This window comes from Streptomyces sp. NPDC057280 (genome assembly GCF_042668605.1).
Lineage (GTDB): Bacteria > Actinomycetota > Actinomycetes > Streptomycetales > Streptomycetaceae > Streptomyces.
In genome coordinates this window covers 55,698-169,119 of record NZ_JBHUYR010000009.1, presented here as the reverse complement: position 1 = coordinate 169,119, position 113,422 = coordinate 55,698, and the positions used below count along the sequence as shown (strand labels likewise).

The 113,422-nt window shown below is 70.7% G+C and carries 102 protein-coding genes (2 of these 102 only partly in view); 38 read left to right on the top strand and 64 right to left on the bottom strand.

Going from position 1 to position 113,422, the window contains the following annotated elements; translation table 11 throughout:
* The 7 genes from pheT to infC all read right to left on the bottom strand — a co-directional run.
* Positions 1–1,183: the start of a phenylalanine--tRNA ligase subunit beta gene (gene pheT, locus ACFUO4_RS36980; RefSeq protein WP_079309920.1), read on the bottom strand. Its footprint begins 1,328 nt before the window's first position; 1,183 of the gene's 2,511 nt are visible here — the first part of the coding sequence; its start codon is at positions 1,181–1,183; the stop codon falls past the left edge of the window.
* Entirely contained in the window at positions 1,183–2,304 is a 1,122-nt protein-coding gene (gene pheS, locus ACFUO4_RS36975) for a phenylalanine--tRNA ligase subunit alpha (protein WP_079309919.1), read from the bottom strand. The genes pheT and pheS overlap by 1 nt, the downstream gene beginning before the upstream one ends.
* Positions 2,305–2,443: 139 nt before the next feature.
* Positions 2,444–3,553, bottom strand: a complete 1,110-nt coding sequence (locus ACFUO4_RS36970; protein WP_383493171.1) for an ATP-binding protein — start codon at positions 3,551–3,553, stop codon at positions 2,444–2,446.
* Between the two features lie 53 nt (positions 3,554–3,606).
* Positions 3,607–4,449: an RNA methyltransferase gene (locus ACFUO4_RS36965; protein ID WP_079309917.1), complete on the bottom strand. Its 843-nt coding sequence runs from the start codon at positions 4,447–4,449 to the stop codon at positions 3,607–3,609.
* A 106-nt stretch (positions 4,450–4,555) separates the two neighbouring features.
* Positions 4,556–4,939: a 50S ribosomal protein L20 gene (gene rplT, locus ACFUO4_RS36960; RefSeq protein WP_033531708.1), complete on the bottom strand. Its 384-nt coding sequence runs from the start codon at positions 4,937–4,939 to the stop codon at positions 4,556–4,558.
* 98 nt (positions 4,940–5,037) lie between these two features.
* On the bottom strand, positions 5,038–5,232 hold the full coding sequence (gene rpmI, locus ACFUO4_RS36955; RefSeq protein WP_004933563.1) for a 50S ribosomal protein L35: 195 nt from the start codon (positions 5,230–5,232) through the stop codon (positions 5,038–5,040).
* Positions 5,233–5,340: 108 nt separating this feature from the next.
* A complete protein-coding gene (infC, locus tag ACFUO4_RS36950) occupies positions 5,341–6,006 on the bottom strand; it encodes a translation initiation factor IF-3 (protein ID WP_079309916.1) in 666 nt (221 codons plus the stop codon).
* Between the two features lie 387 nt (positions 6,007–6,393).
* Between infC and ACFUO4_RS36945 the strand changes: the two genes are divergently transcribed.
* The gene (locus tag ACFUO4_RS36945) at positions 6,394–6,753 is read left to right on the top strand and encodes a DUF1844 domain-containing protein (RefSeq protein WP_059196484.1); all 360 of its coding nucleotides are present in this window, start codon (positions 6,394–6,396) and stop codon (positions 6,751–6,753) included.
* Between the two features lie 18 nt (positions 6,754–6,771).
* Here the strand turns inward: ACFUO4_RS36945 and ACFUO4_RS36940 are convergent, their stop codons facing one another.
* A complete protein-coding gene (locus ACFUO4_RS36940) occupies positions 6,772–7,503 on the bottom strand; it encodes an SseB family protein (protein WP_383493166.1) in 732 nt (243 codons plus the stop codon).
* Positions 7,504–7,653: 150 nt separating this feature from the next.
* Here ACFUO4_RS36940 and ACFUO4_RS36935 point away from each other — a divergent pair, with 150 nt between their 5' ends.
* Complete coding sequence (locus ACFUO4_RS36935) at positions 7,654–8,673, top strand: serine hydrolase (RefSeq protein ID WP_383493164.1); 1,020 nt, start codon at positions 7,654–7,656, stop codon at positions 8,671–8,673.
* Positions 8,674–8,677: 4 nt separating this feature from the next.
* On the opposite strand, the gene mycP is transcribed toward ACFUO4_RS36935, so the two are convergent.
* Both mycP and ACFUO4_RS36925 read right to left on the bottom strand, forming a co-directional pair.
* Entirely contained in the window at positions 8,678–9,859 is a 1,182-nt protein-coding gene (gene mycP / locus ACFUO4_RS36930) for a type VII secretion-associated serine protease mycosin (RefSeq protein ID WP_383493162.1), read from the bottom strand.
* On the bottom strand, positions 9,856–11,298 hold the full coding sequence (locus ACFUO4_RS36925) for a hypothetical protein (protein WP_383493159.1): 1,443 nt from the start codon (positions 11,296–11,298) through the stop codon (positions 9,856–9,858). The genes mycP and ACFUO4_RS36925 overlap by 4 nt, the downstream gene beginning before the upstream one ends.
* A 626-nt stretch (positions 11,299–11,924) precedes the next feature.
* Here ACFUO4_RS36925 and ACFUO4_RS36920 point away from each other — a divergent pair.
* Positions 11,925–13,127, top strand: a complete 1,203-nt coding sequence (locus ACFUO4_RS36920) for an amino acid deaminase/aldolase (protein WP_383493156.1) — start codon at positions 11,925–11,927, stop codon at positions 13,125–13,127.
* 1 nt (position 13,128) lies between these two features.
* Here ACFUO4_RS36920 and ACFUO4_RS36915 read toward each other — a convergent pair whose 3' ends face one another.
* Genes ACFUO4_RS36915 through ACFUO4_RS36900 form a run of 4 tightly spaced genes read right to left on the bottom strand, consistent with a single transcriptional unit; the run spans position 13,129 to position 17,623 of the window.
* Entirely contained in the window at positions 13,129–14,034 is a 906-nt protein-coding gene (locus tag ACFUO4_RS36915) for a DUF2510 domain-containing protein (protein ID WP_383493414.1), read from the bottom strand.
* Positions 14,035–14,061: 27 nt separating this feature from the next.
* Positions 14,062–14,844, bottom strand: coding sequence for a 3-oxoacyl-ACP reductase (locus ACFUO4_RS36910; RefSeq protein ID WP_079309911.1), 783 nt, complete (start codon positions 14,842–14,844; stop codon positions 14,062–14,064).
* The gene (locus ACFUO4_RS36905) at positions 14,841–16,253 is read right to left on the bottom strand and encodes an aldehyde dehydrogenase family protein (RefSeq protein WP_383493153.1); all 1,413 of its coding nucleotides are present in this window, start codon (positions 16,251–16,253) and stop codon (positions 14,841–14,843) included. Before ACFUO4_RS36905 ends, ACFUO4_RS36910 begins: the two co-directional genes overlap by 4 nt.
* Before the next feature lie 11 nt (positions 16,254–16,264).
* Positions 16,265–17,623, bottom strand: coding sequence for a glutamine synthetase family protein (locus ACFUO4_RS36900; RefSeq protein WP_383493150.1), 1,359 nt, complete (start codon positions 17,621–17,623; stop codon positions 16,265–16,267).
* Between the two features lie 94 nt (positions 17,624–17,717).
* Between ACFUO4_RS36900 and ACFUO4_RS36895 the strand changes: the two genes are divergently transcribed.
* Both ACFUO4_RS36895 and ACFUO4_RS36890 read left to right on the top strand, forming a co-directional pair.
* A complete protein-coding gene (locus ACFUO4_RS36895) occupies positions 17,718–18,479 on the top strand; it encodes a FadR/GntR family transcriptional regulator (RefSeq protein WP_079309908.1) in 762 nt (253 codons plus the stop codon).
* Between the two features lie 321 nt (positions 18,480–18,800).
* A complete protein-coding gene (locus tag ACFUO4_RS36890; protein ID WP_383493147.1) occupies positions 18,801–19,484 on the top strand; it encodes a gamma-glutamyl-gamma-aminobutyrate hydrolase family protein in 684 nt (227 codons plus the stop codon).
* Here the strand turns inward: ACFUO4_RS36890 and ACFUO4_RS36885 are convergent.
* Together ACFUO4_RS36885 and ACFUO4_RS36880 are read right to left on the bottom strand one after the other, a co-directional pair.
* Positions 19,468–20,421 (bottom strand): phosphotransferase family protein, encoded by a 954-nt coding sequence (locus tag ACFUO4_RS36885; protein ID WP_383493144.1) that lies wholly within the window; start codon positions 20,419–20,421, stop codon positions 19,468–19,470. The genes ACFUO4_RS36890 and ACFUO4_RS36885 overlap by 17 nt on opposite strands.
* A gap of 271 nt (positions 20,422–20,692) precedes the next feature.
* A complete protein-coding gene (locus tag ACFUO4_RS36880; protein WP_383493141.1) occupies positions 20,693–21,625 on the bottom strand; it encodes a LysR family transcriptional regulator in 933 nt (310 codons plus the stop codon).
* A gap of 70 nt (positions 21,626–21,695) precedes the next feature.
* On the opposite strand from ACFUO4_RS36880, the gene ACFUO4_RS36875 reads away from it, so the two are divergent.
* Positions 21,696–22,838, top strand: coding sequence for a TDT family transporter (locus ACFUO4_RS36875; RefSeq protein ID WP_383493138.1), 1,143 nt, complete (start codon positions 21,696–21,698; stop codon positions 22,836–22,838).
* Here the strand turns inward: ACFUO4_RS36875 and ACFUO4_RS36870 are convergent.
* The 4 genes from ACFUO4_RS36870 to ACFUO4_RS36855 all read right to left on the bottom strand — a co-directional run bounded on the left by ACFUO4_RS36870 (position 22,786) and on the right by ACFUO4_RS36855 (position 28,020).
* Complete coding sequence (locus tag ACFUO4_RS36870) at positions 22,786–23,505, bottom strand: helical backbone metal receptor (RefSeq protein WP_383493135.1); 720 nt, start codon at positions 23,503–23,505, stop codon at positions 22,786–22,788. The genes ACFUO4_RS36875 and ACFUO4_RS36870 overlap by 53 nt on opposite strands.
* Complete coding sequence (locus ACFUO4_RS36865; protein ID WP_079309904.1) at positions 23,502–24,074, bottom strand: helix-turn-helix domain-containing protein; 573 nt, start codon at positions 24,072–24,074, stop codon at positions 23,502–23,504. The genes ACFUO4_RS36870 and ACFUO4_RS36865 overlap by 4 nt, the downstream gene beginning before the upstream one ends.
* 282 nt (positions 24,075–24,356) lie before the next feature.
* Positions 24,357–26,972, bottom strand: a complete 2,616-nt coding sequence (locus ACFUO4_RS36860) for an ABC transporter permease/substrate binding protein (protein ID WP_383493131.1) — start codon at positions 26,970–26,972, stop codon at positions 24,357–24,359.
* The gene (locus ACFUO4_RS36855) at positions 26,965–28,020 is read right to left on the bottom strand and encodes a glycine betaine/L-proline ABC transporter ATP-binding protein (protein WP_079309935.1); all 1,056 of its coding nucleotides are present in this window, start codon (positions 28,018–28,020) and stop codon (positions 26,965–26,967) included. Before ACFUO4_RS36855 ends, ACFUO4_RS36860 begins: the two co-directional genes overlap by 8 nt.
* Before the next feature lie 161 nt (positions 28,021–28,181).
* Here ACFUO4_RS36855 and ACFUO4_RS36850 point away from each other — a divergent pair, with 161 nt between their 5' ends.
* From ACFUO4_RS36850 to ACFUO4_RS36840, 3 genes are all read left to right on the top strand, one after another.
* Positions 28,182–28,541, top strand: a complete 360-nt coding sequence (locus tag ACFUO4_RS36850) for a hypothetical protein (RefSeq protein WP_383493127.1) — start codon at positions 28,182–28,184, stop codon at positions 28,539–28,541.
* 21 nt (positions 28,542–28,562) lie between these two features.
* Positions 28,563–29,492 (top strand): 5'-3' exonuclease, encoded by a 930-nt coding sequence (locus ACFUO4_RS36845; protein WP_257041901.1) that lies wholly within the window; start codon positions 28,563–28,565, stop codon positions 29,490–29,492.
* A gap of 148 nt (positions 29,493–29,640) precedes the next feature.
* Positions 29,641–30,483: a siderophore-interacting protein gene (locus ACFUO4_RS36840; protein ID WP_079309901.1), complete on the top strand. Its 843-nt coding sequence runs from the start codon at positions 29,641–29,643 to the stop codon at positions 30,481–30,483.
* A gap of 110 nt (positions 30,484–30,593) precedes the next feature.
* On the opposite strand, the gene ACFUO4_RS36835 is transcribed toward ACFUO4_RS36840, so the two are convergent.
* The 3 genes from ACFUO4_RS36835 to ACFUO4_RS36825 form a co-directional block, all read right to left on the bottom strand.
* Positions 30,594–31,370 carry an ABC transporter permease gene (locus tag ACFUO4_RS36835; RefSeq protein WP_383493123.1) on the bottom strand — a complete coding sequence of 259 codons (777 nt, stop codon included), beginning with the start codon at positions 31,368–31,370 and terminating at the stop codon, positions 30,594–30,596.
* Positions 31,367–32,365: an ATP-binding cassette domain-containing protein gene (locus tag ACFUO4_RS36830; protein ID WP_383493120.1), complete on the bottom strand. Its 999-nt coding sequence runs from the start codon at positions 32,363–32,365 to the stop codon at positions 31,367–31,369. Before ACFUO4_RS36830 ends, ACFUO4_RS36835 begins: the two co-directional genes overlap by 4 nt.
* 187 nt (positions 32,366–32,552) lie before the next feature.
* Positions 32,553–33,143 carry a PadR family transcriptional regulator gene (locus ACFUO4_RS36825; RefSeq protein WP_383493117.1) on the bottom strand — a complete coding sequence of 197 codons (591 nt, stop codon included), beginning with the start codon at positions 33,141–33,143 and terminating at the stop codon, positions 32,553–32,555.
* 226 nt (positions 33,144–33,369) lie between these two features.
* Between ACFUO4_RS36825 and ACFUO4_RS36820 the strand changes: the two genes are divergently transcribed.
* Both ACFUO4_RS36820 and ACFUO4_RS36815 read left to right on the top strand, forming a co-directional pair.
* A complete protein-coding gene (locus ACFUO4_RS36820; protein ID WP_079309898.1) occupies positions 33,370–34,911 on the top strand; it encodes an amino acid permease in 1,542 nt (513 codons plus the stop codon).
* Between the two features lie 19 nt (positions 34,912–34,930).
* On the top strand, positions 34,931–35,878 hold the full coding sequence (locus ACFUO4_RS36815; RefSeq protein ID WP_383493114.1) for an RluA family pseudouridine synthase: 948 nt from the start codon (positions 34,931–34,933) through the stop codon (positions 35,876–35,878).
* Here the strand turns inward: ACFUO4_RS36815 and ACFUO4_RS36810 are convergent.
* The 6 genes from ACFUO4_RS36810 to ACFUO4_RS36785 form a co-directional block, all read right to left on the bottom strand.
* A complete protein-coding gene (locus ACFUO4_RS36810) occupies positions 35,872–37,368 on the bottom strand; it encodes a cytochrome P450 (protein ID WP_383493111.1) in 1,497 nt (498 codons plus the stop codon). The two genes, ACFUO4_RS36815 and ACFUO4_RS36810, sit on opposite strands and share 7 nt — an antisense overlap.
* Before the next feature lie 73 nt (positions 37,369–37,441).
* Positions 37,442–38,062, bottom strand: a complete 621-nt coding sequence (locus ACFUO4_RS36805) for an ATP/GTP-binding protein (protein WP_079311571.1) — start codon at positions 38,060–38,062, stop codon at positions 37,442–37,444.
* Positions 38,043–38,450: a DUF742 domain-containing protein gene (locus ACFUO4_RS36800; RefSeq protein WP_079311570.1), complete on the bottom strand. Its 408-nt coding sequence runs from the start codon at positions 38,448–38,450 to the stop codon at positions 38,043–38,045. Before ACFUO4_RS36800 ends, ACFUO4_RS36805 begins: the two co-directional genes overlap by 20 nt.
* On the bottom strand, positions 38,447–38,854 hold the full coding sequence (locus ACFUO4_RS36795) for a roadblock/LC7 domain-containing protein (protein WP_059196512.1): 408 nt from the start codon (positions 38,852–38,854) through the stop codon (positions 38,447–38,449). The genes ACFUO4_RS36800 and ACFUO4_RS36795 overlap by 4 nt, the downstream gene beginning before the upstream one ends.
* Positions 38,851–40,434: a sensor histidine kinase gene (locus ACFUO4_RS36790; protein ID WP_383493106.1), complete on the bottom strand. Its 1,584-nt coding sequence runs from the start codon at positions 40,432–40,434 to the stop codon at positions 38,851–38,853. Before ACFUO4_RS36790 ends, ACFUO4_RS36795 begins: the two co-directional genes overlap by 4 nt.
* Before the next feature lie 270 nt (positions 40,435–40,704).
* Positions 40,705–41,331, bottom strand: coding sequence for a TetR/AcrR family transcriptional regulator (locus ACFUO4_RS36785; protein WP_079311569.1), 627 nt, complete (start codon positions 41,329–41,331; stop codon positions 40,705–40,707).
* 192 nt (positions 41,332–41,523) lie between these two features.
* On the opposite strand from ACFUO4_RS36785, the gene ACFUO4_RS36780 reads away from it, so the two are divergent.
* The 4 genes from ACFUO4_RS36780 to atzF are packed head-to-tail and all read left to right on the top strand — an operon-like array spanning position 41,524 to position 48,187.
* Positions 41,524–42,348: an urea amidolyase associated protein UAAP1 gene (locus ACFUO4_RS36780; protein ID WP_079311568.1), complete on the top strand. Its 825-nt coding sequence runs from the start codon at positions 41,524–41,526 to the stop codon at positions 42,346–42,348.
* Positions 42,345–42,977, top strand: coding sequence for an urea amidolyase associated protein UAAP2 (locus ACFUO4_RS36775; protein WP_383493102.1), 633 nt, complete (start codon positions 42,345–42,347; stop codon positions 42,975–42,977). Before ACFUO4_RS36780 ends, ACFUO4_RS36775 begins: the two co-directional genes overlap by 4 nt.
* A complete protein-coding gene (locus ACFUO4_RS36770; protein WP_383493099.1) occupies positions 42,974–46,477 on the top strand; it encodes a 5-oxoprolinase/urea amidolyase family protein in 3,504 nt (1,167 codons plus the stop codon). The genes ACFUO4_RS36775 and ACFUO4_RS36770 overlap by 4 nt, the downstream gene beginning before the upstream one ends.
* Positions 46,478–46,525: 48 nt before the next feature.
* Complete coding sequence (gene atzF, locus ACFUO4_RS36765; RefSeq protein ID WP_383493096.1) at positions 46,526–48,187, top strand: allophanate hydrolase; 1,662 nt, start codon at positions 46,526–46,528, stop codon at positions 48,185–48,187.
* Between the two features lie 56 nt (positions 48,188–48,243).
* Here atzF and ACFUO4_RS36760 read toward each other — a convergent pair whose 3' ends face one another.
* From ACFUO4_RS36760 to ACFUO4_RS36705, 12 genes are all read right to left on the bottom strand, one after another.
* Positions 48,244–51,099: a DEAD/DEAH box helicase gene (locus ACFUO4_RS36760; RefSeq protein ID WP_383493093.1), complete on the bottom strand. Its 2,856-nt coding sequence runs from the start codon at positions 51,097–51,099 to the stop codon at positions 48,244–48,246.
* A gap of 40 nt (positions 51,100–51,139) precedes the next feature.
* Positions 51,140–52,030 (bottom strand): diacylglycerol kinase, encoded by an 891-nt coding sequence (locus ACFUO4_RS36755; protein ID WP_383493090.1) that lies wholly within the window; start codon positions 52,028–52,030, stop codon positions 51,140–51,142.
* Positions 52,031–52,061: 31 nt separating this feature from the next.
* Positions 52,062–53,024: a twin-arginine translocase subunit TatC gene (gene tatC / locus ACFUO4_RS36750; protein WP_383493087.1), complete on the bottom strand. Its 963-nt coding sequence runs from the start codon at positions 53,022–53,024 to the stop codon at positions 52,062–52,064.
* Positions 53,025–53,071: 47 nt separating this feature from the next.
* Positions 53,072–53,359 (bottom strand): Sec-independent protein translocase subunit TatA, encoded by a 288-nt coding sequence (gene tatA, locus ACFUO4_RS36745; protein ID WP_079311564.1) that lies wholly within the window; start codon positions 53,357–53,359, stop codon positions 53,072–53,074.
* Positions 53,360–53,620: 261 nt separating this feature from the next.
* Positions 53,621–53,815: a hypothetical protein gene (locus ACFUO4_RS36740; RefSeq protein WP_079311563.1), complete on the bottom strand. Its 195-nt coding sequence runs from the start codon at positions 53,813–53,815 to the stop codon at positions 53,621–53,623.
* 9 nt (positions 53,816–53,824) lie between these two features.
* Entirely contained in the window at positions 53,825–54,085 is a 261-nt protein-coding gene (locus ACFUO4_RS36735) for a hypothetical protein (protein ID WP_383493411.1), read from the bottom strand.
* A gap of 77 nt (positions 54,086–54,162) precedes the next feature.
* Entirely contained in the window at positions 54,163–55,191 is a 1,029-nt protein-coding gene (locus ACFUO4_RS36730) for a YafY family protein (protein ID WP_079311561.1), read from the bottom strand.
* A 19-nt stretch (positions 55,192–55,210) separates the two neighbouring features.
* Positions 55,211–56,164: a YafY family protein gene (locus tag ACFUO4_RS36725; RefSeq protein WP_079311560.1), complete on the bottom strand. Its 954-nt coding sequence runs from the start codon at positions 56,162–56,164 to the stop codon at positions 55,211–55,213.
* 149 nt (positions 56,165–56,313) lie between these two features.
* Positions 56,314–56,685 carry an FKBP-type peptidyl-prolyl cis-trans isomerase gene (locus ACFUO4_RS36720; RefSeq protein ID WP_079311559.1) on the bottom strand — a complete coding sequence of 124 codons (372 nt, stop codon included), beginning with the start codon at positions 56,683–56,685 and terminating at the stop codon, positions 56,314–56,316.
* Positions 56,686–56,746: 61 nt separating this feature from the next.
* Positions 56,747–57,754, bottom strand: a complete 1,008-nt coding sequence (locus ACFUO4_RS36715; protein ID WP_383493081.1) for an FKBP-type peptidyl-prolyl cis-trans isomerase — start codon at positions 57,752–57,754, stop codon at positions 56,747–56,749.
* A 128-nt stretch (positions 57,755–57,882) separates the two neighbouring features.
* Positions 57,883–59,244, bottom strand: a complete 1,362-nt coding sequence (gene pafA / locus ACFUO4_RS36710; RefSeq protein ID WP_079311557.1) for a Pup--protein ligase — start codon at positions 59,242–59,244, stop codon at positions 57,883–57,885.
* Between the two features lie 9 nt (positions 59,245–59,253).
* Positions 59,254–60,513: an MFS transporter gene (locus ACFUO4_RS36705; protein WP_383493077.1), complete on the bottom strand. Its 1,260-nt coding sequence runs from the start codon at positions 60,511–60,513 to the stop codon at positions 59,254–59,256.
* 65 nt (positions 60,514–60,578) lie between these two features.
* Here ACFUO4_RS36705 and ACFUO4_RS36700 point away from each other — a divergent pair, with 65 nt between their 5' ends.
* The gene (locus tag ACFUO4_RS36700; protein WP_383493074.1) at positions 60,579–61,643 is read left to right on the top strand and encodes a LacI family DNA-binding transcriptional regulator; all 1,065 of its coding nucleotides are present in this window, start codon (positions 60,579–60,581) and stop codon (positions 61,641–61,643) included.
* Positions 61,644–61,714: 71 nt separating this feature from the next.
* Here ACFUO4_RS36700 and prcA read toward each other — a convergent pair whose 3' ends face one another.
* From prcA to arc, 6 genes are all read right to left on the bottom strand, one after another.
* Positions 61,715–62,452 (bottom strand): proteasome subunit alpha, encoded by a 738-nt coding sequence (gene prcA / locus ACFUO4_RS36695; protein ID WP_079311556.1) that lies wholly within the window; start codon positions 62,450–62,452, stop codon positions 61,715–61,717.
* A 66-nt stretch (positions 62,453–62,518) separates the two neighbouring features.
* On the bottom strand, positions 62,519–63,364 hold the full coding sequence (prcB, locus tag ACFUO4_RS36690) for a proteasome subunit beta (protein WP_079311555.1): 846 nt from the start codon (positions 63,362–63,364) through the stop codon (positions 62,519–62,521).
* Entirely contained in the window at positions 63,316–63,891 is a 576-nt protein-coding gene (locus ACFUO4_RS36685) for an endonuclease VII domain-containing protein (RefSeq protein ID WP_383493409.1), read from the bottom strand. The genes prcB and ACFUO4_RS36685 overlap by 49 nt, the downstream gene beginning before the upstream one ends.
* A gap of 58 nt (positions 63,892–63,949) precedes the next feature.
* Entirely contained in the window at positions 63,950–64,168 is a 219-nt protein-coding gene (locus ACFUO4_RS36680) for a ubiquitin-like protein Pup (RefSeq protein ID WP_383493069.1), read from the bottom strand.
* Positions 64,169–64,356: 188 nt separating this feature from the next.
* Positions 64,357–65,868, bottom strand: a complete 1,512-nt coding sequence (dop, locus tag ACFUO4_RS36675; protein ID WP_383493066.1) for a depupylase/deamidase Dop — start codon at positions 65,866–65,868, stop codon at positions 64,357–64,359.
* A gap of 245 nt (positions 65,869–66,113) precedes the next feature.
* Entirely contained in the window at positions 66,114–67,880 is a 1,767-nt protein-coding gene (gene arc / locus ACFUO4_RS36670; protein WP_079311552.1) for a proteasome ATPase, read from the bottom strand.
* Between the two features lie 576 nt (positions 67,881–68,456).
* Here arc and ACFUO4_RS36665 point away from each other — a divergent pair.
* Entirely contained in the window at positions 68,457–68,762 is a 306-nt protein-coding gene (locus ACFUO4_RS36665; RefSeq protein WP_079308557.1) for a ferredoxin, read from the top strand.
* 96 nt (positions 68,763–68,858) lie between these two features.
* Here the strand turns inward: ACFUO4_RS36665 and ACFUO4_RS36660 are convergent, their stop codons facing one another.
* The 3 genes from ACFUO4_RS36660 to ACFUO4_RS36650 all read right to left on the bottom strand — a co-directional run bounded on the left by ACFUO4_RS36660 (position 68,859) and on the right by ACFUO4_RS36650 (position 72,191).
* Complete coding sequence (locus ACFUO4_RS36660) at positions 68,859–69,437, bottom strand: hypothetical protein (protein WP_383493062.1); 579 nt, start codon at positions 69,435–69,437, stop codon at positions 68,859–68,861.
* A 208-nt stretch (positions 69,438–69,645) separates the two neighbouring features.
* Complete coding sequence (locus tag ACFUO4_RS36655; RefSeq protein ID WP_059196539.1) at positions 69,646–70,548, bottom strand: tRNA (adenine-N1)-methyltransferase; 903 nt, start codon at positions 70,546–70,548, stop codon at positions 69,646–69,648.
* Between the two features lie 77 nt (positions 70,549–70,625).
* Positions 70,626–72,191, bottom strand: a complete 1,566-nt coding sequence (locus ACFUO4_RS36650) for a site-2 protease family protein (protein ID WP_383493059.1) — start codon at positions 72,189–72,191, stop codon at positions 70,626–70,628.
* A gap of 175 nt (positions 72,192–72,366) precedes the next feature.
* On the opposite strand from ACFUO4_RS36650, the gene ACFUO4_RS36645 reads away from it, so the two are divergent.
* Both ACFUO4_RS36645 and ACFUO4_RS36640 read left to right on the top strand, forming a co-directional pair.
* Entirely contained in the window at positions 72,367–73,344 is a 978-nt protein-coding gene (locus tag ACFUO4_RS36645) for a RecB family exonuclease (protein WP_079308558.1), read from the top strand.
* 14 nt (positions 73,345–73,358) lie between these two features.
* On the top strand, positions 73,359–74,030 hold the full coding sequence (locus ACFUO4_RS36640; RefSeq protein ID WP_020141342.1) for a response regulator transcription factor: 672 nt from the start codon (positions 73,359–73,361) through the stop codon (positions 74,028–74,030).
* A gap of 65 nt (positions 74,031–74,095) precedes the next feature.
* Here the strand turns inward: ACFUO4_RS36640 and ACFUO4_RS36635 are convergent, their stop codons facing one another.
* From ACFUO4_RS36635 to metH, 4 genes are all read right to left on the bottom strand, one after another.
* Positions 74,096–75,673 carry an ABC transporter substrate-binding protein gene (locus ACFUO4_RS36635; protein WP_383493056.1) on the bottom strand — a complete coding sequence of 526 codons (1,578 nt, stop codon included), beginning with the start codon at positions 75,671–75,673 and terminating at the stop codon, positions 74,096–74,098.
* Positions 75,674–75,740: 67 nt separating this feature from the next.
* Positions 75,741–77,345: an ABC transporter substrate-binding protein gene (locus tag ACFUO4_RS36630; RefSeq protein ID WP_383493053.1), complete on the bottom strand. Its 1,605-nt coding sequence runs from the start codon at positions 77,343–77,345 to the stop codon at positions 75,741–75,743.
* Positions 77,346–77,767: 422 nt separating this feature from the next.
* Positions 77,768–78,469: an HAD family phosphatase gene (locus ACFUO4_RS36625; protein WP_079308561.1), complete on the bottom strand. Its 702-nt coding sequence runs from the start codon at positions 78,467–78,469 to the stop codon at positions 77,768–77,770.
* A 184-nt stretch (positions 78,470–78,653) separates the two neighbouring features.
* The gene (metH, locus tag ACFUO4_RS36620; RefSeq protein ID WP_383493049.1) at positions 78,654–82,169 is read right to left on the bottom strand and encodes a methionine synthase; all 3,516 of its coding nucleotides are present in this window, start codon (positions 82,167–82,169) and stop codon (positions 78,654–78,656) included.
* 305 nt (positions 82,170–82,474) lie between these two features.
* Here metH and ACFUO4_RS36615 point away from each other — a divergent pair, with 305 nt between their 5' ends.
* The 5 genes from ACFUO4_RS36615 to ACFUO4_RS36595 all read left to right on the top strand — a co-directional run bounded on the left by ACFUO4_RS36615 (position 82,475) and on the right by ACFUO4_RS36595 (position 88,442).
* The gene (locus ACFUO4_RS36615) at positions 82,475–83,239 is read left to right on the top strand and encodes an IclR family transcriptional regulator (RefSeq protein WP_079308563.1); all 765 of its coding nucleotides are present in this window, start codon (positions 82,475–82,477) and stop codon (positions 83,237–83,239) included.
* A gap of 356 nt (positions 83,240–83,595) precedes the next feature.
* Entirely contained in the window at positions 83,596–84,396 is an 801-nt protein-coding gene (locus tag ACFUO4_RS36610; RefSeq protein ID WP_079308564.1) for an MIP/aquaporin family protein, read from the top strand.
* 127 nt (positions 84,397–84,523) lie between these two features.
* Positions 84,524–86,065 (top strand): glycerol kinase GlpK, encoded by a 1,542-nt coding sequence (gene glpK, locus ACFUO4_RS36605; RefSeq protein ID WP_079308565.1) that lies wholly within the window; start codon positions 84,524–84,526, stop codon positions 86,063–86,065.
* Positions 86,066–86,116: 51 nt separating this feature from the next.
* The gene (locus tag ACFUO4_RS36600) at positions 86,117–87,733 is read left to right on the top strand and encodes an FAD-dependent oxidoreductase (protein WP_383493046.1); all 1,617 of its coding nucleotides are present in this window, start codon (positions 86,117–86,119) and stop codon (positions 87,731–87,733) included.
* A gap of 163 nt (positions 87,734–87,896) precedes the next feature.
* Positions 87,897–88,442, top strand: coding sequence for an SMI1/KNR4 family protein (locus ACFUO4_RS36595; protein WP_383493043.1), 546 nt, complete (start codon positions 87,897–87,899; stop codon positions 88,440–88,442).
* Between the two features lie 91 nt (positions 88,443–88,533).
* Here ACFUO4_RS36595 and mtnK read toward each other — a convergent pair whose 3' ends face one another.
* The 4 genes from mtnK to ACFUO4_RS36575 are packed head-to-tail and all read right to left on the bottom strand — an operon-like array spanning position 88,534 to position 93,410.
* Positions 88,534–89,706 (bottom strand): S-methyl-5-thioribose kinase, encoded by a 1,173-nt coding sequence (mtnK, locus tag ACFUO4_RS36590; RefSeq protein WP_383493040.1) that lies wholly within the window; start codon positions 89,704–89,706, stop codon positions 88,534–88,536.
* 12 nt (positions 89,707–89,718) lie between these two features.
* Positions 89,719–90,762, bottom strand: coding sequence for an ABC transporter permease (locus ACFUO4_RS36585; RefSeq protein ID WP_079308568.1), 1,044 nt, complete (start codon positions 90,760–90,762; stop codon positions 89,719–89,721).
* 28 nt (positions 90,763–90,790) lie between these two features.
* Positions 90,791–92,323, bottom strand: coding sequence for a sugar ABC transporter ATP-binding protein (locus ACFUO4_RS36580; protein WP_383493037.1), 1,533 nt, complete (start codon positions 92,321–92,323; stop codon positions 90,791–90,793).
* Positions 92,310–93,410: a substrate-binding domain-containing protein gene (locus ACFUO4_RS36575; protein WP_383493034.1), complete on the bottom strand. Its 1,101-nt coding sequence runs from the start codon at positions 93,408–93,410 to the stop codon at positions 92,310–92,312. Before ACFUO4_RS36575 ends, ACFUO4_RS36580 begins: the two co-directional genes overlap by 14 nt.
* Positions 93,411–93,929: 519 nt before the next feature.
* Here ACFUO4_RS36575 and ACFUO4_RS36570 point away from each other — a divergent pair.
* The 3 genes from ACFUO4_RS36570 to mtnB are packed head-to-tail and all read left to right on the top strand — an operon-like array spanning position 93,930 to position 95,859.
* Complete coding sequence (locus ACFUO4_RS36570) at positions 93,930–94,529, top strand: acireductone dioxygenase (protein WP_079308570.1); 600 nt, start codon at positions 93,930–93,932, stop codon at positions 94,527–94,529.
* Complete coding sequence (gene mtnC, locus ACFUO4_RS36565) at positions 94,526–95,254, top strand: acireductone synthase (RefSeq protein ID WP_079308571.1); 729 nt, start codon at positions 94,526–94,528, stop codon at positions 95,252–95,254. The genes ACFUO4_RS36570 and mtnC overlap by 4 nt, the downstream gene beginning before the upstream one ends.
* Positions 95,251–95,859: a methylthioribulose 1-phosphate dehydratase gene (mtnB, locus tag ACFUO4_RS36560; protein WP_079308572.1), complete on the top strand. Its 609-nt coding sequence runs from the start codon at positions 95,251–95,253 to the stop codon at positions 95,857–95,859. Before mtnC ends, mtnB begins: the two co-directional genes overlap by 4 nt.
* A 66-nt stretch (positions 95,860–95,925) precedes the next feature.
* On the opposite strand, the gene mtnA is transcribed toward mtnB, so the two are convergent.
* The gene (gene mtnA / locus ACFUO4_RS36555; RefSeq protein WP_383493029.1) at positions 95,926–96,957 is read right to left on the bottom strand and encodes an S-methyl-5-thioribose-1-phosphate isomerase; all 1,032 of its coding nucleotides are present in this window, start codon (positions 96,955–96,957) and stop codon (positions 95,926–95,928) included.
* A 293-nt stretch (positions 96,958–97,250) separates the two neighbouring features.
* On the opposite strand from mtnA, the gene ACFUO4_RS36550 reads away from it, so the two are divergent.
* From ACFUO4_RS36550 to ACFUO4_RS36515, 8 genes are all read left to right on the top strand, one after another.
* Positions 97,251–98,300 (top strand): BMP family ABC transporter substrate-binding protein, encoded by a 1,050-nt coding sequence (locus ACFUO4_RS36550; protein ID WP_079308574.1) that lies wholly within the window; start codon positions 97,251–97,253, stop codon positions 98,298–98,300.
* Positions 98,281–99,825 (top strand): ABC transporter ATP-binding protein, encoded by a 1,545-nt coding sequence (locus ACFUO4_RS36545; RefSeq protein ID WP_383493025.1) that lies wholly within the window; start codon positions 98,281–98,283, stop codon positions 99,823–99,825. The genes ACFUO4_RS36550 and ACFUO4_RS36545 overlap by 20 nt, the downstream gene beginning before the upstream one ends.
* The gene (locus ACFUO4_RS36540) at positions 99,815–100,867 is read left to right on the top strand and encodes an ABC transporter permease (RefSeq protein ID WP_383493022.1); all 1,053 of its coding nucleotides are present in this window, start codon (positions 99,815–99,817) and stop codon (positions 100,865–100,867) included. The genes ACFUO4_RS36545 and ACFUO4_RS36540 overlap by 11 nt, the downstream gene beginning before the upstream one ends.
* Positions 100,867–101,739: an ABC transporter permease gene (locus ACFUO4_RS36535; protein ID WP_383493019.1), complete on the top strand. Its 873-nt coding sequence runs from the start codon at positions 100,867–100,869 to the stop codon at positions 101,737–101,739. The genes ACFUO4_RS36540 and ACFUO4_RS36535 overlap by 1 nt, the downstream gene beginning before the upstream one ends.
* Entirely contained in the window at positions 101,736–102,488 is a 753-nt protein-coding gene (locus ACFUO4_RS36530) for a nucleoside phosphorylase (protein WP_383493016.1), read from the top strand. Before ACFUO4_RS36535 ends, ACFUO4_RS36530 begins: the two co-directional genes overlap by 4 nt.
* Positions 102,485–103,780, top strand: coding sequence for an amidohydrolase (locus tag ACFUO4_RS36525; protein WP_383493013.1), 1,296 nt, complete (start codon positions 102,485–102,487; stop codon positions 103,778–103,780). The genes ACFUO4_RS36530 and ACFUO4_RS36525 overlap by 4 nt, the downstream gene beginning before the upstream one ends.
* A gap of 99 nt (positions 103,781–103,879) precedes the next feature.
* Complete coding sequence (locus ACFUO4_RS36520; protein WP_079308579.1) at positions 103,880–104,551, top strand: FadR/GntR family transcriptional regulator; 672 nt, start codon at positions 103,880–103,882, stop codon at positions 104,549–104,551.
* Positions 104,552–104,779: 228 nt separating this feature from the next.
* Positions 104,780–105,790, top strand: a complete 1,011-nt coding sequence (locus ACFUO4_RS36515) for a PAC2 family protein (RefSeq protein WP_079308580.1) — start codon at positions 104,780–104,782, stop codon at positions 105,788–105,790.
* 59 nt (positions 105,791–105,849) lie between these two features.
* Here ACFUO4_RS36515 and ACFUO4_RS36510 read toward each other — a convergent pair whose 3' ends face one another.
* On the bottom strand, positions 105,850–106,803 hold the full coding sequence (locus ACFUO4_RS36510) for an SMP-30/gluconolactonase/LRE family protein (RefSeq protein WP_079308581.1): 954 nt from the start codon (positions 106,801–106,803) through the stop codon (positions 105,850–105,852).
* A gap of 294 nt (positions 106,804–107,097) precedes the next feature.
* On the opposite strand from ACFUO4_RS36510, the gene ACFUO4_RS36505 reads away from it, so the two are divergent.
* Complete coding sequence (locus ACFUO4_RS36505) at positions 107,098–108,828, top strand: S8 family peptidase (protein ID WP_383493008.1); 1,731 nt, start codon at positions 107,098–107,100, stop codon at positions 108,826–108,828.
* A 39-nt stretch (positions 108,829–108,867) separates the two neighbouring features.
* The gene (locus ACFUO4_RS36500) at positions 108,868–109,452 is read left to right on the top strand and encodes a hypothetical protein (protein WP_383493005.1); all 585 of its coding nucleotides are present in this window, start codon (positions 108,868–108,870) and stop codon (positions 109,450–109,452) included.
* 65 nt (positions 109,453–109,517) lie between these two features.
* Here the strand turns inward: ACFUO4_RS36500 and mshC are convergent, their stop codons facing one another.
* The 4 genes from mshC to ACFUO4_RS36480 all read right to left on the bottom strand — a co-directional run bounded on the left by mshC (position 109,518) and on the right by ACFUO4_RS36480 (position 112,985).
* Entirely contained in the window at positions 109,518–110,747 is a 1,230-nt protein-coding gene (mshC, locus tag ACFUO4_RS36495) for a cysteine--1-D-myo-inosityl 2-amino-2-deoxy-alpha-D-glucopyranoside ligase (protein ID WP_079308584.1), read from the bottom strand.
* Between the two features lie 113 nt (positions 110,748–110,860).
* Positions 110,861–111,676 carry an SCO1664 family protein gene (locus ACFUO4_RS36490; RefSeq protein ID WP_383493002.1) on the bottom strand — a complete coding sequence of 272 codons (816 nt, stop codon included), beginning with the start codon at positions 111,674–111,676 and terminating at the stop codon, positions 110,861–110,863.
* Entirely contained in the window at positions 111,640–112,230 is a 591-nt protein-coding gene (locus tag ACFUO4_RS36485; protein WP_079308586.1) for a DUF3090 domain-containing protein, read from the bottom strand. Before ACFUO4_RS36485 ends, ACFUO4_RS36490 begins: the two co-directional genes overlap by 37 nt.
* A 68-nt stretch (positions 112,231–112,298) precedes the next feature.
* Positions 112,299–112,985, bottom strand: coding sequence for a histidine phosphatase family protein (locus ACFUO4_RS36480; protein ID WP_079308587.1), 687 nt, complete (start codon positions 112,983–112,985; stop codon positions 112,299–112,301).
* 62 nt (positions 112,986–113,047) lie between these two features.
* Here ACFUO4_RS36480 and corA point away from each other — a divergent pair, with 62 nt between their 5' ends.
* Positions 113,048–113,422, top strand: partial view of a magnesium/cobalt transporter CorA gene (gene corA / locus ACFUO4_RS36475; protein WP_079308588.1) — the 5' portion only. The gene runs 624 nt beyond the window's last position; only the first 375 of its 999 coding nucleotides appear in the window; it begins with the start codon at positions 113,048–113,050; the stop codon falls past the right edge of the window.

Genomic DNA, 113,422 nt, shown 5'->3' with positions numbered 1-113,422 from the left:
CGAGGAGGTCGACCGTGCGCTGCGCGGCAGCGGCGGCGGCCGCGGGGTCGACACCGCGTTCGAAGCGCCGGGACGCCTCGGAGGACAGCTTGTGGCGACGGGCCGTGCGGGCGATCGACACCGCGTCGAAGTGCGCGGCCTCGATGACGACGTCGGTCGTGCCCTCGCCCTCCTCGTGGTCCGCGATCTCCGTGTTGGCGCCGCCCATGACACCCGCGAGGCCGATCGGGCCGCGGTCGTCGGTGATGACGAGGTCCTCGGAGTGCAGCTTCCGCTTGGCACCGTCGAGGGTGACGATCTCCTCGCCCTCGGCGGCCCGGCGGACGCCGATGGTGCCCTGGACCAGCCCGCGGTCGTAGGCGTGCAGCGGCTGGCCGAGCTCCATCATCACGTAGTTGGTGATGTCGACGGCGAGCGAGATCGGGCGCATGCCGACCTTCTGGAGGCGGCGCTTGAGCCAGATCGGGGAGCGGGCCTCGGGGCTGAGGCCGCTCACCGTACGGGCCGTGAAGCGGTCGCAGCCGAACGGCTCGGAGACCTGGACCGGGTAGCCGTAGGCGTTGGGGCCCGGGACGTCGAGGAGGGCCGGGTCGCGCAGCGGCAGGCCGTAGGCGATGGCGGTCTCCCGGGCGACGCCGCGGATGGACAGGCAGTCGCCGCGGTTGGCGGTGACGGCGATGTCCAGGACCTCGTCGACCAGCTCCAGGAGCTCGATGGCGTCCTTGCCGACCTCGGTCTCCGGCGGCAGCACGATGATGCCCTTGGTGCCGTCGTCGCCCATGCCCAGCTCGTCGCTGGAGCAGATCATGCCGTGGGACGTCTTGCCGTAGGTCTTGCGGGCGGAGATGGCGAAGCCGCCGGGCAGCTCGGCGCCGGGGAGCACGACGACGACCTTGTCGCCGACGGCGAAGTTGCGGGCGCCGCAGACGATCTCCTGGGGCTCGCCGGTTCCGTTGGCGGTGCCGACGTCGACCGTGCAGAACCGGATGGGCTTCTTGAAGCCCTCCAGCTCCTCGATGGTCAGCACCTGGCCGACGACCAGGGGGCCCTTGAGGCCGTCGCCGAGCTGCTCGACGGTCTCCACCTCGAGGCCTGCCGAAATGAGCTTGGCCTGGACGTCACGGCCGGTTTCGGTCGCCGGCAGGTCGACGTACTCCCGCAGCCAAGAAAGCGGGACCCGCATCAGATCTCCATCCCGAACGGCCGGGTGAACCGGACGTCACCCTCGACCATGTCTCGCATGTCTTCGACGTTGTGGCGGAACATCAGCATCCGTTCGATGCCGAACCCGAAGGCGAATCCGCTGTACTTCTCGGGGTCCACACCGCAGGCCGTCAGGACCTTGGGGTTGACCATGCCGCAGCCGCCGAGCTCGATCCAGCCCTCGGAGGAGCAGGTACGGCAGGGGCGGTCGGGGTTGCCGACGGACTCGCCGCGGCAGACGTAGCACACCATGTCCATCTCGGCGGACGGCTCGGTGAAGGGGAAGAAGTTCGGCCGCAGCCGGGTCTTCATGCCCTCGCCGAACAGGGCCTGGACCATGTGGTCCATGGTGCCCTTGAGGTCGGCCATGGTGAGGCCCTCGTCGACGGCGAGCAGCTCGACCTGGCGGAAGACCGGGGTGTGGGTCGCGTCCAGCTCGTCGGTGCGGTACACGACGCCGGGGCAGATCACGTACACCGGGAGCTCACGGCTCAGCAGCGAGCGGATCTGCACGGGCGAGGTGTGGGTGCGCAGCACGACACCGGACTCGGTGCCGCCCTCGGGGCCCTGCACGAAGAAGGTGTCGGCCTCGCCGCGGGCCGGGTGGTCCGGGCCGATGTTGAGGGCGTCGAAGTTGAACCACTCCGCCTCGACCTGCGGGCCCTCGGCGACCTCGTAGCCCATGGCCACGAAGACGTCCTCGATGCGCTCGGACAGGGTGGTGAGCGGGTGGCGGGCGCCGGCCGGTACGCGGTCGTACGGCAGCGTGACGTCCACCGACTCCTCGACCAGCACGCGGGCGTCGCGCTCGGCCTCCAGCTCGGCCTGGCGGCCGGCGAGGGCCTTGTTGACCGCGCCGCGGGCCTGGCCGACGAGCTTTCCGGCGGCGGCCTTCGCGTGCGGGGGCAGGGCGCCGATCTCGCGGTTGGCGAGGGCCAGCGGCGAGGTGCCGCCGGTGTGGGCGACCTTGGCCTCCTGGAGCGCGTCGAGGGAGTCCGCGGCGGCGAAGGCGGCGAGCGCCTCGTCCCGCATGCGCTCGATCTCTTCTGGCTTCAATGCCTCGACCTCGACAGGGTCGTACGACTTATTCGGTGCCGACATCTCTTCCCGTGCTTCCGATTGGCTGGCGGATGGTCCCCGTGACCGGCGCTCTAAGCCGTGTGCAGGACACAAAGGTGCCAAAGGCCGAGTCTAACGGGGTGGAGGTATACGAATGCGCCCGTGGGGCGCTCTCCGGCTCTCAGGTGAGATAGGCCGGGGCCGCCACGGGCAACGTAAATCGGAACTCGGCGCCGCCGCCGGGTGCGCGGCCGACCGTGATGGCGCCGCCGTGGGCCTCGACGATGCCCTTGACGATGTAGAGACCGAGGCCCGTGCCACCGCGCTTGCTGCCCCGCCAGAAGCGGGTGAAGACGCGGTTCATGGATTCCTCCGGGATGCCGGGCCCCTCGTCGCTGACGGTGACCGATGTGCCGGTGTCCTCCCCTTCCCGGGGGGACGCGGCGGGCGTGACGTCAATGGTGACGGTTCCCTCGCCGTGGCGCACGGCATTTTCCAGCAGGTTGCTGAGCACCTGGTCGATCTTGTCGGGGTCGGCCCAGAGCTGGGGCAGCGGCTGCTCGATGCGGAGCAGGAACCGGTCGGCGGTCTGCCCTGCGGCGACGTACGCCTGGATGTGCCGTCCGACGGCGGCCCCGATGTCGACGGGCTGGCGCCGCACCTCAAGGCGTCCCGAGTCGATCCGGGAGATGTCCAGCAGCTCGGCGATGAGCCGGGTGACCCGGTCGGCGTCGGCGTCGACGGTCTCCAGCATCAGCCGCTTCTGGTCGTCCGTGAACCGCTCCCACTTGGCGAGGAGGGTCGCGGTGAAGCCCTTGACGGAGGTGAGCGGGGAGCGCAGTTCATGGGCCACGGTGGCGATCAGCTCGGCGTGACTGCGCTCGGTGCGGCGCCGGGCCTCGGTGTCGCGCAGGCAGACGACGACGCGCTCGACGGGTCCGGTGGCCGTGGCGCGGACGTAGCGCGCGGAGACGAGGACTTCGCGGCCGCCGGGGAGCAGCAGGTTGCGCTCGGGCTGCCGGTTCCGGATGGCGAGCCCGCCGTAGGGGTCGGTCAGCTGCCACCAGCGCCGCCCCTCCAGGTCCTCTAAGGGCAGGGCCTTCTCCAGCCGCTGGCCGAGGGCCTCGGCGGCGGGGATCCGGGTGATGCGTTCGGCGGCGGTGTTGTAGCAGACCACGCGTCCCTGCTCGTCGGCGACGACGAGACCGTCGGGCAGATCGTTGGGGTCACAGGCGTGCGCGGCGTGCTCACCGGCCTGTGCCGCCGGCGCCCCGCTCGTCCCGACACTCATCCCCGTACCCCACCTCTCACGACGGCTGAGGGGCCCCCGAGCTGGTCAGCCTACTAGCTGTGGGTGACGGAACGGCACCCTCCGGAGGCGCGCTGTGCACGGGCCGACGCGTAGAGACATACGGCGGCGGCGGTCGCGAGGTTCAGGCTCTCGGCCTTTCCGTGGATGGGGACGCGCACCACGGCGTCCGCGAGTGCGCGGGTCTCCTCCGGGAGCCCCCACGCCTCGTTGCCGAACACCCACGCGGTCGGCCCGCCCATGGTGCCCTTGTCGAGCTCGTCGTCGAGATCGTCGGTCCCGGCGCCGTCGGCGGCGAGAATCCGCACGCCGGCGTCCTTGAGTCCCTGGATCGCGTCCTCGACGGGCACCCCGACGGCGACGGGCAGATGGAAGAGCGATCCCACGGAGGCACGGACGGCCTTGGGGTTGTAGAGGTCCACGGAGGCGTCGGTCAGGACGACCGCCTCGGCGCCGGCGGCGTCCGCGCACCGCAGGACGGTGCCGGCGTTGCCGGGGTCGCGGACGTGGGCGAGCACGGCGACGAGCTTGGGTTTCGCCGCGAGGATCTCCGCGAAGGGCGTGTCCAGGAACCGGCAGATCCCGACGAGCCCCTGGGGCGTGACGGTGGTGGAGATGTCGGCGATGACGTCCTCGGAGGCGAGGTGCACACGCGCGTCGACGGCGCGGGCCTCCCCGATGATGTCGGCATAGCGCTCCGCGGCCTCGACGGTGGCGAACAGCTCCACGAGCCCGTGCCCGGCGGCCTCCCGCACGGCCTGCGGTCCCTCGGCCAGGAACAGCCGCTCCTTCCCCCGGAAGTTCCGCCTGGCGAGCCGCCGGGCGGCGGAGACGCGGGGGGAACGGGGGGAGATCAGCTCGGGGGCTGCCGGAGACATGGGGCTCACTTTCACAAAGGACGACACGCAGGACAACAAGCAGGACCCGCAAGCCCGAAAGCCTGCGGGTCCCTCATGTCACGTCGGCTCGAAGCCAGCGCTTACGTCACGCGGCCTTGGGGGCGTTGACGTCGGCCGGGAGGGCCTTCTGCGCGACCTCGACCAGCGCGGCGAACGCGGTGGCGTCGTTGACGGCCAGCTCGGCGAGGATCTTGCGGTCGACCTCGATGTTCGCGGCCTTCAGACCCTGGATGAAGCGGTTGTACGTGATGCCGTTGGCGCGGGCAGCGGCGTTGATGCGCTGGATCCACAGCTGACGGAAGTCGCCCTTGCGCTTCTTGCGGTCGTTGTAGTTGTAGACCAGCGAGTGGGTGACCTGCTCCTTGGCCTTGCGGTACAGGCGCGAACGCTGACCGCGGTAGCCGGAGGCCTGCTCGAGGATCGCCCGGCGCTTCTTGTGGGCGTTGACTGCCCGCTTGACGCGTGCCACTTGTTAACTCCTTGTAGCGGGGCCGTGGTTGGACTCACACGGCCCGGAAATCGATGGGGTCCCGGTCTGGAGGTGGATCAGGCGCTGGGCGCCCGACCTCACTTGCCGAGAAGCTTCTTGATCTTCGCGGCGTCGCCCGGGGCCATCTCGGCGTTGCCGGTCAGGCGACGCGTCACGCGGGACGACTTGTGCTCGAGCAGGTGGCGCTTGCCGGCGCGCTCACGGAGCACCTTGCCGGAGCCGGTGACCTTGAAGCGCTTGCTGGCACCGCTGTGCGACTTGTTCTTCGGCATAGCGCCGTTCTCTCCTCTGGGTGGCGCTCCGATGCCCGGTCGTGAAACCGGGCACGGTGGAGCGTCGCTCTTGTATCGGTTACGTCCTGGGGACTCGCGTCCCCGGGATCACGCCTCGGCCGGAGCCTCGGTCTGCGCCTCGGCGGCCTCAGGAGCCTCGTCGGCCTGGGCCTCCGCGGCGTTCTGCGACTTGCCGGGGTTGGCCTTCGCGTCGGCCTTGCGGGCCTCCTGCGCCTGGCGAGCCTCGGCCATGGCCTCGGTCTTCTTCTTGTGCGGACCGAGAACCATGATCATGTTCCGGCCGTCCTGCTTCGGGTTCGACTCCACGAAGCCGAGGTCCTGGACGTCCTCCGCGAGCCGCTGCAGCAGTCGGTAGCCGAGTTCCGGCCGGGACTGCTCGCGACCACGGAACATGATCGTGATCTTGACCTTGTCGCCCTGCTTGAGGAACCGGACGACGTGACCCTTCTTGGTGTCATAGTCGTGCGGGTCGATCTTCGGCCGGAGCTTCATCTCCTTGATGACCGTGTGCGCCTGGTTCTTGCGCGCCTCACGGGCCTTCATGGCCGACTCGTACTTGAACTTCCCGTAGTCCATGAGCTTGCAGACCGGCGGGCGGGCGTTCGCCGCCACCTCGACCAGGTCGAGGTCGTACTCCTGCGCAAGCTCCAGGGCCTTGGCAAGCGGGACAATCCCGACCTGCTCGCCACTGGGACCGACAAGTCGCACCTCGGGAACGCGAATCCGGTCGTTGATGCGGGGCTCGGTGCTGATGGATCCTCCTCGGTAGCACCATACGGCGGTCTGGCGGACAGCCGCGTACGTCTCTTTTCGTAGGACCTAACCGCACCGAAGCACAAAAAATGCCCCGGACGATCACATGAGGGGGCTCCAAAGCACTACCGGAGCACCGCCACGATGATCGCGGGGCGCGATTTCGGGCGACTCCATCGTCCGTACGGAACGATGGCGGCCGCCTGACCGGGTGACCCGCCGCCCTGGGGGCGGTCAGGTGGGAGATCGGAGCCTCCACTTGTGGGCCGGACACGCGAGTATCCAGCCGGTCGTCACACAAGGTTAGCAGCAACCCGGGGGTGGTGCGAACCGGTGTGCAGCGGGGCCGGTGCGGAGCGGTCGGCACCGGGCCCTATCGTGTGGGACATGAGTGACACCCCTCCCGCTGACTCCCCCGACTTCGACGAGATGACCCGCGACATCGCCGAGGTCCCCGCCGTCGAGGTGATCGTGACGGTCGCCGTCAACCTGATGAGCGCCGCCGCGGTGAAGCTCGGTCTGACCGAGGAGGGCGACAAGTACAAGGACCTGGACGAGGCCCGCAAGCTGATCCACGCCCTCGCCGGCCTCCTCGACGGCAGCGCGACCGAGATCAGCTCCTTCCACGCGGCCCCGCTCCGCGACGGCCTGAAGTCCCTCCAGCTGGCCTTCCGGGAGGCGTCGATCGTCCCGGACGAGCCGGGCCAGGGGCCGGGCGAGAAGTACACCGGTCCGATCTACGGCTAGTTCATCCGCGTACTGGTTTCACCCGCGCACGTACAAGGGCTCGCCCGGAGGCGTGGCCGTGGCCGGCAGGAGTGCCAGGTCCAGGCCCCGCACCAGGCGGGCCCTCAGTGTGTCGTCGGCGGCGATCCGCTCGGCGACCGCTCGGGCCGCCTCGGCGGGGGGCGCCGCCGGGTCGAGCACGAGGGCCAGGGTGCCGTCGGCCTGCCCGGGCCCGAGATGGGCGCGCAGTACGGCGGGCTCGGCGGCCACCGCTTCCCGTACCGCCGCGAGCACCGCCGGATCGGCGAGCGGGTCGGCCGTCGTGCGGCCCTCGGCGAGGGCCAGCAGCGCGGGGCCGGTCAGCTCGAACGTCACGGGTCCGGCCAGGTCCAGTACGACCGTGTCCGCCTTCTCGTGCGCGGCGGCCTGGAGCGCCTGGTGCAGGGGTACGGCGACGGGGCGGGCCGCCGGGTCCCAGCGGGCGAGCGAGTCGGTGGAGGTGAAGGCCGGCAGCGCGGTCCGGGGTCCGGCCTTGAGGGTCGGCACGGCCATGTCGCTGGTCTTCTCGCGGCGCAGTCCGTTCTCGTCCTCCTCGACCTCGCCGAGGACGGCCACGACCGGGACGAGCAGCCGGGCGTCCTTGAGCGCTTCCAGGACGGGCCCCACGGCGGTGCGGTCCGCGGCCCAGCCGGCGAGCGCCGCGCTCAGCCGGGGGTCGGCGGAGCCGTCGTCGTCGGAGAAGCCGGGGTCGGGAATGTTCTTGTTCGCCACGGTCACCGACCCTATAGGGGGGATGCTGCTGGCCTTGTGCGGGCCCGGAAACGCGCACGTGACCGTCTTCACCGGAATCTCAGATTTCCCTGACACACATCTAACGTCCGTCTAACGGTCCGCACAGCCGGTGCCCCCAGCATCACGGGCATGGAGTCCTCCAGAGCCCGCAGGAGCCGCCGCCGCGCCCGTCCGTCCCGGCGCCGCCCTCTGATGTACACCGCCCTCGCCTCCGTGGCCATAGTCGGCGGTACGGCCGCCGGGACGGTGTATGTGAAGGCGCAGGCGCACTCCGGTGCCGGGACCGTATCGTCGGCGGCGTCGGCCCCGTCCTCGAGCCCGGCGGCGAGTGCGGCGAGCCCATCGAGTGCATCGAGCGAGGAGGCGTCCGTGGAGCCCGTGGCGGTACCGACCGTGGACCATGACGCGCTGCTGGCCGACGCGATGGACGCGGTGACCGTGCCGGACGACGCCGACGTCTCGGTGGCCGTGCTCGATCTGGACTCCGGCGACAGTGCCACGTACGGGGACGCCGCCTTCGACACGGCGAGCATCGTCAAGGTCGACATCCTGGCGACGCTGCTGCTCCAGGCGCAGGACGAGGACCGTTCGCTGACGGCGGCGGAGAAGTCGTACGCGACCACCATGATCGAGAACAGCGACAACGCCTCCGCGTCGGCGCTGTGGCGGATCATCGGCAAGGCGGCGGGGCTGGACGCGGCGAACAAGCGCTTCGGGCTCACGGACACCGAGGGCGGCGACGGCATGCTCTGGGGACTGACCCAGACCACGGCCGCCGACCAACTCACCCTGCTCCAGCAGGTGTTCGGGGACGACTCGAAGCTGAGCGGGGCCTCCCGGAAGTATCTCCGGGGGCTGATGGGGCAGATAGCCACCGGCCAGCACTGGGGGGTGTCGGCCGCCGCCGACGGCTCGTCGTGGGCGCTGAAGAACGGCTGGCTGCCGCGCAGCGCGACCGGGCTGTGGGACATCAACAGCATCGGGCGGGTGACCGCTGCGGACGGGAACGACTATCTCGTCGTCGCGTTGTCCAACGGCAACGCGACGAAGGAGAAGGGGATCTCGTTGGTGGAGTCGGCGGTGCGGGCGGCGGTGTCGGTGTTCGTGCGCGAGAGCTCGGAGGCATCGGCTTCGGCCACCGCCCGGTGACCTTCTAGAGGCCGTCGTACCGTTCCCTGCGGCCACGCCACAGCACCACCGCCGTCACCAGCAGGACACCTCCTACGCTGCCCGCGAGCGGCGCCGCCCAGTCGGTCGTGCCGTCGTCCGTCCTGGGGGCGTCGGGGCCCGGGCCGAAGTAACGGTCGCCGTACGCCGCCGACTTCAGGCCCTCGGGGTCGAGCCGGGCCGCGGCCTCGAGGGCGGCGGCGGGGTCGACGAAGCCGTAGCCGCGCGAGTCGTCGCGGCCGCCGACGGGCGCGTCCCGGGCCGTGTCCTCCAGGAGCTTCTTGATCTGCGCCGGAGTCAGGCCGGGGTGGGCCGCCTTGACCAGGGCGACGGCGCCGGAGACGAAGGCCGCCGCGGCGCTCGTGCCCCAGCCCTCGTAGTACTTGTGGTCCGGGTCGGCGATGACGACGTCGTCGCCGGGGGCGGCGACCGTGGCGTACCAGCGGCGGGTGGAGAAGGAGGCGCGGGTGCCGTAGCGGTCGACGGCGGTCGCGGCGATGACGCCCGGGTAGGCGGCCGGGTAGGAGATGTGGTCGCCCTTCTCGCCGCCGTTGCCGGCGGAGGCGATGACGCTCACGCCCTTCTTCAGGGCGTACTGGACGGCCTCGTCCTCGGCGGGTTCGGGGTGGGCGGACTTGGAGTCGTCGCCCAGGGAGAGGTTGATGACGTCGGCGCCGTGGTCGGCGGCCCAGCGGATGCCTTCGGCGAGGGCGTTGCCGCGGGTGTTGCGGGCCTTTCCGCGGGCGGAGTCGCCGTCCTCCAGGATCACGCGGACAGGGAGGATCTTGGCCTCGGGGGCGATGCCCATGACGCCGTCGCCGTTGGCGTACCCGTGGCCGTGGCCCGCGATGATGCCGGCCATCGCGGTGCCGTGGCGGGCCCAGGCGCGGTCGCCGCGGCCGGCGCCGAAGCCGACCATGTCCTTGCCTTCGAGGACGTTGCCCACGAGGTCGGGGTGGTCGTCCTCGACGCCGGTGTCGAGGACGGCGACGGTGACGCCCTTGCCCTTCGTGGTCTGCCAGGCCTCCTGGGTGTGCATCGCTTCGAGGGCCCACTGCTTGGCTCGTATGCCGTCGGCGTGCGCGGCGGTGGGCGGGACGAGGGCGAGGAAGGCGGCGAGGAGGGCGCTGACGATGCCGGCCCGGCGGGTGTGGGGGGCGGCGCTCATGAGGTCGTTCCCGTCCCCTCCGTGGCCGGGGTGTCGACGGTTCTGCGCAGGCCGCGTTCGACGCGGTCGGCGAGGCCCTGTGCCTCGTGGCCGAGGCCGGCCTGGGCGACGGGGGTGGTGGCGCCGGACTGCATGGCCGCCGTGGCGGACTGCGGCTCGTCGACGGTGCGGCCGTCGGCCCAGCCGGAGACGGCGTAGACGACGACCGGGGCGTCGGTGAGGACGGAGATCGCCCAGGAGGCGCGCTGCTTGGCGCCGAACCGCGCGGCGGCCGTGTCCTCGGCGGGGTACGGGCGGGGCATCAGGTCGGCCCGGTCGCCGAGGCGCTCCTTGGTGAAGCGGGTGTCGAGGGCGGTCATGCCGGCCGCGTCGGCCTTGGTGAAGAGCAGGCCGACGGTGGTGACGTAGCTCTGGGTGGCGTCGGTGTAGGTGGCGCGCAGGAGGCGGCGGCAGCCGACGGGGGCGAGGGCCTTCGCCAGCAGCGGGTCGAAGGCGTCCTTGCAGCCGCTGTCCGGGGCGACGGCGATCCGCGTCCAGGTGCGGTCGGCGCCGCCGGGGCCGGCGCCCTGGCCCTCGACGGTGGGCGGGAAGAGCTGGTCCACGGGGACGCTGTGCCACAACCCCTCGGCGGCGGTGAAGGAGTCCTTCTCCCCCGCCGCGGCCGAGTCCCCGACCAGCCAACTCCCGGTCACCGCACCGCCGATGAGCCCGAGCCCGAGCACCAGACAGACGGCCACGGCAGCGGTACGAGCCCCGGCCCGCACCGCCAACGGCCGCGGCCGGCCGCCCTCGCCGTACCCCTCGGGCTCCCCGAACGACACGACGGGCCGCCCGCTTCCGGGGGTACCACCGGAGGCCGGGGCGTTCCAGGACAGGGCCGGGTCGGGTTGGAGGGGGGTCACCTGAGAGGAGGGGGCGGACGGTGCGGGTACGACCGGGCCTGCCGTCGCGGCGCCGGAGGCCGAGGAGGCGCGTACGCCGCGGTCTGACGCCGCGGGGCCGGAGGCGGGGGCGGAGGAGGACATGGGTACGGCCGGGCCTGCCGTCGCGGCGCCGGAGCTGGAGCGCACCGGTCCCGCCGAGCCCGACGCCGTAGGGCCGGAGGCATGGCCGGAGGGCCTGCGTACGGCCGGGCCTGCCGTCGCGGCGCCGGAGGAGGAGGTGGCGGGTGGTGTGGATTCGGCCGGGTCGCGCTGGGTGTCGTTCCGTTCGGACCCGCGGTCCGTGGGGACCGGGCGCAGCCGGAACGTGGTCTCCGAGGCGGACTCGGGGGCTGCGCCGTCGCGTCGCGGTGACGCCGGGGGGCGGTGCGCCGGGCGCGGCGGTACGGCCGTGTCGGCACCGCCGGAGCCCGCGCTCCGGGCCGGCGGGGCGTCCGGGAAGCGGGCCGAGGCGCGCGGCGGGGGCGGGGTCGTACGGGAGGTCGAGGCAGCGTCCACGGAGCGTGCGCGCAGGCTCGGGAAGCGGGGCGGGACATCCGGGGCGGCATCGTCCGAGGGCCGACGCGAACTCGAGGGACCGGCTCCGGCACCACCACCGGCTTCCGCAGCCCGCTCAGAGCGCGCGCCCTCCTGAGCCTCAGGCTTCTCCTCCGCGCCGCCGGTCTCGCGGGCGTCGCGCCGCTCTCGGCTCCCGGTGCCCTCAGCAGCAGGACGCTGCGGGTGGTCCGCCTGCCGTGGTGGGGTCGTGGGGCGGGGCGGTGCGGTGTCGTCGGGTCGGGAGGTGGGCGGCGTCGGGGGCTCCGTGGGGCGGGGTGGGGCTGTGGGGCGTGGGGGGATGGAGGCGTGTTGCGCTTCCGTGCTCATGCGCCCCCCGTTTCCCTCGTACCCGGGCCTGTCGTCGTACGTGGGCGTGGGTGCCCGGGCCCGTGCGGAGTTGTACCGGCGTTCTCCGTCCCCCGGGCACGCATACCCGCGCGGATGACCCGGCATCCCGGCGCACCCGTCCTACGTGCGCGTCACTCTACGGCTTGTCCCTGGGCGAACGGGAACCAGTCCACGAGCCCGGGGCATCTGCCCGGATCGTCCCCCTACCCTGCGGTAATCCTGTCTGGCAGGCTTCGTTCATGACTGCGCGCGCCGCCGACCGGGCCCGTTACGACCGGGCCACCGCCCACCTCGACGCCCCACTCGCGATCGTGGATCTCGACGCCTTCGACGCCAACGCGGACGATCTCGTCCGCCGAGCGGGCGGGAAGCCGATCCGGGTCGCCAGCAAGTCCGTGCGGTGCCGGGCGCTGCTCGAACGTGTGCTCGCCAAGGACGGCTTCGCGGGGATCATGTCCTTCACCCTGGCCGAGTCGCTGTGGCTGGCCCGCTCCGGGTTCGAGGACGTGCTGCTCGCGTATCCGTCCGTGGACAGCGCCGGTTACGCCGAGCTCACCTCCGATCCCAAGCTCGCCGCCGCCGTCGCCGTGATGGTCGACGACGTCGCCCAGCTCGATCTCATCGACCGCTCCCGGGACGGCGGAGGTGAAGTCGTCCGGGTCTGCCTGGAGTTGGACACCTCGCTGAAGCTCCTCGGCGGCCGGGTGCGCGTCGGCGCGCTCCGCTCCCCGCTGCACTCCCCCGCCCAAGTCGCCGAACTGGCCCGGGCGGTGGCCCGGCGGCCCGGGTTCAAGGTCGTCGGGATCATGGCGTACGAGGGTCATATCGCCGGGGTGGGCGACTCGGTCGCCGGGCGTCCGTTCCGCTCGCGTGCCGTGCGGCTGATGCAGGCCACGGCCCGCCGTGAACTCGCCGAGCGGCGGGCCGCGGTGGTGCGCGCGGTGCGGGCCGTCGTGCCGGACCTGGAGTTCGTCAACGGCGGTGGTACGGGCAGCGTGCAGACCACCGCGGCCGAGGACGCGGTCACCGAGATCGGCGCCGGGTCCGGGCTGTACGTTCCGCGGCTGTTCGACAACTACACGTCCTTCAGCGGGCGTCCGGCCGCGCTCTTCGCCCAGCCCGTCGTACGGCGGCCGGGGGTCGGGGTCGTCACGGTCCTCGGCGGCGGCTATCCCGCCTCCGGTGCGCCCGGACCCGACCGGCTGCCCGTGCCCTGTCTGCCGGAGGGGCTGAAGTACGACCCCCAGGAGGGTCCCGGCGAGGTGCAGACGCCGCTCCTTGGCGCTCCCGCCGACGACCTCCTCATCGGCGACAAGGTGTGGTTCCGGCACGCCAAGGCCGGCGAGCTGTGCGAGCGGTTCGACACGCTGCATCTCGTCGAGGGGGACGCGGTGACGGCGACGGTCCCGACGTACCGCGGGGAAGGCCGCACGTTCCTGTAGGTCAGCCGGTCGGGCCGATGCTGCTGCCCACGCCGCCGCCCCCGGTGTCGGCCAGGGACCGGATGCCCTTGGTGATCCGGTCCATGTCGGCGAGCGGCGGGCCGTCCTCGCCCGCGTCGAAGACGTAGCGCACGACGACCGGCGCCTCCGTGCCGACGCCGGACTGGAAGGCGAGGGACTGCACGTAACCGCCGGGCCCGTCGGCGGTCCTGACGCGCCAGCGCACGTAATACCCCGCGCGGCCCGCCACCGCGACCGGCCCCGCCTTCACCAGCTCGTGGGACTCGATGCCGCCGAAGGGCCGCTTGCCGACGAGGTCGCGGTCGTAGGCGGCGTCGGCGGCCTCGGAGATGTCCGCCTCGGCGAGGGCCTCGGGGGACGTCTCGTCGTTGTCGGTGACCGTGCGGGAGAGGACGAGGCCGTGCCGGCACACGCCGGGGTCGCCGGGGCAGTCGTAGGTGCCGTCGGTGGTCATGAGGACGTCGTCGTCGACCACGTACTGGGGTCGTACCCAGCCGTCGAGGAGCGGCACGGTGATGCCGTTGAGCTGGTCCTCGACGACGGCGGGGTCGTCGGCGGAGGGTTGGCTCACGGACTCCGAGGGCGTCTCGGAGGTGGGTGCGTAGGTGGGGGTGACGGACTCGGTGGCGGCCACGTCGGCGCCGCTGCCGGCCTGGTGGTCGTCCCGCAGGACGAACGCGCCCGTGACGATCGCCGCGACCAGCACCACCCCGGCGGTCGTGAGAGCGATCGCCTTGGCCCGGCCCGAGGCGCCCTCGGCCGGCACCGGCGCCGGCGGGCCCGTGAGTGCGGGCTCGCGCCGGTGCTCGGTCCAGGCGGTGCCGTCCCACCAGCGCTCCAGGTGCGGGGCGTGGGGGTCGCGGTACCAGCCGGGCGGAGGCGTCATGCTCATCCCGGCACTGTAGGGCGAGGCCTACAGCGGTGTGACGTACGCCCCCGAGATTCCGCCGTCGACCAGGAAGTCGCTGGCGTTGACGAAGGAGGAGTCGTCGCTGGCCAGGAACGCGACGGCGGCGGCGATCTCCTCGGCCTCGGCGAACCGGCCCACCGGGATGTGGACGAGGCGCCGGGCGGCCCGCTCGGGGTCCTTGGCGAACAGCTCCTGGAGCAGGGGGGTGTTGACCGGGCCCGGGCACAGGGCGTTCACGCGGATGCCCTCGCGCGCGAACTGCACGCCCAGTTCACGGGACATGGCGAGGACGCCGCCCTTCGACGCCGTGTACGAGATCTGGCTCGTCGCCGCGCCCATCCGCGCCACGAACGACGCCGTGTTGATGATGGAGCCCTTGCCCTGCTGCCGCATGTAGGGGATGGCCGCCTTGCAGCACAGGTAGACGGAGGTGAGATTGACCTCCTGGACGCGCTTCCAGGCTTCCAGCCCCGTCTCCAGGATGGAGTCGTCGTCGGGCGGGGAGATGCCCGCGTTGTTGAAGGCGATGTCGACGCTGCCGTAGGTGTCGTACGCCGTCTTGAACAACGCCTCGACCTGCTCGGCGTCGGTGACGTCGACCTTCACGAAGAGGCCGCCGACCTCGTCCGCGGCGGCCTTGCCGCGGGCCTCGTCGACGTCGGCGCAGACGACATGGGCGCCTTCGGAGGCTAGGCGGCGGGCGGTGGCGAGGCCGATGCCGCTGCCGGCGCCGGTGATGACGGCGGTGCGGCCGACGAGACGACGGCACACGTTCTGTTCGGTCACTGTGCGGGGCCCTCCGTGCTGGTGGAGACGTCGCTGATGAAGACGTTCTTGGTTTCGGTGAAGGCGGCGAGGGCGTCCGGGCCGAGTTCGCGGCCGAGTCCGGACTGCTTGTAGCCGCCGAAGGGGGTCCAGTAGCGGACGCTGGAATGGGAGTTGACGGACAGGTTGCCGGCCCGGACGGCGCTCGACATCCGCAGGGCGCGGCCCACGTCCCGGGTCCAGATGGAGCCGGAGAGGCCGTACGGGGTGTCGTTGGCGAGGCGGACGGCGTCCGCCTCGTCGGTGAAGGGGAGCAGGACGGCGACCGGGCCGAAGATCTCCTCGCGGGCGGCCTCGGAGTCGGGTGCCGCGCCGGTGAGCACGGTCGGCGCGAACCAGAAGCCGGGTCCGTCGGGGGCGCTGCCGCGCAGGCCGGGGATGTCGTCCGGCGCCAACGCCCTTACCCGGTCGAGCTGCTGACGGGAGATCAGCGGCCCCATCTGTGTCTTCTCCTCGGCCGGGTCGCCCACGACGACGGCCTTCAGCGCGTCGGCGAGCAGCTCGCGCGCCTCGTCGTAGACGGACTCCTGGACGAGGATGCGGGTGCGGGCGCAGCAGTCCTGGCCGGAGTTGTCGAGGAAGGAGAAGGGGTCGAGGGCGGTGGCGAGATCGGCGTCGGCGAAGACGATGTTGGGGCTCTTGCCGCCCAGTTCTAGGGTGACCTGCTTGACCTGGCGGGCGCACTGCTCCATGACGGCGCGGCCGGTGCGGGTGGACCCGGTGAACACGATCTTCGCGACGCCGGGGTGCTCGACCAGGGCGTTGCCGGTGACCGGGCCATGGCCGGGCAGGACCTGGAACAGGCCCTCCGGCAGGCCTGCCTCCAGGGCGAGTTCGGCGAGCCGCAGGGCGGTCAGCGGGGTGGTCTCGGCGGGCTTGAGGATCACCGCGTTGCCGGCGGCGAGCGCGGGGGCGGTGCCCCAGGCCGCGATGGGCATGGGGAAGTTCCAGGGGGCGATGACCCCGACGACGCCGAGCGGTTCGAGGATCGTGACGTCGAGGCCGCCGGGGACCGGGATCTGGCGGCCGTTCAGCCGCTCCACTCCACCGGCCGCATAGGCCAGCAGATCACGGACGTTGCCGGCCTCCCAGCGGGCGTTGCCGAGCAGGTGTCCGGCCTCCCGCACCTCCAACTGGGCCAGTTCTTCGACATGTTGATCCACCGCGTCGGCGAACCGGCGCAGGAGCCGTGCCCGGTCGGCGGGGGCGGCTGCGGCCCACTTGGCCTGTGCCGTGGCGGCACGGGCGACCGCCGCGTCCACGTCGGCCGCGGTGGCGGCGGGCACGGTCGCGACGACCTCCTCCGTCGCCGGATTGAGGATCGTGAGCTCATGCCCGTACTGGTGCTCGTGCTCGTGCTCGTGCGGCAAGGGTGAACCTCTCACATGCGTTCGAAGGAGCGGCGGAGCTCCCAGTCGGTCACCGCGGCGTCGAAGGCGTCCAGTTCGACGCGCGCCATGTTGCGGTAGTGGGCGACGACCTCGTCGCCGAAGGCGGCCTTGGCGATGGGGCTGTTCTCCCAGAGGTCGGCGGCCTCACGGAGGGTCGTGGGGACGTGCTCGTACTCGCCGGTGTAGGCGTTGCCGAGGCATGCCTCCGGCAGCTCCAGCTTCTGCTCGATGCCGTACAGCCCGGCCGCGACCAGGCCCGCGACCGCGAGGTGCGGGTTGACGTCGCCGCCCGGCAGCCGGTTCTCGAAGCGCATCGAGCGGCCGTGGCCGACGACCCGCAGCGCGCAGGTGCGGTTGTCGTGGCCCCAGGCGACGGCGGTCGGGGCGAAGGAGCCGGGCTGGAAGCGTTTGTACGAGTTGATGTTGGGCGCGTACAGCAGCGAGAAGTCCCTGAGCGCGGCCAGCTGTCCGGCGAGGAAGTGCCGCATGACCTCCGACATGCCGCTGTCCGCGGCCATGGCGTTGTTGCCGGCGGCGTCCGCCAGCGAGAGGTGGATGTGGCAGGAGTTGCCCTCACGCTCGTTGTACTTGGCCATGAAGGTGATGGAGACGCCCTCCTGGGCGGCGATCTCCTTGGTGCCGGTCTTGTAGATGGCGTGCTGGTCGCAGGTGACCAGGGCGTCGTCGTAGCGGAAGGCGATCTCGTGCTGCCCGGGGTTGCACTCGCCCTTGGCGGACTCGACGGTCAGCCCCGCGCCCGCCATCTCGTTGCGGATGCGCCGCAGCAGCGGCTCGATCCGGCCGGTCCCGAGCACCGAGTAGTCGATGTTGTACTGGTTGGCCGGCGTCAGCCCCCGGTAGTTGCTGTCCCAGGCCTGTTCGTAGGTGTCCTTGAAGACGATGAACTCCAGCTCGGTGCCGACCTGGGCGGTGTAGCCGTGCTCGGCGAGCCGCTCCAGCTGGCGGCGGAGGATCTGGCGGGGCGCGGCGACGACCGGGGAGCCGTCCTCCCAGGCGAGGTCGGCGATGAGCATCGCGGTGCCGGCGTTCCAGGGGACGCGGCGGAGGGTGGACAGGTCCGGGTGCATGGCGAAGTCGCCGTATCCCCGGTCCCAGGACGACATCGCGTAGCCGTCGACGGTGTTCATCTCGGTGTCGACGGCCAGGAGGTAGTTGCAGCCCTCGGTGCCGTGGTGGAGTACCTCGTCGAGGAAGAAGCGGGCGGCGAACCGCTTGCCCTGGAGTCGTCCCTGCATGTCGGGGAAGGCCAGGACGACGGTGTCGATCTCACCGCTCGCGACGAGGGCGTGCAGCTCCTCGACGCTGAGTGGGGGTGTGCGGTCTGCCACGGGAAGGCTCCTTCGGCTTCTGCGCTTTTTTCGGCCGGGCCGGAAGCCATAAGGTATTGCCGAGAACCATTGCTTGGGAAGGGGGTGCGGCGGGATGTCGCTGGATCCGGAGGGCGGTCTGGACGGTCGGCCGGAGGGTCGGCTGGAGGACCGTCTGACGCCGGTGCTGCGGCCGGTGCGGGCGGGCAACGGGTTCGAGGAGGCGCTGGAGCAGATCCTTCAGGTCGTACGGCTCGGCCTGGTGCCGGGGGGCGAGCGGCTGCCCGCCGAGCGGGAGCTGGCGGAGCGGCTCGGGATCAGCCGGGTGACGCTGCGCGAGGTGCTGAAGGTCCTCCAGGACCAGGGGCTGGTCGAGTCGCGGCGCGGGCGGTACGGCGGCACGTTCGTACTGCCGCGTGCGGCGGGCGACCTCGGTGAGGGCGAGCTGCGGCGGCGGATCGCCGAGGTCGACATCGAGGACGTGCTGCGCTTCCGGGAGGTGCTGGAGGTCGGGGCGGCGGGCCTGTGCGCGGCGCACGGGCTGACGGACGAGCAGGCGGACCGGCTGCGTGAGGCACTGGCCCGCACGCAGGACGCTCCGCTGACGGACTACCGGCGCCTGGACACCCTGCTGCATCTGACGCTGGCCGAGCTGTGCGGCTCCCCGACGCTGACCGCGCAGTACGCGGCGGTCCGGGCCACGGTGAACGACCTGCTGGACTGCATCCCGCTCCTGGTGCGCAACCTGGAGCATTCGCAGCGCCAGCACAGCGCACTGGTGGAGGCGGTCCTGGACGGGGACGCGGACGGGGCGCGGGAGATGATGCGGGAGCACTGCGGGGGCACGGCCGCGCTGCTCAGGGGGTTCCTGGCGTAGGCCGGCGACCGGCGTGCTCTGCCCTACCGGCCTCGACTCGAGCCCGTGCGCTCTGCCCCACCGGGCTCGGGGCGGTGTGCTCTGCCCCACCGGGCTCTGCTCGGGCCCGGGCGCTCTGCCCCACCGGGCTCTGCTCGGGCCCGGGCGCTCTGCCCTACCCGGCTCGGCTCGGCTCGGCCCGTGCGTTCTGCCCTACCCGGGCTCGGCTCGGGCCCGTGCGTTCTGCCCGACCAGGGCTCGGCTCGGGTCGGTGGGCTCTTGCCGTATCGGGCTCGGCTCGGCAAAGGTATGCGGGTAATCCATTGCGGAGCGGGAGGGCGTATGGCGGGCAGGCCGCTGATCGGCGTCAGTACGTATCTGGAGGCCGGGGCGCGCTGGGGCGTGTGGGAGCTGGAGGCGGCGCTGCTGCCCGTCGGGTACCCGCGCCTGGTCCAGCGGGCGGGCGGGCTCGTGGCGATGCTGCCCCCGGACGCGCCGGATCACGCCGCCGCGACCGTGGCCCGCCTCGACGGGCTGGTGATCGCGGGCGGTCCGGACGTCGAGCCGGTGCACTACGGCGCCGAGCGCGAGCCCCGCACCGGCCCGCCCGCGCGGGAACGGGACGCCTGGGAGCTGGCGTTGATCGACGCGGCTCTCGCGGCGGGCGTTCCGCTGCTGGGGATCTGCCGGGGCATGCAGCTGCTGAACGTGGCCCTCGGCGGCACGCTCGTCCAGCACATCGACGGCCACGCGGAGGTGGTCGGCGTCTTCGGGCGGCACACGGTGAAGCCGGTGCCGGGGACGCTGTACGCCGGTGTCGTCCCGGAGGAGACGTCCGTACCGACGTACCACCATCAGGCAGTGGACCGGCTGGGCACCGGCCTGGTGGCGTCGGCGCACGCGGCGGACGGGACGGTGGAGGCCGTGGAACTGCCCACCGCCGACTGGGTGTTGGGGGTGCAGTGGCATCCGGAGATGGGTGAGGATCTGCGGGTGGTGCGGGGGTTGGTCACCGCCGCTTCCTGAGCCAGTCCAAGGCCGCCTCGCCCTGGGCGCGTTGGAAGGCGCGGACCGTGGGGATGCCCGGCGGCGGGGGCTGGAGCGAGCGGTGGACGAAGTAGCCGGCCAGGCCCGCGAGGGCGGCGGTGACGGCGTCCGGGTCGGCGGCGCGGCCGAGGGGATGCGTGGCGAACAGCTCCTCCGGGTCCGGGCCGCCCTGGGCCCTGACGCACGGGAGCATGAGCAGCAGGTCCAGCCAGGGGGCGCCCCGGACGACGTGCGGCCAGTCGACGAAGACGACGCGGTCGTCTTCGGTGAGCAGCATGTTGTCGGCGCGGAGGTCGCCGTGGGCGAGGGTGTCGCCGGTGACGGCCTCGGGCCAGGGGGTGGCAAGTTCGGCGAGTGCCGGGAGGTGCTCGGCGGTCCAAGGGTCCAGGCCGTCAGGGGTCGGCTCCGCCGAGAGCCGTTCCCAGCCGTCGAACTGATCGGCGAGTGCGTCGGCGGCGAGGGGTGCGTCGGGCACGGGGGACGGGGTGAGGGCGTCGGAGAGGTCGGCCACCGCGTCGAGGACGCGGTGCAACTCCGGTCGCCGCCAAGGGACGTGGGGCTGGCGCCCTTCGATGTCCTCGAGCACCAGGACCGTCCAGGTGCCGTCGTCATAGGTGCCGAGAAGGCGGGGTGCGGGGACGCCGGGCGGGAGCGCGGCGGTGTGGCGGGCCTCGCGGCGGTGGAAGACCGGGCTCGTGGCGTTGGTCTGCGCGCTGACGGCCTTCACGAAGGCTCGGTGGCCGTGGGCGGTGCGGACGCGGGCGGCGGTGCCCGGGGAGAAGCCGCCGGGTTGGGTGGTGGCATGGGTGACGGGGGCGCCGAGGAGGTCGACGACGGCGGCCTGGACGTGTGCCGGGAGTTCTTCCCAGGGGGTACGGACGCCTGCGGCGGGCGGGGCGGGGGTGGTGGGTGACATGGGGGAATGGTGCGGGTGGGAGGGGGTTGCGCACCAAGGGTTTTCGCCCCCGCCGCCCCTACCCGTCCCATCACTGGGGGCTGCCGCCCCCAGACCCCCGCTTCGGCCCCGAAAGGGCCTCGTCCTCAAACGCCGGACGGGCTGGTTGGTCAGCCCCTCCGGCGTTTGAAGAGCGGGGGTCCAGGGGGCAGAGCCCCCTGGGAGCGGGGTCGAAGGGGCGGCAGCCCCTGGAGGATGGGAACGGCTAAGGGCGGCGGGGGCGAGAAAAGCCCTACCCCCGCGTCAGCGACAACAGCTCCCGTGCCGGTCCCACCGGCCGATGCCCCGTCGGCCACACCGCCCGTAGGTCGCGGGCCAGGGACACGCCCTCCACCGGGACCCGCACCAGCCGGCGCATCGCCAGCTCCTCCCCCACCGCCAACTCGCTCAGCACCGCCGGCCCCGCCCCGCTCACCGCCGCCGCCTTCACCGCCGTGGTGGACGACAGCTCGATCAGCGGACGGGCCAGACCGCCCAGCGCCGCGTCCAGCACCTGCCGCGTCCCCGACCCCTTCTCCCGCAGGATGAGCGGCGTCGACGCCAGCTCCTCGGCCGCCAGCGGGCGCCTGCGGCGGGCCCACGGGTGGGCCGGGGCCGTGACGACGATGAGACGGTCGTGGGCGATGACGACCGAGTCGAGGCCCGTCGGGACCGTGAGCCCCTCCACGAAGCCGAGGTCCGCCTCGTCGGACAGCAGGCGTGCCGCGACCGCCGCGGAGTTGCCGGCCAGCAACGACACCGCGGTGTCGGGGCGTTGGGCGCGCAGGGCCAGGAGCCAGCCCGGCAGCAGGTACTCCGCGATCGTCATGCTCGCCGCCACTCGCAGCCGCGAGTCCCGCCGGTCCCGCAGCGCCTGTGCGCCCGCGTCGAACGCCTCCGCCGCCTCCACGATCCGCCGCGCCCAGTCCGTGACCAGCGCCCCGGCGTCCGTCAGCCGGGAACCGCGGGGCGAGCGGTCCACCAGCGCGACGCCCAGCTGGCGTTCCATGGACCGGATACGGCTGCTCGCCGCGGGCTGGGTGATGCCGACCTCGCGGGCCGCCGCCCCGAGACTGCCGAGCCGTGCCACCGCGAGCAGCAGCTCCAGCGCCCCGAGGTCCGGCACCCGGTGCGCCAGGGAGGAGGCGACCGGGGACGGCGAGGGATCATGCTGCGCACTGCTCATAAGCCCAGTTTATGTCCCCATAGAAAGACCGTCCCTGGTGGGGAGCGCCGAACCGGGCGACGCTCGAAGCATGGTCACCGCAGCCCAGCCTCTCCACCCCGTCCGTGCCACCGCACGTCCCCCGCGCGCCACAGCCGTCCGTCACCTCGGACCGAACTGGTACGCCACCGTCATGGGCACCGCCGTCGTCGCCACCGCCGGAGCCGCGCTCCCGGTCTCCGTCCCCGGTCTGCGCCCCGCCCTCACCGGCGTCTGGGCGCTCTCGCTCGTCGTCCTGCTCGCCCTCCTCGGCGCCCGCGCCCTGCACTGGACGCACCACCGCGACCAGGCCCGCGCCCACCTCCTCGACCCCGCGATGGCGCCCTTCTACGGCTGCCTGGCCATGGCCCTGCTCGCCGTCGGCGGCGGTGCCCTCACCGTCGGCGCGGACTGGATCGGGACCGAGGCGGCGGTGGTGCTCGACGCCGTGCTGTTCACCGCCGGAACGGCGGTCGGACTCGCGGCCGCCGTCGCGGTCCCGTACCTGATGGCCGTACGCCATCGCATCGAGCCGGGACAGGCGACCCCCGTGTGGCTGCTGCCGCTCGTCGCGCCGATGGTGTCCGCGGCGCTCGGCCCGCTCCTGGTGCCGCATCTGCCCGCCGGTCAGGCCCGGGAGACCCTGCTGCTGGCCTGCGTCGCCCTGTTCGGGCTCTCACTGCTCGCGACACTGCTCATGCTGCCCCTCGTCTTCGGCCGGCTGATCACCGGCGGGCCGCTGCCGCTCGCCCTCACCCCGACCCTGTTCCTCGTCCTCGGCCCGCTGGGGCAGTCCACCACCGCCGTCAACAAGTTCGCGGACGTCGCCCCCGGTGTCGTACCCGCCCCGTACGGCGGCGGCTTCTCGGTCCTCGCCGTGCTCTACGGTGTCCCCGTCATGGGCTTCGCCCTGCTCTGGTTCGCGCTCGCCGTCGCCCACGTCGTGCGGGCCCGCCGGGCGGGCATGGGGTTCGCGATGACCTGGTGGGCGTTCACGTTCCCCGTGGGGACCTGTGTCACCGGGGCGGAGGGGCTGGCCCGGCACACCGGGCTGGCCGCCTTCGCATGGCTCGCCATCGGGCTGTACGCCGCCCTCGTCGCCGCCTGGGGTGTCGCCGCCCTGCACACCGTACGGGGGCTCGTCAGCGGCGAGCTGCTCGCAGGGCCTCGGCCAGTGCCGGTGGCGCTTCCCTGAGGGAGGGGCCGTACCAGGTCAGGTGCCGGCCGCTGACCAGGGCGCAGGGGATGCCGGGGAACGCCTCCGGACCGTCGTCCGCCGTGAAGGCGTACGGCTCGTCCGGCAGGACCACCAGGTCGGGGCGCGAGGCCCGCAACTCGGGCAGGGGGATGCGGGGATAACGGTCGGCGTGGGTCGCGTACAGGTGGTCCACGCCCAGGCGGGCCAGCACGTCGCCCGCGAAGGTGTCCCGGCCCAGCACCATCCACGGGCGGCGCCAGATCGGTACGACGGCCCGTACCCGGGCCTGCGGGGGCGGCAGCGTCGCCCAGGTCCGCTCCGCCTCGTCCAGCCAGCGCGGCCGGGCCGGCGCGCCGCAGGCCGCCAGCACCCGCGCCAGCTCCGAGAAGGCCTGCGGGACCGTGCGCACCTCGGTCACCAGGACCTCCACGCCCGCCTCGCGCAGGGCTGCCAGGTCGGGAGCGCGGTTCTCCTCCTCGTTGGCGATCACCAGGTCGGGGGCGAGGTCGAGGATCCGGTCGAGCTTGGGGTTCTTCGTGCCGCCGATCCTGGTCACGTCCAGGCCGGCCGGATGCGTGCACCAGTCGGTGACACCGACCAGCGCGCCGGGCACGGTCTCGGCCACCGCCTCCGTCAGGGACGGGACGAGGGAGACGACCCTCACGGGCGCCGCCGGTCCTGGACCGCCTCGATGTGTTCCGCGACGGCGACGACGACCAGCCGGGTGTCCGACACGGTCGCCCGCCAGCGGTGCCTGACCCCGCCGGTGAGGTAGAGCGTGTCGCCGCGACCGAGCCGGTACGCCCGGCCCTCCGCCTCGATCTCCACCGCGCCGTCGGCGACGTACATCAACTGGTCGTTGCGGTACTGGAATTCACGGCCCGCGTCATGGTCGCCGGTGAACTCCTGGGCGTGCATCTGGTGATGACCGCGCACCAGGGAACGGGCCCGGGGGCCGGGCGTCGCCGGCTCGGGGTCGTCGGCGCGCACGACGTCGACGCTGCACGCCGGGTCGGCGGCGGCGAGGAGTTCGACGGCGGTGGTGCGCAGGGCGTCCGCGACCTTCTCCAGGGAGCTGGTGCTGGGGCGCGCCCGCTCGTTCTCGATCTGGCTCAGGAAGGGGACCGACAGGCCGCTGCGCTCGGCCACGACGGCGAGGGTGAGCTCCAGCGCGCGACGCCGCCGCCGTACGGCCGCGCCCACCCGCAGGGGCTGTTCTTTGTGGTCGCCCATCGCTCCGGCTCCCTCCTTCGCTCGTCGCTCGGCATCGGTGGCTGAACATGTCTCTGTTGAGTTGTCTGCACCCTACGCATGTTCGGCAAACCGTTTCATGCGCCCGTCACATTGCCGTAAAGCGGGTGTGGGCGATCTCGCCAACTCAAGCCAGTAGATCAGCTCTCCGGCCGCCGTGTGAGGGGATTCCTCCGTCAGGACGAACGGCCTGACCACGACGGCCGGATGAGGCTCAGGTGACGACGTAGCTGTATGTGGTTGTCCGATTTCTTTTCGTCGCGCTTATCGCGGTGTCATCCGCTCCACGACGTCCGGGTGCTTCTTCAGCCAGGCGTCGACGGCCTCGTCCTCGTGGCCCTGGCCGCGCGCGTTGATCTCGCCCTCCAGGGTGCCGAGCTCGCCCTCGCTCAGATGGAAGCCCTTGATCCACTTGGTGAGCTGCGGATACTGCTCGGGGAACTTCTCGTTGGCGATCGTGCGGATCGTGTTCCCCTCGCCGAAGAGCTTCTTGCCGTCCTTCAGCTTGGTGAGGTCGTACCGGCTGTACGCCCAGTGCGGCGACCAGAGCACGACGGCGACCGGCTTCTTCTCGGCGTACGCGCGCTTGAGCTCGGTGAGCATCGCGGGCGTGGAGCCGTCGACGACGTCGTACTCCTTGTCCAGGCCGTAGCCGGGCAGGACCTTGTTCTTCAGGAGGTTCATCTCGCCGGTGCCCGGTTCGATGCCGATGATCTTCCCGTCGAAGAGGTCGGCCTTGCCCTTGAGGTCCTCGTAGGACGTGATGCCCTTGACGTACGAGGGGACCGCGACCTCCAGCGAGGTCGGTTCGTACCAGGTGCCGAGGTCGGCGAGGTGGTCCTTGCTCTTCTCCCAGTAGTTCGCCTGCGCGTACGGCAGCCAGGCGTCGAAGTTGAGATCGAGGTCGCCGGAGGCGAGGCCGGTGTAGACGGGGCCGACGTCCATCTGCTTCAGGTTCAGCTTGTAGCCGCGCCGCTCCAGGACGTTCTTCCACAGGTGGGTGACGGCGATGTCCTCGTCCCAGGGGAACCAGGCGACGTCGATCGGGTTCTTGGCCTCGGCGGGCGTTGCCGCGCTCTTCGTGACCGGGGCCAGCTTGTCGACCACGCCGGGATTGCTCTTGAGCCAGCTGCGGACCGCGTCCTGCTGCTCGCCCTTGCCCGCCTTGTTGATCTCCGCTTCGAGGCTGGTGAGCTGCTTCTCGTCGAGCTTGAAGTCCTTCAGCCACTTGCCGACGGCGGGGTTCTTCGCGGCGAAGCCCTTGCGGGCGACGGTGTGGATGCCGTCACCGGAACCCCACGCGCCCTTCGGGTCCTTGAGCTTCTTCAGGTCGTAGTCGTTGTACGCCCAGTGCGGCGACCAGAGCGTGACGACGATCGGCTCCTTCTTGCTGTACGCGCGCTTGAGCTCGGCGAGCATCGCGGGCGTGGAGCTGTCGACGACCTTGTACTCCTGATCCAGGCCGTAGGCCTTGAGGACCTTGCTCTTCAGCAGGGCCGTCTCGCCGGCGCTGGACTCGATGCCGGTGATCTTCCCGTCGAACTCGGAGGCCTTGCCCTTGAGGTCGTCGAGGGAGTCGACGCCCTTCATGTACGCCGGGACGGTCAGCTCCAGGGACGTCTTGTCGTACCAGGCGCCGAGGTCGTCGAGCCGGTCGCCGTACTTCTTCCAGTACTGCTCGTGGGTCGTCGGCAGCCAGGCGCCCGTCATGAAGTCGACGTTGCCCGAGGCCACGGAGGTGTAGAGGGGGCCCGCGTCGAGCTGCTTGGCCTCGACCTCGAAACCGCGCTCCTCCAGGACCTCCTTCCACAGGTAGGTGGAGGCGACGCCGTCGTCCCAGGGGACGTAGCCGATGCGGACCTTCTGGCCCTGGCCGACGTTCTTGCCGTCGGCGACCGGGACGGCGCCGTCGCCCTTGCCGGCGAACATGCCCATGCCGCCGGCCACGAGGGCCAGGATCACGATGCCGATCACGGCGACCTGGGGACGGGGCCGGTACGACCAGATCCTCAGCCCCTGTGCGGCACGGGCCTTGGCGGCGGCGCGGCGGCCCAGCGGGGAGACCTGGGTGCCGAGGGCGCCGGTCATGCGGTCGAGGTAGATCGCGAGGATCACGATCGCGACGCCCGCCTCGGAGCCGAGGCCGACGTCGAGCTGGCCGATGGCCTCGTTGACCCGGCCGCCGAGGCCGCCGGTACCGACCATGCCGGCGATCGCGGCCATGGACAGGCCCAGCATGATGACCTGGTTGACGCCCGCCATGACGGTCGGCAGGGCGAGCGGGAGCTGGACGCGCAGCAGGGTGTCCCGGGGAGTGGTGCCGAACGCCTCGGCCGCCTCGACCAGTTCCTTGTCGACCTGGCGGATGCCCAGCTCGGTCATCCGCACGCCGGGGGCGAGCGCGAAGATCAGGGTGGCGACGATGCCCGCGGAGGCGCCGGTGCCGAAGAACAGGATCGCCGGGATGAGGTAGATCATCGCGGGCAGCGTCTGCATGAAGTCCAGCACCGGCCGGACCAGGGCGCCGACCCGCTCGGAGCGGGCCGCCCAGATGCCCACCGGCACCGAGATCAGCAGCGCGATGAGCGTGGCGACGAGGACGAGCGAGAGGGTCACCATCGCGTCGTCCCACAGTTCGAGGGAGTCGATGAAGGCGAACCCCGCGAAGGTGAGGAGGCCGGCCGTGGTGCCGCGCAGCCAGAAGGCGAGCACGGCGAAGATGCCCGCGAGGAGCAGCGGTTCGGGCGCCTGGAGGACGGCGTCGATGCCGTCGTAGGTCCCGGTGAAGACGGTCTTGAGGAAGTCGAAGAGCCAGCCCATGTGGGCGAGCAGCCAGTCGACGGCGTCGTTGACCCAGTCGCCGAGCGGAATCCTAGGCATGGGCGGCCTCCTCGTCCTGCTCGCCGAGGAAGCCGATCAGCCGCTGCGCCGGGATCACCCCGACGAGCTGCCGCTCCTCGTCCAGCACGGCCACCGGATGGCTCGTCCGGGCGCTGACGGCGCAGAGCTCCGCGAACGGGGTGTCGGGCGTGACGGTCTCGCAGTCGCTCGCACAGCCGCAGTCGGTCTCGTCACCGCGTACGTCGGTGTCCATGACGGCGGACGCCGTGAGCACCCGGGAGCGGTCGACGTCCTTGGTGAAGGAGGCGACGTAGTCGTTCGCGGGCCGGACCAGGATGTCCTCGGCGGTGCCGTTCTGGACGATGCGGCCGTCGCGCATGACGGCGATGCGGTCGCCGAGGCGCATGGCCTCGTTGAGGTCGTGGGTGATGAAGACGATGGTCTTCTTCAGGGTCTGCTGGAGGGTGAGCAGCTGGTCCTGCATGTCACGGCGGATCAGCGGGTCCAGGGCGCTGAAGGACTCGTCCATCAGCAGCAGGTCGGCGTCGGTGGCCAGGGCGCGGGCGAGACCGACGCGCTGCTGCATGCCACCCGACAGCTCGTCCGGCCAGGACTTCTCCCAGCCGGCCAGGCCGCACAGCTCCAGGGCCTCGGTGGCACGCTTGACGCGTTCGGCCTTGGCCACGCCCTGGACGGCGAGACCGTAGGCGGCGTTCTCCAGGACACTGCGGTGCGGGAACAGCGCGAAGTGCTGGAAGACCATGCTGATCTTGCGGGCGCGGACCTCGCGCAGGTCGCGGGCGCCGAGGGCGGTCAGGTCCTGGCCGTCGAAGCGGACCTGTCCCGCGGTGGGTTCCAGCAGCCCGTTGAGCATACGCAGCAGCGTCGACTTGCCGGAGCCGGACAGGCCCATGACGACGAAGATCTGGCCCGGGTCCACGGTGAAGGAGGCGTCGATGACGGCGGCGGTCGTGCCGTCGGCGCGCAGCTCCTCCCGGTCGGCTCCACTGCGCAGCCTCTCGACTGCCTCACTCGGTCGTCTGCCGAACACCTTGTAGAGATGTTCGGCCTCTAGCCTGGATGACACGCGTACCTCTTGCATCGGGGGCGGGGGTCAGTGGCCGCGCCTGCCCTCGGCCGACCAGGACAAACCGGTAAGTGGTTCAGTTCACAACCAATCCGTACGACCACCCCCTGCGGTCCGTAGGATCACCGTCGACGCTTCACATCGGTGCTGGGGGGACGGCTGTGGAACGACCGGACGACAGACGCGCATCCGTGCTGCGCTTCGCGACGGAGCTGGTGGCCTGGGTCGCCGCGCCCTGGGCGCTGGCCTCGTACTCCTGGGCGCTCGCGATCCTCGCGGTGGTGGTCCTCATCGGCCTGCCGACCGTGTTCTCCACGCCGGGCGACAAGGCGCAGGTGATCGTCCCGGTGCCCGGCGCGGTGACGATCCTGCTGGTGCTGTTGCAGCTCGTCGCGGCGGTCGTGGCGGCGTGGTGGGCCTGGCCGGCGTGGGTGGCGGTTGTCGTGTCGGTGCTGGCCGCCGCGACGCTCGTCACCGAACAACCGCGCTGGCGCTGGCTGCTGACCCGCGCCGACGGGTGACTGTCGGTGCCGTACGGCATGATGCGAGGCGTGACCGGACGACTGATGCTTCTCGACACCGCCTCGCTCTACTTCCGCGCCTACTTCGGCGTCCCGGAGTCCGTGAAGGCCCCGGACGGCACACCGGTGAACGCCGTGCGCGGGCTGCTGGAGTTCATCGACCGCCTGGTCAAGGACCACCGCCCCGATGAGCTGGTGGCCTGCATGGACGCCGACTGGCGTCCCCAGTGGCGGGTCGACCTGATCCCCTCCTACAAGGCCCACCGCGTCGCGGAGGAGCACGAGGCGGGCCCGGACGAGGAGGAGGTGCCGGACACGCTGTCGCCGCAGGTGCCGGTCATCGAGGCCGTCCTGGACGCACTCGGCATCGCGCGCGTGGGCGTCGCGGGGTACGAGGCGGACGACGTGATCGGCACGTTCACCGGGCGGGCCAAGGGCCCGGTCGACATCGTCACCGGCGACCGCGACCTGTACCAGCTGGTGGACGACGCCCGCGGCATCCGCGTGCTGTACCCGCTCAAGGGCGTGGGCACGCTCCAGCTCACCGACGAGGCGTGGCTGCGCGAGAAGTATGGGGTCGACGGGCGGGGGTACGCGGATCTGGCGCTGCTGCGCGGCGACCCGAGCGACGGTCTGCCGGGGGTGCCCGGCATCGGGGAGAAGACGGCGGCCAAGCTGCTGGCCGAGTTCGGTGACCTGGCCGGGATCATGGCGGCGGTCGACGACCCGAAGGCGAAGCTCACGCCGTCGCAGCGCAAGCGCCTGGATGAGTCCCGGCCGTATGTCGCGGTGGCACCGAAGGTCGTCCGGGTCGCGGACGACGTCCCGCTGCCGGACGTCGACACGACCCTGCCGCGCGGTCCGCGCGACCCGGCGGCGGTGGAGGAGCTGGGCGCCCGTTGGGGCCTGGGCGGCTCGCTGAAGCGGCTGCTGACGACCCTGGCGCCGTAATTCAGCTTCTCCGCTGGGCGAATTAGCTGCTCATCTCAGGGCAATCACACTCTTACCCTTGGCTTAATCTTGGCCTCGGACAAGGGGTGTTAAGCAGGGGGGAGATGCTAACTTAGGTAAGCCTAAGCATGGGAGCAGGGAGGCCGCCATGGCAGAACGACCGGGACGCAAGCCGCGGAAGCCGCATTCCGCGCAGGTCGTCCGCACCGAGCGACTGACCCCGCACATGCAGCGGGTCGTCCTCGGTGGCGAGGGGCTCGCCGAGTTCGCGGCGGACACCTGCACCGACCATTACGTGAAGCTGCTGTTCCCGGCCGGGGGTGCCGTCTACCCCGAGCCCTTCGACGTGGAGCGCATCCGCGAGGAGTTCCCGCGCGAGCAGTGGCCGGTGACCCGGACCTACACGGTCCGGCACTGGGATGCCGAGCACCGCGAGATGACCCTGGACTTCGTGATCCACGGCGACGAGGGCCTCGCCGGCCCGTGGGCGATGCGGGTCCAGCCGGGCGAGACCGTGCACTTCATGGGGCCGGGCGGCGCCTACGCCCCCGACGAGGCCGCCGACTGGCATCTGCTCGTCGGTGACGAGAGCGCGTTGCCCGCGATCGCCCGTTCCCTGGAGGCGCTCCCCGACGGTGTCACCGCGCACGCCTTCGTCGAGGTGGCCGGTCCCGAGGAGGAGCAGAAGATCGACTCCGATGTGGAGGTCGTCTGGCTGCACCGCGGGGACCGCCCGGTCGGCGAGGCGCTGACCGAGGCCGTGCGGGCGCTGGAGTTCCCCGAGGGGCGGGTGCACGCGTTCGTGCACGGCGAGGCGCACTTCGTGAAGGAGCTGCGGCACCTGCTGCGGGTCGAGCGGGAGATCCCCCGCGAGGACCTGTCGATCTCCGGCTACTGGCGGCTCGGCCACAACGAGGACGGCTGGCAGGCCTCGAAGCGGGAGTGGAACGCCCGGATCGAGAGCGAGCAGGAGGGCACGCCGGCGGCGTAGTCCAGCGGTCGGTGGTTTTCGGGAGTTCGGGAGGGCGCCGAGGCGCCCTCCCTCGCCTTTCCCGCCACACCGACCGCTGATACGGCACCAGACCGACCTCTGATACGGCACTACACCGACCGCTGATACGACCTGAACGTCCGTATCGACAGCCACACCGCCGCCACCGCGAGCGCCAGCAGCGCCCCGCCGCGCCCCAGCACCGCCCCCCAGTCCGGGTTCTCCGACAGTGCCGAACGACCGGCCACCATCGCCCAGTTGAGCGGGTTGAAGTCGGCGATGTGCCGCATCCAGGACGGCATCTGACTCGGTGCCATGAAGGCGGAGGACAGGAACGTCAGCGGCAGCAGCAGGAAGGTGTTGATGCCGATGATCGACTCGCGCTCCCGCACCAGCATCCCCAGCGCGTTGGAGAACGCCCCGAAGACGGTGCCGAGCAGGACCGCGGCGAGGACCAGCACCGCGACGCCCGCGATCCCGCCGGGGTAGTCCGCCCCGCCCAGCAGCCCGAGCAGCACGATGACGACCGACTGCAGGGCGGTGACCAGTCCGTTGTTGACGACATTGCCGTTCATCAGCGCGGCCCGGCTGACCGGCGTGGTCAGGAAGCGGTCGAGGGTGCCGCGCTGGATCTCGTCGAGGGTCGTCATCCCGGCCCACATGTTGGAGCTGAGCGCGCTCATCACGACCACGCCGGGGACGAGGTAGTCCAGGTAGGAGGTGGTGCCGAAGCCGCCGAGCTCGACGACGTGGCGGAACAGGCTGCCGAACAGGAACAGCCAGATGACCGGCTGGATCAGCGTGATGATCGCGTAGGCGGGCTGCCGTACGAACACCATGAGCTGACGCTGCGTCATGTACCAGGTCTGGGAGACGGCGGTGCTCATCGCTCACCTCCCGCGAGGACGAGCTCGTCGGTCTGGGTGTAGCGGCGGCCGGTGTACCGGAGGTACACGTCGTCGAGCGAGGGGCGGGAGACGGTCGCGGCGGCGACGCCGACCCCGGCCCGCTCCAGGGCGCCGAGCAGGGCGGGCATCGCGGCCGCCCCGTCGTCGGCGCGGACGCTGGCGCGGTGGCCGTCGACCACCACCTCGTGCACGCCCGGCAGTCCGCCGAGGGCGCCTTTGAGCAGCGTACGGCCGGCCTCGCCGACCGTGGCGCGCAGTTCCAGGTGGACGGCGTCGCCGCGGAGTTCGCCCTTGAGGGCGTCGGGGGTGCCTTCGACGACGACCCGGCCGCGGTCGACGATCGCGACGCGCTCGGCGAGCCGGTCGGCCTCTTCGAGGTAGTGCGTAGTGAGCAGGATGGTCAGCCCCTCCTCGCCGGCGAGCCGGCCGATCTCGTCCCACATCGCGCTGCGGGCCTGCGGATCGAGGCCGGTGGTGGGCTCGTCGAGGAAGAGGACCTCGGGGCGGTGCACCAGCCCGAGGGCCACGTCCAGTCGGCGTCGCATGCCGCCGGAGTAGCCCTTGACCTGGCGGTTCGCGGCGTCGGTGAGGGTGAAGCGGTCGAGCAGTCCGGCCACCCGGCGGTCGAGGTCGGCGCCCTGCAGGCCGTGGAGCCGCCCCTGGAGGCGGAGGTTCTCGCGGCCGGTGGCGCCCGGGTCGGCGCCGGAGTTCTGGGCGACCACGCCGATCGCGCGGCGGACCCGGTCCGGGTGGCGCAGCACGTCATGGCCGGCGACGGTGGCGGAGCCGGAGTCGGGGCGGGCCAGGGTGGTGAGGATCTTGACGGTGGTGGACTTGCCGGCGCCGTTGGGGCCGAGGAGCCCGAAGACCGTGCCGGGTTCGACGGTGAGGTCCATGCCGTTGAGGGCGGTGACGTCACCGGGATAGGTCTTGATCAGTTGACGCGCCTCGACTGCGGGCGCACGGGTGGTCATGGCAGGCGCTCTCCTGGGTGAGCGGATGACAGCTGATCCGCTGGAGGGGCACCGGGCTATCCTGGGTGTGCCGCACCTCGATCGCCTGGATGTGCCTCACGGCGGATTCAGCTCGGGGTTCGAGGCCCTGGCACCGCTGCTGCAACAGCCGTGCCGGGGCCTGTTCTTGTGTGGGTTGCGCTTCAGATCACGTCTCGTGCAGGGCCTTCCACTCCTCGATCCCGGGCAGGGCGCCCGCCTTGAGTTCGTCGAGGAAGCCGCGGACCCACTCGGCCTCCGCCTCCACCATGTGGAGCTGGTACTCGTTCTCCACGAGGAAGAGCCGGGGCAGCGTCTCCGACAGCTTCTCCAGCGCGCCGCGGTCGGCGGCCGCCTTGACCAGCAGGGCTTCGAGCCGCTCCTCCAGCAGGGTCACCACGTCGTCCGGGTGCAGCACGCCGAGCAGCGAGAGCGCGCTCTCGAAGATCGGGTACTCCTTGGCCGGGTAGGCGACCAGGTCCGACATCCACTCGGTGGTCTCCTGACGGCCGGCCGCGGTGATGCCGTACACCGTGCGCTCGGGCCGGTTGCCCTGCCGCTCCACGTCCGTGACCTCGACGAAGCCGTACTTCTCGAGGCTCTGCACGACCGTGTAGAGCGAGCCGTAGTTGATCTTCGTGCTGGAGTCCTTGCCCTGGCGGCGCAGGGTCTGGGCGATCTCGTAGGGATGCATCGGCTTCTGCCACAGCGTCGCCAGCACGGCGAGCGCCAGGGGGTTGCGGAGCTTGCGTCGCCGCATGGGTCCGGCTCACCTCGCATCCTCACCCGCTTCCGAATATCCGTAGCCGAACATATCGCGAGCCGCGACCGACCGTCAATAGACACGATGTATCGCGTTCGGGCGGACCACGCAAGGGCGTGAGGAGTTGGGACCGCCCTCGACATGACGGCGTCATCGGGGCGAAACAGCCTCTCCTTAATTTCTGTCGCCTGACAGGAATACCGCGTCGAAGGCAGGTGCCTCCGTGACGACCACCACCCCGTCCGACGTCCACCCCGACCCACCGCACTCCCCCGACGACCGCTCCCTCGCCGAGTTCGGCTACCGCCAGGAGCTGCACCGCAGCCTCGGCAGATACGCCTCTTTCGCGGCCGGGTTCTCGTTCATCTCCGTCCTGACGACCGTCTTCCAGTTCTTCGCCTTCGGGTACGCCTTCGGCGGCCCCGTCTTCTTCTGGGCCTGGCCCGCCGTGCTGCTCGGGCAGCTGATGGTGGCCGCCTGCTTCGCCGAACTGGCGGCGCGCTATCCGATCTCGGGCGCGATCTACCAGTGGTCGTCCCGGCTGTCGAACCTCACCTTCGGCTGGTTCGCCGGCTGGATCATGGTGATCGGGCAGATCGTGGTGGTCGCGGCGGCGGCCCTGGCCCTGCAGCTGGTGCTCCCGGCGATCTGGTCCGGCTTCCAACTCGTCGGCACCGACCCGGCGGTGACGTCGACGGACGGCGCGGCCAACGCGGCGGTGCTGGGCGTGATCCTGCTGGTGCTGACGACCCTGGTGAACGTCCTGGACAACCGCGTGATGTCGGTCGTCAACCGGGTCGGCGTGACCGCCGAGATCATCGGCGCGGTCCTCATCGTCGTCCTGCTGCTCACACACTCCGAGCGCACCCCGGGCATCACCTTCCACACCGAGGGCGCCGCGCAGAGCGGCCTGTTCGGGGCGCTGCTGGTCGGTTCGTTCACGGCGGCGTACGTGATGATCGGCTTCGACAGCGCGGGCGAGATGAGCGAGGAGACGCACCATCCGCGGCGTACCGCTCCCCGGACGATCCTCACCGCGCTGGGCGCGGCGGGACTGCTCGGCGGGCTGATCGTGCTGGGCGGCCTGCTGGCGGCGCCCAGCCTCTCCGACGGGCACCTCGCGGTGGACGGGCTGAGCTACGTCCTCACCAGCAGCCTGGGCGACGGGGTGGGCAAGGTGCTGCTGGCGGATGTGGTGGTGGCCATCGCGGTGGCGACCCTGGCGATCCAGACGGCGGCCTGCCGGATGCTGTTCTCCATGGCCCGCGACGGCCAGCTGCCCTTCTCGGCACGGCTCGCCCGGGTCAACTCCCGCACCGGCATGCCGACCGCGCCCGCCCTGGTCGTCGGCACCCTCGCCGCCGCCCTGCTCCTGCTGAACTTCGCCTCACCGGACGCGTTCCTGGCCATCGGCACGACCTGCATCGTGATGCTGTACCTGGCGTACGCGATGGTCACCGGCCCGCTCCTGGTCACCCGCCTGCGCGGCCGGTTCACCACCACCGGCACCGACGAGACCGGCGCTCCGCTGTTCTCCCTGGGCCGCTGGGGCGTCCCGGTCAACGCCCTGGCCCTGCTCTACGGCCTGCTCATGGCCGTCAACCTGGCCTGGCCACGGGCGGCGGTGTACGACCCGTCGGGCGGCCACTGGTGGTTCCAGTGGTTCACGGTGCTGTTCCTCGGTGTGACCGTCGCGGCGGGCGTGGCCTACCGGGCGTACAAGGCCCGCACGCCGGTCGCCGCGGAGGCCGTCGTCCCGGCGTGACGATCTACCCTGGCCGGTGATGAGACGCAAGAACCGGATTCCGCCCTCTCCCCTCCCCCAGCGCGAGGGGGTGGACCCGGTGCGCGTGCGGCTGCCCCCCGAGGGGCCGTGGACCACGGTCCGCGAGCACCTCGTGGAGCGGCTCAGCGGGGCGGAGGCCGGGGTCGTGGACGGGATGTTCGCGGCGGGGCAGGTCGTCGACGCGGAGGGCCGGGCCGTACCGCCCGACGCGGAGTACGTCCCCGGCATGTACGTGTGGTTCCACCGGGAGCTGCCGGACGAGCCGGTCGTGCCGTTCCCCCTGACGGTCGTCCACCGGGACGAGCACATCGTCGTCGCCGACAAGCCGCACTTCCTGGCCACCACCCCGCGCGGCAGCCATGTCGCCGAGACCGCGCTCGCCCGGCTGCGCCGGGAGCTGGGCATCCCGACGCTCGGTGCCGCGCACCGGCTCGACCGGCTCACCGCCGGCCTCGTGCTGTTCACGGTGCGTCCCGGGGAACGGGGCGCCTACCAGACCCTGTTCGCCGAGCGGCGGGTCCGCAAGGAGTACGAGGCGGTCGCGCCGTACGATCCCGCGCTCCCCCTTCCCCGGACCGTGCGCAGCCGGATCGTGAAGGAACGCGGGGTGCTGGCCGCCTATGAGGTGGCGGGCGAGCCCAACGCGGTCAGCCGGGTCGAACTCATCGACCACCGAGGCGAGTTGGGTTGGTACCGGCTGCTGCCGGCCACCGGGCAGACCCATCAGCTGCGCGTCCACATGAACGCCCTGGGTCTGCCCATCCTCGGCGATCCGCTGTACCCGGTGGTGGCCGACGCGGTGCCGGCCGGTGACTTCCGGCGACCGCTGCAACTGCTGGCGCGCTCACTGGAGTTCACCGATCCGGTCACAGGGGTGGAGCACCGGTTCCGCAGCGCCGCGACGCTGCAGGCCTGGTCCTCCCACGCCGCCTGGGCCGGTCAGTAACCCCGCCACCACCGCAGGAACCGCCGCCAGGCGCCCATCGGACGCGCGGGCCCGGGCGTGGGCAGGGGCGGCGGCGGTGCCGTGGGCGCGGCCGGCTGGGGCTCCGCCGCCACCGGCGTCGCCGGGGCGGCCGGCTCCGACGGTTCCGTGCCGAGCTGCCACGCCGGCCGCTGCTGCGGCACCGGCGCGTGGCCCGGCTTCTCCATGATGTCCTGCTGCGGCTTGGGCTCGAACCGGACGGGCAGCTCCACCAGATGCCGTGAGGAGATCGACTGCCGCCACTCCAACTCGTCCTCATCGCAGTTGAGTTGGACGTCCGGAAGTCGCATGAGCAGCGCGTCGACACCGGTGTCGGCGATGCCACGGGCGATGTCCTGACCGGGGCACTCGTGCGGGCCGCCGCCGAAGGCGAGGTGGGAGCGGTTGCCCTGCATGTTGGCGTTGAGGTCGGGTCGTACCCGGGGGTCGACGTTGCCCGGCGCGATACCGAACAGCAGGCCGTCGCCCTTGCGGATGCGCTGGCCGCCCAACTCGGTGTCCTGCTTGGCGTAGTAGGCGAAGACGGTGCTGAACGGCGGCTCGTCCCACAGGGACTGCTCGACCGCCTGCGGGACCGTCATCTGACCGCCGTTGAGCCGGGCGCGGAAGCCGGGGTCGGTGAGAACCATGCGGATGACGTTGCCGATGAGGTTGACCGTGGCCTCGTAGGCGGCCATGAGGACGAGCCAGAGGTGGGTGGTGACCTCGTCGTCGGTGAGTTTCGCCGGGTGCAGGACGAGGTGGCTGGCGAAGTCCTCCTCGGGCTCCTTGCGGCGGCGTTCGGCGAGCCGCTGGAGGACGCCCATGACGTACCCCTGGCTGGCGTTGGCGGTCTCGGTGCCCTTGAGGAGGTCGCGGGTGGCCTGGACGAGCCGGTCGTTGTACTCGTCCGGCATGCCGAGGATCTCGCAGAGGATGGCCATCGGCAGATGCTCGGCGAACTGGCTCATCAGGTCGGCCCGGCCGGTCTCGCAGAACTCGTTGACCAGGCGCTGGGTGTGCCGGTTGATGTGACGGCGGATGGCGCGGTAGTCGATGGTCGACATGGCGCCGGTGACCGCGCCGCGCAGCCGCAGATGCTCGTCGCCCTCGGCGTAGGAGCAGATGGGCGCCCAGGCGATGTGCGGCATCATCGGGTGGTCGGGCTTGACCATGCCCTCGATCTGCGGGGTCCAGATGCGGCTGTCGCGGCAGAAGTGCGAGGGCGTGCCGACCAGATGGAGGTTCTCGGCGTGGCCGAGGACGATCCACATGGGGACGTCGTCGTGGAGCAGCACGGGCGCCACCGGGCCGTGTTCCTCGCGGAGTTGCTCGTAGAGCCCTTCGAGGTCCTCCGCGTCGGGGCCGTAGAGCCGGCGCAGCCCCCCGGGGCCGCGGCCGTGGGCGGGGCAGCCGGGGGGTGGGCCGGCGAGGGAGCCGGCACCGGTCAGGGAGTGGGGTTCAGGCGTCACTGTGGTCGCTCCGAAATGGATCCGGTTGCAAGGGGGTTGAGGTCGGGGGGCGGCGCCCGTCAGGGGCCGGGCGTCAGGTGAGCGCGCCCGTCATGGCGAGCGAGTGCAGGAAACGCATCAGGGTCATCAGCACGTCGCGGCTGGACGCCCGGCGGCGTGCGTCGCACTCCACGATGGGGATCTCCGGGGCCAGGTCGAGGGCGCTGCGCAGGTCCTCGACGGGGTAACGCGGCCCGTCCGGGAAGCTGTTGACGGCGACGACGAAGGGCACGCCGCGCTCCTCCAGCCGCCCTATGACGTCGAAGCTGACCTCCAGTCGGCGGGTGTCGACGAGCACCACCGCGCCGAGCGCGCCTTCGAACAGGCCGTTCCACAGGAACCAGAAGCGTTCCTGGCCCGGGGTGCCGAACAGGTACAGCACGAGCTGGTCGGTGATGCTGATCCGGCCGAAGTCCATGGCGACGGTGGTGGCGGTCTTGGTGTCGGAGCCGAAGTTGTCGTCGACGCCGATACCGGCCTGCGTCATGGTCTCCTCGGTGGTCAGCGGCCTGATCTCGCTGACCGAGCCGACCATCGTCGTCTTGCCGACTCCGAAGCCGCCCACGATCACGATCTTCACCGCGGCCTGGGCCGTGTGCGGCAGATGATCCTCTGTGCGTGGTCCGGGGATGGTGTCAGAGCCTTTGAAGTCCATGCATCACCGCTTCGAGAAGGGAACGGTCGGGGAGCGCCTGCCGGACGATCGGGGCGCGCGCCTGCACCAGTTCGGCCGCCAGCATCTCGGTGAGCAGCACGGTCACCACGCTGAACGGCAGGTTGAGATAGGCCGAGAGCTCGGCCACCGACAGGGGGGCCGTGGTGAGCCGGAGCATCGCCGTCTGCTCGGGCGTCGCGGAGGGCGGTGGGTCGGCGCGCGCCACGATTAAGGTGACGAGGTCGAGGTCGGCGCGTTCGCCGTCCGGTCCCGCGACCACGTAGAGGCGTTCGGGCGGGCGCTTTCCGCCGCCCTCCCCCTCGGGCTTGGGGACCGGTTCGACGAGTTCGGGGCTGGGGTGTCGCCGCTGGCGTTGCGGAGGAGTCATACGGTCTGGCCGTTGCGCCTGGGCGGACTGGTGAGATGGGCCCCGATCCGGACCACCAGGTCGCGCATTCTGTTGCTCATCAGTCCTGGTTCGGCGACCACGTCGGACAGGACGGCGAGGTAGGCGTTGGGGCCGGCGGCCATCAGATAGAAGTAGCCGCCGTTGATCTCGATGAGGACCATCTTCATCCGGCCGTCGCTGCCCGGGATCTCGTGGGCGACGGCACCGGCCAGGCTCTGGAGCCCGGCGCAGGCCGCGGCGACGCGGTCGGCGGCGTCCGGGTCGCCGCCGTGGCGGGCGATGCGCAGGCCGTCGGCGGAGAGCACCACGATCATCTCGATGCCCGGTACGCCATCGGCGAGATCCTTGAGCATCCAGTCGAAGTTGGCGCGCTGCTGGATCACGTGTGGTCCCTCTCGTCGTCGGCCTCGATGCGGGCCGGCTCGGTGGTCTGCTGGGTGAATGCGGTCGGGTCCGGGTCGCCCTTGAGTCCGTTCCAGAACGCCTCGACCCACAGGCCGGGTTCGGGTTCCTTCGTCTCCGGCTCGGGGGCGGGGGCGGGTGTCGACCAGATGGACGGCTTGCCCTCCCGCTCGGCCTTCTCCGCGGCGGCCTGTTCGGCGAGCCGCTGGCTGAGCGGGATCTTGACCCGGCTGCGGCGCTGCGGCAGCCCGCCCGCGGTCCATTCGGTCACCTCGGGGACCTCGTCCGTCATGGACACGGTGGCCGGGATACGGGGGCTGGTGGGGCGGCGCCTCTTGGGTGCGCGCTTGGGACCTTCGAGCGCACCTTCGGTCTTCGGCACGGCACCGGCGCCGATGCCGTGGGCGAGTCCGGGAGCGGGCTCCTCGGTCATCATCTCGCGCGGCACGATGAGCACGGCGCGGACCCCGCCGTACGCCGAACTGCGCAGCGAGACCTGCATGTTGAACTGTGTGCACAGACGTCCTACGACGGCGAGGCCGAGGCGCGGGGTGTCGCCGAGGTCCTGGAGGTCGACGCCGGCCTTGGCCCGCTCCAGCATGCCCTCGGCCTTGTTGCGGGCCTCCTCGCTGAAGCTGACGCCGGCGTCCTCGATCTCGACGGCGACGCCGGTCTGCACCTCGGTCGCGGTGACGTGGACCTTGGTCTGCGGCGGCGAGTAGCGGGTGGCGTTGTCCATGAGTTCCGCGACGGCGTGGATGACCGGTTCGACGGAGATGCCGCGGATGTTGACCTGGGCGATGGAGTCCAGCTTGATGCGGCGGTACTCGAGGATGCGGGACATGCCGCCGCGCAGCACGCTGTACAGCGGGACGGGGTCGGGCCACTGGCGGCCGGGGCGGCCGCCGCCGAGCACGGAGATGGAGTCGGCGAGGCGGCCGATCAGCGCGGTGCCGTGGTCGATGCGCAGGAGGTCGTCGAAGACCTCGGGGTTGCGGCCGTGATCCTCCTCCATCTCCCGCAGTTCGTTGTTCTGCTGGTGGACGATGGCCTGGACGCGGCGGGCGATGCTGACGAAGTTGCGCTGTGCGGAGTCGCGCAGGGCTTCCTCGCTGTCGATGATGTCGAGGACCGTCTTGAGCACCTTCACCTGCGACTCGGGGAGTTCGCGGTAGGAGGGGTCGATGTCGCCGATGCGGCGAATCACCTCACCGGGGGAATTTCCGGATCGCAACCGGTGGATCGCGTTGGGCACGATCTCCTTGGCGAAGCGGACGAGCTCGGCCTCGTGGGCGGCGACCCGGCGTTCCAGATACGCAGTGTGACGGGCGTGTTCGGCGCGCAGGTCACGCAGGGCCCGGCCGCGACGTACCGCTTCGGCCGCCACCGCGAGCACCAGGAGCATGGCGACGCCGCCGCACCAGCCGACGGCCGTACGGGCGGGCTCCGACACGGCGGCGGCTGCGGCTCCGGTCGCCGCGGCCATCAGTATCGCGGGCAGCAACAGCACGCGCGCGTAGGGAAGTTCACGGCGTCCGGGTGGGGATTGAACACTCACCATGTAGGCCCTCTGAAACATATCGGCTGGGAGGCGCATATTTAGGGAACAAGCGCCCGAATACATCTCAACTCGGTGCGCTGCGGGCGAGCTTAGTCCGACCGGATCATCGCCGTGTCATATTCAGCAAGCACCTGAAAACGCCCCCGCGACAGGAGTACCCTCGTCCCCATTTACACGCTGAGCCGCCGTTCGCACACGGTGCGTCACGACGTACGGGCGTGCGAAAGCCACTCACCGTGACGGGTGAAGGCCCGCTTCCGATACGGCGGTTCAGACTCCGGCGATACGCAGCGCCGCGTCGGCCGTCGCCTCCGCGAACACCGACACCGGGCGTTCGGGGTCGGAGCGGTGGACGAGGATGACCCCCTCGATCAGCCCGAAGACGAGGTCGGTGCGCAGGTCGAGCTCGCTCTTGGCGAGCGCGCTGCCGGCCTCGGTCGCGGCGAGCAGCTGCCGGTAGGCGTCCTTGAGTTCGGCGCGCACGGCTCGGAACCCGGCGAACCGCTCGGCGCGCACCTCGGGCAGCAGGTACAGGCCGCCGAGGTTGTGCGGGCCGCCGCACAGCAGTTCCACGTCGGCGCGGCACAGCTCCCAGAGCCGGTCCGCGGCCGGTGTCGCGTCGTCGGCGAGGAGTTCACGGGCGTAGCCGAGGGACGGGGTGACCGTGGACTCCAGGAGCTGGGCGAGCAGCTCCTCCTTGCCGGAGACGTAGTGGTACATGGAGGCCTGACGCATGCCCGCGCGCTCGGCGACCGCCCGCGTGGTGGTCGCCGCGTAGCCGCGGGTGGTGAACAACTCGGCGGCCGCGGCGAGGAGTTCGGCACGCGGCTCCATCCCGCTGTCCGCCCGCTGCGCGGCCCGCGGCCTGCCGACCCGTCGCCCACCTGTCGTTCCCATGCGTTCGATCCTCGCACAGGCCGCCACCCGGTGATCCACACGCCGGAGGGGCCACCGAGGTGAGCCCTCGGTAACCGGCCCGCAACACCCGGGCAACCCCCGTGACCCGACCCGCGCCTAATTTCTGTCGCACGACAGAAATACCCCCGTTCGAAGCCCCTCATGAAGTTTCCCGGAGCCGGAGGTCCCGCGATGGCGACAGCGACCACGTACGGAGCGCGCGATCACGCCCGCGCCCAGGAGGGCACGCGCACCGAGGCCATGCCGGTGGTGCCGGCCGCCGACTGGCCCGAGCCCCCTTGCGAGGCGGGCCATCTGGTGTGGGCCGAGACGGTCGCGGGCGGCAACTACACCCACCGGGTGCTCGCCCGCGGCACCGAGCTGCGCCTGACCGATCTGCGCGGCGACGCCTGCGCCCACCTCCTGCTGTACGCGGCGGACCGCCCCTGGGAGCGGCTGAACGTCGCCGACACCGTGAAGGTGCAGTGGAACGCCTACCTCGGCGAAGGCCAGCTGCTCCTGTCCGACCAGGGCCGCGTCCTCGCGACCGTGGTCGCCGACAGCTCGGGCCGGCATGACGCGCTGTGCGGCACCTCCACCCTCGTACGCAACACACGGCGCTACGGCGACGGCACCCCCCAGTCCCCCTCCCCCGCCGGACGCGAGCTGTTCAAGCTGGCGGCGGCCAAGAACGGCCTCGAACCCCGCGATCTGCCCCCGTCGCTCTCCTTCTTCCAGGGCGTGGAGGTCCGCGAGGACGGCGCCCTGGACTTCACCGGTTCGGCCGGTGCCGGCGGCAGCGTCACCCTGCGGACCGAGCAGGACGTCACCGTGCTGATCGCCAACGTCCCGCACCCGGCCGACCCGCGCCCCGACTACGTCAGCACCCCGCTGGAGGTCCTCGCCTGGCGGGCCGCGCCGACCGCGCCCGGCGACCCCCTGTGGGACGCCACCCCCGAGGGCCGCCGCGCCTTCCTCAACACCGCCGAATTCCTCACCGCCAGGGGGCTCGCATGACGTCCGTGGTTCCCGCGAAGGCCCTCGTTCCCGTGACGGCCGTCGTGCCCGCCCGCGCCGCCTGGTCGTCCGTCGTACGGGCCGGTGAGACGCTCACCATCACCGACCTGCACGGCAACCAGGCCGTCGACTTCCTCGTCTACGACGCCCACGACACGTCCGTCCGCTACAGCGCGCCCGACACCGTCCACGCCCAGGGCGGCATCTTCCTCACCACCGGCAGCGTGCTGATGTCCAACGAGCACACGCCGCTGATGACGGTCGTCGCCGACGACGTCGGCCGCCACGACACGGTCGGCGGCGCCTGCTCCAAGGAGTCCAACACCCTCCGCTACGGCCACCACACCTGGTCGCAGCACGCGTGCGTGGACAACTTCCTCGCCGAGGGCGCCCGTTACGGCCTCGGCAAGCGCGACCTGGTCTCCAACATCAACTGGTACATGAACGTCCCGGTCGAGAAGGACGGCACGCTCGGCATCGTGGACGGCATCTCGGCACCGGGTCTCTCCCTGACCCTGCGCGCCGAGCGCGACGTCCTCGTCCTGGTCTCCAACTGCCCGCAGATCAACAACCCTTGCAACGGCTTCGAGCCGACGGCGGTAAAGATGACGATCGGGGCCGCCGGATGAGCTTCGACACGCTGCTCGTCGCGAACCGCGGTGAGATCGCGGTACGGATCATCCGCACGGCACGTGAACTGGGCCTGCGCACGGTCGCCGTGTACTCCGACCCCGACCGCTCGGCACCCCACGTCCGGCTCGCCGACACGGCCGTACGGCTGGGGCCCGCGCCCGCGAAGGAGTCGTACCTCGACGCGGACCTGGTCCTGAAGGCGGCGAAGGACACCGGCGCGGGCGCCATCCACCCCGGGTACGGCTTCCTGTCGGAGGACGCCGACTTCGCGCGGCGCTGCGAGGAGGCCGGGATCGTCTTCGTCGGCCCGACGCCGGAGCAGCTGGAGCTGTTCGGCGCCAAGCACACGGCGCGGGCGGCGGCCGAGGCGGCGGGGGTGCCGCTGGCACCGGGGACCGGCCTGCTGGCCTCGCTGGACGAGGCCCTCGCGCGCGCGTCGGCGATCGGCTACCCGGTCATGCTCAAGGCGACCGGCGGTGGTGGCGGTATCGGTATGTCGGCATGTCGATCCGCCGACGAACTGACCGACGCCTGGGACCGCGTGCAGCGCGTCGCCGCCGCCTCCTTCTCCTCCGCGGGCGTCTTCCTGGAACGCCTCGTCGAGCACGCCCGCCACGTCGAGGTCCAGGTCTTCGGCGACGGCGAGGGCCGGGTCGTCACCTTCGGCGACCGCGACTGCTCCCTGCAACGCCGCAACCAGAAGGTCCTCGAGGAAGCCCCGGCTCCGGGCCTCCCCGCCCACGTGCGCGAGCAACTCGCCTCCAGCGCACGCGACCTGTGCGCCTCCGTCGGCTACCGCTCCGCCGGAACCGTCGAGTTCGTCTACGACGCCGCCCGCGAGGAGGCCTACTTCCTGGAGGTCAACACCCGCCTCCAGGTGGAACATCCGGTCACCGAGGAGATCTACGGCGTCGACCTGGTCGCCTGGATGCTGCGGCTGGCCGGCGGCGAGACGGACGTCGTCCGCGACCCCGGCCCACCGCGCGGCCACGCCGTCGAGGCCCGCGTCTACGCCGAGGACCCCTCCCGCGAACACCGGCCCAGCGCGGGCCTGTTGACGCGGGTCGAGTTCCCTCCCGGCGTCCGCGTCGACGGCTGGGTGGAGACGGGCACCGAGGTGACGACGTCGTACGACCCGATGCTCGCGAAGGTCATCGCGTACGGCTCCGACCGCGCCCACGCCCTGCGCCGCCTCGACGAGGCGCTGGCCCGCACCCGCGTCGACGGCATCGAGACCAACCTGGGCCTGGTCCGCGCCGCCCTCGCCGACCCGCGCTTCACCCGGGCGACGCACTCCACGGCGACCCTGGCGACCGTCACCGACCCCACCCCGCGTATCGAGGTCGTCTCCGGCGGCACCCTCACCACCGTGCAGGACTGGCCCGGCCGCACCGGCTACTGGCAGGTCGGCGTGCCCCCGTGCGGCCCGATGGACGACCGCGCCTTCCGGCTCGGCAACCAGGCGCTGGGCAACCACGAAGGCGCGCCCGGCCTCGAATGCACCCTCCAGGGACCGTCGTTGAGGTTCACCCACCCGACGACGGTGTGCGTCACGGGCGCCCCGGCCGAGGTCACCGTGGACGGCGTGCCGGTCCCGCAGTGGGAGCCGGTGACGATACCCGCCGGGTCGCTGCTGGCCGTGGGCGCGCCCACCGAGCACGGCCTGCGCACCTACGTCCTGTTCGCCGGCGGCCTCGACGTGCCCGCGTTCCTCGGCAGCGCGAGCACCTTCACGCTGGGCCGCTTCGGCGGACACGGCGGCAGGGCGCTGCGCACCGGCGACGTCCTGCACGGCGGCGGCGAGACCCCCGGAACGCCGGTCACCGACCCGCCGTCGTACGGCTCTACCTGGCACATCGCCGCCGTCGAAGGCCCGCACGCGGCACCGGAGTTCTTCACCGAGGACGACATCCGCGACTTCTACGCCGCCGACTGGAAGGTGCACTTCAACTCGGCGCGCACCGGCGTCCGGCTCGTCGGCCCCAAGCCCCGCTGGGCCCGCACCGACGGCGGCGAGGCGGGCCTGCACCCGTCCAACATCCACGACACCCCGTACTCGGTCGGCGCCGTCGACTACACCGGCGACATGCCGGTGCTGCTCGGCCCGGACGGCCCCTCGCTGGGCGGCTTCGTGTGCCCGGCGACGGTCCTCAGCGCCGAGCGCTGGAAGCTGGGCCAGCTGCGACCGGGCGACACGGTCCGCTTCGTACCGGTGGACGTGGACGGCTCACCCCGCCCGGAGATCGTGGACGGCGGCATCCTCGCCCGCGACGGCGACGTGACGTACCGCCGCAGCGGCGACGACAACCTGCTCGTCGAGTTCGGGCCGATGCAGCTGGACCTGGCGCTGCGCATGCGCGTCCACGCCCTGATGGAAGCGGTGGCCGAGGCGGTGCTGGACGGGGTCACCGACCTCACCCCGGGCATCCGCTCGCTCCAGATCCAGACGGACCCGCGGCGCCTGCCCCAGCACGAACTCCTCGCCACGGTACGGGAGATCGTCGACGCGCTCCCCCCGACGGACCAGCTCGTCGTCCCCTCCCGCACCGTCCACCTCCCCCTGTCCTGGGACGACCCGGCGACCCGGGAGGCGATCGCCCGCTACATGGCGGGCGTACGCGACGACGCGCCCTGGTGCCCGTGGAACATCGAGTTCATCCGCCGCGTCAACGGCCTGGACTCGGTGACCGACGTCTACCGCACGGTCTTCGACGCGGAGTACCTCGTACTGGGCCTGGGAGACGTCTACTTGGGCGCCCCGGTCGCCACGCCCCTGGACCCCCGCCACCGCCTGGTGACGACCAAGTACAACCCGGCCCGCACCTGGACTGCGGAGAACTCGGTCGGCATCGGCGGCGCCTACCTCTGCATCTACGGCATGGAAGGCCCCGGCGGCTACCAGTTCGTGGGCCGTACGACCCAGGTCTGGTCGGGCTGGCAGCAGCGCGGCGTGTTCGAGCCGGGCTCTCCCTGGCTGCTGCGCTTCTTCGACCGGATCAAGTGGTACCCGGTCGACGCGGACGAACTCCTCGACCTGCGGGCGGACATCACCTCCGGACGCTTCGTGCCGCGCATCGAGGAGGGCACCTTCTCCCTCGCCGACTACCAGGCCTTCCTCTCCGACAACGCCGATTCCATAACGGAGTTCAGGACCCGGCAGCAGGCGGCGTTCGCCGCGGAACGGGACGCGTGGGAGGCGGCGGGCGAGTTCACCAGGGCGGAGGCCGCGGCCGCACCGCCGGCTCCCCCGGCGGCGGTCACGGTCCCCGCGGGCGGACGCCTGGTCGAGGCCGAATTCGCCGCCTCCGTATGGCAGTTGAACGTCTCACCCGGCGACGAGGTGACGGCCGGACAGCCGCTCCTCGCGCTGGAGGCGATGAAGATGGAGTCCAGGGTGCACGCACCGGCCGACGGCGTGGTGTCGGAGATCCTGGCCAGACCGGGCGACCAGGTGGAGGCGGGGACGGCGCTGCTGGTCCTCGGCCCCGCGAAGTGAAAGCTGCCTGCCGGTCCCAGGGCCCGCGAACTTGAAACGAGGAACCGCATGACCGACGCCCTCACCCGCGTCCGCGCCGCCTACGCCCGCATCGAGGCCGTGGACCGCCCCGAGATCTGGATCGACCTGCGCCCGCAGACGGAGGTCGAGGCCGAGGCCCGCGCCCTGGACACCCGCGTGGGCACCGGCGAGTACCTTCCCCTCGCCGGCCGCCTGTTCGCCGCGAAGGGCAACATCGACGTGGCGGGCCTGCCGACGACCGCGGGCTGCCCGGCGTACGCCTACCACCCGGACGAGGACGCTCCCGTCGTGGCCCGCCTGCGCGCGGCCGGCGCCATCGTCCTCGGCACCACGAACCTGGACCAGTTCGCGACCGGCCTGGTCGGCACCCGCTCCCCGTACGGCGCCGTCCGGGGCGCCCACGACCCGTCCCGCATCAGCGGCGGCTCCAGCTCGGGCTCGGCCGTCGCAGTGGCCCTCGGCCTGGTCGACTTCGCCCTGGGCACCGACACGGCCGGGTCGGGCCGGGTACCGGCCGCCTTCAACGGCATCGTCGGCCTCAAACCCACCCGGGGCCTGGTCCCGACGACCGGGGTGGTCCCGGCCTGCGCCTCCCTGGACTGCGTGACGGTCTTCGCCCGCACCCTCCCGGAGGCGGAACAGGCGCTCGCCCACATGACGACAGGCACACCCCCCGCCCTCCCCGGCCGGGCACCGGGCCCCTGGCGGATCGCCGTCCCGCCCCTCGACCAGCTCGGCGAACTGGACGAGGGCTGGGCGGAGGCCTACGAGGCGGCCGTCGCCCAGCTCTCGGCCGCCGGCGCGAAGATCCGCACCCTCGACCTGACCCCGTTCACCGAGGCGGCCGCGATGCTCTACGAGGGCGCGTTCGTGGCCGAGCGCTACACGGCAGTGGGGAGCTTTGTCGACAAGTTGCTCGCGGAGGGAGGCAAGGGCCTCGACCCGACCGTCGCCGGCATCATCACCCGCGCCCGCGACATCCCGGCCCACCGGCTCTACGCCGACATGGACCGCCTGGCGGCCCTGCGCACCCGCGCCCTGACCGAACTCTCCGACGCGGACGCCCTGCTGCTCCCCACGACCCCGGGCCACCCGACCCTCGCGGAGGTGGCCGCGGACCCCCTGTCCGGCAACGCCCGCCTGGGCCGCTTCACCAACTCCACCAACCTCTTCGACCTGGCCGCGGTGGCGGCACCGGCAGGCGAGGTGAACGGCCTCCCGTTCGGCGTGATGCTGATCGGCCCGGCGTTCACGGACGCACGCCTGGCGCGGCTGGCGGGCCTGCTCCAGCCGGAGACGAGGCTGGCGGTGGTGGGAGCCCACCTGTCGGGCCAGCCCTTGAACCCCCAACTCCTGTCACTGGGGGCCCGCTTGGAACGTACGACCACGACGGCCGCGGCCTATCACCTCTATGCCCTGCGCACGACCCCGCCGAAGCCCGGCTTGGTCCACGTCGGCGAGGAAGGCGTGCCGATCGAGACAGAGATCTGGCGCCTCCCGGCAGAGGGCCTGGGCCGCCTACTGTCGACGCTCCCCCGCCCAATGACGCTGGGCAGCGTGGAACTGTCGGACGGAAGCCGGGTCCCAGGCTTCCTCTGCGAACCGAGTGCATTGCAGGAAGCCGAGGACATCACAGCGTTCCAAGGCTGGCGTTCCTATCTGAATCGCCGGGAAGGACAACGCCCTTAGGGGCGCGGGGAACTGCGCGACCAGCCACACTCCACCCGCACCCGCGAAGCAATCCGTCACCCCACCGACGAGTAGGCCACAACCCCCCGCAACAACTGATCGACCGCCTTCCGCGCAGCCTTGGCCACAGAAGACCCCTCCCTCGCCGGCGCCGCAGCCGAGATCTGCCCCAGCACATCGATCACCTGCTTGCACCACCGCACAAAGTCCCCGGCCGGCATCTCAGCCTCCCGAAGCACCTCGTCGAGCCCCTTCCCACTGGCCCACATGTACGCGGCCCAGGCGAACCCGAGATCCGGCTCACGCTGCCCGACACCCTCGGTCTGCGTGATCCGGAAGTCCTCCTCGAGGGCATCCAGCCGCCCCCAGATCCGCACCATCTCCCCCAGCGCGGCCTTCGCCTTGCCGGACGGCACCTTCGGCGCCATGGCGTCGTCACCGACCCGCGCCTCGTACACCAACGCCGAGACACAGGCAGCGAGCTCGGCAGGGGCAAGCCCCTCCCAGACCCCGGCCCGCAGACATTCACTGGCCAGCAGATCGAGCTCGCCGTAGAGCCGCGCCAGCCGCTTCCCGTGCTCGGTGACCTCGTCGGCCCGCAGATAGTCCAGCTCGGTCAGCAGCGCGACGATGCGGTCGAAGGTCCGCGCGATCGTGTTCGTACGCCCCTCGATGCGCCGCTCCAGCTGCGAGGTGTCCCGCAGCAGCCGGTGATACCGCTCGGCCCACCGCGCGTGGTCCTCCCGGTCGTCGCACCCGTGGCACGGGTGCGCCCGGATCGCGGTCCGCAGCCGCGCGATCTCACGGTCGTCGGCGGCCTGCGCCCGCTTCTTTCGGGCCCGTTCCGGCGGAATGTGCCCGGCCTTGGTCCGCAGGGCGGAGGCCAGGTCCCGACGGGACTGCGGCGAGCGCGGGTTGAAGGACTTGGGGATCCGCATCCGGTCCAACGCCTCGACCGGGACGGGGAAGTCCATCGACGCCAGCCGCTTGACCTGCCGCTCGGCGGTCAGCACCAGCGGCCGGGGCCCGTCATGCTGCTCGAAGCCCCGGTGCCCGTTGGACCGTCCGGCGGGCAGCCCCGGGTCCAACACCAGGGCCAGACCGGCGTACTTGCCGGTCGGGACATGGATGACGTCGCCCGGCTTGAGCTTCTCGAGCGCCGTGGCGGCCTCGGCGCGCCGCTGGTTGGCGCCCTGCCGGGCCAACTCGGTCTCGCGGTCCTTCAGTTCGCGCCGCAGGCGCGCGTACTCCTCGAAGTCGCCGAGGTGGCAGGTCATGGACTCCTTGTAGCCCTCGAGACCCTCCTCGTTGCGCTGCACCTGACGCGAGATGCCCACGACCGACTTGTCGGCCTGGAACTGCGCGAACGACGTCTCCAGCAGTTCCCTGGACCGGTGCCGCCCGAACTGCTCGACCAGGTTGACCGCCATGTTGTACGACGGCTTGAAGCTGGACCGCAGCGGATACGTGCGCGTGCCGGCGAGTCCGGCGAGGTGGTCGGGGCTCATGCCGCGCTGCCACAGCACGACGGCATGGCCCTCGACGTCGATACCCCGGCGCCCCGCACGCCCCGTCAACTGGGTGTACTCGCCGGGGGTGATGTCGGCGTGCTGCTCGCCGTTCCACTTGACGAGCTTCTCCAACACCACCGACCGGGCGGGCATGTTGATGCCCAGGGCGAGGGTCTCGGTCGCGAACACTGCCTTGACCAGGCCGCGTACGAAGAGTTCCTCGACGACCTCCTTGAACGTCGGCAGCATGCCCGCGTGGTGGGCCGCGATGCCGCGCTCGAGGCCTTCCAGCCACTCGTAGTACCCGAGGACGTGCAGGTCCTCGTGCGGGATGGAGGCGGTGCGCTCCTCGACCAGGTCGCGGACCTTGGCCCGCGCCTCGTCGTCGTTGAGCCGGAGGCCGGCGTACAGGCACTGCTGTACGGCCGCTTCGCAGGCCGCGCGGCTGAAGATGAACGTGATGGCGGGCAGCAGCCCTTCGGCGTCGAGCCGCTCGATGACCTCGGGCCGGCCCGGCGTCCACACGCGCGAGCGCTGTCTGCGTTCCCGCTCCCGGTCGGCCTCGCGCATCGCCCGGCCGCGTCTGCGGTCCTGGTACGAGGGCCGCTGGGCCTCCATGCGGGCCAGCCGCGTGAGGTCGGGGTTGACGGCCTTCTTGTGGCCCTCGCCCTCCTCGAACAGGTCGTACATCCGCCGTCCGGCGAGCACGTGCTGGAACAGGGGCACGGGCCGGTGCTCGGAGACGATCACCTCGGTGTCGCCGCGGACGGTGTCGAGCCAGTCGCCGAACTCCTCGGCGTTGGACACGGTCGCCGACAGCGAGACCAGCGTCACCGACTCGGGGAGGTGGATGATCACCTCTTCCCATACGGCGCCGCGGAAGCGGTCGGAGAGGTAGTGCACCTCGTCCATGACCACGTACCCCAGGCCGAGGAGGGTCTGGGAGCCCGCGTACAGCATGTTCCGCAGCACCTCGGTGGTCATCACGACCACCGGGGCCTCGGAGTTGACGCTGTTGTCGCCGGTGAGCAGACCGACCTTGTCGGCGCCGTAGCGACGGCACAGGTCGGCGTACTTCTGGTTCGACAGCGCCTTGATGGGTGTCGTGTAGAAGCACTTCTTGCCCTGCTGCAGGGCGAGGTGGACGGCGAACTCGCCGACGATCGTCTTGCCGGAGCCGGTGGGGGCGGCCACCAGCACGCCCTTCCCCGCCTCGAGCGCCCGGCAGGCCTCGATCTGGAAGGGGTCGAGGCCGAAGTCGTACATCTCGCGGAAGCCCGCGAGCGCGGTGGCCTGCTCGGCAGCCCGCAGACGGGCAGCCGCATACCGCTCGGCCGGTGAGAGGTCCTCTGTCATCGTGCTTTCGAGCGTACCGGGCCCCACTGACAACAGGACGATCATTATCCGGATCCCGTCTTGTCAAACCCCGGGTCCGTGCACTTCAGAGCCCCGCGACCCGCACCGCGCCCGGCACGCAGCGCGCGGTCAGCGGCAGCGGCCCGAGCGGCTCCCCGTCCGCGTACCCGGTGATCCCCGCCGCGCTGATCTCGACCTTCGCCGCCCGGTGCACGGTGACCTCGGGATGGTCGGCGTGGGTGCCCCGGTACACGCTCGGGAACACCCTGAGCAGCGTGGCCCGGCTGCAGTCGCCGACCACGGTGATGTCGAACAGGCCGTCGGTGAGATCGGCGCCGGGACAGATCCGCATGCCGCCGCCGTACGACGATCCGTTGCCGACCGCCACCAGGGTCGCCTCGATCTCGCGGACCTCGCCGTCGTCGAGCCTGATCCGGTAGGGGAAGGGCTTGAACGCGGCCAGTTCGGCGATCAACGCGAGGTCGTACTTGAAGCGGCCCGTGGGCCATCGCATGCGGTTTCCGCGGTCGTTGACGCGGGAGTCGAAGCCGGAGGCGAGGACGGTGCCGAACCAGCGGTCGCCCACCTGCCCGAGGTCGATGTCGCGCAGCTCGCCGTTCTTGAGGGCGTCCGCGATCCGCCGTCCGGCGGCGGCCGGGTCCCGGACCGGCAGGCCCAGGGCGCGGGCGAGGTCGTTGCCGGTGCCCACGGCGACCAGGCCGAGCGGGGTGCGGGTGCCGGCGACGGCCTGGAGCGCGAGGTGTGCCATGCCGTCGCCGCCGACGGCGATGAGGGCGCCGGTGCCGTCCGCGACGGCGGCACGCGCGCGGGCGAGGGCGTCCCCGGCGTTCTCCCCGAGCACCGTACGCACGGAGAAACCGGCCGCCCGCAACGCGGAAGCGGCCGGCTGCGCCGCGTGGGCGCCCCGGCCGCGACCCGCGGTGGGGTTGACGAAGAGGGTGATCTCGCTGGTCACGTCACTGACCCTACGAGCCGCTTCCCGATCTTCAGGTCACGTCGTCATAACCGTTGACCCGCTCCGTGGTCGACTGCTCGGGCAGCGCCCGGCTGGCGGAGACCGTCTCGACCTCGCCGATGTCCTCGGGGGTGAGGTCCAGGTCGGAGGCCTCGTCGTCGGCGGGGCCCTCGGCCTCGCGGCGGCGCCGGCGCTTGTCGTTGAGCAGGGAGAACATCGTGGCTCCGAAGTACAGCACCCAGATGGGGCCGGCCAGCGCGAGCATGCTCAGGGGGTCCGTGCTCGGCGTCGCGACGGCCGCGAACACGGTGATGCCCATGATCATTCCGCGCCACCAGCCGAGCATCCGCTTGCCGGTGATGATCCCCGTGAGGTTGAGGAAGACCAGCAGCAGGGGCAGCTCGAAGGAGAGACCGAAGACGATCACCATCCGGGTGACGAGCTGGAGCAGGTCGTCGAGCGGCAGGAAGTTGTCGATGCTGCCGTTGGGGGTGAAGTCGATCAGCACCTTCGCGGTGGTGGGAAGCACCGCGTACGCGAAGTAGGCGCCGCCGATGAACAGCGGGGCACCGGTGAAGACGAAGGCGTAGGCGTACTTCTTCTCGTGCCTGTGCAGGCCCGGGGCGACGAACGCCCAGAGCTGGTACAACCAGATCGGCGAGGCGACCACGACACCGGCCATCAACGAAACCTGAAGAGCCAGATTGAAGGGCGCCAGCAGACCGTTGATGGTGATCCGGGCGCACTTCACGGAGGAGTCGTCGGAAGCGCCCGCCTTGGCGAGTTCCGCGAAGCTCTGGTCGCAACCGATCGAGTCCAGGATCGGCCTCGTCAGGAAGTTGATGATGTCGTTGTAGAAGAAGGCGGCGACGATCGTGACGATGACGATGGCCAGCAGCGCCTTCGCGAGCCGGTTGCGAAGCTCACGAAGGTGATCCGCAAGGGGCATCCGCCCCTCGGGATCCTTCTCCTCTTTGCGGGCAGACTTCAGCAACCCACGTTCCCATCTCGTGCGGCGGGCCGGAGGTCACCGGCCCTGCGTCAGCGCTTGGTCGTGTCCGTCGGCTCGGTGACCGGGCGGGAGCTGGTCACGTCACCGGGAGCGGCCTGGATGATGCGCTGCGACGGGGCCTGGTCGTCGGCCTGCTGCGGCGGGTCGGCCGGGGCGGGGGTCTTGCCCTCGTCCTTCATCGCCTTCGCCTCGCTCTTGAGGATGCGGGCGGACTTGCCGAGCGAGCGCGCCATGTCGGGAAGCTTCTTCGCGCCGAACAGCAGGATGATGACGACGAGGATGAGAATGATCTCGGGGGCGCCGAGCCTTCCGAACATAAGTCTTTACCTTCTCACCGAGGCGGCTGGAGTGGGGTGCTGTACGACCGGTCGGACAGGTGTCCGAACGATCGTGTTGTCAGCGATCGTAACGCTCAGGGGTAAACGTGAGGCAATCCCCGTGCGTACTCCCGGTCCGCGATCCGGGCCTCGTTCTCCGGTCCGCGACCAGCAGCGTACCTGCCCATGCCGTCAAGGTGACAGGGCGAAGTGACCCAAAACGCTTGCGGCGCAGGACTCACACCCAGAGCACAGCGGGACTCACAGCGCGTCCACGGAGCGCGCGGTGCTCTCGGCGGCCCGCTCCAGATCCGCCGCGGCCCTGCTGATGCGCTGCGCGGAGTCGGAGACCTGCCGTCCCAGCCGCTGCGCCTCCAGGAACACACGCACGGCGAGCACGCCGAGGACGGCGATTCCCAGGAAGCCCACAGCCACAGCGAACATCGACCAGAACATAAGCAGACCCTAGAGGGTCGAGTGCAGGCGCAGTGTCCTGACCCCGCCGCCGGTGAGCAGCTCCACGATCCGCTCCCCGGCCGGCTTGCGCACGGAGACCCCGCAGTCCGGGCAGGTGAAGGAGTAGAACGTGCTCTTGCTGGTGGCTCCGATGGCCAGCCGCAGGGCGCCGGCGGTGAGCTCGAAGCGGCCCCGGCAGTCCGGGCAGCCGGCCCGGAACACCATCGGGGAGACGCTTCTCATCCCGGCGAAGGCGGCCGCCACGGACATCCCCGCCGCACCCGTAGCGCCGGAGACGCCTGCTCCAGAGGTCCCCGAGGTCACCGCACCGGAGGTAGCCGACTCGCTCAAAGCCCCTGCTCCTGCCTGTCGTACCGCTCGTCGCCTTGCACCTCGACCCCGTCGTACGCCGCCAGCGCCTCGCGAGCCGCCTGCCGGGCGCTGTCGGCCAGCCCGCTCGGCGAGACGATGCGGCCGTCCCGGCCGAGTCGCAGCGCCAGCCGGCGCAGTGAGGCCGGGTCGGGGGTGCGCAGGGTAATACGCAGCCCGCCGTCCGGAAGCTCATCCGCACTGTCGTGCGGGTAGTACTCGGCGACCCAGCGGCCGCCGGGTCCGACCTCGACGACGACCTCCGGGTCCTCGGCGGCGGGCTGGACCAGCGCCTCGGACAGGTCCCGCAGCTCGATCTCGGGCGGCGCGGACGGCTCGTCGAGGATCTTGATCTCGGCGACCCGGTCGAGCCGGAAGGTGCGGCGCGCCTCGGAGCGGCGGCACCAGGCCTCGACATAGGTGTGGCCGACGCTGACCAGGCGGATCGGGTCGATCTCGCGCTCGCTGAGCTCGTCACGGGCGGGCGAGTAGTAGCGGATCCACAGCCGGCGCCGCTCGGAGATCGCCCGGTCGACGTCGGCGAAGACACCGCCCTCCGATTCGAAGGTCACCGACAGCCGGGAGCTCGCGCCGGCCTGCTCGCCGGCGGCGGCCTCCACCTTGGCCGTCGCCCGCAGCAGCGCCTGCCGGTCACTCTCGCGCAGACCCGGCAGCGTGGACACCGCGCGGGCGGCGACCAGCAGCGCGGTGGCCTCGTCGGCGGCGAGCCGGAGCGGCTCGGCGGTCTCCTCGCCGAGGGCGGCCGGGTTGTGCCACCAGATGCGCTCGCCGTCGGTGTCGATGTCCAGGAGGTCACCGCCGCGGAAGCTGGTGCCGCACATGGGCAGCACGTCGAGGTCGGAGACCAGCTCGTCCTCGGTGATGCCGAAGGCCCGGGCGACGTCCTCGACGCGGGCGCCGGGCCGCTCCTTGAGATACGTCACCAGGGACAGCATCCGCCGGGTCTGGTCGATGGCGTTGACGGGCCTGACCGGTTTGCCTGCCACAGTTGTTTCCCGCTCCCCCTCAGCCCTTGGCCACGGCACGCAGCCGGTCCACCACATCGGCCCGCAGCTCGGCCGGCTCCAGGACCACCACGTCCGGACCGAACTCCACCAGCCAGGCGTCCAGCCCGTGGCCGTACGGGATCTCCAACTCGTCCCAGCCGTCCCCGAGTTCCCGCACCGCGGTGGCCTTCGCCCGCAAGGGGTAACCGGCGCCCGCGCGCAGCCTGATCAGCGCGCTGCGGTCCGCGGTCTCCCCTGCCCAGCTCGCGACGGTCTCCCGGACGGTGACGACATCGGGCACCGGCGCGGTGAAGCTGCTGCCGCGCGAGCGCACCTTGCCGGTGATCCGCGACAGCCGGAAAACCCGCTCGGCACCCCGGTCGCGGTCCCAGCCCGCCAGATACCAGTGGCCGCGCCAGCACTCCAGCGCCCACGGCTCCACATGCCGGGTCTCGGGGTGGGCGGCGGTGGCCTTGCGGTAGTCGAAGACGACCGGGCGACGGTCCCGGCAGGCCAGCATCAGCGGCTCGAACGCCGCCTCGTGCACCGGGATACGGGGCTCCAGGGCGCCGTGCGCCTCGTACGGGTCGACGTCCTCCGGCAGTCCGGCCGCGCGCAGCTTCTGCAGGGCGCCGCTGGCCGCGCCCGCGAGGCGGGCCTGCTGCCACACCTTGGCGGCCAGGCCCAGGGCGGCGGCCTCCTCGGCGTCGAGCGTGATCGGCGGCAGGCGGTTGCTGTCCCGGCGGGCGAGATAGCCGACTTCGCCGTCGAGGTTCTCCACCGTCTCGATGACGAGCCCGAGTTCGCGCAGGTCGTCCTTGTCGCGCTCGAACATGCGGTTGAAGGAGTCGTCGCTGTTGGCCTCGAGGTAGGCCTCGATGGACTCACGCAGCTCACGCTTGCTGAGCGGCCTGCGGGTCCCCAGCAGACACAGCGCCAGGTTCATCAGCCGCTCGGCCTTGGCAATGGCCATCGACGCCCTTCGCCTCCCTATGGTGCGTAATGACGTTGACCGTACCGCCCCGCGGTGGCGTGGCAAAAGCCGAGGGCCCATGCCCGGGCAGGCATGGGCCCCAGCTGATCGAGACCGATCGTGTGACGATCACACGTCAGACGGGACGATCAGACGGCGATCAGGTCGACCACGAAGATCAGCGTCTCGCCCGGCTTGATCGCCGGGGTCGGGCTCTGGTTGCCGTAGGCGAGGTGCGCCGGGATGGTCAGCTGGCGACGGCCACCGACCTTCATGCCCTGCACGCCCTGGTCCCAGCCCTTGATGACGCGGCCGCCACCGAGCGGGAACTTGAACGGCGTACCGCGGTTCCAGCTGGCGTCGAACTCCTCGCCGGTGCTGAAGGCGACACCCACGTAGTGCACGGTCACGTTCTGACCGGCCTGCGCGACCTCGCCGTCGCCCTCCCAGATGTCCTTGATCTCGAGGTCCGCCGGGGGCTCGCCGCCCGGGAAGTCGATCTCGGGCTTGTCGATGCTCACGTCACTAGCTCCTGCTTGTTCACGGAAAGGCAACAGGGACAGTCTTACACCCTGGCACGGCTCACATCTTCGCGAGGATGTCCACGGTGAAGACCAGCGTCGAGTCCTTCGAGATGCCACTGCCGGCGGGCGGGTTGTCGCCGTAGCCCAGCTTCGGCGGGATCACGATCAGGACGCGACTGCCGACCTTCTTGCCGGTCAGCCCCTGCGCCCACCCCTTGACGACCTGCTGCAACGAGAACGACGTCAGCGCCTTGCGGCTGTACGTCGAGTCGAACTCCTTGCCGGTGTCCCACAGCACGCCCTTGTACTGGACGAGCACGGTGTTCTCCGCCTTGACCTCGTCACCGTCGCCCTCGATCACGTACTCCGCGACCAGCTTGGTCGGCGCGTCCGCCTTCGGCACGTCGATCGTCGGCGCCTTGCCGTCCGTGTTGGCGCTCACCTTCGGCAGCTTGCTGTCGTCCTGGGCGACCGTCTTGCCCTTGGCCGAGCTCTTGGCGTTGAACGTGCCCTCGATGTCGACCACGAAGACCAGCGTGTCGGTGCCCTTGATGCCCGCCTGCGAGTTGCCCCCCTTGCCGTACCCCCACGTCGGCGCCGTGGACATCAGCACCCGGCTGCCGACCTTCTTGCCCGCCAGCCCATAGCGCCAGCTGTCGATGATCGCGCCCTGGGCGAGTTGGATCACCAGCGGCGTCTTGCGGTCGTAGGAGTTGTCGAAGACCTTCGCCGTGTCCCAGATCTGCCCCAGGTAGTTCGCCTGGATGTAGTCGTTCTCCGCGATCGACTGGCCGCCTCCCGCGATCACCGTCTTCACCGCGACCTGGTCGGACGGATCACCGCTGCCCTTGGCGACCGTCGGCTTCTCACCGAACTTGGTCCCCGCCGTGATCGCCGGCAGCGGACCGTCGACGATCTTCGGCGCCGGCGCCGCGGACGTCTCCGACGCCGAGGGTGAGGGAGACTCGCTCGCGCTCGCCTTGCTCGAGTCGGAATCCTCGTCACCGCACGCGGCGAGGGTGGCCATTCCAGCGGGTACGGCAATGAGAAGTGAGCGTCGGCGCACGGTGAAGGCCTCGTAATCGATCGATCTTGTTGATGGCGTGCGCGCAACTCTACGGCGTGAGAAGGGCGCCGTACGGAAAACGTACGGCGCCCGTGTTGCGTTCCGGCAATCCGACCGGAACACCCGACTCACATACCGGCGATCAGCTTCTCCACCCGGTCGTCCACCGAACGGAACGGGTCCTTGCACAACACCGTGCGCTGCGCCTGGTCGTTCAGCTTGAGGTGGACCCAGTCGACCGTGAAGTCCCGGCGCTGCTCCTGGGCCCGGCGGATGAAGTCACCGCGAAGACGGGCCCGAGTGGTCTGCGGGGGCACGGACTTGCCCTCGAAGATCTTCAAGTCGTTGCAGATACGCGCCGCCTGGCCCTTCCGCTCCAGAAGGTAGTACAGCCCGCGACGACGGTGGATGTCGTGATACGCGAGGTCTATCTGCGCGACCCGCGGATGCGACATGGTCATGTTGTTCTTGGCCCGGTACCGCTCGATGAGCTTGTACTTCATCACCCAGTCGATCTCGGTACCGATCCGGTCGAGGTCCTCCGCTTCGATCGCGTCCAGCGTACGGCCCCACAGCTCCAGGACCTGCTCGACGGTGCCCGTACGAATGCCGCGGCGCTCACAGAAGTCCACGGCCTTCTCGTAGTACTCGCGCTGCACCTCCAGCGCGGAGGCCTCCCGGCCGCTGGCCAGACGCACCTTGCGCCGGCCGGTGATGTCATGGCTGACCTCACGGATCGCCCGGATCGGGTTCTCCAGCGTCAGGTCACGCATCACGGTGCCCGCCTCGATCATGCGCAGCACCAGGTCGGTCGCCCCGACCTTCAGCAGCATGGTCGTCTCGGACATGTTCGAGTCGCCCACGATGACGTGGAGACGGCGGTAACGCTCGGCGTCCGCGTGCGGTTCGTCACGCGTGTTGATGATCGGGCGCGAGCGGGTCGTCGCCGAGGAGACGCCCTCCCAGATGTGCTCCGCCCGCTGACTCACGCAGTAGACCGCGCCACGCGGCGTCTGCAGCACCTTGCCGGCACCACACAGAAGCTGCCGCGTGACGAGGAACGGAATGAGGATGTCCGCGAGCCGGGAGAACTCCCCGTGACGCGCGACGAGGTAGTTCTCGTGGCAGCCGTAGGAGTTGCCGGCCGAGTCCGTGTTGTTCTTGAAGAGGTAGACGTCGCCCGCGATTCCTTCCTCGTGCAGGCGTCGTTCTGCGTCCACCAGGAGTCCTTCGAGAATGCGCTCGCCCGCTTTGTCGTGCGTGACCAGTTCCGTCACGTTGTCACATTCGGGAGTCGCATATTCCGGATGTGACCCGACATCGAGATAGAGGCGGGCGCCGTTTCGCAGAAAGACGTTACTGCTGCGGCCCCATGACACGACACGGCGGAAGAGGTACCGCGCCACCTCGTCGGGAGACAGGCGGCGCTGTCCCCTGAACGTACATGTGACGCCGTACTCGTTCTCCAGCCCGAAAATGCGGCGGTCCATGACTGAACATTACGCCCGATCCCCTGCGCTGAAACGGGGTTCGGCCGCACGGTTTGGATCATTTTCCGATGAAGCCGCAACCACCGCCCCCCTGCCGGGAGCTGCGAGGACCCGCCCGGTGGCCAGCAGAACCAGCAACGACACACCCCCCACGACCGCCGGCACGGCGAACCCCCACAGCGCCCCACCGCGCTCCACGACCGGCCCCGCAAGGCCCGTTCCCACCGAGGAACCCACCGTGAACGTCGTCACGAGCCAGGAGAACGCCTCCGTGACCGTGCCCCGCGGCGCATGCCGGTCGACGAGCACGAACGCACACGCGATCGCCGGCGCCAGGAACAACCCGGCGAGCACCGTCAGCAGCACCATCGGGACCGGACCGGGCCTCAGCATCAACGGCACCTGACATGCCGCCAGAAGAGCGACCAGCACCCGCAGTCGACGCGCCGGCTCACCGCTCCACTGCCGCGCCCCGTACACCGTGCCGCCGATGAGAGCACCCAGCCCCAGGCCCGCCATCATCCAGCCGTACACCGCATCCCCGCCGTGATCGTCCGCGTACGACACCGAAGTGACCGCGATCGACCCCAGAGCACTGCCGACGAACAGGAAGGCCGCCAGCAACGCCAGCAGCCCCGGCGAACGCAGCGCACCCAGCCAGTGCGCCTCCCGCGGCGCCGAGCGCCACGCGCGCGAGGGCCGCGACACGACCACGGAGAGCGCACCCAGCACCCCCAGCACGTTCAGCACCAGCAACGCCGCCTGCGGCGACCACACCGACGCGCACACCGTCAGCAGCAACGGTCCCACCGTGAACATGACTTCCTGCGCCACGGCGTCCATGGCGTACGCCGTGTGCACCTGCTCCTCCCGGTGCAGCACCGACGACCACAGCGCCCGCAGACCGCCCTCCAGGGGCGGCGTGAACAGGCCGGCGGCGGCCACGGCCACGTAGGACAGCACGAGCGGCTCGGTACCGGTGAACGCGAAGGCGGTCATCGCCAGCGCCGAGAGGACCGCGGCCGGCAGCTGCACCCGCGGCTGCCCGTACAGGTCGACCAGCCGCCCCAGCACCGGCTGCCCCACGGCGTTGGCGACGCCGTACACCGCCGCCAGCGCACCCGCGAGGCTGTACGTACCGCCCTCGGAGCGGATGAACAGCACGATCGCGATCGCCGCGATGGCGTTGGGCAGCCGCCCCACGAGCGTGCCGACGAGCAGCCGCGTCGCATGCCTAGCCCTGAGGATCTCCAGGTATCCCGCGGCCATGACCCGCCCTTCCCGTCGGCGACAGCACCGAAGTGTTACGTATAACTTCCATCGTCATACGTACCATGTGCGCTGTTCCCCAGTCCAGACGAAAGAGCAGGCACACGGTGGCACGAGGAGGCAGCACCCGCCCCACCAGCCGGGACGTGGCCCAGGCGGCCGGAGTCTCCCAGGCCGCGGTCTCCCTCGTCCTCGGCGACAAATGGCGCGGCCGCGTCTCGGAGACCACCGCGGAACGAGTACGGGAAGCCGCACGGGAACTGGGCTACCGCCCCAACCTCGCCGCCCGCAATCTGCGTCTCGGGCACACCCGGACCGTCCTCCTCGTGGTCCCCGCCCTCACCACGGAGTTCTTCGCCGGCGTCTACACAGGCGCCGCCCGCGTCGCCGCCGAACGCGGCTTCGGCGTCGTCCTGTACCCCTCCCCCGAAGGCGTCGGCCCCGCCCGAGACCCCTTCGCCTCCGCCCAGGCCGCCCTCGACGGCATCATCGCCTCCTCCATGGCCGCCGACGCCCTCACCGCCATCCGCGGCGACCAACTCCCCCTCGTCATGCTCGACAGCGACCCCACAGGCAGCCTCGGCGCCGCCACCGTCAACCTCGACATCACCGACGGCACCCACCAGATCGCCGACCACCTCCTCGGCCTCGGCCACCGCCACTTCCTGCACCTCGCCGCCGACATCCCCTCCTGGACCTTCGAGGTACGCGCGCGTGCCCTGGCCGCACGACTGGCGGCGGTACCCGGCACCTCACTCCGGACCGCCCACACCCCCATGTCCATCGAAGGCGCCCTCGCGGCAACAGAAGCGGCCCTCGCCGCCCCCGGCCCCCACCACCCCACCGCCGTCGTCTGCGACGACGACAAACTCGCCGCCGGCGTCTACAAAGCCCTCCGCCGCCGCGGCCTGCGCATCCCCGACGACGTCTCCGTCACCGGCGTCGACGACATCGCCCTCGCCGCCGCCCTCGACCCCGAACTCACGACCGTACGACTCGACGCCGAACTCTTCGGCGAACGCGGCATGCAAGCCCTCCTGGACGTCCTGGACGGCCGCACACCCGACGCCGGGGACATCCCGGTCGAACTCGTCGTCCGAGCCTCCACAGCCCCACCCAGCACCCCCTGAACGCCCTGTGCCCCGGCCGGGAGACCCGGGCCGGGGCACAGAAGGGGTGAGCGCAAGAAACCGGGGACGAACTACTCCTCCTCGGAGCTCTCCGCCTCGGTCTCCGCACCATCGGTCTCCAGCAACCGCGCCAGCTGACGACCCACGATCCGCTTGAACTTCCGCTGCTGCGGACGCGTACGGTCCAGCACCGCGACCTCCAGCCGCTCCGCCGGAATCTCCCGCTGCGTACCGTTCGTGTCCCGCGACAACGCCTGCACCGCAAGCTTCAGCGCCTCGGCCAGGCTCATCCCGTCCTGATGACGCTGATCGAGATAGCTGCTGATCTGCTCCGCGTTACCACCGACCGCCACCGAGCCGTGCTCGTCCACGATCGAACCGTCATGCGGCAACCGATAGATCTGATCACCCTCGGCCGTGTCACCGACCTCCGCCACGACCAGCTCCACCTCGTACGGCTTCTCGGCCGCCGAGGAGAAGATCGTGCCCAGCGTCTGCGCGTACACGTTGGCGAGACCACGCGCGGTCACATCGTCACGGTCATAGGTGTACCCGCGAAGATCGGCGTACCGCACCCCACCGATCCGCAGGTTCTCGTACTCGTTGTACTTACCGGCGGCCGCGAAACCGATCCGGTCATAGATCTCGCTGAACTTGTGCAGCGCACGGGACGGGTTCTCACCGACGAACACAATGCCGTCGGCATACTGCAGCACGACCAGGCTGCGGCCACGCGCGATGCCCTTGCGGGCGTACTCCGCCCGGTCGGCCATCGCCTGCTGGGGGGAGACATAGAACGGCGTCGACACCGGTTATCCGTCCCTTTCTGTAGAAGTCACTGCGATCACCTGAACAAGAACCGGAGCGCCGGCCGCCTACAGCAGCGCGGCCCGCGGACCGTCAGGCTGCTCCAGACGCCGCTCCAGAATCGAGCGGGCGATGTCGGACGACTCCTCGTCCGTCAGCCGACGGAAACCGTCCTCGGTGATCACGGTGACGATCGGATAGATCCGGCGGGCGACATCGGGACCACCGGTCGCCGAGTCGTCGTCAGCCGCGTCGTACAGAGCCTGCACCACCAGCGTGGTCGCCTGCTCCTCGGTCAGATCGTCACGGAACAGCTTCTTCATCGCACCGCGCGCGAAGATCGAGCCGGAACCGGTCGCAGCGAAGTTGTGCTCCTCGGAACGACCGCCCGTGACGTCGTAGGAGAAGATCCGCCCCTTCTCCCGGTCGACGTCGTACCCCGCGAACAGCGGCACGACAGCCAGCCCCTGCATCGCCATGCCGAGATTGGACCGGATCATGGTCGACAACCGGTTGGCCTTGCCCTCCAGCGACAGCTGAGCGCCTTCCACCTTCTCGAAGTGCTCCAGCTCCAGCTGGAAGAGCTTCACCATCTCGACAGCGAGACCGGCGGTGCCGGCGATGCCGACGGCCGAGTACTCGTCCGCCGGGAACACCTTCTCGATGTCCCGCTGCGCGATGACATTGCCCATGGTGGCTCGCCGGTCACCGGCGAGCACGACGCCCCCGGGGAACGTCACGGCCACGATGGTCGTCCCGTGCGGCGCCTCGATGACGCCCTGGGTGGGCGGGAGTTGACGCTTGCCGGGCAGCAGCTCGGGCTGGTGCTCGGAGAGGAAGTCCATGAAGGACGAGGACCCTGGCGTCAGGAAGGCAGCTGGTAGACGCCCGGTGCTACGAGTGTTGGCTTCCACGCGATTCCTTCCAAGTAAGCGGCGGCCCGGCGGACGGCGTCGGGATCGTCTCCCAACTTGCCGATGGCCGAATTGCAGTTGAAGCACAGTACGCCACGGACCCTACCCGTCTTGTGGCAATGATCCACATGCACGGCCGGAGCCTTCAGACAGATCACACAGAGCCCCATCTGAGAGGCGACCATGGCATCGCGCTCAGCCACTGTCATGCCGTATTGACGCTTCAGATGACGGTCACGCCCTTCGACCGCACGGCAGGCCTTGCAAGCAGTCGATAGGCCGTCACTAGCTGTCCTGTTGCGGTCCCATTCAGAGTGCGGCTTGATCTCTCCGCAGCGTTGGCAGTATTTGTGCCCCGGAGGGGCATCTACCCTTGGCCGCGGTTTCCTTCCACGCGCATCCTGACGCTGCCGGTAGTACGCAGCGGAGCACTCGCGACAGTAGGCCTGCAAACCATCACGCATGGCCTTGTTGCTAGCGAAGGCCGCTCGCGGCTTGTACTGCTTACACCGCGAGCAGCGCTTCACCTCTTCGCCGTGATCCAACCCCGACTCCCCCGCCAGAGCCTTCGAATCGAAGGGGAAATCACTCTCCACCCTTCTGAACGAAGGATCGCACGAAGTCCTCGGCATTTTCTTCGAGGACGTCGTCAATCTCGTCCAGAACCGAGTCCACGTCATCGCTCAGCTTCTCGTGGCGCTCCTTGAGGTCCTCCGAGCCCTGCGCTTCCGCAGTCTGCTCCTCGGTCTCCTCCGTGGAGCGCGTCGCCTTCTGCTGGCCGCCGCCGGTGTCCTTGGTTGACATAACCCTCACCCCGCTCGTTTCGCCCGACATGGTCGCCAGGTCGGCTATCCGCCGATCGGTGATGATCAGACCCTACAAGCCGGGTCTGACATCGGCCCCGCAGTTTCCTCAACGTGCGGGGGCCACCTCGATGATTCCCGGACGGAGGGATTTCCACCCTGTCCGGCCGACACTCCCCGAGTACCCGCTCAGCCGCCCGAGAGGACCCTGACCAGGTCTTCCGCCGTGCGACAGCGGTCCAGGAGCTCCTTGACGTGATTTCGCGTTCCGCGTAGTGGTTCCAGGGTTGGGACCCGCTGGAGGGAGTCGCGGCCCGGGAGGTCGAAGATGACCGAGTCCCAGGAGGCCGCGGCGACGTCGTCGGCGTACTGCTCCAGGCAGCGGCCGCGGAAGTAGGCGCGGGTGTCCTCCGGGGGCTTCGTACGGGCCCGCTCGACGTCCGCCTCGTCCAGGAGCCGCTTCATGCGGCCGCGGGCCGCGAGGCGGTTGTAGAGGCCCTTCTCGGCGCGTACGTCGGCGTACTGGAGGTCGAGGAGGTGGAGTTTCGCGGCGTCCCAGTCGAGGCCGTCGCGGCGGCGGTAGCCCTCCATGAGCTCCCGCTTGGCGACCCAGTCGAGTTCGCCTGCGAGGCTCATGGGGTCGTTCTCGAGCCGGTTGAGAGTGTCTTCCCAGCGGGCGAGGACGTCCTTGGTCTGGTCGTCGGCGTCGGCGCCGAAGCGCTCTTCCACGTACTTGCGGGAGAGTTCGTAGTACTCCATCTGGAGTTGCACCGCGGTGAGTGTCCGGCCGCTGCGGAGGGTGACCAGCCGTTGCAGCGTCGGGTCGTGGGAGACCTGGTGGAGGGTGCGGACGGGCTGGTCGACCGCGAGGTCGACGGCGATGAAGCCGTCCTCGATCATCGAGAGGACCAGGGCCGTGGTGCCCAGCTTCAGGTACGTCGAGATCTCCGACAGGTTCGCGTCGCCGATGATCACGTGCAGGCGGCGGTACTTCTCGGCGTCGGCGTGGGGTTCGTCGCGGGTGTTGATGATCGGGCGCTTGAGGGTGGTCTCCAGTCCTACCTCGACCTCGAAGTAGTCGGCGCGCTGGCTGATCTGGAAGCCGTGTTCGTGGCCGTCCTGGCCGATGCCGACGCGGCCGGCGCCGGTGACCACCTGGCGGGAGACGAAGAAGGGGGTGAGGTGGCGCACGATGTCCGAGAAGGGGGTTTCCCGCTTCATCAGGTAGTTCTCGTGCGTGCCGTAGCTGGCGCCCTTGTTGTCGGTGTTGTTCTTGTAGAGGTGGATGGGCTGGGCGCCGGGGAGTGCGGCGGCGCGTTCGGCGGCTTCGGCCATGATGCGTTCGCCGGCCTTGTCCCAGAGGACGGCGTCGCGGGGGTTGGTGACTTCGGGGGCGCTGTATTCGGGGTGTGCGTGGTCGACGTAGAGCCTGGCGCCGTTGGTGAGGATGACGTTGGCGAGGCCGATGTCCTCGTCGGTGAGCTGGCTGGAGTCGGCGGCTTCGCGGGCGAGGTCGAAGCCTCGCGCGTCCCGTAGCGGGTTTTCCTCCTCGAAGTCCCAGCGGGCCCGGCGGGCCCGGTGCATCGCCGCCGCGTAGGCGTTGACGATCTGGGACGAGGTGAGCATGGCATTGGCGTTGGGGTGGCCGGGGACGGAGATCCCGTACTCCGTCTCGATGCCCATTACTCGCCGTACGGTCATGCGGCCCTCCTTGCCCGGCGGCGCCCTCGGTCGGGGGCGGCGCTCAAGTACCGCTGGCGCTCCGGTGCGTGTGCGGTGCCCGTCCCCGCACTGCGCGACTCGGCGGTACCGAAGAGCCTAGAACGGCTTTGCGCTGGTGGGGAGATCATTTGCGTCATTGCCTTGCACGCCTGTGGTTGTGACTGTGTCCTGGAAAACAGTCGGCTGCGGGTACCCGGTGAGGGCACCCGCAGCCGCCCTGCTTTTTACAGGTACTGACCGGTGTTCGCCACCGTGTCGATGGAGCGTCCGGTGTCGGCGCCCTGCTTTCCGGTGATGAGGGTACGGATGTAGACGATCCGCTCGCCCTTCTTTCCGGAGATGCGGGCCCAGTCGTCCGGGTTGGTGGTGTTGGGGAGGTCCTCGTTCTCCTTGAACTCGTCCACGCAGGCCTGGAGGAGGTGGGAGACGCGGAGTCCCTTCTGGTTGTGGTCGAGGAAGTCCTTGATGGCCATCTTCTTGGCGCGGCCGACGATGTTCTCGATCATGGCGCCGGAGTTGAAGTCCTTGAAGTAGAGGACTTCCTTGTCTCCGTTGGCGTAGGTGACTTCCAGGAAGCGGTTTTCCTCGGATTCGGCGTACATGTGCTCGACGGCCGTCTGGATCATGCTCTGGACGGTCGTTTCCTTGCTGCCGCCGTGCTCGCCGAGGTCGTCGGAGTGCAGGGGGAGGCGCTCGGTGAGGTACTTGCCGAAGATGTCCTTGGCGGCCTCGGCGTCGGGACGTTCGATCTTGATCTTCACGTCGAGTCGGCCGGGGCGCAGGATGGCGGGGTCGATCATGTCCTCGCGGTTGGAGGCGCCGATGACGACCACGTTCTGCAGGCCTTCCACGCCGTCGATCTCGGCGAGGAGCTGGGGGACGATGGTGTTCTCCACGTCCGAGCTGACGCCGGATCCGCGGGTGCGGAAGAGGGATTCCATCTCGTCGAAGAAGACGATGACGGGGGTGCCCTCGGAGGCCTTCTCGCGGGCACGCTGGAAGACGAGGCGGATCTGCCGCTCGGTCTCGCCGACGTACTTGTTGAGGAGTTCGGGGCCCTTGATGTTGAGGAAGAAGCTCTTGCCCTGGGCCTGTCCGGTGACCTCGGCGACCTTCTTGGCCAGCGAGTTGGCGACGGCCTTGGCGATGAGTGTCTTGCCGCATCCGGGGGGTCCGTAGAGCAGGACGCCCTTGGGCGGGCGGAGTTCGTGCTCCTTGAACAGGTCCGGGTAGAGGTACGGCAGTTCGACCGCGTCGCGGATGGCTTCGATCTGGCCGCCGAGGCCGCCGATCTGTTCGTAGCCGATGTCGGGGACTTCTTCGAGGACGAGTTCTTCGACCTCGCTCTTGGGCACGACTTCGTAGACGTAGCCGGAGCGGGGTTCGAGCAGGAGGGCGTCGCCGGGGCGGATGGTGATGTCCAGCAGTGGCTCGGCGAGCCTCACCACCCTTTCCTCGTCGGTGTGCCCCTGCACGAGGGCGCGTTCGCCGTCCTCGAGGATCTCCTTGAGGGTGACGATGTCGCCGACGCTCTCGAACTCCATGGCCTCGACCACGTTGAGTGCTTCGTTGAGCATCAGTTCCTGGCCGCGCCGGAGTTCTTCGAGGTCGACGCTGGGGCTGACGTTCACGCGGAGTTTGCGTCCTCCGGTGAAGATGTCGGCGGTGCCGTCCTCGTTGGCTTGCAGGAAGACGCCGAAGCCGGCCGGGGGCTGTGCGAGCCGGTCGACTTCTTCCTTGAGGGCCACGATCTGGTCGCGGGCCTCGCGGAGCGTGTTCGCGAGTCGCTCGTTCTGGGCGGACACGCCGGCCAGATTGGTCTGCAGCTCGACGATCCGCTCTTCGAGAATCCTCGTGTGCCGCGGAGAGTCGGCGAGCTTGCGTCGCAGGACGGCGATCTCCTGCTCAAGGTAGGCAATCTGCCCGGCCGGGTCGTCGGACCCTCGTCCCGGGCGGATGCCGCGGTTCATGTCGTCGTCGTGGGCTGCCACGGTCCTCACCTCCTCCAAGGGGAGCTGGACGCTTCCAGACCCTACCTGGGTGGGTGTCGATTGAAACCCCTAGATCACAAAGAGTGTCAAGGTGTGTCGTCGGTCACCCTGCGCTCTCCCTCACGCCGTCTGAATACCCAGTCAACGTGATTCAGAAGCCGACTGTTCCTGGGCGGGAGTGCTCGAAATCTTCCATGGCGGGGGTGAGTTGCGCGCAGCGCGGCCGGTCGGGGGCTCGTGGTGCCCGGTGATCGGGCCTTCGGTGCTTGTTTTCAGGGGGTGGGGGCGGTCGGGTGGTGGCGGGGTGGTGTTGACGGAGCGTGTGCGGGTGGGTGGGGTGCGTCATGGCGGGGGTGGCCGGTTCGGCGGCTGCCGGGTGGTGGCACGGGGGGGGCGCACGGGTGTGGGGTGGGGGTTTCTCGACCGGCGCGCGAGGTGTGATCGAGGGGTGTTCGAGGGGTACTCCACCGGCGCGCGATGAGGTGGGCGGGGTCCGGCGGGCTGGTCGGCGGCCGGGGGTTCGTAGGTTGGCGGGGGTAGGGTCGGGGGTGTTGAGCAGCGGAGGTGGCAGGAGACGTGAGCGTGCAGCAGGAGGCCGGGGTCGGCGGTGAGGCTCTGGAGGTCTGGATCGATCAGGATCTCTGTACCGGCGACGGCATCTGTGTCCAGTACGCGCCTGAGGTGTTCGAGCTGGACATCGACGGTCTGGCGTATGTGAAGGGCGCGGACGACGAGCTGCTGCAGTCCGCGGGTGCGTCGACGCCGGTGCCGCTGCCGTTGCTGACGGACGTGGTGGACTCGGCCAGGGAGTGCCCGGGCGAGTGCATTCATGTGCGCCGGGTGTCGGACGGGGTCGAGGTGTACGGGCCTGACGTGGCGTGACCGCGCGGAGGCGCCGGTCGGCGGTGTCGCTCCGGCCGGAACGCTTGGTGTCGCTCTGTCAGTTGTCCGCCGTCGTGGTGGCGTGCTGAGCGGGGCTCAGACGCTCTGTGCGCCGGCCGGGGTGGAGCGCAGGAAGGTGCCGTTCTTCCACTGCCATTTCGCGCTGGTCCGCACGTCCGGGCAGCAACTGGGTACGGAGGCCGAGGAGTAGCCGAGTGTGTCGGCGAGGACGCTGGCGTCGGAGACGGCGAGGGTCTTGACGGTGGTGCGGTCCTTGGGGTCGATCAGGGTGGCCACGACGCGGGGTTTCTTGGCGTCGGCGGCCTGGGTGAGGACGTAGACGCCGTCGGGCGGGGTGCCCATGGGGGCGTCGCAGTGGACGACCGCGACGGTCTCGGGGCGGCCGTCGCCGTCGAGGTCGCCGGTGGCCTTCTTCACCACCAGGGCTTTGACGGGGCCGCAGTCGATCGGGAAGTCGACGTGGGCCGGGTTCGGGGCGGTGACGGTCGGGGGGGCCTGCTGCGACTGCGGGCCGGCGGCCTGGGCGGCGGTGGCCGGATTCGGCTGGAGGACCGAGGAGAGGGCCACGACGCCTGCCACGGCGGTGGCGGTGGCCACCCAGTGGATCGGGCGGGTGTGCGTGTGAGCGAGTTCCGGAACCGCGGAGTGCTGCACTAGGGGTGACTCCCGAGAGGGCTGTGGCGGTGGGGGTGTCCCGCATGGTGCCACACGTCACAGGGGAGCGGAACGGCGGGGTCGGTGGTTGTCGCCCGGGCCTCGGGGCCGGGGGCGCCGGCAACGAAAAGGCGCCGGGGCCGAGTTCCTGAGCTGGTGTCGGGAACTCGGCCGCGGCGCGGTTGCGTTGTACGCGGCACGGGCCGCGTCAGCGGCCGGAGCCGCCGTCGGCGTTGGGGCCGGCGTAGTCCTCGCCGTAGGCGCCCTTGGCGGGGCGGCGGCGGCGCATGGGCGGCTCGACGCCGTCGGCGAGGCGACGGGCGGTGAGCAGGAAGCCGGTGTGGCCGATCATCCGGTGGTCCGGGCGGACGGCGAGGCCCTCGATGTGCCAGTTGCGGATCATCGACTCCCAGGCGGTCGGCTCGTTGAAGGAGCCGATCTCGCGGATGGACTCGACGGTCCGGGCGAGCTGGGTGGTGGTGGCGACGTAGCAGCAGAGGATGCCGCCGGGGACGAGCGCCTTGGAGACGGCCTCGAGGCATTCCCAGGGGGCGAGCATGTCGAGGATGACGCGGTCGACGTCGGTGTCGGACAGGTTGTCCTGGAGGTCGCCGACGGTGAGCTGCCAGGCGGGGTGGGGGCCGCCGAAGTAGCGCTCGACGTTCTGCTGGGCGATCTCCGCGAAGTCCTCGCGGCGCTCGTAGCTGTGCAGCATGCCCTGGTCGCCGATGGCGCGCAGCAGGAAGCTGCTGAGCGAGCCGGAGCCGACGCCGGCTTCGACGACGCGTGCGCCGGGGAAGATGTCGGCGAAGGCGAGGATCTGTCCCGCGTCCTTCGGGTAGACGACGGCTGCCCCGCGGGGCATGGACAGGACGTAGTCGGGGAGCAGGGGGCGCAGCGCGAGGTAGGCGACGTTACCGGTGGTGCGGACAACGCTGCCCTCGGGAGCGCCGATCAGCTCGTCGTGGGGGAAGGAACCCTTGTGGGTGTGGAAGTTCTTTCCCTCTTCGAGCGTGAACGTGTAGTGGCGGCCCTTGGGGTCGGTCAGCTGAACCTGGTCCCCGACCTTGAAGGGCCCGCGCCTGCGGGCGGCACCGGTCGGTTCGGACATGTGAACAGACTACCGGCGTTTCGGAGGGCCGCCGACCACCAGGAAGCCCTGAGCACCGCTTGAGGAGAGCGGTGCTCTCAGCTCGGGCGGGCCATGGCCTTGACGAAGGCGCGCTCGACATCGGCGGCGGACAGGACGCCGTAGATCTCGCCGGTGTCCTCGACCACGAGGTATTCGGTGGCGGGGGTGGCGCGCAGGGCGTCGAGGAGGTCCTCCCCGGCCAGTTCCGCGGAGACGCGCATGCCGTCGGTGAGGTCCTGGGCGAGGCCGCTGACGGCGACCCAGGGGCGGCGGTGTTCGGGGACGCCGACGATGGCGGCCTCGCGGACGAGGGAGAGGGGTTCGCCGTCGGTGTCGACGACGACGAGGGCGCGGGCGCCGGCTTCGTTGGCGCGGCGCAGGGCCTCGGAGAGGGGGGTGTCGGTCTCGACGGGGACGGCGCGGCGGGTGAGGTTGCGGGCGCGGAGTTCCGGGAGGTGTTCGCGCAGGCGGGCCATGCGGAGGCTGTTGCCGGCGCCGGTCCAGATGATGGCGGCGAGGATCGCGGCGAGCAGGGCGTCCATGACGGTGTCCATGCCGACGTTGTCCTCGGCGTTGGAGCCGAGCGCTCCGGACTGGGTGAGCAGCGGGAGGCCGATGAGGACCGAGACGGCGAGGGCGCGGCCGACCCAGGCGGCGGCGATGGTGCCGCTCATGGGCTTGCCGGTGATCTTCCAGACGACGGCGCGGAGCATGCGGCCGCCGTCGAGGGGCAGGCCCGGCAGGAGGTTGAAGGCGGCCACGATGAGGTTGGAGATCATCAGGCCGGCGAGGAGGACGCCGGGGACGGTGCCGGGTTCGACGGGCTGGAGGGCGACGTAGAAGAGGCCGGCGAGGACGAGGGAGAGCAGGGGGCCGACGAAGGCCAGCACGAACTCGCGGCCGGGGGTCTCGGCTTCCTTCTCGATCTCGGAGACGCCGCCGAAGAACTGGAGCTGGATGCGGCGTACGGGGAGCTTGAAGCGGAGGGCGGCGACCGTGTGGGCCAGTTCGTGGACGAGGACGGAGGCGTAGAAGGCGACGGCGAAGAAGAGGGAGACGAGGTAGCGGGCGGCGCCGAGTTCGGGCAGGACGCGGTCGAGCTGTCCGCCGAAGACCCAGGTGATGAGGGCGGCCACGAGGAACCAGCTGGGCGCGACGTACACGGGCACGCCGAAGGGGCGTCCCATGAGCAGTCCGCCACCGGGTTCGCGCTGCCGCTGGGGCGGGCGGGTCTTGGTGGTGCCGGTGTGGGCGAGGGTGCGGTGGTCGTGGGCCGGGTCCTGGCGCTCGTTGTGAGGCCTGTCCTCGTCGTGGGGGGTGGGGGTGTCCGGCGTCGGGTGGTCTTCGACGCCGTCGGCGGTTCCGCCGGTCTCGGTGGCGTCGCCGGTGGTGTGGTCGTCCGTCGCCGTGTCCTGGCCCTGCGCCTCGGCGTCCGTGGTGCCCGTGCCTGAGTCGCTCGCCGGGCGGGGAGTGCTTGAGCTGCTCGGCGTGCTTGAGCCATGCGGCTTGTCCCGCTGCCCCTCCCCCGTGGTGGGGTCGGCGGCCGGGGTCGTAGGGCCTGCGTGCTGGGTCGGCTCGTCGTTGCCGGACCGCGGCTGCCCGCTCCCGCCGCTCTCGTCCACGGTGTCCCCTCGTTCGAAGCGTCTTCCGCGCCTGCCGGCGGAAGGGTCTCGGGGTCGATGGTATGCGGCGGTCGTGACGCGTTCCGCCCCGGCACCCCCTGTGTTTCCCGGGCTGTCGTGCGGGTCCGGGCGGCGGGTGGGTCACTGTCAGTGGTGGGCCGTAAGGTCTGTGGGCATGGAGACGAGCACCGAGGGCGCGGCGGAGGCCGCCGGCGGCGGGGTCGCGGACGTGGATCCGCCGGTCGTGGGCGAGCAGGCGGCGACGGCACAGGACGTGACGGTCATGGCCGAGGCGCGTGTCGCCATAGCGCCCGCGTCGCTGTCGCCGTCGCGGGCGAGCGACTTCATGCAGTGCCCGTTGCTGTACCGGTTCCGGGTGATCGACCGGTTGCCGGAGAAGCCGAGCGAGGCGGCGACGCGGGGGACTTTGGTGCATGCGGTGTTGGAGCGGTTGTTCGACGCTCCGGCCGGTGAGCGGACGGCGCCGCGGGCCAGGTCGCTGGTTCCGGGGCAGTGGGACCGGTTGCGGGAGTCGCGGCCCGAGGTCGTGGAGCTGTTCGCCGACGATCCAGAGGGTGAGCGGCTGGCGCGGTGGCTCGGGGAGGCCGAGCAGTTGGTGGAGCGGTGGTTCAGTCTGGAGGATCCGACGCGGCTGGAGCCTGCCGAGCGGGAGTTGTTCGTCGAGGCGGAGCTGGAGTCGGGGCTGCGGCTGCGCGGGATCATCGACCGGGTGGATGTGGCGCCCACGGGTGAGGTGCGGATCGTCGACTACAAGACGGGCAAGGCGCCGCGGCCGGAGTACGCCGAGGGTGCGCTGTTCCAGATGAAGTTCTACGCGCTGGTGGTGTGGCGGCTGAAGCAGGTCGTGCCGCGGCGGTTGCAGCTGGTGTATCTCGGCAGTGGTGACGTGCTGACGTACGACCCGGTGCCGGCGGATCTGGAGCGGGTGGAGCGGAAGTTGCTGGCGCTGTGGGAGGCGATCCGGCTGGCGACGGAGACGGGTGACTGGCGTCCGCGGCCGACGAAGCTGTGCGGCTGGTGTGACCACCAGGCGCACTGCCCGGAGTTCGGCGGTACTCCCCCGCCGTATCCGCTGCCGGTGAGGGCGGCCGAGTCGGGCGGGGCGTCGCAGGGCAGAATGGGGCCGGACTAGCGAAGGAGTGTCACGTGGCCATCCGCGTCCTACTGGTCGACGACCAGCCGCTGCTGCGTACCGGCTTCCGGATGATTCTGGAGGCGGAGCAGGACATCGCTGTGGTCGGTGAGGCCGGAGACGGCCTTCAGGCGCTCGACCAGGTGCGGGCGTTGCAGCCCGACGTGGTTCTCATGGACATCCGTATGCCCCGGATGGACGGCGTCGAGGCGACCCGGCAGATCACCGGGCCGGGGCGGGACGGTCCGGCGAAGGTGCTGGTGCTGACCACGTTCGATCTCGACGAGTACGTGGTGGAGGCGCTGCGTGCGGGGGCCAGCGGTTTCCTGTTGAAGGACGCGCCGGCCAACGAACTGGTGCAGGCGATCCGGGTGGTGGCGGCGGGTGAGGCGATGCTCGCGCCGAGCATCACGCGGCGGCTGCTCGACAAGTACGCCACGCATCTGCCGTCGGGTGACGAGCCGGTGCCGGACACGCTGCACACGCTCACCGACCGTGAGGTGGAGGTGCTGAAGCTGGTGGCGCGGGGGTTGTCGAACGCGGAGATCGCGGCTGATCTGTTCGTCAGCGAGACCACGGTGAAGACGCATGTGGGGCATGTGCTGACGAAGCTGGGGCTGCGGGACCGGGTGCAGGCGGCGGTGTACGCCTACGAGAGCGGGCTGGTGCGGCCCGGCGCGCAGTAGCGGTACGGAAGAACATCGAGGGCGCCCCTCCTGGGAGTGGGCGCCCTTGGTGTTTCCGGGGCTGGTCAGCCCTTGCTGATCTCCCAGAAGCGGAAGACGGTGGAGGCGTCGAGGCAGTACTCGAGGCCGTAGACGTTGTCGCGGACGACGGCGTACTGCTTGGCCTGCCACAGGGGCAGGACGGGGAGTTCGGCGGCGACGACGTCCTGGAGGTGGCCGAAGTCGCTGTCGGTCGCGGCGCGGTCGCTCTGGGCGGCGGTGCGCGGGATGAGCGTGTCGGTGATCGTGCTGTTGGTGTAGTTGTTGCTCAGCACGTTGCCCTCGCCGAAGAAGGGGGCGGTGAAGTTGTCGGCGTCCGGGTAGTCGGGGACCCAGCCCTTCACGTAGACGCCGTACTTGCCCTTGGCTATGTCCTTCTCGTACTGGTCGTAGGCGACGGACTTGACGTCGGCGTCGAAGAGGCCGCTGTCGTTGAGCTGGGCGGCGATGGCCTTGAGTTCCTGGTCGGTGGAGGGGCCGTAGCGGGTGGGGGTGGACCAGAGGGTGAGCTTGACCTTGCCGGTGATGCCCTCGGTGTTCAGGGCGGCGGCGGCCTTGGCCTTGGAGGGGCGGGCGCCGTAGGTGTCGAAGAAGGCCGTGTTGTGGCCCGCGATGCCGGCCGGGATGATCGAGTACAGCGAGGTGGCGGTGCCCTGGTAGACCTGCGCCATGAGGGCGTCGCGGTCGAGCAGGTAGGCGATGGCCTTGCGGACGCCGAGCTTGCCGGCGACGGGGTCGTCCATGTTGAAGACGAGGTGCTGGACCTCGGCGCTGGTGCCCTCGACGAGTTCGACGTCGGCGTCGGTGCCGGCGGCCTCGATGTCGGAGATGTCGCTCGCGCTGAGGCCTCGGTAGGCGATGTCGATCTTGTCGTCGGTGAGGTCCTGCTTGAGCTGGGCCTGGTCGACACCGAACTTCAGGGTGACGCCGGAGTTCTTGATCTTGGCGGTGCCCTCGTAGTTCTCGTTGACGGAGAAGACGGCCTCGCCGTCGTCGAACGAGTCGAGCTTGTAGGGGCCGGAGCCGACGGCCTCGCCGTCCTCGCGGAGCTTGCCGGCGTCGTACTGCCGGTGGTCGACGATGGAGCCGGCGCCGGAGGCGATCTTGCTGGGGAAGGTGGCGTCGGGCGTGTTCAGCTGGAACACGACCGTCTTCTCGTTCGGTGTCTCGACCTTGTCGAGCATGGGGAACATGATCGCGGGGCCGGCGTCGTCGTTGATCTTCAGCATGCGGTCGAAGGAGAACTTGACGTCCTCCGAGGTGAGGTCGTCACCGTTGCTGAACTTCAGGCCGTCCTTCAGCGTGCACTTGTAGACCTTGGTCTCGGTGTCGCTGAACCTGCAGCTCTCGGCGGCTTCCGGCACCGGCTCCGTGCCGCCCTTGGGGAAGCTGAGCAGGGACTGGAAGACGTTGTTGAACAGCAGCCACGAGCCGGGGTCGTAGCCGGAGGCCGGGTCGGTGGCGAGGACGTCGTCGGACATCCCCATCACCACGGTGGAGCCACCGCTTCCGGATTCTCCGTTCTCCGAGCCGCAGCCGGTCAACAGGCCGGAGGCCAGCCCCGCCATGATGGGCAGGACCGGCCACTGGTTGCGCAGGTTCACGTGCGAGTGCCTTGTCGTCGGGTGTCGGATCCCGGGGCCGGCCGTCCCGTGCCCCGGGCAGGGACGATCAGCCGCTCACACCACGGCCGAGCTCCCACAGCTGAAGGGTGGAGGAGGAGTTGAGCACGTAGGCGGTGCCGGTGATGTCGTCGCGGGCGGCGACGTACTGCTTGCCCTGCCACAGCGGCAGCACCGGGACGTCGCGGGCGACGATGTCCTGGATGTCGGTGAGGCTGGTGGAGGCGGACAGCCGGTCGGCCTGGCGGCGGGATTCCGGGATCAGGGTGTTGCGGATCTTGCTGTTGGCGTAGGGCGAGCCGAGGAAGTTGTCCTTGTCGAGGAACGGCGCGAGGTAGTTGTCCGCGTCGGGGAAGTCCGGGAACCAGCCCATGCCGTAGACGTCGTACGTGCCCTTCTGCTCGGCCGGGCGGAAGGTCTTCCAGGGTTCGCCCTTGATGCTGACGTCGAACAGGCCGGAGGCGTTGAGCTGCTGCTGGAGCTGCTCGAACTCCTTCTTGGTGGCCGACCCGTAGTGGTCGGTGGTGTAGTGCAGGGTCAGCTTCACCGGCGTGGTGATGTTCGCCCCGCTCAGGAAGGCCGCGGCCTTGGTCTTGCTGGGGTCGCCGTACTGGTTGAAGAACGAGTTGGAGTGGCCGATGATGCTCGCCGGCACCAGCGAGAACAGCGGTTCGGCCTCGGAGCCGTAGACCTTGGAGACGAGTTCGCTGCGGTTGATGATCTGGGCCATCGCCTGACGCACGGCCTTGGTCTTGACCGTGGGGGCGTTGGTGTTGAAGGCCAGGTAGCGGATCTCCAGACCGGGCATCTCGACGAGGTCGACATCGCTGTCGGAGGACGCGGAGAGCTTCTCGATCTGCTCGGGCGACATGGTGCGGGTCATGACGTCGATGTCACCGTTGTCGATGGCGGTGCCCATGGCGTCGGCGTCCGCGAAGGTGCGCAGTTCGACCTTGTCGTTGTTCACCTTCAGGATCCCCTTGTAGTTGGGGTTCTTGGTGAACACGGCGCTGACCAGCTGGTCGTCCTTGACCTCGGCGGACATGGTGTACGGGCCGGAGCCGTCGAGGTCGAAGCCGTCGCGCAGGCTCTTGGCCGGGTAGTCGTCGGGGTTGAGGATGCCGGCGACGGGGGTCGAGAGCTTGTACGGGAAAGTGGCGTCGGCCGTCTTGAGGTGGAAGATCACCTCGCGGTCGCCCTGGGTCTCGACGGTGTCGATGGTGGAGAGCAGGCCGACCGGGCCGCCCTCGACGTTGATGTTCCGCGCGCGGTCGATGGAGTACTTGACGTCCTCGGCGGTGACGGCGTCGCCGTTGGCGAACTTCAGGCCCGGGCGCAGCTTGCAGGCGTAGCGCTCGTTGCCGGTGTCGGTGAAACCGCAGCTCTGGGCGGCCTCGGGCACGGGCTCGCCCTCGCCGCGCGGCTGGATCATCAGGGTCTGCACGGTCTGGCGCAGGATGTTCCAGATGCCGGCGTCGTAGGCGTAGGCCGGGTCGAGGGGCGCGGGGGCATCCTTCGAGGCAGTGACCGCGTCCGTGGTGCCGACGACTATCGCGTCTCCGCCGCCGCTGCTGCCGTCGGACCCGCCGCAGGCGGCGAGCACCGGCGCGAGCAGACCGATCACGGCCGGCAGCACCAAAGTCTTGCGGTTCATGCTCGAGTTTCTCCAGAGCTGTCGAGTCCGTGTACCCGGCATGCATGGGTGGTGCGGCGGATCCACGGGGGGTGCGGTGATGTTCTCGCGACGAGATTAGTCCGCGCCCGCAGAGGGGTTCGCAGGCACCGGAGTTGAGGTGCCATCACGGAGCGAAACCGGGTGCGGACACACCGAAAACCCGACAGGGGAAGGATTAGTGCAGGTTTCCATCAATCGGGACACAAGGGCACGGCACAATCCCCGCATTGCGGGCCGCAGGCACAGACCTGGCCACCTGTCGACCTTGCACGGAAGTGGGGAACGTCACACGCTCAACCAAGTGTACGGACACCGGAATTCGGCCAGCCGTCAAGATTCGAATTCCTTTGCGCGTGGCCCGGAAATACTTCCGCTATCCGCGATGCACGCTGGGTGAACGTTCAGCGCATTTCCGTCATCAGGCCGCGCAGAAATGCCAGGTCGACCTCCTCGAGCGAGGTGACGACGGTGCGCCGGGCGGCGGGGGCGATGGGCGCGACGGACGGCACGGCCACGACGTGGCAGCCGGCGGCCTCGGCGGCGGCGACCCCGGTGGCGGTGTCCTCGATGACGGCGCATCTGGCCGGGTCGACGCCGAGTCCCGCGGCGGCGAAGAGGTACGGGTCGGGGTGCGGCTTGGTGCGCGCCACCTCGTCGCCGGCGACGGTGAGGGCGAAGTGCTGGGGGCCGAGGGAGGTGAGCACCCGGTCGATGATGCGCCGGTGGGAGGCGGAGACCAGCGCCGTGGGGACCTCGTACTCGGAGAGTTCGGCCAGCAGCCGCAGGGCGCCCGGCATCAGCGGCAGAGCGCGGCCGATGCGGTCCTCGAAGCCCTCGTTGAGCAGCACCGTGAGTTCGGGGAGGGTGATGTCGGCGCCGGTCGCCTCGATCAGGAACCCCGCGCTGCGGGTCATGGGACCGCCGACGACGACATGGCGCCAGGAGTCGTCGAGGGTGTGGCCGAGTCCGGCGAAGATCTCCACCTCGACGTCCCACCAGAAGCCCTCGGTGTCCACCAGGGTGCCGTCCATGTCGAGCAGCACAGCCTGCAGGGCTGAGCCTTCGGCCGTACGGGTTCCGAGCGCGGGGACCGTACTGGTCATGTAGGCGCACCTCCTTGAGGGACGATCAGGCCGGTTCCCATGGAGGGAACCGGCCTGCGATGGACCGTCCAGTGTACGACTGTCCCGGAGGATGCGCCTCGTTTAATCGAGGTGGTCCGGGGCACATCTCAAGTACCGCCGGGGGCCGTCTTGAGCTGCGCTTATGTGCCCCTCGAGCACCTTTCTAGCGAGCGTTGAAGTACTTCGCCTCCGGGTGGTGGATCACGATCGCGTCCGTGGACTGCTCGGGGTGCAGCTGGAACTCCTCGGACAGGTGAACGCCGATGCGCTCCGGCTGGAGCAGGTCGGCGATCTTGGCGCGGTCCTCCAGGTTGGGGCAGGCGCCGTAGCCGAGGGAGAAACGCGCGCCCCGGTACTTCAGGGCGAACATGTCCTCGATGTCGCTCGGGTCCTCACCGGCGAAGCCGAGTTCCGAACGCACGCGGGCGTGCCAGTACTCGGCGAGGGCCTCGGCCAACTGGACGGACAGGCCGTGCAGTTCGAGGTAGTCGCGGTAGGCGTTGGCCTCGAAGAGCTTGGCGGTCTGCTCGCCGATGCGGGAGCCGACGGTGACGACCTGGAGGCCGACGACATCGGTCTCCCCCGACTCCTCCGGGCGGAAGAAGTCCGCCAGGCACAGGCGGCGGCCGCGGCGCTGGCGGGGGAAGGTGAAGCGGGTGCGCTCGTTGCCCTGGTCGTCGAGGATGATCAGGTCGTCGTCCTTGGAGACGCACGGGAAGTAGCCGTAGACGACGGCCGCTTCGAGCAGGTTCTCCGTCTGGAGCCGGTCGAGCAGCCCGCGCAGCCGGGGCCGGCCCTCGGTCTCGACGAGTTCCTCGTAGGTCGGACCGTCACCGGTGCGGGCCTGCTTCAGGCCCCACTGGCCCTTGAAGAGGGCGCCCTCGTCGAGCCAGGAGGCGTACTCCTTGAGCTGGATGCCCTTGATGACGCGGGTGTCCCAGAACGGCGGGGTGGGGATGGGGTTGTCGGTCGCGACGTCGGAGCGGACGTGCCCCTCTTCGGGCCGCTCCTCCTCGACCTGTACGGAACCGGCGCGCACCCGGCGCTGCTTGAGCTCGGGCAGGGCCGCGCCGGGCACGCCGCGCTTGACGCCGATGAGGGCGTCCATCAGGCGCAGGCCCTCGAACGCGTCGCGGGCGTAGCGGACTTCGCCCTGGTAGATCTCGTGGAGGTCCTGTTCGACGTAAGCGCGGGTGAGGGCGGCGCCGCCGAGGATGACCGGGTAGTCGGCGGCCATGCCACGGGCGTTGAGCTCCTCCAGGTTCTCCTTCATGATCACCGTGGACTTCACCAGCAGCCCCGACATGCCGATCACATCGGCCTTGTGCTCCTCGGCTGCCTCGAGGATCGCGGAGACCGGCTGCTTGATGCCGAGGTTGACCACGTTGTAGCCGTTGTTGGACAGGATGATGTCGACGAGGTTCTTGCCGATGTCGTGCACGTCCCCGCGGACCGTGGCCAGCACGATGGTGCCCTTGCCCTCGGCGTCCGACTTCTCCATGTGCGGTTCGAGGTAGGCGACCGCCGACTTCATCACCTCGGCGGACTGGAGCACGAACGGCAGCTGCATCTGGCCGGAGCCGAACAGCTCACCGACGACCTTCATACCGTCCAGGAGCGTGTCGTTGACGATGTCCAGCGCCGGGCGGGTCTGGAGGGCAGCGGCCAGATCCTCTTCCAGGCCGTTCTTCTCGCCGTCGATGATGCGGCGCTTGAGGCGCTCCTCCAGCGGCAGCGCGGCCAGTTCCTCGGCCTTGCCGGCCTTCAGCGACTTGGCGGTGGCGCCCTCGAACAGCGCCATCAGCTTCTGCAGCGGGTCGTAGCCCTCGGCACGCCGGTCGTAGATCAGGTCCAGGGCCGTCTGGACCTCTTCCTCGCTGAACCGGGCGATCGGCAGGATCTTCGAGGCGTGCACGATCGCCGAGTCCAGGCCCGCCTTGACGCACTCGTCCAGGAAGACGGAGTTCAGCAGGATGCGGGCGGCCGGGTTGAGGCCGAAGGAGATGTTCGACAGGCCCAGCGTGGTCTGCACGTCCGGGTGGCGGCGCTTGAGCTCGCGGATCGCCTCGATGGTGGCGATGCCGTCCTTGCGGGACTCCTCCTGACCGGTGCAGATCGTGAAGGTCAGGGTGTCGATGAGGATGTCGGACTCGTGGATGCCCCAGTTGCCGGTCAGGTCCTCGATCAGCCGTTCGGCGATCTCGACCTTCTTCTCCGGGGTGCGGGCCTGGCCCTCCTCGTCGATGGTCAGCGCGATCAGCGCCGCCCCGTGCTCCTGGGCGAGCCGGGTGACCTTCGCGAAGCGGGACTCGGGGCCGTCGCCGTCCTCGTAGTTGACGGAGTTGATGACCGCACGCCCGCCGAGCTTCTCCAGACCGGCCTGGATGACGTCGACCTCGGTGGAGTCCAGCACGATCGGCAACGTCGACGCGGTCGCGAAGCGGCCCGCCAGTTCCTTCATGTCGGCGACGCCGTCGCGGCCGACGTAGTCCACGCACAGGTCGAGCATGTGCGCGCCCTCGCGGATCTGGTCGCGGGCCATCTCCACACAGTCGTCCCAGCGGCCCTCCAGCATCGCCTCACGGAACTTCTTCGACCCGTTGGCGTTCGTGCGCTCACCGATCGCCATGTACGACGTGTCCTGACGGAACGGGACGGTCTGGTAGAGGGAGGCGGCGCCCGGCTCGGGGCGCGGGTGGCGCTCTGCGGGGGTCAGGTCGCGGACGCGTTCGACGACCTGGCGCAGGTGCTCGGGCGTGGTGCCGCAGCAGCCGCCGATGAGGCTCAGGCCGTAGTCGCGGACGAAGTTCTCCTGGGCGTCGGCCAGGCCCTCGGGGTCGAGGGGGAAGTGCGCGCCGTCCTTGGTGAGGATGGGCAGGCCCGCGTTCGGCATGCACAGCAGGGGGATGCGGGAGTGCCGGGTGAGATAGCGCAGGTGCTCGCTCATCTCGGCGGGGCCGGTGGAACAGTTCAGGCCGATCATGTCGATGCCGAGCGGCTCCAGCGCGGTCAGCGCGGCGCCGATCTCGGAGCCCAGGAGCATGGTGCCGGTCGTCTCGAAGGCCATGGAGACCACGAGGGGTACGTCTGCGCCGAGAGCCTCCATGGCACGGCGGGCGCCCAGGACGGAGGCCTTGGTCTGCAGGAGGTCCTGGGTGGTCTCGACGATCAGCGCGTCGGCGCCGCCCGCGAGCAGACCCTCGACGTTGGCCTGGTAGCCGTCGCGGATGGTGGCGTAGTCGATGTGGCCGAGGGTGGGCAGCTTGGTGCCGGGGCCGACGGAGCCGAGGACCCAGCGCTGGCGGCCGTCGCGGGCGGTGAACTCGTCGGCGGCCTCGCGGGCGATGCGGGCGCCGGCCTCGGACAGTTCGTGAACCCGGTCGGCGATGTCGTACTCGGAGGCGGCCGTGTGGTTGGACCCGAAGGTGTTGGTCTCGACGCAGTCGACGCCCACCGCGAAGTACGCGTCATGGACGGAGCGGACGATGTCCGGGCGCGTCACGTTGAGGATCTCGTTACAGCCTTCGAGGTTCTCGAAGTCCTCGAGCGTGGGGTCCTGCGCCTGCAGCATGGTGCCCATGGCTCCGTCGGCGACCACCACACGGGTGGCGAGCGCCTCGCGGAGCGCGGACACACGGGCCCGGCTGTCGGCGGAAGGGGACGGTGGCAACGAGGCCATGAAAGGGCTCCCTTTGGGTGCGACGGCTGTCGGCTTTGCGTCCTGCCGTGGGGCTTCCCACAGCGGGCGCACGCGGCCAGGGTAGCCGGGACCGGCACCGTATGGTCAGGCCGTCCACGGGACGGACGAGGATGACGAGCAGGTCACCAGCGGGATACGAGCGATCCGCCAGCGCGCGTCGCGTCGCGCAAACGTGTCGTCCGACTATTGGCGGTCGGTCGGCATGGACTAGTAGTGTTCGACATTGCCGAACGGCGGCAGCGACGTCGCGGGTCGACGGCGAAGGGGACGGAGGCAGCACGGCGATGGCACGGAACATCCAGTCGCTCGAACGGGCGGCCGCGATGCTGCGGCTGCTCGCGGGCGGCGAGCGGCGGCTCGGCCTGTCGGACATCGCCTCGGCCCTGGGCCTCGCCAAGGGCACCGCGCACGGAATCCTGCGCACGCTCCAGGCGGAGGGCTTCGTCGAGCAGGACGACGCCTCCGGGCGCTATCAGCTGGGCGCCGAGCTGCTGCGCCTGGGCACCACCTATCTCGACGTGCACGAGTTGCGCGCCCGCGCGCTGGTGTGGACCGACGATCTGGCCCGTTCCAGCGGCGAGAGCGTCTATCTGGGGGTCCTGCACCAGCAGGGCGTGCTGATCGTGCACCACGTCTTCCGGCCGGACGACAGCCGTCAGGTGCTGGAGATCGGGGCCATGCAGCCCCTGCACTCCACGGCCCTGGGCAAGGTGCTGTCGGCGTACGACCCGGTGGCGCACAGCGAGGTCATCGAGGCGGACCGCAAACCGTTCACGGACCGCACGGTGTGCGAGCTGGAGAGCTTCGAGAACGTCCTCGACATCACCCGCGCGCGTGGCTACGCGGCGGACGTGGAGGAGACCTGGGAGGGCGTCGCCGGTGTCGCCGCCCCCATTCACGACCGGCGGCGGATGCCGGTCGGCGCGGTCGGCATCACGGGCGCCGTGGAGCGGCTGTGCCGGGACGGCGAACTGCGTCCCGAGCTGATCGCGGCGGTCCGGGACTGCGCCCGCGCGGTGTCGCGCGACCTGGGCGCCGGCCGCTTCTAGCGCCTGCAACGCCCGAGAACTCGGTAAGAGCCACCGGGACGCCGCGACGGCGTCCCGGACTTCGCCATACTCTGAAGTGGACAAATCGGGCGAGACGCCCCCGGCGTCCCGCTTGAAGATCGATAGCTCACAGCAATCAATAACGATCGTGCTTTCGATAACAGAACCCTTGACGCGCACGTAACGCCGGAGCAAGACTCCCGTCCATCGGTCGGCATTGTCGAACACCTACCGGCAATACGCGCTAGAGTGTGACAACGCCAAGGGCCGGCAACGCTCTCACCCCCGAGGGCACGCGAACCACCGGAGGGACCCGGGGTTCTGCTTCCCCTGGACGAAGGACAAAGGAGTCGCGGGTGTCCAGCTCCGACATCTTCATCGGCGAGACCATCGGTACCGCCATACTCATCCTGCTCGGCGGTGGCGTGTGCGCCGCCGTCACGCTGAAGGCCTCCAAGGCCCGTAACGCCGGTTGGCTCGCCATCACCTTCGGGTGGGGTTTCGCCGTTCTCACGGCCGTCTACACCTCCGCGCCGCTGTCCGGCGCCCACCTGAACCCGGCCGTGACCCTCGCGCTCGCGATCAAGAAGGACGGCATCTCCTGGAGTGACGTCCCGATCTACTGGGGCGGGCAGCTGCTCGGCGCCATGATCGGTGCGGCTCTGGTCTGGATCGCCTACTACGGCCAGTTCCACGCGCACCTCACCGACAAGGAGATCGTCGGCGGTCCGGGCGCGCAGGCCACCAAGACCAAGGCCGTCGAGGCACAGGAGCAGGGCGCCGGCCCGGTCCTGGGCATCTTCTCCACCGGCCCGGAGATCCGGGTCGCCTGGCAGAACGTCGCCACCGAGGTCATCGGCACCATCGTGCTGGTCCTCGCCGTCCTCACGCAGGGCCTCAACGACGGCGGCAACGGCCTGGGCACCCTGGGCGCCCTGATCACCTCCCTGGTCGTCGTCTCCATCGGTCTGTCCCTCGGTGGCCCGACCGGTTACGCGATCAACCCGGCCCGTGACCTCGGTCCGCGTATCGTGCACGCTCTCCTGCCCCTGCCCAACAAGGGCGGTTCCGACTGGGGCTACGCCTGGGTCCCGGTCGTCGGTCCGCTGATCGGCGGCGCGATCGCTGCAGGCCTCTACAACGTCGCTTTTGCTTAGAAGCAGCCAGAGCCGCTGGAGCAACTGGAGCAGCTGGAAGCAGCACTCCCAGCAAGCAACGCGTAGCAAGCACTCGTAGCAAGCAGCCGTAGACAGACCGCTTATCCACGGAACTCAGGAGCACACAGTGACCGACGCGCACACCGCCGGCCCCTTCATCGCCGCGATCGACCAGGGCACGACCTCTTCCCGCTGCATCGTCTTCGACCGCGACGGCCGTATCGTCTCCGTCGACCAGAAGGAGCACGAGCAGATCTTCCCCAAGCCGGGCTGGGTCGAGCACAACGCCAACGAGATCTGGACCAACGTCCAGGAAGTCGTCGCCGGAGCCATCCAGAAGGCCGGCATCACCCGGGACGACATCAAGGCCATCGGCATCACCAACCAGCGTGAGACCACGCTGCTGTGGGACAAGAACACCGGTGAGCCCGTCCACAACGCCATCGTCTGGCAGGACACCCGCACCGACGCCCTGTGCAAGGAGCTCGGCCGCAACGTCGGGCAGGACCGTTTCCGCCGCGAGACGGGCCTTCCGCTCGCCTCGTACTTCGCCGGTCCGAAGGCCCGCTGGCTGCTGGACAACGTCGAGGGCCTGCGCGAGCGCGCCGAGGCCGGCGACATCCTGTTCGGCACCATGGACACCTGGGTCATCTGGAACCTGACGGGCGGTGTCAACGGCGGCAAGCACTACACCGACGTCACCAACGCCTCCCGCACCATGCTGATGAACCTGCACACCCTGGAGTGGGACGAGAAGATCGCCGAGTCCATCGGCGTGCCGCTGTCCATGCTCCCGGAGATCCGCTCCTCCGCCGAGGTCTACGGCGAGGTCACCGGCGGCAAGCTGGGCGACCTGCTCGGCGGCATCCCGGTCGCCTCGGCGCTCGGTGACCAGCAGGCGGCCCTGTTCGGCCAGACCTGTTTCGCCGAGGGCGAGGCCAAGTCGACGTACGGCACCGGCACGTTCATGCTCATGAACACCGGCGAGAAGATCATCAACTCGTACTCCGGTCTGCTCACCACCGTCGGCTACCGCATCGGCGACGACAAGCCGGTCTACGCCCTCGAGGGCTCGATCGCCGTCACCGGTTCGCTGGTGCAGTGGATGCGCGACCAGATGGGTCTGATCTCCACCGCCGCCGAGATCGAGACGCTCGCGCTCTCCGTCGAGGACAACGGCGGCGCGTACTTCGTGCCGGCCTTCTCCGGTCTGTTCGCCCCGTACTGGCGCTCCGACGCCCGCGGTGTGATCGCCGGTCTGACCCGGTACGTCACCAAGGCGCACCTCGCGCGCGCCGTCCTGGAGGCCACCGCCTGGCAGACCCGTGAGATCACGGACGCCATGACCAAGGACTCGGGCGTCGAGCTCGCGGCCCTCAAGGTCGACGGCGGCATGACCTCCAACAACCTGCTGATGCAGACCCTCTCGGACTTCCTGGACGCCCCCGTGGTCCGTCCGATGGTCGCCGAGACGACCTGCCTCGGTGCCGCCTACGCCGCCGGTCTCGCCGTCGGCTTCTGGACCAGCACCGACGACCTGCGTGCCAACTGGCGCCGGGCCGCCGAGTGGACCCCCCGCATGGACGCGGACAGCCGCGACCGTGAGTACAAGAGCTGGCTCAAGGCCGTCGAGCGGACGATGGGCTGGCTCGAGGACGAGGAGAGCTGACGAGAGCCACTCGTAGGCTCAAGCCGCTCTGATGAGGAGTAAGAACCCGAAATGACCAGTCAGTCCACCCTCCAGTCCGTGCCTGCCCTCGGTACGCGCCCGGCCTCCGGCTCCAACCCGAGCCGCGCCGAGACCCGGGAGCAGCTCGCCAAGGCGTCGTACGACCTTCTCGTGATCGGCGGCGGCATCCTGGGCATCTCCACCGCCTGGCACGCCGCGCAGTCCGGCCTGAGGGTGGCTCTGGTCGACGCCGGTGACTTCGCCGGCGCCACCTCCTCCGCCTCCTCCAAGCTTCTCCACGGCGGTCTGCGCTACTTGCAGACCGGCGCGGTGAAGCTGGTGGCGGAGAACCACTTCGAGCGCCGTGCGGTCTCCCGCCAGGTGGCTCCCCACCTGGCGAACCCGCTCACGTTCTACCTGCCGGTGTACAAGGGCGGGCCGCACGGCGCGGCGAAGCTCGGGGCGGGCGTCTTCGCCTACTCCGCGCTCTCCGCTTTCGGTGACGGCGTCGGTCACCTCCTGTCCCCCGCCAAGGCGGCGCAGGACGTGCCCGAGCTGCGCACCGACAACCTCAAGGCCGTCGCGGTCTACGGCGACGACCAGATGAACGACGCCCGCATGGCGCTGATGACGGTCCGCGCGGCCGTCGAGGCGGGCGCGGTCGTCCTGAACCACGCCGAGGTGACCGGCCTCCGCTTCACCCAGGGGCGGGTCACGGGCGCCGAACTGCGCGACCGGCTGTCCGGCGACGAGTTCGGCGTCAACGCCCGGCTCGTGCTGAACGCGACCGGCCCGTGGGTCGACCACCTGCGCAAGATGGAGGACCCGAACGCGGCGCCCTCCATCCGCCTCTCCAAGGGGGCGCACCTGGTCCTGAAGCGGACCTCCCCCTGGAAGGCCGCGCTCGCGACCCCCATCGACAAGTACCGGATCACCTTCGCCCTCCCCTGGGAGGACATGCTCCTCCTCGGTACGACCGACGAGGAGTTCGAGGGCGACCCGGCGGACGTCAGGGTCACCGACAAGGACACCGCGCAGATCCTCGACGAGGCCGCGTTCTCCATCCGGGACCAGCAGCTCGACCGTGACCTGATCACGTACGCCTTCGCGGGTCTGCGGGTGCTGCCGGGCGGGCCCGGTGACACCGCCAAGGCCAAGCGCGAGACGGTCGTGACCGAGGGCAAGGGCGGCATGCTGTCCGTCGCGGGCGGCAAGTGGACGACGTTCCGGCACATCGGCCGCACCGTCATGCAGAAGCTGGAGGCGCTGCCGGGCCACCCGCTGGGCGACGACTTCGAACCGATCTCGTCGCTGCCGAAGAAGCTCCCGCTGCCCGGTGTCGCCAACCCGCGCGCGGTCGCGCACCGTCTGCTGGTCGACAACCCGGCGCCGGGTCCGCGCATGGCCGCCGACACGGCGAAGCACCTGGCGACCCACTACGGCTCCCTGGCCTTCGACATCGCCCGGCTGGCGAACGAGAACCCGGAGCTGGGCGAGCGCGTCCACCCCGACGCCCCCGAGATCTGGGCGCAGGTGGTCTACGCCCGTGACACCGAGTGGGCCGAAACGGCGGACGACGTGCTGCGCCGCCGGACGACGCTGACGATCCGGGGTCTGGCGACGGACGAGGTCCGGGCGAAGGTGCAGGACCTGCTCGACAAGAAGTAGGCGCTACGACTCGAAGGGCGCGGCTCCTCCTGACGGGAGCCGACCTGACCGAGACCCGGCCCTCCTCCCCTATGGGGCCGGTGCGCGAGAGGGGCGGCTCCACGCCGATGGAGCCGCCCCTTTCGCATGCCGCGTTGTCAGTGGCGGGTGTTTTCATGGGGGCATGAACATCGAACGGGCCGTCCCCGGGGAACTCGCCGCGCTGCGCGAGGCGTTCGCCGTGACGGACGAGGGTGCCTCGGCGCTGGGGTGGGAGGCGGTGCACGCCTTCGAGGCGGAGCGCGGCGTGGTGTTGCCGGAGCCGTACCGGACCTTCGTGGCGGAGATCTCGGACGGGTCGTTCCAAGGACCGCCGGAGTACGGGCTGGTGGGGCTGGCCGAGAGTGCCAAGGGACAGGATCTGGGCCGTCCCTTCCCGCTCGCCGAGCCGTGGGCATGGGAGGACGACGACGGGGGTCACGAGGACCCGGACGCCGTCGTCGAGCAGGTCGTCCACCACGGTTCGCTGATCCTCGGCACGGACGGCTGCGGCATGGACTGGCACCTGATCGTCACCGGGCCGCACCGCGGACACATATGGCAGGTCACCGATGTGGGCGCGCTGCCGTTCGGCGCGGAGTTCGGTCATACGACCTCCGCGCCCGGCTTCGCCGGCTGGGTGCGGCACTGGGCCGCCGGCCAGGAGTGGTTCGACGGCGGGCCGGCCTAGTGAAGCGACGGGCAGCCCAGTGAAGCGACGGGCAGCCCAGTGAGGGGGCGGTCAGCCCAGTGAGGCGACGGTCAGCCCAGTGAGGCGACGGTCAGCCCAGTGAGGCGACGGCTTCGCGTACGGCGGTGACGTCCCGCAGCTCCTCGCGGCGCACGATCAGTTCGCGGCCCAGCAGCAGCGCCCTGCGGGACGCCGGTGCCGGGTCCGGGAGGGTCGTCAGGTCGGTCAGGTGGGCGAAGCCGATGATGCGGCGGATGATCTCCGTGCCCGCGTAGCCGACCGATTCCGTCCAGACGCGGCGCAGGAAGCGGTCGAGGTAGGCGTCGTCGAAGAAGGTGTCGACGCGGGAAGGCCACAGGCGGCGGAACTCGGCCTCGAAGGCCTCCCAGGACAGCCGGAGTTGGTCGCCGTGGTCGCTCAGCGACCCCAGCGCCCGCGCCCGTTCCTCCGACACCAGCGCGTTGGCCCAGTACAGGCCGAGGTCGTAGCCGATCGGGCCGACGAAGGAGAACTCCGGGTCGAAGACCCGCACGACCGGGACGCCTTCGCGGTCGCCGACCATGATGCTGCCGGTGTGCAGGTCGCCGTGGAGGAGGGCCTGGGCGCTGGTCATGAAGGTGTGCCGGAGGTCGGCGACCTCGGTGCGCAGGCGGGCGTCCGCGCGGAACTCCGCCGCCAGGTCGGCCACGCCCTCGTGCCAGTGGTTGTGCTCGTGCTCGATGTACGGCTCCGAGAGGACGACATCCTCGGTGATCTTGCACAGCTCGGGGCTGACCGAGGCCGCGATCAGGGCCTTGCGCTCGGCGGAGGGCATCCCGAAGTCGCTGGTGGCGAAGGAGAACTGGGCGACGAACTCGCCCACGCGGGCCGAGGTGTCCGGGCCGTACGGCGCGCCCTCGTTGAGGAGCGTGCGCAGGACCTCCAGGTCCGACATGTCCTCCATGACGAGGGCGTGGTTCTCGGGATCGTAGCCGTGGATCGCCGGGATCTTGTCCGGGGCCACCTTGGCGACCTGGTCGTAGGCGCGGGCCTCGGCGTCGGCGCGGTCCGGGTTCATCGGCCAGGACGGGCCCGCCACACGGACCCAGGGCAGGGCCTGCTTCACGGCGAGGCTGCGGGTGCCGGCGGGCGAGGCCGCGAGGAAGACGCGGTTCATGTTGCCGTCGGAGACCTCGCGGACCTCCGGGTCGGCGGCCTCGTCCCAGTGGCCGCGCTCGCGCAGGTACGCCGGGATGTCCTCGGTCTCCAGGATGCGGTAACCCATCGTGAACTCCCCCTATGCGGTGCGGCGCTTGGACAACGTGAAGCTGAAGACCAGGGCGAGGATGAGGACCGCGCCCTCGACGACGTCCTGGGTGTAGTACGGCAGGCCCTTGATGGTCAGGCCGGTGGTGATGATGCCGATCAGTACCGCGCCGAGGGCCGTGCCCCAGACGTTCGGGCGGCCCTTGCCGAGGACCGAGGTGCCGACCAGGGCAACCGCGACGGCCTCCAGAAGCTGTGAGGTGCCGGCGGAGACGTCGCCCTGGCCGATGCGGGAGGCCAGGATCAGGCCGCCGACGGAGGCGAGGACGCCGGACAGCACGTAGGCGAGGGCCCGGTACGCGCCGACGCGGATGCCGGCCAGCCGGGACGCCTCGGGGTTGGCGCCGATGGCGTACAGTACCCGGCCCCAGCGGGTGCGGGCGAGGAAGACCCAGGCGGCGATGGTCAGCCCGCCGAAGACGAGGACGGAGATCGGGATGCCGAGGACGGTGCCGCGGTCGATCTTCAGGAAGCCCTCGGTGAACTTGCCGGGCGCGGTGGTGCCGTCGTCCAGGGTCATGCCGGGGGTGATGGACTGGCCGTCGACCAGGACGAGTTTGAGGCCCTGGACGATGAAGAGCGTGCCCAGCGTCGCCAGCATGTCGGGGATCTTCAGCACGACGATCAGCAGGGCGTTGAGCAGACCCACCACGGCGCCTGCCGCGAGCACCGCGAGGATCGCGACCGTGCCGACCTGGTTGTAGACGACCATCGTCTGGGCGGCGACGGAGACACCGAGGCCCGCGACCGCGCCGACGGACATGTCCATTCCGCCGACGGCCAGGGTGAGGGTGACGCCGAGGCCGAGGATGGCGGCGACGGAGACATAGCGCAGGGTGTCGAGAAGGGTCGCCGACTCGCGGAAGGAGCCCTCGCTCAGCGCGAAGTAGAGGAAGAGGGCGACCGTCACGAAGATGAAGCCGTACTTGATGACGGCGTTCTGGACGCGCGCGGCCGGGGTGGCCGTGGGGGACGGGGTGGCCGTCTTCACCGGGGTGCTCTGGGCTGTGGTCATGGGGTGCTTCCTTCAGCGGCGGCGGGCGTCACACCGACGCCGAGATGGTCTGGATCACGCGGTCGCGTTCCGCGGCCTCGCCGTAGGCGTCGAGGTGGATCTCGCCGGCGGCCAGCACGACGACCCGGTCGGCGACCTCCAGCACCTCGTCGACGTCGGCGGACAGGACGAGCACGGCGGCACCTTCGGCGGCCAGGGCGCGGGCGCGGCGGCCGATGTCCCGGCGGGCGCCGATGTCCACGCCTCGGAACGGCTCGTCCAGGATGAGGACGCGGGGTGTCTCGGCGAGCCAGCGGCCGACGACGACCTTCTGCTGGTTGCCGCCGGACAGCTCCTCGACGGTGCTGTGCTCGTCGCGGGTGACGACACCGAGGGCGTCGATGGTGTCGCGGCCGAGGGCGTCCTCCTTGGCCGTGTTGACGAGGCCGAGCCGGGAGAAGGCCTTCAGGAACGGCAGCGAGATGTTCTGGGCGAGGGACCAGCCGGGGACGAGGGCGTCGGCGTGCCGGTCCTCGGGGACCAGGTGGATGCCGGCGCGGATGGCGTCGGCCGGCCTGCGGGGTGCGAACTCCTTGCCGTCGAGTTCGACGGTGCCCGACGTGAAGGGTTCGGCGCCGAACAGGCCGCGGGCCAGTTCGGTCTTGCCCGCGCCCAGCAGGCCGACGACGCCGGTGACCTCGCCGGTGCGGACGTCGAGGTCGAGGGGCGTGCGGTCCTCGAAGAGGCGGACGCCCCGCAGTGAGAGGGCCACTTCATGGGAGGGGCCGCCGTCCCGGACCGGCCGGGCCGTGGTCGCCTCGTGGGCCTGGGCGAGCATGGCGCGCAGGGCGGCGTCCCAGTCGAAGGGCCTGGCCTGGTCCTCGGTGAGACGGCCGTCCCGCAGGACGACCAGGCGGTCGGCGAGGGCGTCGATCTCGCCGAGGCGGTGGGAGACGTAGAGGACGGCGATGCCGTCGTCGCGCATCTTCTCGACCAGGGCGAAGAGGCGTTCCGCCTCGGCCGCCGACAGCGCGGAGGTCGGCTCGTCGAGGACGAGGAGGCGCGGGCGGGTGGCCAGGGCGCGGGCGAGGATGAGCAACTGGCGGTCGGAGATGCCGAGTTCGGTGACGTCTCTTTTCAGCAGGGCGTCGCCCCAGCCCAGTTCCAGGCCCGCCTGGATCTCGCGGGCGCGGGCCAGCAGCTTGGCGCCGTTGAGGAAGGGGTTGCCGCGGCGCTGAGCGAGCTCCTCGAAGGCGAGGTTCTCGGCGACCGTGAGGCCGGGCACGATGCCCTCGCCGATGCGCTGGTGCACGGTCTGGATGCCCAACTGCCGGGCGGCCAGCGGCGACTGGAGGGCCGCGGGCTCCCCCGCGACCCGCACCTGGCCGCCGTGGTCGGTGTGCACGCCGGAGAGGATCTTGATCAGCGTGGACTTGCCGGCGCCGTTCGCGCCGAGCAGCGCGACGACGCTGCCCGGCGAGATGTCCAGCGAGACCGACTCCAGGACCGTCTTGCCGGCGAAGGCCATGCTGACGTCGGTGAGACCGACCGCCGGCGTCCCCGTCGTCTCAGTGGGCGACATTCGAGATCCAGTCCGCGGTCGAGACCTGGGACAGGTTCAGCGCGGGCAGCGCCTTGCGCAGCTGGTCCATGTTCTCGATCTTCTTCTCGCGCAGGAAGTCCTGCGTGATGGCGACGGCCGGGAACTCGACGGAGGTCTTGTTCAGCTGACCGGCCAGTTCGAGGGCGGTGGTGCGGACGACGGCGGCGCCGACCGCGGACGGGTCGGTGCCGGCGGTGGCGACCCAGGGGCTGTCGGCGGCGGCCATCTGCTGGATGTCGGCGTTGGAGACGTCCGCGCCGAAGACCTTCACCTTGTCCTGGAGCTTCTTGTTCTGCACGGCGAGGACGGTGCCCTTGGCGAGTTCGTCGTAGGGGGCGAAGACACCGGCGACGTCGCCGTGCTGGGTGAGGGCGGCGGAGACGAGGGGGACGTTGTCGGTGGCCGTGGAGTCGGTGACCTTGCCGACCTTGAACTCCTGCTTCCAGCCCTGCGCGGCGAGTTCCTTCGTCCAGACGGTGTTGCGCTTGTCGAGGGCGGCGTAGCCGGCCACGTTGACGTAGCCGACCTTGGCGTCCTTGCCGACCTTCTCGGCCATCACGTCGAGGACGGCCTGGGCCATGCTGGCGTCGTCCTGCTTGGTGGAGACGACGCCCTTGGTGGCGGTCTCGACGTCGTAGACGACGACCTTGATGCCCTTCTTCACGGCCTTGTCGATCTCCGGCTGGATGGTGGCCGGGAAGCCGTGGTCGATGATGATCGCCTTGGCGCCGGAGTTGATGGCCGAGGAGAGGTCGGTGGCCTGCTTGGCGTTGTCGGCCTGGGCGTCGTACACGGTCAGGTCGATGCCGAGGGCCTTGGCCTGCGTCTTGGCGCCGTTGCCCCACTGCTCGAAGTAGTCGCCGGCGCCGCTCTGCCGGACCAGGGCGACCTTGACCGCGCCCGCGCTGAACGGGGCGGGCTTCTTGCCGGTGGCGGCCGACGCGGAGGCGGCGGTGTCGCCGGTGTCCTGGGAGGCGTCGCTCGACTGCGAGCAGCCGGAGAGCACGAGCGCGGAGAGGGACGCGAGGGAGAGCGCGGCAAGGGGCAGACGGGTGGTGCGGAACATGGCGGGGCTCCAGGTGCGGGGTGGTGCTGAGCGGATGAAGGGGGTGCCTGGCCCGGAGCACGAGCAGAAGGGAATGCGCCACCGCCGAAGAAGGGCAGGGCGGGGCTCCGGGAGGGGTCAGCGACAGCTGGCGGTGGTCGTCCGGAGCAGGTCCACGTACAGCCGCCGTACGAGCAGCAGCGTCTTCATACGCAGATCATGAGAACGATTTCAGCCATCCGTCAAAGGTGTGGAAGCGGTTTCTCAACAGATGAGACAACGACTACGTCACACGCGGTTGACCTGACTGGGCGGGTTACCATCGCGGGACCGGCACCCGACCCGGCACAGTGAGGCCCCGATGACGACACCCCGTGCGAACGCGCTGCGTATGCCCTGCATGCGCCGCTGTTGTCGCGCGCTGTGTCGCGGCTGACCGACTGTCCCGCCGCGTTTCGCCGCCGTCCCTCTTCCTCTCCCGCCGGTCCGGTGCTTGTCTCGGTATCCGGACTTTCCTTCCAGACGCCTGGAGTTGTTCCCATGACGCTGCTGACCACCTGGTCCGAGTCCGGCCCCGAGACGCAGGTCCGCCGCACCTCGGACCCCGCCGAGATCGCCGAGGCGCTTCTGCCGCTCGGTGTGCGCTACGAGCAGTGGCCGATCCGCGAGGACGTGCCCTTCGACGCGGACAGCGACACGGTGTTCGCCGCGTACGGCCCGGAGATCGAGAAGCTGAACGCCGAGGAGGGCTTCACCACGGTCGACGTTCTCGGCCTCCACCCCAGCGACGACCCGGAGTTCCCGGCGAAGGCGAAGGCCGCGCGCGAGAAGTTCCTCCAGGAGCACACGCACGACGACGATGACGAGGTCCGTTTCTTCGTCTCCGGCTCCGGCATCTTCTATCTGCACGTGAACGGCGAGGTGCACGCGGTCTTCTGCGAGAAGGGCGACCTGCTGGGCGTGCCGCGCGGCACCACCCACTGGTTCGACATGGGCACCAACCCCTCCTTCACCGCGATCCGCTTCTTCCACGAGGAGGACGGCTGGATCGGCAACTTCACCGGTTCCACGATCGCGTCCCGCTTCCCGGACTACGACACGATCGCGGCGGGCTACGAGGCGGACAAGGCCTCCGCATGAGCCTGTCGTACGACGTGGACGCCGTGGTGCTCGACATCGAGGGCACCACGAGCGCCACGGGCTTCGTCGTCGACGTCCTCTACCCGTACTCCCGCTCACGTTTCGGAGCACTGCTCTCCGAGCGGGGCGATGACCCGGACGTCCTGCGGGCCGTCGCCCAGGTCCGCGAGGAACTCGGCGACCCGGACGCGGACGCGGCGGCCGTCGAGAAGGCCCTCAACTCCTGGCTCGACGAGGACCGCAAGGCCACCCCGCTCAAGACCCTCCAGGGCATCATCTGGTCCGAGGGCTTCGCCCGCGGCGACCTCGTCTCGCACTTCTACGACGACGTCGTACCGCGCCTGCGCGCCTGGCACGCGGCGGGCCTCGGGCTGTACGTCTACTCGTCCGGGTCGGTGGCCGCGCAGCGGGCGTGGTTCACCAACAGCCCGGAGGGCGACCTGACGCCCCTCGTCTCGGGGCTGTACGACACCGAGAACGCGGGCCCCAAGCAGGAGCCGGAGTCGTACCGCAGGATCGCGGAGGCGACCGGAGTCGACCCGTCCAGGCTCCTCTTCCTCTCCGACCGGCCCGGTGAGCTGGACGCGGCCCGTGCGGCCGGCTGGCAGGCGGTCGGCATCCGGCGGCCCGGGGAGCCGTACTACGAGCAAGGCGTCGGCGACCACGCGCAGGCGGGGACGTTCGACGAGATCACCGTTTCTGCCGTTTCCGGGAGCACCGCATGACCGCTGAGATCAACGCACTCGACCTGGAGGAGGCGGGGGCGGTGCTCGCCGCCGAGTCCGCCCGCTTCGCCTCCTTCGGCTGGATGCGGGGCACCTCCGGCAACCTCTCCGTGGTGCTCACCCGTGACCCGCTGCGCCTCGCGGTCACCGCCAGCGGCCACGACAAGGGTGAACTGACGCCCGCGGACGTGGTGTTGGTGGACGGGCAGGGCGCGGCCGTGCGGGGCGGAAGGCCGTCCGCCGAGGCCGAGCTGCACGCGCGGGTCGCCGCGCTGACCGGTGCCGGGGCGGTCGTGCACGTCCACACGGTGGCGTCCGTGGCCATGGGGCGGCGCGAGCCGGGCGGGATCGTGTTCAAGGACCTGGAGATGCTGAAGGGCGTGGGGCAGCCCGCGCACGACGTCGAGGTAACGCTGCCGGTCATCGCCAACAGCCAGGACATGAAGGTGCTCGGGGACCGACTGGAGGCGGCGCGGGACCCGCGGATGCCGGCGGTGGTCGTCGCCGGGCACGGGCTGTACGTGTGGGGTGCCGATCCGCGCCAGGCGCGGCACCACACCGAAGTGGTGGAGTGGCTGCTGGAGTTGGAGCTTTCGCAGCGCTGAGCCGTGTTCTCCGGCAATGAGAAGGGACCCCCGGGAGCCGGGGGTCCCTTCCTGTCGCCGGGGGCCCTATTTCAGGTGGTCGCCCGGCAGTTGGCCGGCCGACACCTCCAGCACGCCCCGTTCCGTCACCAGCCCCGTCACCAGCCGCCCCGGCGTCACGTCGAAGGCGGGGTTGTGGCCGCGCGACTCGGCGGGCGCCGTCCGTACCCCGCCCCACTCCAACACCTCGGCCTCGCCGCGGAGTTCGATGTGGATGTCGTCGCCGGTCTTGGTGGCGAGGTCGACCGTGGTCGTCGGCGCGGCCACCAGGAAGGGGATGCCGGCGTCGGCGCAGGCGAGGGCGACGCCCACGGTGCCGACCTTGTTGGCGGTGTCGCCGTTGGCCGCGATGCGGTCCGCGCCGACGATCGCCGCGTCGACCTCGCCGCGCAGGACGGTACCGGCGGCGGCCCCGTCGGCCTGGACGTAGTGCGGTATGCCCTCCTGGGCCAACTCCCAGGCGGTGAGCCGGGATCCCTGGAGCAGAGGGCGCGTCTCGTCGGCGTACACGACCTCCAGGCGCCCGCGCGCGTGGAGTTCACGGATGACGCCGAGTGCGGTGCCCCAGCCGGCGGTCGCCAGGGCGCCGGTGTTGCAGTGGGTCAGGATGCGCAACGGCCGGTCCTCGCCGACCAGTTGGAGCAGCCAGTCGGCGCCGAAGGCGCCCATCGCGCGGTTCGCCTCGACATCCTCGCGCTGGACGGCGGCGGCCTCCTCCAGCACCGCGCCGAGGCCCTCGTCGAAGCGGGTCATGACGCGGTCCACGCACACCATGAGGTTGACGGCCGTGGGGCGGGCCGCACGGACCCGGGCGACGGCCGCGCGCACCTCGTCCTGCGACCAGCCCTCGCGCTCCCCCTGGATCAGCGCGAGCGCGACACCGTACGCGCCCGCCGCCCCGATGGCCGGAGCGCCACGCACCACGAGGCGCTGGATCGCGTCGACCAAGGTGTCCACATCGTGGACATCCAGCGTCTCGGTGCGCTGCGGCAGCAGCGTCTGGTCGATGAGGGCGAGGCTCTCCCCGGTCCACTCGACCGCGCGCAATTCCTGGGGCATATCGGGACACTCCTGATGTTCCGGTGGTCTCCGCCACCGTACATGACCTGCACGAACCATAGTTCGAGACAACCGAGCAGGTGTCCGGAAACGGATGCTACTGTCCAGCGATCAGTCCGCAGACCGAGACGAAGGAGGAAAGACCGTGCTGCTGACCAAGCGCCGTTTCCTCGACTTCGGCCGGTGTGCCGGCGACGGCTGTCGACGCTGACCCGTCCCCGCAGCGTCACCCCGTCCACCACCCCCACGCGCTCCCGACGGAGCGCGCATCGCCGTATCCGGAAGGTCCCCCGATGCTCCGCAGATCCCGCCGTACCCTGCAGGTCGCCGCCACCACCGCGCTGATCGTCACCGCGGCCACCGCCTGCAACGCCGCCGCGAAGAACGACTCCGGCAGCGCGAGCGCGGGCAGCGAGACGTCCTTCACGCTGGTCACCCCGGACGCCGTCGGCCAGAACGAGTTCCTCAAGCTCGCCGTCAGCGGCATCAAGTCCGCGGCGAAGCAGCACGACGGCTCGCAGAAGGTGTACGAGTCCACCGACACCGCCTCCCAGCAGCAGAACGTGCAGGCCGCGGTCGACGCCAAGCCGGACGTCGTCGTGCTGGTGGGCTTCGAGTTCGCCGACATCGTCGCCCAGCAGGCCCAGAAGAACCCGAAGCAGCAGTTCCTGATCATCGACGCCTGCACCACCAAGACGTTCAAGAACGTCAGCTGCGCGGTCTTCCGTGAGCACGAGGGCGTCTACCTCGCGGGCGCCGAGGCGGGCCTGCTCAGCAAGTCGGGCAAGGTCGGCGCGGTCGACGTCCTCGACACGCCCCAGTTCCGCCGCTACAGCGACCCGTTCGCGGCCGGCGCCAAGAAGGTCGCTCCGAAGACCACCACCGACACACGCTTCGTCGGCGGCCAGTCCCCGTTCGACGACTCGGCCCGCGCCAAGGAGCAGGCGGGCACCCTGCTCGCCAAGGGCTACGACCAGCTCATGGCGGCCGCGGCGGCGGGCAACTACGGCGTCTTCGAGGCCGCGAAGGCCAAGGGCGCGTACGCGTACGGCGTCGACGTCAACCAGTGCCCCTCGGCACCCGGCACGGTCGTCGACAACGTGATCAAGCGCACGGACATCGCCGTGGAGAAGGGCATCGAGTCGGTGCTCGACGGCAAGGCGGGCACGACCGTCTCGTACGGCCTGAAGGAGGGCGGCATCAGCCTGACCGGCCTGGAGGACGGCGTCGGGACGTCGAAGTGCGTCATCGCCGACCACGCGGACGTCCTCACGAAGGTCAAGGAACTGCGCGACCAGATCGTGTCCGGGAAGCTGACGGTCGATGACCCCGCAGCAAGCTGATCCGGCGGTCGAGCTCCGGGGAATCACCAAGCGGTTCCCCGGCACGCTCGCCAACGACGCCGTCGACCTGACCGTCCGGCGCGGCGAGATCCACGCCCTCATGGGCGAGAACGGCGCGGGCAAGTCCACGCTCATGTCGATCCTGTACGGCATGACACGCGCCGACGCCGGTTCGGTCCGCGTCGACGGGCGCGAGGCGGACTTCGCCAGCCCGGGCGACGCGATGGCCGCCGGGCTCGGCATGGTCCACCAGAGCTTCAAACTGTTCGACTCGCTGAGCGTGGCCGAGAACGTCGTCTACGCCGCCGAGCCGCGCCGCTTCGGCCTGGTGGACCGGGCCGCGGCCCGCCGCCGGGTGCGTACCCTCGCCGAGGAGCACGGCCTGGCCGTGGACCCGGACGCCCGCGTCGGAGACCTGCCCGTTGGCCTGCGCCAGCGCGTCGAGATCCTCAAGCTGCTGCACCGCGGTGCCCGCACGCTGATCCTCGACGAGCCGACGGCCGTGCTCACGCCCGCCGAGGCGGACGCGCTGTTCGCCGTCCTCAAGTCGCTGGCCGCACAGGGCCGTACGGTGATCCTCGTCACGCACAAGCTGCGCGAGGTCCTCGAAGGCAGCGACCGCGTGACCGTGCTGCGGGACGGCCGGGTGGTGGCCCGCCTGGTCACCGCGGAGACCTCCGCCGACGAGATCGCGGCCGCGATGACCGGCCGCGCGGTCGAACTGGACCGCATCCATGCCCCGGGGACGCCGGGTGACGTGGTCCTGGACGTGTCCGACCTGGCCACCGACGGGGTGCGCGAGGCCTCGCTCACGGTGCGGGCGGGCGAGATCGTCGGCATCGCGGGCGTCGCGGGCAACGGCCAGAGCGAGCTGATCGAGGCGCTGGCCGGACTGCGGCCGACCACCGCGGGACGCGTGTCCCTGCTCGACGCCGACATCACGCACGCCTCGGCCACCGAACGCCGCCTGGGGGGCCTGGCGTACGTCCCCGAGGACCGGCACGCGGTCGGTACGGCGCCTGCCGCGTCCGTCGCCGAGAACCTCGCGATGGGGCATCACCGTACGTCGTTGTCGTCCCGCGGCCTGCTCCCGCCGACCGGAGTCCGGGCGCACGCACGGCAGTTGATCGACCGCTTCGGCATCAAGGCGCCGGCGCCGGAGGTTCCGGCTTCCGCGCTGTCCGGCGGAAATCTCCAGAAGCTGCTCATCGGCCGTGAACTCGCCCACGACGCACCGCTGTTGCTCGTCGAGCAGCCGACCCGCGGGGTCGACATCGGCGCCATCCAGAACATCCACGACCAGCTGGTCGCCTACCGCGACGCCGGTCACGCCGTGCTCCTCGTCTCGGCCGAACTGAGCGAGATCCGGGGCCTGGCCGACCGGGTGCTGGTCATGTACGAGGGCCGGATCACGGCGTCGTACGACAAGAACGAGGCGGACGAAGGGACGCTGGGCCTCGCGATGGCGGGCGGCCAGGTCACGGCGGGCGCCGCCGACCGGCATGAACAATCGGATGTCGACTGACATGAACGACCGGATATCGGGAGCCCTGCGCTCCCCCCTCACCTTCTCCGTGCTCGCGGGCGTCCTCATCGGCGCCCTCTTCCTCGTCGGCACCGGCGCGGACCCGATCGCGGCCTACGAGGCGGTCCTCACCGGCTCGCTCGGCGCCGACGGCATCGGCTCCACGCTGACGACCGGCACCAGCGTGCTCGGCATGGCGCTCGCGCTGGCGATCCCGCTGCGGGCCGGGCTCATCAACCTGGGCGGCGACGGTCAGATGGTCCTCGGCGGCATCACGGCGGCCGTGACCGGCCTGTACGCACCGCTGCCGGCGCCCCTCACCGTCGTCCTCGCCCTCCTCGCGGGCATGGCGGCCGGTGCCCTGTACGCCGCCCTGGCCGCCCTGTGCGAGAACCACTTCGGCGTTCCGCTGCTGGTCAGCAGCCTGCTGCTGAGCTACCCGGCGGTGTCGCTGGCCTCCTATCTGGCGCGCTACCCGCTCAAGGAGCCCGGTTCCAGCCTCCCGCAGACCCGCGCCCTGCCCGACGGGGTGGCGCTGCCCGCGTTCGGCGACTCCACGGTCACCTGGGGGCTGGTTCTGGTCGGCCTGGCGGCGGCCGCCTACTGGTTCACGGACCGGCGGACCGCGATCGGGTACGAGATCCGTATGACCGGCCTCAACGCCCGCTTCTCCGCCTACGCGGGTGTCGAACGCCGGGGCCTGACCCTGAAGTTGATGTCCGTGTCGGGCGCGACCGCCGGACTCGTGGGCGCCATCGGGGTGTTGAGCTTCCCGTACCGTTTCGTGGACGGCTCGCTGACCGCACCGGGCTACACCTGGACGGGGCTGACCGCCGCGCTGCTGGCGACGGCCGCCCCGCTGGGCACGGTCGTGGCGTCCTTCTTCTTCGCCGTCCTCCAGGTCGGCGGCCTGGCGATGGAGCGGACGACGGAGGTGCCGCGCGAACTCACGCAGGTGCTCCAGGCGATCGTGATCGTGTTCCTCGCGGCCCGACTGCGTTTCCCCCGCCGGTGGTTCAACCGTCGCAAGGAGGCGGTGTGATGTTCTTCGACTCCGATCTCCTGATGTCGGCGCTGCGCGCGCTGACCCCGATCCTGCTGGCCGCGCTGGGCGGTGCGATCTGCGAACGGGCGGGCGTGTTCAACATCGGCCTCGAAGGCATGATGCTGATGGGCTGCTTCACGGCCGTGGCGACGAGCTGGTTCACCGGGAGCCCCTGGCTGGGCGTGCTGGCGGCGGCCCTCGCGGCGGCGGCCTACTCGCTGATCCTGGCGGTCGGCACGGTGACCCTGCGCGGGGACGCGGTCGTTCTGGGTGTCGCCATGAACCTCCTCGCCGTGGGCCTCACCAGCTTCCTGCTGCGTACGATCTTCGGTGTGCAGGGCACTTTCGACGATCCGTCACTGGCCGGGCTGCCGTTGACCGGCGGTCTGAGTCCGCTCGCCTATCTGTCGTGGGCGGCGGTCGGCGTGGCCGCGGTCATGCTGTCGCGGCACGTGTGGGGGCTCAGGCTGCGCGGGGTCGGCGAGGCTCCGGACGCGGCGGCCACACTCGGAGTGAGTCCCGCGAAGTACAAGTACGCGGCCGTACTGCTCTCCGGCGTCCTGTGCGGTCTCGCCGGTGCCCAACTGGCGCTCGGCAACGTCACGTTGTTCACCGAGAACATGACCGCGGGCCGTGGTTGGATCGCCGTGGTCGCCGTCATGCTCGGCCGCGCCCTGCCGCTGGGCGTCCTGCTCGCCGCCCTGCTCTTCGGCCTCGCCGAGGCGGCCGGCTTCCGCCTCCAGGGCCTCGGCCTGCCCCAACAGGCCACCGATGCCGCGCCGTACGTCGTCACGCTCGGCGCCCTCTTCCTCACCACGGCCCGCCGTCGTCGCCGTGTCCGTCCGTCGTCCACCGGAGCCGCCTCATGACGCAGGACCTGCTGCCCATCACCCGCATACCCCGCACCGGCCTGCCGGCCCACGCGGTCGTCGTCGGCGACCCTGCGCGCGCCGCGGCCGTCGCCGCGCTGCTCGACGGCGCCGAGGAGGTGTCGTACCACCGCGAATACCGTGTGTTCAGCGGCAGTTGGAAGGGCCTGCCGGTCGTCGTGGCCTCGCACGGGGTGGGCGGGCCGGGCGCGATCCTGCTGTTCCAGGAGCTCGCGGACGCGGGCGTACGGGTGCTGCTGCGGTTCGGTACGGCGGGTGCGATGAAGCCGGGGATCGCCGACGGTGACCTCGTCATCGCCGAGGCGGCCGTCCGCGACGACGGCGTCACCCAGCAGCTGCTGCCGCCGGAGTACCCGGCGGTCTCCTCCCCAGAGGCCGTCTTCGCGCTCCAGCGCGCGGCCCGCGCCGCCGACGCCCCGCACCACCGGGGTGTCGTCTGGACCCGCGCGGTGTTCCAGCCCGGCCTGCTGCCGCTGTTCTCCTACGACGGTGCCGGCCTCGCCGCCATCGAGATGGAGCTCTCCGCGCTGCTGGTCACGGCGTCGCTGCGCGGGCTCGTCGCGGGCGGTGTGCTGGTCGTCGACGGGGCGAACGCGGACGAACTGGTCGACGACGACGGCACCAGCGTCTACGACCCGCACCGGGACGTGGTCGCCGCCGGTGTCGAGAAGGGAGCCGTCGTGTCGCTGGAAGCGCTGCGGCTGCTGGCCGAGGAGTACGGACTGTGAGCATCGATCTGCTGGTGCACGGCGGTGACGTGCTCACCGTCGACGAGGCCGGAACCGTCGTACGGGACGGGGCGGTCGCCGTCCACGAGGGCGAGATCGTCGCCGTCGGCCCCGCCGAGGAGCTGACAGCGCGATTCACGGCCGCGGAGCGCATCGACGCGGAGGGCTGTCTCGTCCTCCCGGGTCTGGTCAACACGCACACCCACCTCGCGATGACCCTCCTGCGCGGGCTCGCCGACGACGTCACCCTCCAGGGGTTCCTGGAGCGGGTGCTGCCCGCCGAGGCCCGGCTGCTGGCGCCGAAGAACGTGGCGGCGGCGGTGCGGCTCGCGATCGCCGAGAGCGTCCGGGCCGGGGTGACCTCCGCGCTCGACATGTACTGGTTCCACGAGGCGGCCGAGCAGGCGGCCCGTGAAGCGGGCTGGCGGCTGCACACCGGGCCCACCTTCATGGATGTGCCCGAGCCGCCGGACGCGATCGCGTACGGGGACCGGCTGGAATGGGCGCGCCGGGATCTGGTGGCGCGCGGCCCGGTCCGCCCCGGCCACCGGCCCGTGGTGTTCGCGCACTCGACGTACACCCTCTCCCCCGACCAGCTCGTCGAGATCTTCGCCCTGGCACGGGAGTTCGGCGCCCTGATCCACATCCACGCGGCCGAGAACGCCACCGAGGTCGCCACGGTCGAGGTCAAGTACGGCAAGCGGCCGGTGGAGCTGCTGGACTCGCTCGGGCTGCTCGGCGACGACGTGCTGCTCGCGCACGCCGTGGACCTCACCGGCCCGGAGATCGCGGTGCTGGCCCGCACCGGCACCTCGGTCGCCCACTGCCCCGTCTCCAACCTGAAGCTGGGCTGCGGGATCGCGCCGGTGCCGCGGCTGCTGAGCGCCGGGGTGACCGTCGGGCTCGGCACGGACGGGGCCGTCAGCTCCAACACGCTGGACGTGCTGGGGGCGGTGCGGCAGGCGGCGCTCGTGCACAAGGCGGGCGGCGACCCCACCCTCGTCGGCGCCGAACAGGCCGTACGCATGGCGACGATCGAGGGTGCGCGGGCGCTCGGGCTCACGGCGCAGCTGGGCTCACTGGAGTCGGGCAAGCGGGCCGACCTCGTCGTCCTCGACCTGGGCGCCCCGCATCTGCGGCCGCTGCACGACCCGTGGTCGACGCTCGCCTACGCCGCGCACTCGGCGGACGTGCGGGACACCGTGGTCGACGGGCGGGTGCTGATGCGGGACCGAGTGCTGACGACGCTGGACGAGCCGGCCGTGGTCGCCGACCTGGAAGCACTGGTCTGACCGGGGATTTTCCTCCCACGGCGCTCTTCCCACCCCCATAATGATGTGAGACATCGGATGTCTCGACGGACATGCGCGTGAACCACAGGGAGGCCGGCCATGGCAGTGACCGACGAGGCGATCGAGAAGATCAAGGACATGATCGTCTCCGGTGCCCTGCGCCCCGGCGACCGGCTGCCGAAGGAGTCCGAACTCGCCTCGGAACTCGGGCTGTCCCGCAACTCCCTGCGCGAGGCCGTGCGCGCCCTGGCGCTGATCCGGATCCTGGACGTGCGACAGGGCGACGGCACGTACGTGACCAGCCTCGACCCCCAACTCCTCCTGGAAGCCCTGAGTTTCGTCGTCGACTTCCACCGCGACGACACGGTCCTGGAGTTCCTCGCCGTGCGCCGCATCCTGGAGCCGGCCGCGACCGGGATGGCCGCGACCCGGGTCAGCGAGCAGCAACTGGACGCGCTCTCGGCCCAGTTGGACAAGCTCGGCGACAACCCGTCGGTGGAGGAGCTGGTCGCCAGCGATCTGGACTTCCACCGGGGCATCGTGCAGAGCTCCGGCAACTCGGTCCTGTGCTCCCTCCTCGACGGCCTGTCGGGCCCCACCACCCGGGCCCGGATCTGGCGCGGCCTGACCCAGGAGGACGCCGTCAGCCGCACGCTCCACGAACACCGCATGATCCTCGCCGCCCTGCGGGACCGGGACGCGGAGGCGGCACGGTCCTGGGCGACGGTGCACATCGCGAGCGTGGAGCAGTGGCTGCGCGCGTCACTGTGACGCCCCCTCGCATCACTCACCGTCATCCGACGTCTACCCGGGTCACCGACCGGTCCACGTGACATCCGTGCAGGGTGATCCGGCACAGCTCGGATGACCGGGGGGTGTTCCGGGGTGGCTGATGGGGCAGTGATGCGTTCACTCCCCCGTGCAAGGGGGCTGCGGACGCCCCCGCTGGACGCCGTAAGGTTGGGGCGTACGGGAGGGCACGTCGGAAGGAGGCACTGGGTGATCGAGCTCGAGGGGGTTCCCGAGCTGATCGACCCGGTCATGGTGGCCGCGTTCGAGGGCTGGAACGATGCCGGCGACGCCGCCTCCACCGCGGTCGCGCATCTGGACAGGGAGTGGAAGGGCGAGGTGTTCGCGGCGCTGGACGCCGAGGACTACTACGACTTCCAGGTGAACCGGCCCACGGTGTGGATGGACGCCGGAGTGCGCAAGATCACCTGGCCCACGACACGGCTGTCCGTGGTCCGGGTCGGCGGCGAGAAGCCGCGCGATCTCGTGCTGGTCCGAGGGATCGAACCGTCCATGCGCTGGCGCTCGTTCTGCAACGAACTGCTGGGCTTCGCCCATGAACTGGGCGTGGAGCTGGTCGTGGTCCTGGGCGCTCTGCTCGGTGACACCCCGCACACGCGTCCGGTCCCGATCAGCGGGACCACGTCCGATCCGGACCTGGCCCAGCGGATGGACCTGGAGGAGACGAAGTACGAGGGGCCCACGGGCATCGTCGGCGTCCTCCAGGAGGCGTGCACGCACGCGGGTGTGCCGGCCGTGTCGCTGTGGGCGGCGGTGCCGCACTACGTGTCGCAGCCGCCGAACCCGAAGGCGACGCTGGCCCTGCTCAACCGGCTCGAGGACCTGATCGACGTGCGCATCCCGCTGGGCGAGCTGCCCGAGGACGCGCGCGCCTGGCAGGTGGGTGTGGACCAGCTGGCCGCCGAGGACAGCGAGGTCGCCGAGTACGTGCAGACGCTGGAGGAGGCCCGGGACACCGCCGAACTGCCGGAGGCGTCGGGCGAGGCGATCGCCCGCGAGTTCGAGCGGTATCTGCGGCGCCGGGACGGCGGCAGCCCGCCGGGCGGGCACGCGACGGAGAGCGGCGACGGTACGTCGTATCTGCGGGACAACCCCAGCGGTCGTACGCGACCGCCGAAGCCGCCGAAGCCGAGCGCGGACACGGACCCCGAGCCGGGTACGGAGACGGGAGCCGACGGCGAGGATTCGTCGGACGAGTGAGACGGGGAAGGGCGGTGCGCCTCGCGTGCACCGCCCTTTTTCGTGCCGGGAGGCAGGCGTCAGACCTGCGGTACCGCCACCGCGTCGTAGTCGGTGTCGGGAGTCGGCTGCTCCACGTCGAAGCGGGCGTTGGGCAGGTAGAGCCGGTCGCCCCAGGCCGCGACGGTCGTCGGGATGCGGAAGCGCGGGTCGGTGATCCGGGTGATCGCCGTGCCCTTGGTGCCGGCCGCGTTCAGGTGGAAGACGTCGATGGCGTTCTGCGCCTGCTGGACGACGTAGAAGGTCCGGCCGAGCAGCAACATGCCGTCCCCGTTGGGGAGTTTCGCGCCGCCGAGGTCGACGGCGGTCGCGGCTCCGGTGCGCGGGTCGACCCGCATGAGGGTGCCGCCGTCGGCGAAGCAGTTCACCACGAGCAGGGCGCGGCCGTCGGGGGTGCGCTCGATGCCGTTGGCGGTGAAGTCGTCGCCCTGGACCCAGTCGCCGGACAGGGGCAGCGTCGTGAGGGCGCCGGGCGCGCCGTGCCTGCCGAGGGCCACGCGGTAGAGCTGGGCCTTGAAGGAGTCGGTGAACCAGGCGGCGCCCGGGGTGAGGATCACGTCGTTCACGAAGCTGCCGCCGGTGGCGTACACCTTCTCGATGGCACCCGAGTGCAGGTCCACCGTGCGGATCTCACCGCTGGCGCCGCCGGCGAGGAACAGCCGGCCGTGGCCGGTCTTGAGGCCCACGGTGGGGTGGCCGGCGCCGAGGCCCTTGCTGACGACGGAGCCGCGGCCGGTGGCCAGGTGCGCCCGGTAGATGTCCCCGTTGGCCAGGGAGCCGAAGTAGGCGAAGGGTTTGCCGCCGATGGCGATGCCCTCGGGCTGGAAGCCGTCGGGCAGCGGGAACTGGTCGGGCCAGGCGGTTTTCGGCGCTTCGGCCGCGTGCGCGGTGCCGCCGAGCAGCGCCGCTCCGGTCAGCGCCGCGGTTGCGGTGAGCAGTCTTCTACGTGCGAAGGAACGTGCTGTGGGTGCCACTGTGCGTCCTTCTGCCAAGGGGCCGGCGGTCACCGGCCGAACGGTCAACAGACGCTCTCACCCCATCACATGACCGTCACCTCCGCAGTCTCTGGCCGGATTGCGGCGTGACATCTGTTTCAGGACGGATTGCACGCGGTACCCCGTTCAACTTGATTTCAAACCGAGTTGGCGAACGCGGGGTGGACGAGGGGCCGTTCCGGTGCTTGGTTGTCCCCCGGAGGCGCACCGAGCCCCCCGCAGACGCACCCCCCGCAACCAGGCACCCGCAAGGACCGAAGGGAGCGGTACCCGATGAGCGACCAGGTACAGCCGGCGCAGGGCCCGGGAGCGTCCGGGCCGGGGCCCGACGGAGCGGGATTCACCTACCGAGGAGCCGAGCAGGAACTGATCGTCGTCGCCCGCCCCGAGGCCCGGCTGCGCGCCGGCGCCGAGGGCGTACGGTCGGCGGCCGGTGCCGACGTCTCGGCCCTCAACATGTTCCTCAGCGACGAACAGCTCGCCCTGGAACCCCTGTTCGGCAGCGAGGAGAGGCTCCGGCAGTCGGCCACGGCGCACACCGAGAACGTGCCCGACCTCGCGCTGTTCTACCGGGTCCGCGGCGACCGCAGCCGCGCCGAGGAACTGCGCTCGCGGATCGCCGCGCTGCCGGGCATCGACACCGCGTACGTGAAGCCGGGCGCCGTCCCCGCATCTCTGGGTCAGGTCGGCGAGGAGAGCGGTCGGCTGAAGGAAGGCGCCCCGGTCACCCCGGACTTCAGCGGCCGACAGGGCTATCTGGGCCCCGCCCCCGAGGGGATCGACGCCCAGTGGGCCTGGCAGCGGCCCGGCGGCACCGGTCAGGGCGTGACCGTGATCGACGTCGAGGGTTCCTGGCAGCTCGGTCACGAGGACCTGGCCGCCAAGCTGGCCGGCGTCGTGGTCGGCACCCCGCTGACCGACCTGGCCTGGCGCAACCACGGCACCGCGGTGATCGGCGTGATCGGCGGCGACCGCACCGAGCACGGGGTCACGGGGATCGCGCCGGACGCGGTGACGGCCGCCGCGTCCTTCCAGGGCATCGGCACCGCGGCCGCCGTCCACGCGGCGGCGGACCGGCTCGGCCCCGGCGACATCGTGCTGGTCGAGCTGCACCGCCCGGGACCGCGGCTGGACTTCGCCGACCGCGACGACCAGAGGGGCTACGTCGCCCTCGAATGGTGGCCGGACGACTTCGCGGCCGTCCGGTACGCCACCGCCAGGGGCGTGCTCGTGGTGGCTGCCGCGGGCAACGGGGCCGAGTCCCTCGACGACGCCGTCTACGAGCACCGCCCGGACGGATTCCCGCAGTGGTGGCGCAACCCGTTCAACCCGTCCAACCAGTCCTCCGGCGCGGTCCTGGTCGGCGCGGGCGCCCCACCGCCCGGCACACACGGCCGCGACCACGGCCCGGACCGCTCCCGGCTCGCGTTCTCCAACTACGGTGCCCGCGTGGACGCCCAGGGCTGGGGCCGCGAGGTCACCACCACCGGCGGCTTCTGGGACCGGCCCGGTGACCTGCAGGGCGGGCCCGAGGAGATCGCCTGGTACACGGACACGTTCTCCGGGACGTCCTCGGCCTCACCGATGGTGGTCGGCGCGCTGGCCGCGCTCCAGGGCATGCTGAAGGCGGCCGGCCAGGCGCCGATGTCCCCGGAGCGGGCCCGCGCGATGCTGCGGGCGACCGGGTCACCGCAGCAGGACGCGCCGGGCCGGCCCGCGTCCCAGCGGATCGGCAACCGGCCCGACATCAAGGCGGCGGTCACCCATCTGCTGCCGCACGCGGTCGGCTCCGGCCAGGCCGAACGGTACTGGGACGAGCTGCTGCCCTATCCGCGTGAACTCCCACCGCGGCTCCGGCTGTTCGTGGCCGGCGGCTGGCGGAACCTCAACCATCCGTCCCCCGAGATCCGCCAGGCGGTGCACTCCGCCTTCGCGGGAGGACGGCCCGACGTCCGCGTGTGGTTCGCGGACGACGAGATCGTCGGCCTGGTCGTCTCGGGCTGACGAAGCACATCCCCACCATCAAGGGAAGGTGACACCCGCATGAGCACCACCCCGCAGATGAGCCAACTGGGACAACAGCAGGGACAGCAAGGACAGCAGGGACAGCAGGGACAGCAGTTCCCGAGCACCTCTCCGTACCAGCAGCAACCGCAGCAGCCGTACGGCATGGGCGGCTTCGGCGGCTCGCTGGAGCAGCTCCAGCAGCTCGGCCAGCAGCAGCCCTACCAGCAGCTGCTCCAGCAGCTCGGCCAGCAGCCCTTCACCCAGCAGCAGGGCTTCGGCCAGCAGCAGCTGGGCCAGCAGCAGCAACAGGTCGAGCAGCAGGTGCAGCAGCACATCCACCAGATCGCCCAGGCCGCCGTGCAGTACGTGCAGCAGCAGGTGCAGACACAGGCCCTCCAGGCCGGCATCGCCAGCGGCTACATCGACGTCGTCCAGCCGCTGCCGGGGCAGCCGAGTGTGATCGGCCTGCTGGTCGGCGGTCAGCTGAGGGTCCTGTTCAACCCCAACCCGCAGACCCACGACCAGGTCCAGGAGGCGTTCGCCTTCGGGCACCAGGTCATCGGCATCTGGGACTCCCAGACCCCGCAGATCCTGCGCAGCATCCAGATCCGCAGGATCTGACCGGCACCGGGTGACACGAAGGGCGCTTCCCGCACCGGGGAAGCGCCCTTCTCGGTACTCCGGCGCTACAGCGCGACGCCGAGCAGCGCGTCCACCGCGCGCGAGACGACGCCGGGGGCGCTCTCGTCCGTGCCGCCGGACTCCTCCTGGCGGGCCGCCCAGCGGTCGACCGCGGCGAGCGCGGCCGGGGCGTCGAGGTCGTTCGCGAGGGCCTCGCGGATCTCCTCGACGAGCGCCTCGGCGGCGGGGCCGTCGGGGCGGGAGACGGCGGCACGCCACCGTCCGAGCCGCGCGACCGCGTCTTCGAGCACCTGGTCGGTCCACTCCCAGTCGGCCCGGTAGTGGTGGGCGAGCAGGGCGAGCCGGATGGCGGCCGGGTCGACACCCTCGCGGCGCAGCGTGGAGACGAAGACGAGGTTGCCCTTGGACTTGGACATCTTCTCGCCGTGCAGGGCGACCATGCCGGCGTGGACGTACGCCTTGGCCATGGGGAACTCGCCGGTGAGCACCTGGGCGTGGGAGGCGCCCATCTCGTGGTGCGGGAAGGCGAGGTCGGAGCCGCCGCCCTGGACGTCGAAGGTCATGCCGAGGTGGTCGAGGGCGATGGCGACGCACTCGATGTGCCAGCCGGGTCGGCCGCGGCCGAGCGAGCCGCCGTCCCAGCTCGGCTCGCCCGGGCGGGCGGCCATCCACAGCATCGGGTCGAGCGGGTTCTTCTTGCCCGCCCGGTCGGGGTCGCCGCCGCGCTCGGCGGACAGCAGCCGCATGGCGGCGGCGTCGAGGTTGGAGACCTTGCCGAAGTTCGGGTCGGACTCGACGGAGAAGTAGATGTCGCCTTCGAGTTCGTAGGCGGCGCCCGCGTCCCGGAGCCGCTCGACGAGCGGGACGATGCCGGGTATGGCCTCGACGGCGCCGATGTAGTGCTGTGGCGGGAGCATCCGCAGGGCGGTCATGTCCTCGCGGAAGAGGGCCGTCTCCTTCTCGGCGAGGGCGACCCAGTCGACGCTGTCCCGCTCGGCACGCTCCAGGAGCGGGTCGTCGACGTCGGTGACGTTCTGGACGTAGTGAACCTGCCGCTTGGTGTCGAGCCACACGCGCTGCACGAGGTCGAACGCGTTGTAGGTCGCCGCGTGCCCCATGTGGGTGGCGTCGTACGGCGTGATGCCGCAGACGTAGATACGGGCGACGGGACCGGGGTCGAGGGAGACCAGACCGCCGGTCGCGGTGTCGTGGATCCTCAGGTCGCGGCCCTGACCAGGCAGGGCGGGGACCTCGGAAGCGGGCCAGGCATGCATGTCATGAGCCTAACCGGACGGATGTTCCGTATACGAACCGGACCGGGCCGGATGGCCGGTAAGGCGGTCTTGCGTGCTGTCGTCCGGTGTGCTGGTGCACCGGTGGTGGGCTGCTACACCGGCGGCCAGGGAATGGCCGGCCACTCCCCGCTCGGCTCCGGGTGCTTGCCGGTGGCGAGCAGTTCGTCGACCCGCGCGCGTGTGGCGTCGAGTTCGGCAGGCGTGATGAGTACGGCCAGACGCGCGGCCAGCGCCCCTTCGGCGCCGAGCGCCTCCTTGAGGCCCTTGAGGACGTCGACCGCCTCCCCCGTCAGGGGCTCGCCCGCCCAGCCCCACAGCAGGGTGCGGAGCTTGTTGTCGACGTTGAACGTGACGCCGTGGTCGATGCCGTACAGGCGGTCCCCGGCGGGCAGCAGATGGCCGCCCTTGCGGTCCGCGTTGTTGATCACGGCGTCGAGGACGGCGAGCCGGCGCAGCCGTTCGTCGTCCGCGTGCACCAGCAGCGCGGTCTCGCCCTCGCCGACCTCGGCGAAGCCGATGGCCTTCCAGCCGGGCTCGGGTTCCTCGCCGTCGACCAGGGCGAGCAGCTCGGCGCCGGGCGCGCCCTCGATCCACAGCTGGACCATGCCCTCGCCGAAGGGGCCGTCGCGCAGCACGGTGGGCGGGACCAGGCCCCAGCCGGTCGCCTCGGACACCTCGTAGGCGGCGACCTCGCGCTGGGCGAGGGTGCCGTCCGGGAAGTCCCACAGGGGGCGTTCGCCGCGGACGGGCTTGTAGACGCAGAAGACCTCCTGGCCGTCGTGCTCCACGGAGCAGTACAGCACCGCGTTGGAGGCGTCCCGGATCTGTCCGCGCACCGTCAGCTCACCGCGGGTGAGCAGCTCGGCCGTGGTCACGCCCCGCGGCGGTATCCGTTCTGGCGCGGACATACGTGTCCTTCCGGGTCGAGCGGGAGGCTGCACAGCGGGCACGGCGGCCGCCCGGCGTTGACGACGTCCAGGGCCCGCTTGGCGAAGGCCCTCGCCTGCGCGCCGGTGAGCCGGACCCGCAGCATCGGGGGGCCGTTCTCCTCGTCCTGGAGGAGCCTTTCCTCGGCCTCGGCGAGGTCCTCCTCGGACTCCGCGTCGAGCTCCACGAGGGCCTGCGCCTCGACGATCATGCGCTGTTCCTCGCCGTCCCAGGCCAGCGCCATGGTGCCGACGCGGAACTCCTCCTCGACGGGGGTGTCCAGCGGGGCGGTGTCGGAGATCTCGGTGGGTGCCACCGCCGGGACGGAGGCGTTGCCGCCGCTGCGCCGGACCACTTCGTCCAGCAGCTCGTCCATGCGCTCGGCGAGGGCGGCGACCTGGGTCTTCTCCAGGGCCACGCTGGTCACCCGGGAACCCGCGATGGCCTGGAGGAAGAACGTACGGCGTCCGGGCAGTCCGACCGTGCCGGCCACGAAGCGGTCCGGAGGGTCGTAGAGGAACACCTGACGGGACACGTCCTGTCTCCTGGAGTCGTGATGGGTACGGCGCTACTGCGACCGCTTCACCCTACTGCGCCCGACGATCACGGTGCGCCCGCACCGCCCCCGACCGGGGCGTCGTCCGCGGGCGGGGTCTCGCGCGGGGCCAGGGAGGTGAAGTCACCGGTGTCGCCGAGGCGTACGAGGAACGGGCGCAGACGGGTGTAACGGATCGCGGTGATGGAACACGGGTCTACGGAGATTCGCTGGAAGAGGTCGAGATGGAGTCCGAGCGCGTCCGCGACGAGCGACTTGATGATGTCGCCGTGCGAGCACATGAGGTAGACGGCGTCGGCGCCGTGGTCGCGCTCCACGCGCGCGTTCCACTCCCGTACGGCCTCGGCGGCGCGGGTCTGCATGGCGCGCATCGACTCGCCGCCGGGGAACGCGGCCGCCGACGGATGGGCCTGGACGACCTGCATCAGGGGCTCGTCGTTGAGTTCGGCGAGCTTGCGGCCCGACCAGTCGCCGTAGTGGCACTCGCCGATCCGCTCGTCGGTGTGGGCGGTCAGCCCGGGCCGGGCGTCCAGGAGCGGCTGGAGCGTCTCCTGGCAGCGCTGGAGCGGGCTGCTGACGATCTCGGCGAGGGGCAGCTCGGCGAGCCGCTGGGGCAGCGCGGCGGCCTGGGTACGGCCGCGCTCGTCCAGGGCGACGCCGGGGGTCCACCCGGCGAGCAGTCCCTCGGTGTTGGCGGTGGATCGTCCGTGCCGGACGAGGATCAGCGTGGGCATGCGGCCCAGGGTAGGCGCACGCGCGCGTGCACCGGCGAGCGAGTGACGGGAGAATACGCACCGTGATCGTGGACTGTGCCGTCTACCGCGACGGACACCGCACCGAGGGCCCCGACGACCTCTCCGACGCCCTGGCGGAGGCGAGGGCCGCGGGCGGGTTCGTCTGGATCGGGCTGCACGAGCCGTCGGAACGCGAGTTCGACCTCGTCACCCAGGAGTTCGGGCTGCATCCGCTGGCGGTCGAGGACGCGCTGAAGGCCCATCAGCGGCCCAAGCTGGAGGTCTACGACGACTCGCTCTTCCTCGTCCTCAAACCGGTCGTGTACGAGCCCGACAGCGACCAGGTCTCCACCGGCGAGGTCATGCTGTTCCTCGGCGACTCCTTCGTGGTGACCGTCCGGCACGGCGAGGGCGCCCCGCTGAAGGCCGTACGGCGC

What these genes read in the sequence shown, in the direction of transcription:
- ACFUO4_RS36830 (WP_383493120.1), bottom strand. Translation starts at nt 32,365, where the DNA reads ATGACCACCCGTGCGCCCGCAGTCGAGGCGCGTCAACTGATCAAGACC.
- ACFUO4_RS36845 (WP_257041901.1), top strand. Translation starts at nt 28,563, where the DNA reads ATGCGAGGCGTGACCGGACGACTGATGCTTCTCGACACCGCCTCGCTC.
- atzF (WP_383493096.1), top strand. Translation starts at nt 46,526, where the DNA reads ATGACCGACGCCCTCACCCGCGTCCGCGCCGCCTACGCCCGCATCGAG.
- ACFUO4_RS36540 (WP_383493022.1), top strand. Translation starts at nt 99,815, where the DNA reads ATGTCGACTGACATGAACGACCGGATATCGGGAGCCCTGCGCTCCCCC.
- ACFUO4_RS36500 (WP_383493005.1), top strand. Translation starts at nt 108,868, where the DNA reads ATGAGCACCACCCCGCAGATGAGCCAACTGGGACAACAGCAGGGACAG.
- ACFUO4_RS36520 (WP_079308579.1), top strand. Translation starts at nt 103,880, where the DNA reads ATGGCAGTGACCGACGAGGCGATCGAGAAGATCAAGGACATGATCGTC.
- ACFUO4_RS36865 (WP_079309904.1), bottom strand. Translation starts at nt 24,074, where the DNA reads ATGGGCGACCACAAAGAACAGCCCCTGCGGGTGGGCGCGGCCGTACGG.
- mtnA (WP_383493029.1), bottom strand. Translation starts at nt 96,957, where the DNA reads ATGCCCCAGGAATTGCGCGCGGTCGAGTGGACCGGGGAGAGCCTCGCC.
- ACFUO4_RS36490 (WP_383493002.1), bottom strand. Translation starts at nt 111,676, where the DNA reads ATGTCCGCGCCAGAACGGATACCGCCGCGGGGCGTGACCACGGCCGAG.
- ACFUO4_RS36575 (WP_383493034.1), bottom strand. Translation starts at nt 93,410, where the DNA reads ATGTTCCGCACCACCCGTCTGCCCCTTGCCGCGCTCTCCCTCGCGTCC.
- ACFUO4_RS36530 (WP_383493016.1), top strand. Translation starts at nt 101,736, where the DNA reads ATGACGCAGGACCTGCTGCCCATCACCCGCATACCCCGCACCGGCCTG.
- ACFUO4_RS36550 (WP_079308574.1), top strand. Translation starts at nt 97,251, where the DNA reads ATGCTCCGCAGATCCCGCCGTACCCTGCAGGTCGCCGCCACCACCGCG.
- ACFUO4_RS36630 (WP_383493053.1), bottom strand. Translation starts at nt 77,345, where the DNA reads ATGAACCGCAAGACTTTGGTGCTGCCGGCCGTGATCGGTCTGCTCGCG.
- ACFUO4_RS36970 (WP_383493171.1), bottom strand. Translation starts at nt 3,553, where the DNA reads ATGAGTGTCGGGACGAGCGGGGCGCCGGCGGCACAGGCCGGTGAGCAC.
- ACFUO4_RS36860 (WP_383493131.1), bottom strand. Translation starts at nt 26,972, where the DNA reads ATGCCTAGGATTCCGCTCGGCGACTGGGTCAACGACGCCGTCGACTGG.
- ACFUO4_RS36805 (WP_079311571.1), bottom strand. Translation starts at nt 38,062, where the DNA reads ATGGACTTCAAAGGCTCTGACACCATCCCCGGACCACGCACAGAGGAT.
- ACFUO4_RS36580 (WP_383493037.1), bottom strand. Translation starts at nt 92,323, where the DNA reads ATGTCGCCCACTGAGACGACGGGGACGCCGGCGGTCGGTCTCACCGAC.
- ACFUO4_RS36890 (WP_383493147.1), top strand. Translation starts at nt 18,801, where the DNA reads ATGGCGGGCAGGCCGCTGATCGGCGTCAGTACGTATCTGGAGGCCGGG.
- ACFUO4_RS36680 (WP_383493069.1), bottom strand. Translation starts at nt 64,168, where the DNA reads ATGTCAACCAAGGACACCGGCGGCGGCCAGCAGAAGGCGACGCGCTCC.
- tatA (WP_079311564.1), bottom strand. Translation starts at nt 53,359, where the DNA reads ATGTTCGGAAGGCTCGGCGCCCCCGAGATCATTCTCATCCTCGTCGTC.
- mtnK (WP_383493040.1), bottom strand. Translation starts at nt 89,706, where the DNA reads ATGGGTTACCGCATCCTGGAGACCGAGGACATCCCGGCGTACCTGCGC.
- ACFUO4_RS36585 (WP_079308568.1), bottom strand. Translation starts at nt 90,762, where the DNA reads ATGACCACAGCCCAGAGCACCCCGGTGAAGACGGCCACCCCGTCCCCC.
- ACFUO4_RS36885 (WP_383493144.1), bottom strand. Translation starts at nt 20,421, where the DNA reads ATGTCACCCACCACCCCCGCCCCGCCCGCCGCAGGCGTCCGTACCCCC.
- ACFUO4_RS36480 (WP_079308587.1), bottom strand. Translation starts at nt 112,985, where the DNA reads ATGCCCACGCTGATCCTCGTCCGGCACGGACGATCCACCGCCAACACC.
- ACFUO4_RS36655 (WP_059196539.1), bottom strand. Translation starts at nt 70,548, where the DNA reads ATGTCCGAACCGACCGGTGCCGCCCGCAGGCGCGGGCCCTTCAAGGTC.
- ACFUO4_RS36880 (WP_383493141.1), bottom strand. Translation starts at nt 21,625, where the DNA reads ATGAGCAGTGCGCAGCATGATCCCTCGCCGTCCCCGGTCGCCTCCTCC.
- ACFUO4_RS36920 (WP_383493156.1), top strand. Translation starts at nt 11,925, where the DNA reads ATGACTGCGCGCGCCGCCGACCGGGCCCGTTACGACCGGGCCACCGCC.
- ACFUO4_RS36935 (WP_383493164.1), top strand. Translation starts at nt 7,654, where the DNA reads ATGGAGTCCTCCAGAGCCCGCAGGAGCCGCCGCCGCGCCCGTCCGTCC.
- ACFUO4_RS36790 (WP_383493106.1), bottom strand. Translation starts at nt 40,434, where the DNA reads ATGGTGAGTGTTCAATCCCCACCCGGACGCCGTGAACTTCCCTACGCG.
- ACFUO4_RS36570 (WP_079308570.1), top strand. Translation starts at nt 93,930, where the DNA reads ATGACGCTGCTGACCACCTGGTCCGAGTCCGGCCCCGAGACGCAGGTC.
- ACFUO4_RS36815 (WP_383493114.1), top strand. Translation starts at nt 34,931, where the DNA reads ATGAGACGCAAGAACCGGATTCCGCCCTCTCCCCTCCCCCAGCGCGAG.
- rpmI (WP_004933563.1), bottom strand. Translation starts at nt 5,232, where the DNA reads ATGCCGAAGAACAAGTCGCACAGCGGTGCCAGCAAGCGCTTCAAGGTC.
- ACFUO4_RS36705 (WP_383493077.1), bottom strand. Translation starts at nt 60,513, where the DNA reads ATGGCCGCGGGATACCTGGAGATCCTCAGGGCTAGGCATGCGACGCGG.
- ACFUO4_RS36775 (WP_383493102.1), top strand. Translation starts at nt 42,345, where the DNA reads ATGACGTCCGTGGTTCCCGCGAAGGCCCTCGTTCCCGTGACGGCCGTC.
- ACFUO4_RS36545 (WP_383493025.1), top strand. Translation starts at nt 98,281, where the DNA reads ATGACCCCGCAGCAAGCTGATCCGGCGGTCGAGCTCCGGGGAATCACC.
- ACFUO4_RS36840 (WP_079309901.1), top strand. Translation starts at nt 29,641, where the DNA reads ATGGCAGAACGACCGGGACGCAAGCCGCGGAAGCCGCATTCCGCGCAG.
- ACFUO4_RS36740 (WP_079311563.1), bottom strand. Translation starts at nt 53,815, where the DNA reads ATGTTCTGGTCGATGTTCGCTGTGGCTGTGGGCTTCCTGGGAATCGCC.
- ACFUO4_RS36595 (WP_383493043.1), top strand. Translation starts at nt 87,897, where the DNA reads ATGAACATCGAACGGGCCGTCCCCGGGGAACTCGCCGCGCTGCGCGAG.
- pheS (WP_079309919.1), bottom strand. Translation starts at nt 2,304, where the DNA reads ATGTCGGCACCGAATAAGTCGTACGACCCTGTCGAGGTCGAGGCATTG.
- mtnC (WP_079308571.1), top strand. Translation starts at nt 94,526, where the DNA reads ATGAGCCTGTCGTACGACGTGGACGCCGTGGTGCTCGACATCGAGGGC.
- ACFUO4_RS36645 (WP_079308558.1), top strand. Translation starts at nt 72,367, where the DNA reads ATGGAGACGAGCACCGAGGGCGCGGCGGAGGCCGCCGGCGGCGGGGTC.
- ACFUO4_RS36895 (WP_079309908.1), top strand. Translation starts at nt 17,718, where the DNA reads ATGTCGCTGGATCCGGAGGGCGGTCTGGACGGTCGGCCGGAGGGTCGG.
- metH (WP_383493049.1), bottom strand. Translation starts at nt 82,169, where the DNA reads ATGGCCTCGTTGCCACCGTCCCCTTCCGCCGACAGCCGGGCCCGTGTG.
- ACFUO4_RS36875 (WP_383493138.1), top strand. Translation starts at nt 21,696, where the DNA reads ATGGTCACCGCAGCCCAGCCTCTCCACCCCGTCCGTGCCACCGCACGT.
- ACFUO4_RS36535 (WP_383493019.1), top strand. Translation starts at nt 100,867, where the DNA reads ATGTTCTTCGACTCCGATCTCCTGATGTCGGCGCTGCGCGCGCTGACC.
- ACFUO4_RS36725 (WP_079311560.1), bottom strand. Translation starts at nt 56,164, where the DNA reads ATGGCCATTGCCAAGGCCGAGCGGCTGATGAACCTGGCGCTGTGTCTG.
- ACFUO4_RS36800 (WP_079311570.1), bottom strand. Translation starts at nt 38,450, where the DNA reads ATGACTCCTCCGCAACGCCAGCGGCGACACCCCAGCCCCGAACTCGTC.
- ACFUO4_RS36965 (WP_079309917.1), bottom strand. Translation starts at nt 4,449, where the DNA reads ATGTCTCCGGCAGCCCCCGAGCTGATCTCCCCCCGTTCCCCCCGCGTC.
- ACFUO4_RS36760 (WP_383493093.1), bottom strand. Translation starts at nt 51,099, where the DNA reads ATGATCGTCCTGTTGTCAGTGGGGCCCGGTACGCTCGAAAGCACGATG.
- mshC (WP_079308584.1), bottom strand. Translation starts at nt 110,747, where the DNA reads ATGCATGCCTGGCCCGCTTCCGAGGTCCCCGCCCTGCCTGGTCAGGGC.
- ACFUO4_RS36825 (WP_383493117.1), bottom strand. Translation starts at nt 33,143, where the DNA reads ATGCGGCGACGCAAGCTCCGCAACCCCCTGGCGCTCGCCGTGCTGGCG.
- ACFUO4_RS36785 (WP_079311569.1), bottom strand. Translation starts at nt 41,331, where the DNA reads ATGGGAACGACAGGTGGGCGACGGGTCGGCAGGCCGCGGGCCGCGCAG.
- ACFUO4_RS36780 (WP_079311568.1), top strand. Translation starts at nt 41,524, where the DNA reads ATGGCGACAGCGACCACGTACGGAGCGCGCGATCACGCCCGCGCCCAG.
- pafA (WP_079311557.1), bottom strand. Translation starts at nt 59,244, where the DNA reads ATGGACCGCCGCATTTTCGGGCTGGAGAACGAGTACGGCGTCACATGT.
- ACFUO4_RS36770 (WP_383493099.1), top strand. Translation starts at nt 42,974, where the DNA reads ATGAGCTTCGACACGCTGCTCGTCGCGAACCGCGGTGAGATCGCGGTA.
- ACFUO4_RS36505 (WP_383493008.1), top strand. Translation starts at nt 107,098, where the DNA reads ATGAGCGACCAGGTACAGCCGGCGCAGGGCCCGGGAGCGTCCGGGCCG.
- ACFUO4_RS36600 (WP_383493046.1), top strand. Translation starts at nt 86,117, where the DNA reads ATGACCAGTCAGTCCACCCTCCAGTCCGTGCCTGCCCTCGGTACGCGC.
- ACFUO4_RS36915 (WP_383493414.1), bottom strand. Translation starts at nt 14,034, where the DNA reads ATGACGCCTCCGCCCGGCTGGTACCGCGACCCCCACGCCCCGCACCTG.
- ACFUO4_RS36945 (WP_059196484.1), top strand. Translation starts at nt 6,394, where the DNA reads ATGAGTGACACCCCTCCCGCTGACTCCCCCGACTTCGACGAGATGACC.
- ACFUO4_RS36735 (WP_383493411.1), bottom strand. Translation starts at nt 54,085, where the DNA reads ATGTCCGTGGCGGCCGCCTTCGCCGGGATGAGAAGCGTCTCCCCGATG.
- dop (WP_383493066.1), bottom strand. Translation starts at nt 65,868, where the DNA reads ATGACCGTACGGCGAGTAATGGGCATCGAGACGGAGTACGGGATCTCC.
- ACFUO4_RS36835 (WP_383493123.1), bottom strand. Translation starts at nt 31,370, where the DNA reads ATGAGCACCGCCGTCTCCCAGACCTGGTACATGACGCAGCGTCAGCTC.
- ACFUO4_RS36615 (WP_079308563.1), top strand. Translation starts at nt 82,475, where the DNA reads ATGGCACGGAACATCCAGTCGCTCGAACGGGCGGCCGCGATGCTGCGG.
- ACFUO4_RS36700 (WP_383493074.1), top strand. Translation starts at nt 60,579, where the DNA reads ATGTGCGCTGTTCCCCAGTCCAGACGAAAGAGCAGGCACACGGTGGCA.
- mtnB (WP_079308572.1), top strand. Translation starts at nt 95,251, where the DNA reads ATGACCGCTGAGATCAACGCACTCGACCTGGAGGAGGCGGGGGCGGTG.
- ACFUO4_RS36625 (WP_079308561.1), bottom strand. Translation starts at nt 78,469, where the DNA reads ATGACCAGTACGGTCCCCGCGCTCGGAACCCGTACGGCCGAAGGCTCA.
- mycP (WP_383493162.1), bottom strand. Translation starts at nt 9,859, where the DNA reads ATGAGCGCCGCCCCCCACACCCGCCGGGCCGGCATCGTCAGCGCCCTC.